Source organism: Roseibium sediminicola, assembly GCF_023156505.1.
In the GTDB taxonomy this organism is placed as follows: domain Bacteria; phylum Pseudomonadota; class Alphaproteobacteria; order Rhizobiales; family Stappiaceae; genus Roseibium; species Roseibium sediminicola.
Genome location: NZ_JALNMJ010000011.1, coordinates 1 through 115,343 on the forward strand (window position 1 = coordinate 1; position 115,343 = coordinate 115,343).

General features: G+C 61.3%; 92 protein-coding genes and 2 tRNA genes (1 of these 94 running past the window's edge). 37 read left to right on the forward strand and 57 right to left on the reverse strand.

Annotated features, from left to right (window positions below):
* Positions 1 to 431: 431 nt before the first annotated feature.
* The 3 genes from M0H32_RS16005 to M0H32_RS16015 all read left to right on the forward strand — a co-directional run bounded on the left by M0H32_RS16005 (position 432) and on the right by M0H32_RS16015 (position 2,860).
* The gene (locus M0H32_RS16005; RefSeq protein WP_248155783.1) at positions 432 to 1,262 is read left to right on the forward strand and encodes a hypothetical protein; all 831 of its coding nucleotides are present in this window, start codon (positions 432 to 434) and stop codon (positions 1,260 to 1,262) included.
* A gap of 14 nt (positions 1,263 to 1,276) precedes the next feature.
* On the forward strand, positions 1,277 to 1,948 hold the full coding sequence (locus tag M0H32_RS16010; RefSeq protein WP_248155785.1) for a hypothetical protein: 672 nt from the start codon (positions 1,277 to 1,279) through the stop codon (positions 1,946 to 1,948).
* A 75-nt stretch (positions 1,949 to 2,023) separates the two neighbouring features.
* Positions 2,024 to 2,860 (forward strand): IS5 family transposase, encoded by an 837-nt coding sequence (locus M0H32_RS16015; protein ID WP_248155787.1) that lies wholly within the window; start codon positions 2,024 to 2,026, stop codon positions 2,858 to 2,860.
* 681 nt (positions 2,861 to 3,541) lie between these two features.
* Here M0H32_RS16015 and M0H32_RS16020 read toward each other — a convergent pair.
* Positions 3,542 to 3,628, reverse strand: a tRNA-Leu gene (locus tag M0H32_RS16020).
* A 177-nt stretch (positions 3,629 to 3,805) separates the two neighbouring features.
* On the opposite strand from M0H32_RS16020, the gene M0H32_RS16025 reads away from it, so the two are divergent.
* Both M0H32_RS16025 and M0H32_RS16030 read left to right on the forward strand, forming a co-directional pair.
* The gene (locus M0H32_RS16025) at positions 3,806 to 4,777 is read left to right on the forward strand and encodes a complex I NDUFA9 subunit family protein (RefSeq protein WP_248155789.1); all 972 of its coding nucleotides are present in this window, start codon (positions 3,806 to 3,808) and stop codon (positions 4,775 to 4,777) included.
* A gap of 346 nt (positions 4,778 to 5,123) precedes the next feature.
* Complete coding sequence (locus M0H32_RS16030) at positions 5,124 to 6,383, forward strand: MFS transporter (RefSeq protein WP_248155791.1); 1,260 nt, start codon at positions 5,124 to 5,126, stop codon at positions 6,381 to 6,383.
* A 350-nt stretch (positions 6,384 to 6,733) separates the two neighbouring features.
* Here M0H32_RS16030 and M0H32_RS16035 read toward each other — a convergent pair whose 3' ends face one another.
* Positions 6,734 to 6,937 (reverse strand): YjiS-like domain-containing protein, encoded by a 204-nt coding sequence (locus tag M0H32_RS16035; RefSeq protein ID WP_248155793.1) that lies wholly within the window; start codon positions 6,935 to 6,937, stop codon positions 6,734 to 6,736.
* 164 nt (positions 6,938 to 7,101) lie between these two features.
* Between M0H32_RS16035 and M0H32_RS16040 the strand changes: the two genes are divergently transcribed.
* On the forward strand, positions 7,102 to 8,130 hold the full coding sequence (locus tag M0H32_RS16040; protein ID WP_248155795.1) for a helix-turn-helix transcriptional regulator: 1,029 nt from the start codon (positions 7,102 to 7,104) through the stop codon (positions 8,128 to 8,130).
* 220 nt (positions 8,131 to 8,350) lie between these two features.
* Here the strand turns inward: M0H32_RS16040 and M0H32_RS16045 are convergent, their stop codons facing one another.
* Complete coding sequence (locus M0H32_RS16045) at positions 8,351 to 9,157, reverse strand: undecaprenyl-diphosphate phosphatase (RefSeq protein WP_248155797.1); 807 nt, start codon at positions 9,155 to 9,157, stop codon at positions 8,351 to 8,353.
* 218 nt (positions 9,158 to 9,375) lie between these two features.
* Between M0H32_RS16045 and M0H32_RS16050 the strand changes: the two genes are divergently transcribed.
* The 3 genes from M0H32_RS16050 to M0H32_RS16060 all read left to right on the forward strand — a co-directional run bounded on the left by M0H32_RS16050 (position 9,376) and on the right by M0H32_RS16060 (position 13,559).
* The gene (locus M0H32_RS16050) at positions 9,376 to 10,068 is read left to right on the forward strand and encodes a glutathione S-transferase family protein (RefSeq protein ID WP_248155799.1); all 693 of its coding nucleotides are present in this window, start codon (positions 9,376 to 9,378) and stop codon (positions 10,066 to 10,068) included.
* A gap of 56 nt (positions 10,069 to 10,124) precedes the next feature.
* Entirely contained in the window at positions 10,125 to 11,267 is a 1,143-nt protein-coding gene (gene queG, locus M0H32_RS16055; protein ID WP_248155801.1) for a tRNA epoxyqueuosine(34) reductase QueG, read from the forward strand.
* Between the two features lie 123 nt (positions 11,268 to 11,390).
* Positions 11,391 to 13,559, forward strand: a complete 2,169-nt coding sequence (locus M0H32_RS16060) for a hypothetical protein (RefSeq protein ID WP_248155804.1) — start codon at positions 11,391 to 11,393, stop codon at positions 13,557 to 13,559.
* A 482-nt stretch (positions 13,560 to 14,041) separates the two neighbouring features.
* Here the strand turns inward: M0H32_RS16060 and fdhF are convergent, their stop codons facing one another.
* The 18 genes from fdhF to M0H32_RS16150 all read right to left on the reverse strand — a co-directional run bounded on the left by fdhF (position 14,042) and on the right by M0H32_RS16150 (position 32,235).
* Positions 14,042 to 16,810 (reverse strand): formate dehydrogenase subunit alpha, encoded by a 2,769-nt coding sequence (fdhF, locus tag M0H32_RS16065; RefSeq protein ID WP_248155806.1) that lies wholly within the window; start codon positions 16,808 to 16,810, stop codon positions 14,042 to 14,044.
* Positions 16,807 to 18,483 (reverse strand): NAD(P)H-dependent oxidoreductase subunit E, encoded by a 1,677-nt coding sequence (locus M0H32_RS16070; RefSeq protein WP_248155807.1) that lies wholly within the window; start codon positions 18,481 to 18,483, stop codon positions 16,807 to 16,809. Before M0H32_RS16070 ends, fdhF begins: the two co-directional genes overlap by 4 nt.
* 263 nt (positions 18,484 to 18,746) lie before the next feature.
* Entirely contained in the window at positions 18,747 to 19,277 is a 531-nt protein-coding gene (locus M0H32_RS16075; protein WP_345779338.1) for an RNA pyrophosphohydrolase, read from the reverse strand.
* Positions 19,278 to 19,306: 29 nt separating this feature from the next.
* The gene (locus tag M0H32_RS16080; RefSeq protein ID WP_248155811.1) at positions 19,307 to 20,452 is read right to left on the reverse strand and encodes a divergent polysaccharide deacetylase family protein; all 1,146 of its coding nucleotides are present in this window, start codon (positions 20,450 to 20,452) and stop codon (positions 19,307 to 19,309) included.
* 111 nt (positions 20,453 to 20,563) lie between these two features.
* On the reverse strand, positions 20,564 to 21,895 hold the full coding sequence (locus M0H32_RS16085) for a S41 family peptidase (RefSeq protein ID WP_248155813.1): 1,332 nt from the start codon (positions 21,893 to 21,895) through the stop codon (positions 20,564 to 20,566).
* Positions 21,892 to 23,202 (reverse strand): murein hydrolase activator EnvC family protein, encoded by a 1,311-nt coding sequence (locus M0H32_RS16090; protein ID WP_248155816.1) that lies wholly within the window; start codon positions 23,200 to 23,202, stop codon positions 21,892 to 21,894. Before M0H32_RS16090 ends, M0H32_RS16085 begins: the two co-directional genes overlap by 4 nt.
* Positions 23,203 to 23,555: 353 nt before the next feature.
* Positions 23,556 to 24,053 (reverse strand): GNAT family N-acetyltransferase, encoded by a 498-nt coding sequence (locus M0H32_RS16095; protein WP_282449404.1) that lies wholly within the window; start codon positions 24,051 to 24,053, stop codon positions 23,556 to 23,558.
* A 27-nt stretch (positions 24,054 to 24,080) separates the two neighbouring features.
* Complete coding sequence (rlmH, locus tag M0H32_RS16100) at positions 24,081 to 24,563, reverse strand: 23S rRNA (pseudouridine(1915)-N(3))-methyltransferase RlmH (RefSeq protein WP_248155818.1); 483 nt, start codon at positions 24,561 to 24,563, stop codon at positions 24,081 to 24,083.
* A gap of 81 nt (positions 24,564 to 24,644) precedes the next feature.
* Complete coding sequence (gene rsfS, locus M0H32_RS16105) at positions 24,645 to 25,028, reverse strand: ribosome silencing factor (protein WP_248155820.1); 384 nt, start codon at positions 25,026 to 25,028, stop codon at positions 24,645 to 24,647.
* Between the two features lie 230 nt (positions 25,029 to 25,258).
* Positions 25,259 to 25,894: a nicotinate-nucleotide adenylyltransferase gene (locus M0H32_RS16110; protein WP_248155822.1), complete on the reverse strand. Its 636-nt coding sequence runs from the start codon at positions 25,892 to 25,894 to the stop codon at positions 25,259 to 25,261.
* Positions 25,891 to 27,171 carry a glutamate-5-semialdehyde dehydrogenase gene (locus tag M0H32_RS16115; RefSeq protein WP_248155824.1) on the reverse strand — a complete coding sequence of 427 codons (1,281 nt, stop codon included), beginning with the start codon at positions 27,169 to 27,171 and terminating at the stop codon, positions 25,891 to 25,893. The genes M0H32_RS16110 and M0H32_RS16115 overlap by 4 nt, the downstream gene beginning before the upstream one ends.
* 53 nt (positions 27,172 to 27,224) lie before the next feature.
* A complete protein-coding gene (proB, locus tag M0H32_RS16120; protein ID WP_248155826.1) occupies positions 27,225 to 28,358 on the reverse strand; it encodes a glutamate 5-kinase in 1,134 nt (377 codons plus the stop codon).
* Positions 28,358 to 29,404: a GTPase ObgE gene (gene obgE, locus M0H32_RS16125; protein ID WP_248155828.1), complete on the reverse strand. Its 1,047-nt coding sequence runs from the start codon at positions 29,402 to 29,404 to the stop codon at positions 28,358 to 28,360. Before obgE ends, proB begins: the two co-directional genes overlap by 1 nt.
* A gap of 45 nt (positions 29,405 to 29,449) precedes the next feature.
* On the reverse strand, positions 29,450 to 29,995 hold the full coding sequence (locus M0H32_RS16130; RefSeq protein WP_248155830.1) for a GNAT family N-acetyltransferase: 546 nt from the start codon (positions 29,993 to 29,995) through the stop codon (positions 29,450 to 29,452).
* Complete coding sequence (locus tag M0H32_RS16135; protein ID WP_248155832.1) at positions 29,992 to 30,561, reverse strand: GNAT family N-acetyltransferase; 570 nt, start codon at positions 30,559 to 30,561, stop codon at positions 29,992 to 29,994. Before M0H32_RS16135 ends, M0H32_RS16130 begins: the two co-directional genes overlap by 4 nt.
* The gene (locus M0H32_RS16140) at positions 30,558 to 31,163 is read right to left on the reverse strand and encodes a GNAT family N-acetyltransferase (protein WP_248155835.1); all 606 of its coding nucleotides are present in this window, start codon (positions 31,161 to 31,163) and stop codon (positions 30,558 to 30,560) included. The genes M0H32_RS16135 and M0H32_RS16140 overlap by 4 nt, the downstream gene beginning before the upstream one ends.
* A 139-nt stretch (positions 31,164 to 31,302) precedes the next feature.
* Positions 31,303 to 31,572, reverse strand: a complete 270-nt coding sequence (gene rpmA, locus M0H32_RS16145) for a 50S ribosomal protein L27 (protein ID WP_248155837.1) — start codon at positions 31,570 to 31,572, stop codon at positions 31,303 to 31,305.
* A gap of 54 nt (positions 31,573 to 31,626) precedes the next feature.
* Entirely contained in the window at positions 31,627 to 32,235 is a 609-nt protein-coding gene (locus tag M0H32_RS16150) for a 50S ribosomal protein L21 (protein WP_248155839.1), read from the reverse strand.
* Positions 32,236 to 32,867: 632 nt separating this feature from the next.
* Here M0H32_RS16150 and M0H32_RS16155 point away from each other — a divergent pair.
* Positions 32,868 to 32,957 (forward strand) — tRNA-Ser (locus tag M0H32_RS16155).
* A gap of 839 nt (positions 32,958 to 33,796) precedes the next feature.
* Here M0H32_RS16155 and M0H32_RS16160 read toward each other — a convergent pair.
* Positions 33,797 to 34,315 (reverse strand): hypothetical protein, encoded by a 519-nt coding sequence (locus M0H32_RS16160; protein ID WP_248155841.1) that lies wholly within the window; start codon positions 34,313 to 34,315, stop codon positions 33,797 to 33,799.
* Between the two features lie 553 nt (positions 34,316 to 34,868).
* Between M0H32_RS16160 and M0H32_RS16165 the strand changes: the two genes are divergently transcribed.
* Genes M0H32_RS16165 through M0H32_RS16185 form a run of 5 tightly spaced genes read left to right on the forward strand, consistent with a single transcriptional unit; the run spans position 34,869 to position 47,254 of the window.
* Entirely contained in the window at positions 34,869 to 36,464 is a 1,596-nt protein-coding gene (locus tag M0H32_RS16165; protein WP_248155844.1) for an ABC transporter transmembrane domain-containing protein, read from the forward strand.
* Entirely contained in the window at positions 36,461 to 38,428 is a 1,968-nt protein-coding gene (locus tag M0H32_RS16170) for an ATP-binding cassette domain-containing protein (RefSeq protein WP_248155846.1), read from the forward strand. Before M0H32_RS16165 ends, M0H32_RS16170 begins: the two co-directional genes overlap by 4 nt.
* Positions 38,428 to 39,801 (forward strand): HlyD family type I secretion periplasmic adaptor subunit, encoded by a 1,374-nt coding sequence (locus tag M0H32_RS16175; protein WP_248155848.1) that lies wholly within the window; start codon positions 38,428 to 38,430, stop codon positions 39,799 to 39,801. The genes M0H32_RS16170 and M0H32_RS16175 overlap by 1 nt, the downstream gene beginning before the upstream one ends.
* Before the next feature lie 11 nt (positions 39,802 to 39,812).
* Positions 39,813 to 46,739 (forward strand): VCBS domain-containing protein, encoded by a 6,927-nt coding sequence (locus tag M0H32_RS16180; protein ID WP_248155850.1) that lies wholly within the window; start codon positions 39,813 to 39,815, stop codon positions 46,737 to 46,739.
* A gap of 29 nt (positions 46,740 to 46,768) precedes the next feature.
* Positions 46,769 to 47,254, forward strand: coding sequence for a hypothetical protein (locus M0H32_RS16185; RefSeq protein ID WP_248155852.1), 486 nt, complete (start codon positions 46,769 to 46,771; stop codon positions 47,252 to 47,254).
* Positions 47,255 to 47,695: 441 nt separating this feature from the next.
* Here M0H32_RS16185 and istB read toward each other — a convergent pair whose 3' ends face one another.
* The 3 genes from istB to M0H32_RS16200 all read right to left on the reverse strand — a co-directional run bounded on the left by istB (position 47,696) and on the right by M0H32_RS16200 (position 52,165).
* On the reverse strand, positions 47,696 to 48,478 hold the full coding sequence (gene istB, locus M0H32_RS16190; RefSeq protein WP_248155853.1) for an IS21-like element helper ATPase IstB: 783 nt from the start codon (positions 48,476 to 48,478) through the stop codon (positions 47,696 to 47,698).
* On the reverse strand, positions 48,468 to 49,997 hold the full coding sequence (gene istA, locus M0H32_RS16195; protein WP_248155855.1) for an IS21 family transposase: 1,530 nt from the start codon (positions 49,995 to 49,997) through the stop codon (positions 48,468 to 48,470). The genes istB and istA overlap by 11 nt, the downstream gene beginning before the upstream one ends.
* A gap of 758 nt (positions 49,998 to 50,755) precedes the next feature.
* Entirely contained in the window at positions 50,756 to 52,165 is a 1,410-nt protein-coding gene (locus M0H32_RS16200) for a UDP-glucose dehydrogenase family protein (protein WP_248155857.1), read from the reverse strand.
* Positions 52,166 to 52,612: 447 nt separating this feature from the next.
* Between M0H32_RS16200 and M0H32_RS16205 the strand changes: the two genes are divergently transcribed.
* Both M0H32_RS16205 and M0H32_RS29510 read left to right on the forward strand, forming a co-directional pair.
* Positions 52,613 to 53,443, forward strand: a complete 831-nt coding sequence (locus M0H32_RS16205; RefSeq protein ID WP_248155859.1) for a hypothetical protein — start codon at positions 52,613 to 52,615, stop codon at positions 53,441 to 53,443.
* Positions 53,444 to 53,447: 4 nt separating this feature from the next.
* On the forward strand, positions 53,448 to 54,029 hold the full coding sequence (locus M0H32_RS29510; RefSeq protein WP_345779339.1) for an NUDIX hydrolase: 582 nt from the start codon (positions 53,448 to 53,450) through the stop codon (positions 54,027 to 54,029).
* A gap of 38 nt (positions 54,030 to 54,067) precedes the next feature.
* Here the strand turns inward: M0H32_RS29510 and M0H32_RS16220 are convergent, their stop codons facing one another.
* The 10 genes from M0H32_RS16220 to M0H32_RS16265 form a co-directional block, all read right to left on the reverse strand.
* Positions 54,068 to 55,534 carry a sigma-54-dependent transcriptional regulator gene (locus M0H32_RS16220; RefSeq protein ID WP_248155861.1) on the reverse strand — a complete coding sequence of 489 codons (1,467 nt, stop codon included), beginning with the start codon at positions 55,532 to 55,534 and terminating at the stop codon, positions 54,068 to 54,070.
* A 31-nt stretch (positions 55,535 to 55,565) separates the two neighbouring features.
* Positions 55,566 to 59,072, reverse strand: a complete 3,507-nt coding sequence (locus tag M0H32_RS16225) for a PAS domain S-box protein (protein ID WP_248155862.1) — start codon at positions 59,070 to 59,072, stop codon at positions 55,566 to 55,568.
* A gap of 107 nt (positions 59,073 to 59,179) precedes the next feature.
* Positions 59,180 to 61,099: a hypothetical protein gene (locus M0H32_RS16230; RefSeq protein ID WP_248155864.1), complete on the reverse strand. Its 1,920-nt coding sequence runs from the start codon at positions 61,097 to 61,099 to the stop codon at positions 59,180 to 59,182.
* A gap of 14 nt (positions 61,100 to 61,113) precedes the next feature.
* Entirely contained in the window at positions 61,114 to 62,622 is a 1,509-nt protein-coding gene (locus M0H32_RS16235; RefSeq protein WP_248155866.1) for an MBOAT family O-acyltransferase, read from the reverse strand.
* A 3-nt stretch (positions 62,623 to 62,625) separates the two neighbouring features.
* Positions 62,626 to 63,852 (reverse strand): tetratricopeptide repeat protein, encoded by a 1,227-nt coding sequence (locus tag M0H32_RS16240; RefSeq protein ID WP_248155869.1) that lies wholly within the window; start codon positions 63,850 to 63,852, stop codon positions 62,626 to 62,628.
* Positions 63,849 to 63,992 (reverse strand): hypothetical protein, encoded by a 144-nt coding sequence (locus tag M0H32_RS16245; protein ID WP_248155871.1) that lies wholly within the window; start codon positions 63,990 to 63,992, stop codon positions 63,849 to 63,851. Before M0H32_RS16245 ends, M0H32_RS16240 begins: the two co-directional genes overlap by 4 nt.
* Positions 63,985 to 65,253, reverse strand: a complete 1,269-nt coding sequence (locus M0H32_RS16250) for a hypothetical protein (RefSeq protein ID WP_248155873.1) — start codon at positions 65,251 to 65,253, stop codon at positions 63,985 to 63,987. Before M0H32_RS16250 ends, M0H32_RS16245 begins: the two co-directional genes overlap by 8 nt.
* 178 nt (positions 65,254 to 65,431) lie before the next feature.
* Positions 65,432 to 67,027, reverse strand: coding sequence for a glycosyltransferase (locus M0H32_RS16255; protein WP_248155875.1), 1,596 nt, complete (start codon positions 67,025 to 67,027; stop codon positions 65,432 to 65,434).
* On the reverse strand, positions 67,027 to 68,622 hold the full coding sequence (locus M0H32_RS16260) for an HlyD family efflux transporter periplasmic adaptor subunit (RefSeq protein WP_248155877.1): 1,596 nt from the start codon (positions 68,620 to 68,622) through the stop codon (positions 67,027 to 67,029). The genes M0H32_RS16255 and M0H32_RS16260 overlap by 1 nt, the downstream gene beginning before the upstream one ends.
* 251 nt (positions 68,623 to 68,873) lie before the next feature.
* Positions 68,874 to 70,769 (reverse strand): DUF4114 domain-containing protein, encoded by a 1,896-nt coding sequence (locus M0H32_RS16265; protein ID WP_248155879.1) that lies wholly within the window; start codon positions 70,767 to 70,769, stop codon positions 68,874 to 68,876.
* A gap of 432 nt (positions 70,770 to 71,201) precedes the next feature.
* Here M0H32_RS16265 and M0H32_RS16270 point away from each other — a divergent pair, with 432 nt between their 5' ends.
* Positions 71,202 to 72,431, forward strand: coding sequence for an aromatic ring-hydroxylating oxygenase subunit alpha (locus tag M0H32_RS16270; RefSeq protein WP_248155881.1), 1,230 nt, complete (start codon positions 71,202 to 71,204; stop codon positions 72,429 to 72,431).
* Between the two features lie 151 nt (positions 72,432 to 72,582).
* Here the strand turns inward: M0H32_RS16270 and M0H32_RS16275 are convergent, their stop codons facing one another.
* Both M0H32_RS16275 and M0H32_RS16280 read right to left on the reverse strand, forming a co-directional pair.
* Entirely contained in the window at positions 72,583 to 73,263 is a 681-nt protein-coding gene (locus M0H32_RS16275; RefSeq protein WP_248155883.1) for a FadR/GntR family transcriptional regulator, read from the reverse strand.
* A 26-nt stretch (positions 73,264 to 73,289) separates the two neighbouring features.
* Positions 73,290 to 74,006, reverse strand: a complete 717-nt coding sequence (locus M0H32_RS16280; RefSeq protein WP_248155885.1) for a ribonuclease activity regulator RraA — start codon at positions 74,004 to 74,006, stop codon at positions 73,290 to 73,292.
* Between the two features lie 556 nt (positions 74,007 to 74,562).
* Here M0H32_RS16280 and M0H32_RS16285 point away from each other — a divergent pair.
* The 6 genes from M0H32_RS16285 (at position 74,563) to M0H32_RS16310 (ending at position 79,575) form a co-directional block, all read left to right on the forward strand.
* Positions 74,563 to 75,555 (forward strand): TRAP transporter substrate-binding protein, encoded by a 993-nt coding sequence (locus tag M0H32_RS16285; protein ID WP_248155887.1) that lies wholly within the window; start codon positions 74,563 to 74,565, stop codon positions 75,553 to 75,555.
* 63 nt (positions 75,556 to 75,618) lie between these two features.
* Positions 75,619 to 76,149 (forward strand): TRAP transporter small permease, encoded by a 531-nt coding sequence (locus M0H32_RS16290; protein WP_248155889.1) that lies wholly within the window; start codon positions 75,619 to 75,621, stop codon positions 76,147 to 76,149.
* A 1-nt stretch (position 76,150) separates the two neighbouring features.
* Positions 76,151 to 77,431, forward strand: coding sequence for a TRAP transporter large permease (locus M0H32_RS16295; protein ID WP_248155891.1), 1,281 nt, complete (start codon positions 76,151 to 76,153; stop codon positions 77,429 to 77,431).
* Between the two features lie 94 nt (positions 77,432 to 77,525).
* The gene (locus M0H32_RS16300) at positions 77,526 to 78,272 is read left to right on the forward strand and encodes an SDR family NAD(P)-dependent oxidoreductase (protein ID WP_425607330.1); all 747 of its coding nucleotides are present in this window, start codon (positions 77,526 to 77,528) and stop codon (positions 78,270 to 78,272) included.
* Between the two features lie 16 nt (positions 78,273 to 78,288).
* Positions 78,289 to 78,609: a cupin domain-containing protein gene (locus M0H32_RS16305; RefSeq protein WP_248155895.1), complete on the forward strand. Its 321-nt coding sequence runs from the start codon at positions 78,289 to 78,291 to the stop codon at positions 78,607 to 78,609.
* A 75-nt stretch (positions 78,610 to 78,684) separates the two neighbouring features.
* Positions 78,685 to 79,575, forward strand: coding sequence for a sugar kinase (locus M0H32_RS16310; protein ID WP_248156088.1), 891 nt, complete (start codon positions 78,685 to 78,687; stop codon positions 79,573 to 79,575).
* Positions 79,576 to 79,663: 88 nt separating this feature from the next.
* Here M0H32_RS16310 and M0H32_RS16315 read toward each other — a convergent pair whose 3' ends face one another.
* From M0H32_RS16315 to M0H32_RS16345, 7 genes are all read right to left on the reverse strand, one after another.
* The gene (locus M0H32_RS16315) at positions 79,664 to 80,119 is read right to left on the reverse strand and encodes a copper-binding protein (RefSeq protein WP_248155897.1); all 456 of its coding nucleotides are present in this window, start codon (positions 80,117 to 80,119) and stop codon (positions 79,664 to 79,666) included.
* 92 nt (positions 80,120 to 80,211) lie between these two features.
* A complete protein-coding gene (locus M0H32_RS16320; RefSeq protein ID WP_248155899.1) occupies positions 80,212 to 80,553 on the reverse strand; it encodes a copper-binding protein in 342 nt (113 codons plus the stop codon).
* Between the two features lie 40 nt (positions 80,554 to 80,593).
* Positions 80,594 to 83,773, reverse strand: a complete 3,180-nt coding sequence (locus M0H32_RS16325) for an efflux RND transporter permease subunit (protein WP_248155901.1) — start codon at positions 83,771 to 83,773, stop codon at positions 80,594 to 80,596.
* Complete coding sequence (locus M0H32_RS16330) at positions 83,773 to 85,962, reverse strand: efflux RND transporter periplasmic adaptor subunit (protein ID WP_248155902.1); 2,190 nt, start codon at positions 85,960 to 85,962, stop codon at positions 83,773 to 83,775. Before M0H32_RS16330 ends, M0H32_RS16325 begins: the two co-directional genes overlap by 1 nt.
* Before the next feature lie 81 nt (positions 85,963 to 86,043).
* The gene (locus M0H32_RS16335) at positions 86,044 to 86,334 is read right to left on the reverse strand and encodes a hypothetical protein (RefSeq protein ID WP_248155904.1); all 291 of its coding nucleotides are present in this window, start codon (positions 86,332 to 86,334) and stop codon (positions 86,044 to 86,046) included.
* 289 nt (positions 86,335 to 86,623) lie between these two features.
* A complete protein-coding gene (locus tag M0H32_RS16340; protein WP_345779340.1) occupies positions 86,624 to 87,283 on the reverse strand; it encodes an aminotransferase class III-fold pyridoxal phosphate-dependent enzyme in 660 nt (219 codons plus the stop codon).
* A 57-nt stretch (positions 87,284 to 87,340) separates the two neighbouring features.
* Positions 87,341 to 88,147 (reverse strand): class I SAM-dependent methyltransferase, encoded by an 807-nt coding sequence (locus M0H32_RS16345; protein WP_248155906.1) that lies wholly within the window; start codon positions 88,145 to 88,147, stop codon positions 87,341 to 87,343.
* 153 nt (positions 88,148 to 88,300) lie between these two features.
* On the opposite strand from M0H32_RS16345, the gene M0H32_RS16350 reads away from it, so the two are divergent.
* Positions 88,301 to 89,011, forward strand: a complete 711-nt coding sequence (locus tag M0H32_RS16350) for a winged helix-turn-helix transcriptional regulator (protein ID WP_248155908.1) — start codon at positions 88,301 to 88,303, stop codon at positions 89,009 to 89,011.
* Between the two features lie 431 nt (positions 89,012 to 89,442).
* Here the strand turns inward: M0H32_RS16350 and M0H32_RS16355 are convergent, their stop codons facing one another.
* On the reverse strand, positions 89,443 to 90,867 hold the full coding sequence (locus M0H32_RS16355; RefSeq protein ID WP_248155910.1) for an aminotransferase: 1,425 nt from the start codon (positions 90,865 to 90,867) through the stop codon (positions 89,443 to 89,445).
* Positions 90,868 to 91,132: 265 nt separating this feature from the next.
* Between M0H32_RS16355 and M0H32_RS16360 the strand changes: the two genes are divergently transcribed.
* From M0H32_RS16360 to M0H32_RS16370, 3 genes are read left to right on the forward strand one after another with little or no spacing between them, the layout of a single operon-like run.
* Positions 91,133 to 92,065 (forward strand): ABC transporter permease, encoded by a 933-nt coding sequence (locus tag M0H32_RS16360; RefSeq protein WP_248155912.1) that lies wholly within the window; start codon positions 91,133 to 91,135, stop codon positions 92,063 to 92,065.
* The gene (locus tag M0H32_RS16365; RefSeq protein ID WP_248155914.1) at positions 92,062 to 92,883 is read left to right on the forward strand and encodes an ABC transporter permease; all 822 of its coding nucleotides are present in this window, start codon (positions 92,062 to 92,064) and stop codon (positions 92,881 to 92,883) included. Before M0H32_RS16360 ends, M0H32_RS16365 begins: the two co-directional genes overlap by 4 nt.
* 25 nt (positions 92,884 to 92,908) lie before the next feature.
* Positions 92,909 to 93,982, forward strand: coding sequence for an ABC transporter ATP-binding protein (locus M0H32_RS16370; RefSeq protein ID WP_248156089.1), 1,074 nt, complete (start codon positions 92,909 to 92,911; stop codon positions 93,980 to 93,982).
* Positions 93,983 to 94,518: 536 nt separating this feature from the next.
* Here M0H32_RS16370 and M0H32_RS16375 read toward each other — a convergent pair.
* From M0H32_RS16375 to M0H32_RS16385, 3 genes are all read right to left on the reverse strand, one after another.
* Positions 94,519 to 95,595: an ABC transporter substrate-binding protein gene (locus tag M0H32_RS16375; RefSeq protein ID WP_425607331.1), complete on the reverse strand. Its 1,077-nt coding sequence runs from the start codon at positions 95,593 to 95,595 to the stop codon at positions 94,519 to 94,521.
* A gap of 209 nt (positions 95,596 to 95,804) precedes the next feature.
* The gene (gene betI, locus M0H32_RS16380; protein ID WP_248155918.1) at positions 95,805 to 96,461 is read right to left on the reverse strand and encodes a transcriptional regulator BetI; all 657 of its coding nucleotides are present in this window, start codon (positions 96,459 to 96,461) and stop codon (positions 95,805 to 95,807) included.
* The gene (locus M0H32_RS16385; protein ID WP_248155920.1) at positions 96,462 to 97,274 is read right to left on the reverse strand and encodes a methyltransferase domain-containing protein; all 813 of its coding nucleotides are present in this window, start codon (positions 97,272 to 97,274) and stop codon (positions 96,462 to 96,464) included.
* 176 nt (positions 97,275 to 97,450) lie between these two features.
* Between M0H32_RS16385 and M0H32_RS16390 the strand changes: the two genes are divergently transcribed.
* The 5 genes from M0H32_RS16390 to M0H32_RS16410 all read left to right on the forward strand — a co-directional run bounded on the left by M0H32_RS16390 (position 97,451) and on the right by M0H32_RS16410 (position 103,618).
* On the forward strand, positions 97,451 to 99,070 hold the full coding sequence (locus tag M0H32_RS16390; RefSeq protein WP_248155922.1) for a phytoene desaturase family protein: 1,620 nt from the start codon (positions 97,451 to 97,453) through the stop codon (positions 99,068 to 99,070).
* Positions 99,057 to 100,619: a phytoene desaturase family protein gene (locus tag M0H32_RS16395; RefSeq protein WP_248155924.1), complete on the forward strand. Its 1,563-nt coding sequence runs from the start codon at positions 99,057 to 99,059 to the stop codon at positions 100,617 to 100,619. Before M0H32_RS16390 ends, M0H32_RS16395 begins: the two co-directional genes overlap by 14 nt.
* A 2-nt stretch (positions 100,620 to 100,621) precedes the next feature.
* Entirely contained in the window at positions 100,622 to 101,860 is a 1,239-nt protein-coding gene (locus tag M0H32_RS16400) for an aminomethyl transferase family protein (RefSeq protein WP_425607328.1), read from the forward strand.
* Positions 101,860 to 102,114: a hypothetical protein gene (locus tag M0H32_RS16405; protein WP_248155925.1), complete on the forward strand. Its 255-nt coding sequence runs from the start codon at positions 101,860 to 101,862 to the stop codon at positions 102,112 to 102,114. The genes M0H32_RS16400 and M0H32_RS16405 overlap by 1 nt, the downstream gene beginning before the upstream one ends.
* 79 nt (positions 102,115 to 102,193) lie before the next feature.
* Positions 102,194 to 103,618, forward strand: coding sequence for a gamma-aminobutyraldehyde dehydrogenase (locus M0H32_RS16410; RefSeq protein ID WP_248155927.1), 1,425 nt, complete (start codon positions 102,194 to 102,196; stop codon positions 103,616 to 103,618).
* 56 nt (positions 103,619 to 103,674) lie between these two features.
* Here the strand turns inward: M0H32_RS16410 and M0H32_RS16415 are convergent, their stop codons facing one another.
* From M0H32_RS16415 to M0H32_RS16445, 7 genes are all read right to left on the reverse strand, one after another.
* Positions 103,675 to 104,697 carry an energy transducer TonB gene (locus tag M0H32_RS16415; RefSeq protein WP_248155929.1) on the reverse strand — a complete coding sequence of 341 codons (1,023 nt, stop codon included), beginning with the start codon at positions 104,695 to 104,697 and terminating at the stop codon, positions 103,675 to 103,677.
* Complete coding sequence (locus tag M0H32_RS16420) at positions 104,694 to 105,086, reverse strand: ExbD/TolR family protein (RefSeq protein ID WP_248155931.1); 393 nt, start codon at positions 105,084 to 105,086, stop codon at positions 104,694 to 104,696. The genes M0H32_RS16415 and M0H32_RS16420 overlap by 4 nt, the downstream gene beginning before the upstream one ends.
* 4 nt (positions 105,087 to 105,090) lie before the next feature.
* Positions 105,091 to 105,465, reverse strand: a complete 375-nt coding sequence (locus M0H32_RS16425) for an ExbD/TolR family protein (protein WP_248155933.1) — start codon at positions 105,463 to 105,465, stop codon at positions 105,091 to 105,093.
* Complete coding sequence (locus tag M0H32_RS16430; RefSeq protein WP_248155935.1) at positions 105,455 to 106,168, reverse strand: MotA/TolQ/ExbB proton channel family protein; 714 nt, start codon at positions 106,166 to 106,168, stop codon at positions 105,455 to 105,457. The genes M0H32_RS16425 and M0H32_RS16430 overlap by 11 nt, the downstream gene beginning before the upstream one ends.
* 24 nt (positions 106,169 to 106,192) lie before the next feature.
* A complete protein-coding gene (locus tag M0H32_RS16435; protein ID WP_248155938.1) occupies positions 106,193 to 106,627 on the reverse strand; it encodes a hypothetical protein in 435 nt (144 codons plus the stop codon).
* Positions 106,628 to 106,994: 367 nt separating this feature from the next.
* On the reverse strand, positions 106,995 to 108,233 hold the full coding sequence (locus M0H32_RS16440) for a saccharopine dehydrogenase family protein (RefSeq protein ID WP_248155940.1): 1,239 nt from the start codon (positions 108,231 to 108,233) through the stop codon (positions 106,995 to 106,997).
* 46 nt (positions 108,234 to 108,279) lie between these two features.
* Positions 108,280 to 109,377, reverse strand: a complete 1,098-nt coding sequence (locus tag M0H32_RS16445; protein WP_248155942.1) for a carboxynorspermidine decarboxylase — start codon at positions 109,375 to 109,377, stop codon at positions 108,280 to 108,282.
* A gap of 385 nt (positions 109,378 to 109,762) precedes the next feature.
* Here M0H32_RS16445 and M0H32_RS16450 point away from each other — a divergent pair, with 385 nt between their 5' ends.
* On the forward strand, positions 109,763 to 110,371 hold the full coding sequence (locus M0H32_RS16450; protein WP_248155944.1) for a hypothetical protein: 609 nt from the start codon (positions 109,763 to 109,765) through the stop codon (positions 110,369 to 110,371).
* 12 nt (positions 110,372 to 110,383) lie between these two features.
* On the opposite strand, the gene M0H32_RS16455 is transcribed toward M0H32_RS16450, so the two are convergent.
* Both M0H32_RS16455 and M0H32_RS16460 read right to left on the reverse strand, forming a co-directional pair.
* On the reverse strand, positions 110,384 to 111,448 hold the full coding sequence (locus M0H32_RS16455; RefSeq protein WP_248155946.1) for a bifunctional transcriptional activator/DNA repair enzyme AdaA: 1,065 nt from the start codon (positions 111,446 to 111,448) through the stop codon (positions 110,384 to 110,386).
* A 127-nt stretch (positions 111,449 to 111,575) separates the two neighbouring features.
* Positions 111,576 to 112,337 carry an SDR family oxidoreductase gene (locus M0H32_RS16460; protein ID WP_248155948.1) on the reverse strand — a complete coding sequence of 254 codons (762 nt, stop codon included), beginning with the start codon at positions 112,335 to 112,337 and terminating at the stop codon, positions 111,576 to 111,578.
* Between the two features lie 214 nt (positions 112,338 to 112,551).
* Here M0H32_RS16460 and M0H32_RS16465 point away from each other — a divergent pair, with 214 nt between their 5' ends.
* From M0H32_RS16465 to M0H32_RS16475, 3 genes are all read left to right on the forward strand, one after another.
* Positions 112,552 to 113,337, forward strand: a complete 786-nt coding sequence (locus M0H32_RS16465; RefSeq protein WP_248155950.1) for an ion channel — start codon at positions 112,552 to 112,554, stop codon at positions 113,335 to 113,337.
* A gap of 112 nt (positions 113,338 to 113,449) precedes the next feature.
* On the forward strand, positions 113,450 to 114,304 hold the full coding sequence (locus M0H32_RS16470; RefSeq protein WP_248155952.1) for a CE1 family esterase: 855 nt from the start codon (positions 113,450 to 113,452) through the stop codon (positions 114,302 to 114,304).
* A gap of 416 nt (positions 114,305 to 114,720) precedes the next feature.
* Positions 114,721 to 115,343, forward strand: partial view of a CaiB/BaiF CoA transferase family protein gene (locus tag M0H32_RS16475; RefSeq protein WP_248155954.1) — the start only. Its footprint extends 652 nt past the window's final position; the window shows 623 of its 1,275 coding nt (coding positions 1-623); its start codon is at positions 114,721 to 114,723; the stop codon falls past the right edge of the window.

A 115,343-nucleotide genomic window follows, 5' to 3' on the forward strand; every position in this document is an offset into this window, starting at 1 on the left:
AAACCGACCGCCGCAAAACGCGGCGGCGGCACCGCTCGGCCTGAAACCGGTAACCCGACACAATCAGAAAACTGCCCGACGGAAACCCATCAAGCGACAACACTGTGAGAAATGCGGGCTAATACTGCTCGAATGGTCCCGGAAACCGTTGAAATATCTTTCCGTCAAAGGGATCAGGATTGGCAGCATGGCAAGCCGAATATACTTTAGGTGCTGCGGTTCGGCATGTTTTTTTATTACTGAGGCGACGGGTGGGGCTCTCCATTGCGACGCCACCGTGTGTAATTAGGTGTGCTTTCCAATGAGGTTGTTCACCGATTGGGGTTCAGACGATTGATAGATGTCTTGAAGTTAGTGCCGCCGCACAGGCGGTTGCATTGCCGGTGCGCTGTACGTAATAATAGCGGTACCACAGTTTGTGCGGGGCGGCCATGAAAAACGTGAAACATAGCTCGAGACTGTTTTTCTATACTGGTATTGTGCTATTTGCGCAGTGTAGTTCAATCTCAGCAGAAGTGGTTGATAAGTATGTGGGGTGCAAGGGCGAGTTTATTACTTATCATTCTGCACAAGAAGGTGAGCTGTCTCAAAGCAACATAGTGCACTATCGAGTGGTGGGTTCAAGTGAATGGAATTATTATGCTTTTGGCTCGAAAAATAGTTTTGAAGTCTCAAATTTGAGGTCACCTCAGGAGGTGGAAGTAGTTTACTATACAAATTTTCCACTAGATAAAAACTATTATTTGCTGAAGGTGGCGAAGTATAGTGACGAGCTTTTTTTTGGTGATTTGATGAAGATCGACTACGGAGAAAACCTCAAGAAGATCTTATTGGTGGAGTATGGAAAGAAATTGAACACCCCCCCATTCACTACAACAGATTTCGGCGCAGACATAACAATTACCACGTATCAGAGTGCTCACAAAAGCAAGCAGCCTGTGGGAGGCCAACTTATAAGAGACTACGAAAATTTGTTTGACAAAAGAAGTGGTTGGCATCTGAAATTGCAGTCGGGCGCCCTAACTTTCGAAGATATTTCAACTAGAAATAACTCCGCCTTCCAATCGAAGTTAGTGTCTGAAGATAAGCTAAAGCAAAAACACCTTCTTCATGCGCAGTTGCAGAGGTATTCTTCGTCTGGTCTGGGTTGCGTTCGGACTGTTCAAAAAATTTACTCTAAGCACAACAAATTGTTTGTCACGATTTTAAACCTTATACTGGATGATGAGCCTGTTACATTAGAATTTGATATTTCTCGATAATCAGGAGTAGAGAATTGGGCAAAGATCTTGATGAAGAAGCCAAGGGTGCTCAGTACGACAATATTGTTGCAACACTGATTGGGAACGATTACGTCACCGTTTTTGGTAAGGAAGATGTCAGTCCGGCTTCGGTTTATGCGACGGTGCCGGTTATGGCATTTCTTAGCTATGTTTGTGGGTTGTTGTCGAATTCACCTGAGCCGAATTTATACCTGGTATTTCAAACGGCGGTCATAGTTTTACTTTCTATTACTTTTGTAGTTTTTGCAAAAATATTAAACTCTGTGTTACCTCAGGTCGATGTTGTGCCTAGAAGACTTTCACTTTTGTTCTTTTCCCATTTCATGATCACATTAATCGCTTTTTTTCTCGCTTCATTAATTTGGGGTGATCGATATCCAGGATATGAGTCTGTTGTGGATACAGCTCAAATCTATTGCTTTGTTGCGTTTATTTTGATTGTATTATTCTCCATAGCGAGATTGCGGCATGAAAATAGTATCGCTGCCTACTTCAAAGAATATTCACTAACAGCTATCCTGACTAATCTTGCTAAGATATCTTTAGTCGCAATTGTCGTTAATCTTTTAAACTTTAAAATTTTTCTCGAGGTTGTTGTCAGGACAAATGACGGTCTAGTTCGAAAAATGTTTGAGTCGGGTGCGAGGTTTCTCGATTCTATATGAGCCCGATTTAAAAGTAGTTGAGTGATATCAAAGGGTTGTGATTCAACCGTCTTTGTCTAGAAGATGGAGGATCGAATGCCCTGGGATGATATCACTCGCCGACAGCATAACCGGGACCATCTGCGTTATCCAACCGATTTGATGGACCCGGAATGGGCGATTTTGGCGCCGCTGATCCCTCCGGCCAAATCCGGCGGTCGTCCACGCAAGACCGATATGCGAGAGGTGGTCAACGCGATCCTTTATATCGCGGGCAGCGGCTGTCAGTGGCGGGCGCTGCCGAAGGACTTTCCCCCAGCCTCCACCGTGCGAGGCTATTTCTATTGCTGGCGCGATACCGGCCTTTGGCAGACGATCAACCACATCCTTGTCGCAGCCACGCGGGAACTGGAAGGACGCGAGGCCTCTCCAACAGCCGGTGTCATCGACAGTCAGTCGGTCAAAACCACACAAAGCGGTGGAATTTCCGGCTATGACGCGGGCAAGAAGATCAAGGGCCGCAAGCGCCATATCATCACTGACACGCTCGGCCTGATGCTGTTCGTACTGGTTCATGCCGCCGACATCCAGGACCGGGACGGTGCGCCCGATGTTCTGAAGGCCATTCGGTACCGGTTCCCCTGGATGCGCCATGTCTTTGCCGACGGCGGCTACGCGGGCGACAAACTCCGCGCCGCATTGGTCGGCTGCGGCACGTGGACCATCGAGATCATCAAGCGTTCCGATGCTGCCAAAGGCTTCCACGTCCTGCCTCGGCGATGGGTGGTGGAACGCACCTTCGGATGGTTCGGCCGATGCCGTAGGCTCGCAAAGGACTGGGAGAAATCCGTCGAAAGCGCCACCGCATGGGTCACCATCGCCAGCATCAGGGTCATGACACGCAGACTCGCAACCTATTGTCCAGTCTCATAAACTTTTGAATCTGGCTCTTACAAATTTCGGCTAGTAAAAGTAAATCGTGTATTGCCTCGCAAGGATCTTGTATTAATCGATATCCCTGACGCAACGCCTGAGTTAATCAGAGCTTATACACTTGATGACGAACAAGCTCTACTAGCTATAGTGAGATATAATCGTCTAATCGACACTTTCCTTGGTCTTACAACATACAGCCTTCAGAACCACCTTCGAACGACAGTTCAGGGCGTCGGACAAATCGAAATCGATGAATTGTACGTCGGCATCGATAGGCGTGGGTGTCATTTTGTGATCCCTGTTCAAGCGAAAGCCGGAAAAGACCAAATTGGCATCGTACAAACAACCCAGGACATCCGATTTGTCGAAGAGAAATTTCCTGGCTTGCGCTGCAGAGCAATTGCTGCGCAATTTTTGGAATCTAAGATAGTAGCGCTTTTTGAACTCACGTTACAAGACGACGAAGTCAAGGTCGTGGAGGAAAGTCACTACCGATTAGTACCCGCTACAAACTTGAATAGCGTTGCGATCAGAGACTATCGAGACTGAGCAAATTTTGTTCGCTATGCATCTTTTTTCGAGGCGGTTTTTGCCCCCCCCAAAACAAAAAAAGCCCCGGAAAACCGGAGCTTTTTTGAGTTGTTTCGGACCTTGGCAGTCTGTCCAAAACTTGGAATTTGGTGCCCAGGAGAGGACTCGAACCTCCACGCCCTTGCGAGCGCTAGCACCTGAAGCTAGTGCGTCTACCAATTCCGCCACCTGGGCTGTGAGGGGGGCTTTTAAGGGGGGGATTGGGCCTTGTCAATCACGTTGTGCGACTTTTTTTGCTCTTTCACGGCAAGGCCTTCACAGACCCCCGGCAAAGAGCTAAGAAACTCCTGATCGAGCGGCCAAAATTTTTCGGCCCTCCCCCTTTCGGACGCGACAGAAGGCATTTTTCCGATGTCCACAGCACTCAACGGCAAACTCGTCACGGTCTTCGGCGGTTCGGGCTTTCTCGGCCGGCATATCGTCCAGGCGCTGGCAAGGCGCGGCCACCGCGTGCGCGCGGCCGTGCGCCGGCCGGACCTGGCCACCCACCTGCAGCCGCTCGGCGCGCCCGGACAGATCATGCCGGTGCAGGCGAACCTGCGCTACCGCTGGTCCGTCGACCGGGCCGTGATCGGCGCCGATGCCGTCGTCAATTGCGTCGGCATCCTGGCGCCCTCCGGCAAGCAGAGCTTCGATGCGGTGCAGAGCTTCGGCCCGCGCGCCATCGCGGAAGCTGCCCGCGGCGCCGGCCTGGACCGGGTGACGCATATATCCGCCATCGGCGCCGACGCCGACAGCACGTCGGCCTATGCCCGCTCCAAGGCTATGGGCGAGGCCGGCATTCTGGAAACCCTGCCGGAGAGCATTATCCTGCGTCCGTCGATCGTGTTCGGTCCGGAAGACGATTTCTTCAACAAGTTCGCCGACATGGCGCGGTTCGCGCCGGTGCTGCCACTGCTCGGCGGCGGCGATGCTAAGTTCCAGCCGGTCTATGTCTGCGATGTCGCGGAAGCCGTTGCCCGCGCGGTCGACGGCGAGCTGAACCCCGGCACCTATGAGCTCGGCGGGCCGGAAGTCAAAAGCTTCCGGGAGTGTCTTGAGGACATGCTTGCCGTGACACGGCGCAAGCGCACGCTGCTGCCGATCCCCTTCCCGGTCGCCTCGGCCATGGGCAAGGTGTTCCAGATGTTCCCGATGGCGCCGTTCACCGCCGATCAGGTGGAGCTGCTCAAGACCGACAATGTGGTTTCGGACGCGGCGAAAAGCGACGGCCGCACGCTGGAGGGCATCGGCATCAAACCGGCGACGCTCGCCGCCGTGCTGCCGACCTATCTGGAGCGCTACCGCGAACACGGCCAGTACGACGCCCACCGGCCGGCGTGACCTTTTGAAATTGCGCATTTGAAGGCGGGCCGTTGGCCCGCCTTTTTGTTTGTTTAGCGAACCCTCAACTTGTCATTCCGGACAAGTGCAGCGACGCTGCACGCTGAGCCGGAACCCAGCGTATCAGCGCGAGCGACAGCGAGCACAAAACCAATCAAGCACCTTCCTCAATAATGGCACGCCTGCGGCGCGAAGTACGCGCTGGATTCCGGATCTGGCCATGCAGCTGCGCTGCAGACCGTCCGGAATGACGAAGTGAGAGGCTTTGTCCCCTTCCCACAGCTTTTCGTTGCCGCCCCCCGTCACTTCGCCTACCGTTTGATCCTATGGGGTTCGGGAGGTGTCGATGTCGGTTCTTGCCAAGGTCACGCTATTGTTCGTGGTGTTTGTCGATCTGCTTGGCCAGGGGCTGGTGTTTCCGATCCTGAACAGCCTGATCATGGAGCCCGGCACCGGGCTTCTGGCAAAAGACACATCGGAGGCGATGCGCCATTTCGATTATGGCCTGATCATCGGCGTCTTTTTCCTGTGCTGGTTTTTCGGCGCTCCCTACATTTCCAAGCTCTCCGACGTGATCGGCCGCAAGAAGGCGATCCTGATCTGTCTCTTTGGCGCGCTGTTCGGCTACGGGCTGACCATCGCCGCGCTTTACCTCAACAGCTTCCTTTTGATGATCCTGGGCCGCGCGATCACCGGGCTGACGGCCGGCAACCAGCCGATCGCCCAGGCGGCGATGATCGACGGCAGCGTCGACGACGAGGACCGCAACCGCAACATGGGATACATCATCACCGGGGTCAGTTTCGGCCTGGTCGGCGGGCCGCTGCTGGGCGGGCTCCTGTCCGACCCGGTGCTGATCGGCGATATCGCCAGCATCAAGCTGCCCTTCTATGCCTGTTTCGTGCTGGTCGCGATCGCCATCCTGCTTGTGGTGGTCGCCTTTCAGGACCAGCACGACGCCGAGGAACAGGGCACGTTCCGGTTCCGGCCGGCGGAGATCTTCGAGCTTTTGTGGCGGGTCACCAAATACCCGAAGGTGATGCGGCTGACGGTGGTGTTCTTCTTCTTCCACATCGCCAACCTGTCCTTCTACATCTTTGTCGACAATTACCTGACCAGCCGCTTCGGCTACGGCACGCTCGGCGGGTCCATGGTGATGCTGACGATCGGCATCGCGCTGGCCTTCTCCAGCACCTTTTTGGTGGTGCCGGCGCAAAAGCGCTTCAGCAAGGAGGCGATCCTGGGCATGACCTTCCTGGTCTGGGCGCTTTCGGCGGCGGCTTTTGTTGCCGCGCCGGCCGCCTGGATGACCTTTATCCCGGTGTTCTCATTCTATTTTGTCTTCGGCATCGCCTATCCGACCTTCCTGGGGCTCTATTCGGCGGCCGTCGGCGATGAGGAACAGGGCTGGGTCATGGGCGTCACCATTGCCGTCTTCACGCTGGTCGCGGGCGTCATTTCGCTCGTCGGCGGCGAGCTGATCGGGCTCGATCTCGACCTGCCGTTTTACGGCGTCATCATCGCCGCGCTGGTCGCGCTGGTGGTGATGTTCCTGGCCTGGAACAAACCGGAGATCAAGGCGCTGACACGCCGGAACGCGCGGTGAGCGGGGAAAGGCATCGCCGCATGGCCAACTTCTCCATCGTCATCCCGGACGCAGCGAAGCGAAGATCCGGCACCGGGGAGCCGATGCCGCGCCGATGGTTCGAAGCCTTTCGGCGCAGGCATCTGGCTCCCCGATCCCGGCTCGCGCTGCGCTTGGCCTGGATGACGACGGAGAGGTTTGTGATAACGGCAAACCGCCCGTCCCAGGGGCAGGACGGGCGGTTTTGTTCCGGTCGGGGCGGGGCAGATGAAGGGCCGTCACTTGGCGGCGGGATCAACCCTTCCAGCGCCCCGGACCGAAACGGTTCCAGACTGTCGTGACACTTTCACGATCGGCAGCGCCGCGACCGTCTAGCGCATTTCGCGGTAACCGTCGGATGTGCGCATCAGGCCGATGTCGCGCAGGTCTTCGTCGCTCAGGCAAGACAGAGCCCGGTCAGTTGCCCGGCGCTGATGATAATTGCGGAGCCCGGCGACACATGCGCGAAGGACAGAAAGCAACAGGCCGCGGCTGTTTGCACGGCTGCGAAAAACGGTATCGATCTCAAGGCTCATCTCACTTCTCCTAGGGACGGCTCGCGGGGGATGGAACCCGTCCGGTTCGCTGGGGACGAGACAAAGGTGACAGGTCAATCCTGACAGCTGTGAGTCATGTTTGATCCCGTTCTGTTCACGGGATATGATTTTTTTTCGAACCACGTCATTTCAGGCCCTGATTCATGAACCCGATCGAACGCGCCCTCGGCATTCTTCTGCTTCTGACGGGCGGCAAACTGGTGTCGGCGACGACCCTGGCGGAACGCTTCCAGGTGTCGCTCAGAACCATCTACCGGGACATCGACCGGCTGATCGCGCTCGGCGTGCCGGTCGACGCGGAGCGCGGCGCGGAAGGCGGCTATCGCCTTGCCAGCGGCTATCTGCAGCCGCCGGTGGCGCTGTCCCGCAACGAGACCGCGGCGCTTCTGGCGGCAATGGCTCTGGTGCGCTCCAGCCGGACCGTGCCGCTGGCCGCCGAACTGGACGCGGCGGAGAAAAAGCTGCTCGCCTCGCTGCCGAAATCCGTGCACGGGCTGTTGAAGGACGCCGACCGGATCGTCGGCATCGAGCCGATCCCGGCGGATATCTTTCATTCCGGCACCAGGGCGGAACCGACGGAAGACTGGCAAAAGGCGCTTGACGGTTTCATGGCGGGCATTCTGGACGGCAAGCGCGTGCGCTTCGACCATGTCAATCCTGTGCGCAAGACCGTGAAGGCCCATGATGTCGAACCCTATGGCGTGATGTTCGACCGGGATCTCTGGTATCTCGCCGGCCGCTGCGTCGACACCGATGTGTTGAAGGTTTACCGGGCCGACCGGGTCCGCGGGCTTGAAATCAGCGGTCTGTTCTTCCGGCCGGACAAGAATTTTTCGATCCAGAGCCTGCTGGGCGGCGCCTGGCTTTCCAACGCCATGCGACGCTGGGAGCAGGAGGAGGCCATTGCGGAAATCCTGATCACACCGGCCCAGGCCAAGAAGCTCGGCGCCGACTGGTATTACCGCCACGCGGTGTTCACGCCGGCCAAGGACGGCCGCGTCCTGATCAGCATCCCCTCGACCGAGCGCGCCCGCATCCTGCCGCTGGTCCGCTGGCTGGGACCGGGAGCGGAACTCGTCGGTCCGGACAATTTGAGAGAGGAACTCGCCGCCGAGTTGGAAGAACTGGCGGCGCTTTATGCGCCGGCTGAACGGGTCAACCGGTCGGCTTGATAAGAAAGCCGTCCTCTTCAGTTCCCCTCGACCGTCATTCCGGACAAGCGCAGCTGCAGCTGCGTGCAGATCCGGAACCCAGCGCACCAGCGTGAGCGAAGCGAACACCAAAAAAGAACCGGCCGCGCTGACGCGCGAAATATGCGCTGGGTTCCGGATCAGCGTGCAGCCTTGCTGCACTTGTCCGGAATGACGGTCGAGAGGTTCCCGATTCCTCAGGTCACCCCAGAAAATAAAGACCCGCGAACCCGGCAAGGCCGATGAAAATCCGCCACCAGGCAAACGGTGCGAAGCCGTGCTTGGAGACGAAGTCCAGAAGGCCCTTGACCACGAATACGCCGGCGATGAAGGAGGCGACAAAGCCGATGCCGATCAGCATGGCATCATCGGCCGAGAGCACGTTGCGGTTCTTGTAAAGGTCATAGGCAAAGGCGCCGGCCATGGTCGGCATGGCGAGGAAAAACGAGAACTCGGCCGCCGAGCGTTTGTCCGTGCCCATCAGGAGCGCCCCGGCAATGGTGGCGCCCGAACGCGACACGCCGGGCACCATGGCAAGGCACTGGAAGAAGCCGATCTTCAGGCACAGCGACAGCGGATAATCCATGACGTTGGTGTAGCGCGGTTTCAAGGGCAGCCGGTCGATCCACAGGAGGATGATGCCGCCGACAAGCAGCGTCGTGCAGATCAGCGCCGGGCTCTCGAACAGCACTTCCTTGATGAAGCCGTGCAGCAGCACGCCAATGACGGCGGCCGGCAGGAAGGCCAGCAGAATGCCGGCGACAAAACGGCGGCTGGCCGGGTCGGAGGGCAGCGCCAGGGTCAATTGCCACAGGCGGGAGAAATAGACCGAAAGAATCGCCAGAATGGCACCGAGCTGGATCAGCACCTCGAAGGTCTTGCCGGTGCTGTCGAAGCCGAGGAAATGGCCGAGCAGCAGGATATGGCCGGTGGAGGAGACGGGAATGAACTCGGTCAACCCTTCGACAATTCCCAAAATGAGAGCGTTTACAATCGTTTGCCCGTCCATTGTGTATCTTGTCTCCAAATGGCTTGATGTGGCCCGGCCGGACCAAGTATGTCTCGCGACTCGAGGGGACCTTGCTTGCGCCGCCTATTTGACGAAGTGCCGGGGCGGCGTCAAACCCTTGATAACCATATTCAGGGCAAACTCCCGGTTAACGCGATTTTTGTGCTGGCGCGCACCAGCGACCAAGTCTTGCCACAGTTCGGGCTCTATACGCTTACATGCTGACCCTCTATCACCACCCGTTTTCGCCCTCATCCCGGTTTATCCGTCTCATCCTGAGCGAATACGGCGCTGCCTTCGAGGAGCATCACGTCAACCCGTGGGAACGCCCCCAGGCGCTGTTGCTGCTGAATGCCGCTGGCACCGTGCCGGTGATGGTGGAGAATGAAGGCCCGGCCATCTGCGGCGCCGGGCCGATCATGGAATATCTGGACGAGACCCGCGGCTATGCGGTCGCCGACCGGCGGCTGATGCCGGACCATCCGGAAGCGCGCGCCGAGACAAGACGCCTGGTCGACTGGAGCCTCGGCAAGTTCGACCAGGAAGTGGTCGGCCATCTGGTGCGCGAGCGCATCTACAAGCAGATCATGCCGAAATCGACAGGTGGCGGCGAACCGGATTCGGCGGCGCTGCGCGTTGCCCGCGCCAACATCCAGCATCATCTTAAATATTTCGGCTATCTGGTCGCTTCCCGCCGCTGGATCGCCGGCGACCGGCTGACCTTCGCCGATTTCGCGCTGGCAGCCGGGCTCTCCTGCGCCGATTATCTCGGCGAAGTGCCCTGGAACGGCGAAGAGGACATCAAGAGCTGGTACGCGCGTGTCAAGTCGCGCCCGTCCATGCGGCCGCTTCTGGGCGAGAAGGTGCTCGGCATGCCGCCGGCCCCCACCTATGCGGACCTTGATTTCTAGGATCGGCTCAGGTCGGATAGCTCCGACGACGCGCAAGCAACTGCAGGCTGACCGCCTTGGACAGAAAAACCCAAAAACTGCTGGAAGCCTTTCAGGCCAAGGCCGAAACGCTCGGCTTCGACGCCGTCCGCATTGCCGCCGCGGACGGTATTCCGGAGGCCGGCGAACGCCTGCACCAGTTTCTGGACAAGGGCTATCACGGCACCATGGGCTGGATGGCCGAGACCGCGGACCGGCGGCAAAGCCCCGCGGCGCTCTGGCCCGAGGTGCGCTCGGTCATCATGCTCGCCATGAATTACGGCCCGGACGATGCACCTGAAAACCATCCGCTGGCTCATCTGAAGAACCCGGGCACGGGTGGTATCTCCGTCTACGCCCGCCACCGCGACTATCACGACGTCATCAAGGGACGGCTGAAGGAACTCGCCAGCCTGCTGGTGTCGCGCGCGGGCGGCGATGTGAAGGTGTTTGTCGACACGGCACCGGTGATGGAAAAACCGCTCGGCCAGGCCGCCGGCCTCGGCTGGCAGGGCAAACACACCAACCTGGTTTCGCGCGAGCTCGGCTCCTGGTTTTTCCTCGGTGCGATCTTCACAACGCTCGAATTGCCACTAAGCGGTGCGGAACGCGATCATTGCGGCTCCTGCCGCGCCTGTCTCGATGCCTGCCCAACGGACGCTTTTCCAGCGCCCTACCAGCTCGATGCAAGGCGCTGCATTTCCTATCTGACGATCGAGCATCCCGGGCCGATCCCTGCTGAATTCCGCGAAGCGATCGGCAACCGGATCTATGGCTGCGACGATTGCCTTGCCGCCTGCCCGTGGAACAAGTTCGCGGAAGCGGCACGCGAGGCCAAACTGATCGCCCGCGAGGACCTGACCAACCCGGCTCTCACAGATCTCCTGGAGCTTGACGACGCGGATTTCCGCAAACTCTTTTCCGGTTCGCCGATCAAGCGGATCGGCCGCAACCGCTTCCTGCGCAACGTCCTGATTGCTGCTGGAAACAGCGGTGACACCGATCTGCTGGACGACGTGCGGATACATCTTGGCGATCCGGACGAAACTGTCAGGAGCACGGCCGTCTGGGCGTTCCGGAAACTGGCCCCCGCAGACGGGTATCAGGCGGAAAAACAAAAGGCCATCGCTCAGGAAACCGAAGAGGTGGTGCGTGCCGAATGGCTGGCCGGGACTTCCTGAAAATCGGGACCGTGAGTCGACCTTGTCATGAGAATGAGCCATAGTCATGGAATGGCCAAAGTAGGCCCTCTATATCGGTCGCGATAAAGAATCGATTGCGATCATTCTATTGGAGCCAAGACATTGATTTTCTACGCCAGATCCGCTCACACCCCGTCCTCAGCCAAGGCGCGTGCCCGGCTCCTTTGCCTCAGCACCGCCCTGGTCCTGATCTCCGGTTCCACCTTCGCGCAGGACAGCGGTACAGCCGCTTACGATGCCTATGTCGACGGCCTTGAGGCGCTGGGTCTCGAGGTCGAAAACGGCGCGATCAACTACGACGCCGGCAGCGATACGCTCACCCTTACAGACAGCCGCCTGTCCTTAAGCGGAACTATCAAAGACCTGCCGGCCGGCGACATGGATGTGACGACGGATGACGGTGCCAAAGATGCCGATCCCGACGAGCTGAACGACCTGAGCTACGAAATCTCGCTGCACAGCGGCACGGTGACCATCACCGGCCTGACCCATGAGGATGGCGATTTTTCCGCCGCAAGCTGGGTCTATTCCGACGACACCGAATTCACGGTCTCCGGTTCTGTGGATGGCGAAGGCCGCATGAAGCTAAACGGCCGCATGACCGGTCTGTCGGCAACGGATTACAGCTTCACCATGCCGGAACTGCCGGATGAAGACCCGGAACACCAGGCCAGCCGCTGGCTGCCTTTCCTGCAGGTCTCGCTGCTGACATCCTATGAGGAGGTCAAGGCGGACAGCACGGCCATGACCCTCGAGGCCTATGCCACGGAAGACGGCAAGGAGACCCTGGTGGTGTCGGGCACCATGCAGATGGACGGCTATCGCCTCGCGGATGCCGAGGATGGTCAGGTCGGTGAATATTCCATCGACAAGGTCACGCAGACCATGGAGACACTCGATCCGTCGTCCGGCCAGGTGCTGATTCAGGAGACCAGCCAGGGCAAAACCATTTACACCGATATCGATGTGGCGGCTTTCATCGATCTGTTCGACCCGGACGTGCCGGCGAGCGACGATCACGTCGTCATGATCGGCACCGGGTCCACCGTGGACTACAGCTCCCGTCAGGATCTTGGCCAGGGCCTCTCCGTGAACATGACGGTCGACAGCGCCACCTTGAACGAAGTCACTGTCATCAAACGCGACAACGACATCCTGCAGATCTTTGACGATCTATTCGCGAAGAAGGAACCGGCACCCGAACAGCTGATCACCGGTGTGTTCCAGCTCTACCGTTCCTTCGGCATCACCGAAGCGCGCGTCAGCGGTATCAAGATCAAGGTGCCGACGCCAGGACCGGAAAAGCTCGCCGACATTTCCATCGCAGAGATGGCCATGACCGAGGTCAGCTCCGAGGGCATCGGCGAAATGATGCTGGTCGGCCTCAATGCACCGGAATTGCCGGACGGCGCGTCTGTCAGGATCAACTGGGCCGCCATCGGCGACATCGAATTTGCCGACTACACGCCCATGCGGGCCATGATCAGCACGCTGATGGCCGATCCGGATTTTGGCGAGGACCATCCGCTGGACGTCGCCCGGGCCTTCATGCCGCTGTCCTTCGGATATGAGATCAAGGGGCTGGACGTCACCGCGCCGGACACCGGACAGGTCAAGATCGGCGCCGCCGAAATGACCGTGTCGACAACAGTGTCGCCGATCCCGACCAGTATCTTCGTGCGCAATGAAGGCCTGCAGGTGCCGGTCAGCGCCGTGGACGATCCCGAAGCCCAGGCCCTGTTCCAGGCGCTTGGCCTGGACACTGTCGTCTGGTCGGACGAGACCCGGCTTTACTGGGATGAAGCAACCCTCGAACTGCGCCTTGAAAAATTCATGGTCGACATTGACGGTGTCGGACGGGCGGAACTCTCCGCGCGCTTTGCCAATGTGCCGAAGTCGCTGTTTGAGGATCCGGAAGGCCAGGGCCAGATGGCCTTGATCGTGGCGCAATTCGTCGACGCCTCGCTGACCTTCAAGGATGCGGGCCTTGCCACCAAGGGCATCGCCCATGTCGCCGAGAGCGAGGGCATTCCGGAAAACGTCTTCCGCGAGGCCCTTGTCGCGCAGGCCGCCCAGGCCACCGCACCGATCCAGAACGAGGCCTTTACCAAGATGGTGAGCGAGGCCGCGTCCAAGTTCCTGGAAAACCCTGGCGAATTGAAGATCACCCTGGCACCGCAGGCGCCGGTACCGCTGGCCCAGATCCTCGGCAGCATGGCCGCGCCGCAGACCCTGCCGGACCTGCTGGCGGTGAATATCGAAGCCAACTGAGGTTTTTCAGATGAAAACCGGCAAGGGCGGCCACTGGCCGCCCTTTGTATTTCCGAAAACCTCACCATCGTCATCCCGGACGCAGCGCAGCGGAGATCCGGGATCGGAGTGCCGAGTACTGTCGATGGAAGCGGACCTCAACGGCGGAGGCTTCTGGCTCCCCGGTCCCGGCTCGCGCTGCGCTTGGCCGGGATGACGCCCGATAGGTTTTGTCATTGGGCCTAAACCAGAAAAGGCAGCCGGTGCCGTCCTCGTTTTTCGAAAACCCTCACCGCCGTCATCCCGGACGCAGCGCAGCGGAGATCCGGGATCGGAGTGCCAAGGACTGTCGATGGGAGCGGACCTCAACGGCGAAGGCTTCTGGCTCCCCGGTCCCGGCTCGCGCTGCACTTGGCCGGGATGACGACCGAGAGGTTTTGCCTTTGAGTAAAAACAAAAAAGGGCGACCGCTGGCCGCCCTTCTCACCTGATCATCCAGGTTTTTATTCCGCCGCGTGCCGCTGCTGCGCCGGGCCGATCCTCGCCGCGCAGAATTTGAATTCGGGGATCTTGCCGAACGGGTCGAGCTGCGGGTTGGTCAGGAAGTTCGCCGGGGCCTCGAAGAAGCAGAACGGGATGAACATCATGCCGGTCGAAACATCACGGTCGGCGCGCAGGGTCAGGGTGATCGCGCCCCGGCGGGTTTCCACCGTGACCTGCTGGCCGATCTCCAGGCCCTGCATCTTGATGTCGCGCGGGTTCATGGAGACAACCGGTTCCGGCTCGATCGCGTCGAGCACCACGGCGCGGCGGGTCATGGCGCCGGTGTGCCAGTGTTCCAGCATGCGGCCGGTGGTCAGCACCATCGGATAGTCCGCGTCCGGGGTCTCGTTCGGCGGCACCAGATCCGTCGGCACGATCTTGCCGCGGCCATCGGCGGTCGGGAAGGACTTGCCGAACAGGATCTCGTTGCCGGGCTTGTCCGGCGCGTCGGCCGGATAGGTCACCGTGCCGTCGCGCTCCAGGCGGTCCCAGGAGATGTTGTTGAGCGAGGCCATGTGCGAGCGCATTTCCTCGTAGATCGCCGGGACCCCGTCATAGGTCCAGTTCAGACCAAGGCGGTTGGCCATCTCGATCAGGATCTGCCAGTCGGCGCGGGCTTCGCCCGGCATCGGCACGCAGGGCCGCCCAATCTGGACCTGGCGGTTGGTATTGGTGAAGGTGCCGAGCTTTTCCGCATGGGCGGAGGCCGGCAGGATCACGTCGGCATGCCACGCGGTCTCGGTCAGGAAGATGTCCTGCACCACCAGGTGTTTCAGGCTCGCAAGTGCCTTGCGGGCGTGGGTCTGGTCCGGGTCGGACATGGCCGGGTTTTCGCCTTGGACATACATCGCCTCGATGCCGCCCGCGAGGATATCGTCCATGATCTCCACGACTGTCAGGCCGCGCACCGGATCGAGCGTCCGGCCCCAGGCATCCTCGTATTCGGCGCGGATGTCCGGGTTTTCGACGGAGCGGTAATCCGGGAACACCATCGGGATCAGGCCCGCGTCGGAGGCGCCCTGAACGTTGTTCTGGCCGCGCAGCGGATGCAGACCCGTGCCCGGACGGCCAATCTGGCCGGTGGTCAGTGCCATGGCGATCAGGCAGCGGACATTGTCGGTACCGTGCACGTGCTGGGAAACGCCCATGCCCCAGAAGATGATCGACTTCTGGCTGGTGGCGTAGAGCCTTGCGACCTCGCGCAGGGTCTGGGCGTCAATGCCGCAGACCGGTTCCATGGCCTCCGGCGTGAAGTCCTTGATCTTTTCCTTCAGGGCCTCGAAGCCATCGACATGGGCGGCGATATACTGGCTGTCATAAAGCTCCTCGGTGATGATCACGTTGAGGATCGCGTTCAGCATGGCCACATCCGTGCCCGGCTTGAACTTGAGGCCGTATTCGGCATAGCGCATCAGGTCCTGGCCACGCGGGTCCATGACGATCAGCTTGGTGCCCTTCTTGGCCGCCTGCTTGATATAGGTCGCTGCCACCGGATGGTTCTGCGCCGGGCGCGCGCCGATCACGATCATGCAGTCGGCATCTTCCGCGGCATTGAACGGTGCCGTCACCGCGCCGGAGCCGATGCCTTCCATGAGGGCGGCGACCGAAGAGGCGTGGCAGAGCCGTGTGCAGTGGTCGACATTGTTGGTCAGGAAGCCCTGGCGGATCAGCTTCTGGAAGAGATAGGCCTCTTCGTTGGAGCCTTTCGCGGACCCGAAACCGGCAATGCCGGCACCGCCCTTGGCCTCGAACGACGCCTTCAGGCCGGAGGCGGCCTTGTCGAGCGCCTCTTCCCAGGTCGCCTCGCGGAAATAGTCGAGGTAATTGCCGCGGGTCATGGAGATGTCGCCGCGCTTGGGCGCGTCGTCCCGGCGGATCAGCGGCTTGGTCAGGCGTTCCGGGCTGGAGACATAGTCGAAGCCGAAACGGCCCTTGACGCAGAGCCGGTTTTCGTTGGCCGGACCGTTGCGGCCCTCGACGCTGACAATCTTGCCGTCTTTCACGGAGACTGAGGTCAGGCAGCCAACACCGCAGAACGGGCAGACGCTGTCGACGGTTTCCTCGGCGAAGACCTCGCGTTTGGTGGCGGTCTCGTCGAGCAGGCTCTTTTCCATCAGCGCGCCGGTCGGACAGGCGGAGACGCATTCGCCACAGGCCACGCAGGTGGACAGGCCCATCGGGTCGGCCAGATCGAAGACCGGCATCGTGTGCGAGCCGCGGTCGGCCATGCCGATGACGTCATTGACCTGGACTTCGCGGCAGGCGCGTTCGCACAGGTTACAGGCGATGCAGGCGTCCAGATTGACGGCGATTGCCGGGTGGGAAATGTCCTGGGGTGTCTTTTCGCAAGGGGCGAAGCGGCTGGAGGTCACACCGACGGCATCGGACCATTTCCAGAAGTCGCTCTCAGGATCCGGATGGTGATCGCGGGACGGCTGGTCGGCGGCCAGGAGCTCGAACACCATTTCGCGGGCTTTTGTCGCGCGCTCGGTGGCCGTCTTGACGACCATGCCCTCGGACGGTGTGCGAATGCAGGAGGCAGAGAGGACGCGCTCGCCCTCGATATCGACCATGCAGGCGCGGCAATTGCCGTCGGAACGGTAACCCGGCGCGTCCTTATGGCAGAGATGCGGAATGGCGACGCCCTCGCGCTTGGCCACCTGCCAGATGGTTTCGCCTTGATCGGCGGTGACGTTCTTGCCGTCGAGAGAGAAGGTGATCTGGCTCATTTGCCGAACTCCTCAGGGAAGAATTTTAGCACAGAAGCAACCGGGTTGCTGGCGGCCTGGCCGAGGCCGCAGATGGAAGCGGAGCGCATGACCGCATCGAGATCGGCGATCTTCTGCTGGTCCCAGTCGCCGGCGGCGAGCAGATGCTCCATCTTTTCCGTACCGGAGCGGCAGGGCGTGCACTGGCCGCAGCTTTCATGCTTGAAGAAGCGCATCAGGTTGAGAGCGACGTCGCGCATGTCGTCCTGATCGGAAAAGACCACGATGGCGTGGCTGCCGATGAAACAGCCGTGTTTGTCGAGCGTGCCGAAATCGAGCGGCTCGTCGGCGAGCGAGGCCGGCAGGATGCCGCCTGAAGCGCCACCCGGCAGGTAACCCTTGAAGCTGTGGCCGTCTTCCATGCCGCCGCAGAATTCATTCAGGAGCTCGTTCATGGTGATGCCGGCAGGCGCCAGTTTCACACCCGGCTCTTTGACCCGGCCTGAGACAGAGAACGAGCGGAATCCCTTCTTGTCGCGCCGGCCTTGAGAAGCAAACCATTCCGGACCCTTTTCGACAATGTCGCGGATCCAGAACAACGTCTCGACATTGTGGTTGAGGGTCGGGCGGCCGAAGAGACCGACCTGGGCGATGAAGGGCGGACGGTGACGCGGCAGGCCGCGCTTGCCTTCGATCGATTCGATCATCGCGCTTTCTTCGCCGCAAATATAGGCCCCGGCGCCGCGGCGCAGCTCGATGTCGATGGAGGTGATGATGCCGGCGGCGCGCAGAGCGGCGATTTCCGTTTTCAGGATCTCTAGAACTGCCGGGTATTCGTCGCGCATATAGAGGTAGACGCGCTCGGCGGAAATCGCGTGTGCCGCGATCAACGCACCTTCCAGCAGTCGGTGCGGATCTCGCTCCAGATGGTAGCGGTCCTTGAAGGTGCCAGGTTCGCCCTCGTCGCCGTTGATGGTCAGGTATTTCGGACCCGGCAGGTCGTTGACGATCTTCCATTTGGTACCGGTCGGAAAGCCTGCGCCGCCAAGGCCACGCAGACCGGCTTCCAGCGCCTTGTCGGCAATCGCTGCGGCATCCAGTTCGCCCGCGCGCACCCGCTCCAGCAGCTTGTAGCCGCCGCCGTTCCGATAGGCCTCAAGGGCGACATAGTCCGGGATCTCCGGGCCGGTTTCGCCTTCGAACATCACCGCGCGCACGGACAGTTCCGACGCATTGTCGACGGCGCGCTTGCCGACCTGAACGGCCGGGGCCCCGGCGCAACGGCCGATGCAGGGCACTTTCTGGATCCGTACCTTGGCCGGATCGACGCCGCCTTCAAGCGCGGCGGCCAGAGCGTCAGCCCCTTTCTGCGCACAGGCGAGGCTGTCACAGACACGAATCGTCAGCGGCGCCGGCTTGGCTTCGCCTTCGCGCACGATGTCGAAATGGTGATAGAAGCTGGCGACCTCATAGATCTCGGCCTGCGACAGCTTCATCTCGTCCGCCAGAGCCTTGAGATGGCGCGCCTCGAGACAGCCGAACGCGTCCTGGATCTTGTGCAGATGTTCGATCAAGAGATCGCGGCGGCGCGGTTCGTCGCCCAGAAGCACCTGGACTTCCGCCAGGGCCGCATCTTCCAATTGACGCCCTTTTGGCTGGGACGGCTTGCGTGATAGCCCCTTGCCGAAAGACATTGGCGTTCCTCCCGAATCCTCTGGAGCGCGTCAAGAATGTCGCGTCCGCGCTCCCTCATGCCGATAGCGGATCCAGATGGTTTTCAACCACCTTGAACCGCAAGTTGGCGCGATGTTAGCGAGGCGGTTCCGGGCTGTCTGTTTGAAAAACGACAACCGATCCTCAAATGCTGACGCTTTGGCGACGCCGTCAACAGGATAGCAGGATCGGTGTCCTTAGAGTCTGGCCAATAAATGAAGTCGAAATGGCATGGGCCAGACTCTTATGCTGTCAGGTGCGAAAAGGCGGCGACGACCCGCTCATAGACGGGCCGCTTGAACGGCACGATCAGCTCCGGCAGGCGGTCGGCCTGCTCCCAGCGCCAGGCGCTGAATTCGGCGGAATGTCCGTCCGGCGGGGTCAGGATGTTGATTTCCTCTTCAGAGCCGTCGAACCGGTAGGCGAGCCAGCGCTGCGCCTGCCCGCGGTACTTGCCCTTGCGCGACGTCTTCACGACCTCTTGCGGATAATCATAGGCGAACCATTCCGGAGCTTCTTCCAGCAGGGTCACCGACTTGATCGAGGTTTCCTCATAGAGTTCGCGCCGGGCGGCCGGCTCCGGTGCCTCACCCTTGTCGATGCCACCTTGCGGCATCTGCCAGGCGTAGTCATAGCCGGCCGACCTGTCGCCGTCGTCCCGGCTGCCGATCCACACCAGACCATCCTTATTGATCAACATGATGCCGACGCATGGGCGATAGGGAAGCCCCTCCGAAGGCACTGGAAAGCCCGGCCCGAGTTCTAGCTTCGTCACGGTTACACCTACTAAAAAGAGATCTGGATTTAGCGATCGATCGTAGCGCTGACGGGCACCAGCTGGAGACCGCGGTCTTCCAGATCCTGTACCCATTTTTCCAGCTGGCGTACAGTCACGGGCAGCGCGGACCCGGCGGCAACGGCAACGCCGCGCGAGCGGGCCACGCCTTCCAGCTGCAGCAGCTTGGCATCGATGCTGTCTGCCCTCGGAACCTCGTCGAGCACAACGTCGACGCCGCTGAACGGGATGCGTTTGTCGGCAGCGATCTCCGCCGCGATGCTGCGAGAGGATGTGCCGTTGTCGACCAGCATCAGGCCGCGCTCTTTCAACTTTTCTACCAGATATTCCATGGACGGCTTGGTCGAGGTGAACCGTGCGCCCATTTCCGGAATGGTGCCGACATAGTTGGTGGCGCGAGTGAGCAGAAAGGCGAGCCGGTCAAGCATCTCGGTCGGGCGGAGGCTGACCAGGAGCGTGTGCGGTCCCGGATCGTTGTCCGGAAAATCGAACGGCTCCAGCGGCACCTGCAAAAGAAGCTCGTGGCCCTTGGTGCGCGCCTGCTGCATCCACAGGTCCAGGTCCTCGCCATAAGGCGCCAGCGCGAATGTCACATCGGGCGGCAGGCTGCTGATCGCATTCTGGGTGCCGGCTTCCGACAGGCCCAGTCCGGTGACGATGACCGCGATTTTCGGAATTGAGGTGAATTCGCGCACGATCGGGCGCGAATAGGCATCGAGCGGCCGGACACCGGCATCGCTGATCTTGGGCAGGAAGCCATAATCCGAGCGTTCGCTGACCCGGCTGTCCGGATTGATGGAGAGGCTTGTGACCGGCGCTTCGGGTCCCAGACCATCCGGACGGTTGACCATGTCATAGCGCGGCCCGAGCAGGTCGTCGGCGCTTTCAGGGCGCAGGTTCGGACCGAGGTTGTCACCAATGCCCGGCCGGATTTCGACCACTTCGATATCCTGCGAGGTGACGCCTTCGACGACCGCATCCAGGGGCAGAACGGCAACCGGCTCACCGCCGAGCGGGTCATCCACAACCAGGATCCAGATCAGCGTCGTGGTGAAAATCACGCTCAATATGCCGACACCGATCAGACCGAACGGCAGCCTGACAAGCCGCCGTTTGCCCATTCCTAGAGGGGCTGTGAGATCTTCGCTCGACATTGCCGTCCTGAGCCTATTGGCCGGCGGGGCGCCGGCATGGTGTTGTTGAATTACGCAGAACGAAAACGGAAGAGATAGACGCGCCGGAACACCGGCGCGCCTTCATTTTTGTCAGTTCTTGACAGCGGCGCTGTCGGAGACAGGCGGGAAGGCACCGTTGACCTGGACGCCGCGCAGGAGGTCCAGAGCCAGGTTCAGCTGGGTGTCGTCCTTCGGATCCGCCGGCACATAGGCCTGGCTGCCCGATTCTTCCTCGCCTTCGGCCGCTTCCAGGTGACCGCGGAGACCTGCTTCACCCTTGGTGTCGACACGGCCGATCAGTTCGTCGGGCAGGTTCTGCAGGGACTCAATGTCCGGCACGATGCCCTTGGCCTGGATGGACGTGCCCGACGGCGTGTAGTAGCGCGCCGTGGTCAGGCGGATCGCCCCATTGGCGCCGAGCGGGATGATGGTCTGGACGGATCCTTTGCCGAAGGACCGCGTGCCGAGAATGGTCGCGCGGCGGTGATCCTGAAGCGCGCCGGCCACGATTTCCGAGGCAGAGGCGGAGCCGCCATTGACCAGGATGATCACGGGCTTGCCACCGGTCAGATCTCCGGCCCGGGCGTTGTAGCGCTGCGTCTCGTCGGCCTCGCGGCCGCGGGTGGAGACAATCTCGCCCCGGTCGAGGAAGGCATCGGAAACGGCAATCGCCTGGTCGAGCAGACCACCCGGGTTGTTGCGCAGGTCGATGACGAAGCCTTTCAGCTTGTCCTCACCAATACTGGCGGTCATTTCCTCGATGCCGTCCTTGAGGCCATCGAAGGTCTGTTCGTTGAACTGGGTCACGCGGACATAGCCGACGTCATCCTCTTCGCGCCAGCGCACCGAGCGGATGCGAATGATGTCACGGGTGATGGTGATGTCGAACGGCTCGACCCGGCCCTTGCGGCGGACGGTCACCACAATGTCGGTGTTGACCGGACCACGCATCTTCTCAACGGCTTCGTTCAGGGTCAGGCCCTGGACCTGCTCGCCGTCGATATAGGTGATCAGGTCGCCGGCCAGGACGCCGGCTTTCGCGGCCGGGGTGTCGTCGATGGGGGAGACGACCTTGACCAGGCCTTCTTCCATCGTCACCTCGATGCCGAGGCCACCGAATTCACCGCGGGTCTGAACCTGCATGTCGCGGAAACTCTTGGGCGACATGTAGCTGGAATGCGGATCCAGCGATGTCAGCATGCCGTTGATGGCGCTTTCGATCAGCTGGGCGTCATCCGGCACCTCGACATAGTCCGAACGCACCCGCTCGAACACGTCGCCGAAGAGATTCAGCTGCCGGTAGGTGTCCGTTGCCGCGGCATTGGCGGCCACCGAGACATTGATCGGCATCTGGGACAGAGTGGTGACTGCTGCTGCTCCCATCAGGGCACCCACCAGCAGCAAGGAAGTTTTCCGTATCATCCGCGAGCCTTTTCTTCTTCTGTGTGCGCCCACCAGGGGGTGGGATCGATCGCACGGCCGTCCTTCCGAAACTCAACATATAGGATCGGCTGGGTCGAGCCCAAGCCGAATGTTGAAGCGCTCGCCCATTGGGTTGCGCCCATCACACCAACCGGTTCCCCGGTCAAAACAAACTGCCCCAGTTCCGCATCGATCCGGTCCATGCCGGCCAGGAGCACATGGTAGCCGTCGCCCGTATTCAGGATCAAGAGCTGTCCGAACGATCTGAACGGCCCTGAATACACCACCCATCCATCCGCGGGCGAGGTGACATTAGAGCCCGGCCTTGTGGCAATAGATTGACCTTCCGTCACACTGCCGAATTCATCGTCCTGGCCGTAATCCTTGAGCAGGGTGCCGGACACAGGCTGCGGCAACTGGCCACGCGCTTCCTCGAACGGGATCGCCGGTGCCAACCGCCCCGGATCGGCAAAGGGATCAAAATTGCGCTTGCTCTGACGCTTGGCGTCAAGCGACGCCTGACGCGATTTTTCCGCCGCCTCGCGCGCGCTTTCGATTTCCTGTTCCAGACTGGCGATCAGCTCCTGCAGCGACCCGGCTTTTTCCGCAAGCGCGGCCGCACGTTCCTTTTCTTCCTCAAGCACACGAACCGATTTCTGATGTTCCTGTCTTTTGGCGCTGAGCAGAAGCTCCAGCCTGGACTTTTCCTCAGCCAATCGCATGGCATCGCCGCGCAGGCGGTTTTTTTCCTCGGCAATCACCGTTTTCAGGCGATTCAACTCCTCCAGATCGGCCGCCAGCGCCTCGGTTTCGACCTTCAGCTCCGGCATCACCGCGTTCAGAAGAATCGCGCTGCGCACGGCGGAAAGGGCATCGCTCGGCCGCACGGCCAGGGCCGGCGGCGGCCGGCGTCCGATGCGCTGCAAGGCGGCCAGCACCTCGGCCAGAACATCGCGCCGTGCAATCAGCGACAACCGAACCGCGTCTTCGTTCTCGCCGAGTGCGCGCAAGCGGCGCTCGGTGCCGGTCAGTTTCGTTTCCAGCCCCTTGATCGTGTCGGAGGTGCTGATGATCTTTGAGTTCAGCGTCTCGCGGTCCCGGTCCAGAGCCCGGATTTCGCGGGCGATCGCAGCCTGGCGATCAGTGGACACGTCAATGTCGCGCGACAGCGACGCCAATTCCTGTTCCCGCGCCTGCTTGCGTTCCAGCGCGGCACTGACTTCCGGAGCAAGCTCCGGCTTTTCCAGCGTGGTCTCATCGATGCTTTCGGCTGCTCCGGCCGGCAACAAAGGGATCAGAACGCTCAAGACAAGGCCGCTCACGACTGCACGCCAGCGCCGCCGCCGCTCACATCCAGGATACGCCATGTCGATGCGATCCGGTGTCACCCTGCCTCAACTCCCAAAGGTTATCCTTCTCTTGCGATACACAGTCTGCGTTAACGAACCGTTTACCCTGATGACCCGTCTGTTAACATCTCGACCGTGTCCGTATCGCCCTTCGACGGATACCTTGCACTCCGGTAATCGAAAACCGATACGGGTCGAATGCGGCGAGATACGGGCAGAGTGCCGAATTCCGGCCATTATCAAAGTTAAACTTCATCCATATTGCGGTAACGGCAGAGGATTGCCCCGGGCTTGACCGGTTCGGAGCCCTGTCAGGGACCAAAATGCCTGTAGACAAGATCGGCCGGATCGGGACGCGGCGCTTGCCGGTCCAAAACGGCGCCCAGCCGTTCCGCGAGCCTCGCCGAACGGTGATTGTCCGGGTCCATATAGCTGACCAGGGCTGGCAGGCGCCGGACCGTTTTGGCCCAGTCCCGAAGAGCTCTGGCCGCCTCGAAGGCATAGCCCCTGCCCTCGGCATGGTCATAGACAAACCAGCCGAGCTCATGTTCGGGGAACAGCGGCCCGTGATTGATGCCGACCTGGCCCAGGCATCGACCGGTCGCCTTGTCGTCGATCATCAGCGCGCCGTGGTCCATCAGCGCCCATTGGGCAATGTCGGAACAGAACATGCCCCAGGCGCCAGCTTCGTCGTGCGGACCGCCCATGAACCGGGCGCGTTCGGAACGCATCAGTGCCCGATAGTCCGGCCAGTCGTCCATGCGCATCGGACGCAGGACAAGACGCTCGGTCTCAAGTGTCGGTACCAAGATGTCTTCCGCTTCCAAAAAACTCCGTCACACCCGGTGATACGGGTGACCGGTCTGGATGGTCATTGCCCGGTAGACCTGTTCAGCCAGAAGGATGCGGGCGATCTGGTGCGGCCAGGTCATGGCGCCAAGCGCCAGCTTCAGGTCGGCGCGGGCCAGAACCTCCTGACCATGGCCGTCGGCGCCACCGATCGCGAACACGACCTCCGGCACGCCCTCGTCCTTCCAGGATTCCAGTTTCTGGCTGAAGGCCGGGCTGGAGAGGTTCTTGCCGTTCTCGTCCAGCACCACAAGACGGGCACCGCCGTCGAGCGCGGCGAGAATGGCCCTGGCCTCCTCCGCCTTGCGGTCGTCGGGCCGCTGCGCGCGGCTTTCCGGCATTTCGTGTAGAGCGACCTCGGTGATGCCCAACCCACGCCCCGTCTTGCGGGCGCGGTCCATGTAGCGGTCGAAGAGATCTTTGTCCGCACCGGATTTCATCCGTCCGATGCAGAAGAGCACAAAGCGCATGAAGTCCCCGCCGGTTCCTTACCCGGTGAAATATCTACCTGACGGCAACTAGGCCCCGCTCGCAGGACCCGGAAGACCGGCTCAGCCGATATATTGCGGCGCGTCGTCCGTTTCAGGCGCCCACATCTTTTCCAGATTGTAGAAGCCGCGTACTTCCGGACGGAAAATGTGAACGATCACATCGCCCGCATCGATCAGCACCCAATCGCAAGTGGTCAGACCTTCAACCGTTGCCTTGCCGGCGCCGGCCGCTTTCAGGTCCTTCTGCAAATGATCCGCAATCGCGCCCACATGACGATGGGAGCGCCCGGACACGATCACCATGTGATCGGCCAGCGAACTTTTTGCCGCGATGTCGAGGGTAACAAGGTCCTCAGCTTTGGAGTCTTCCAGACTAGAGAGAACCGTATCGAGGAGGTCTGCCGCAAGATCTGCGCTTACGGAAGCCGTCATGGGAGAGGACATGTCCGTCCGCCCACTTTCAAAGGTCATGGTCAGGTGTAGTGCCTTTCGCCGTTTGTGCCGTCCCGCGTTCAACGTCGTCACGAACTGGAGTGTTCGACTGCGTACGTCACCCGTTTTGAATGCGGAACTGGTTGACCGTACCTCGGCCGCGTTCGCCGCGACCGTGTTTATAATACCGCTTCCCGTTTGGCATTTTCAAGACAAGCCGGATTTCTCGGTAAATCTGCCGATCATCGAAGGCCTTTCTGCCGGAGGTCTGTGGACGAGCTCTGGTCCAGCGGCGTGTGCAGGAAGGTCCAGACCGGTGCCTGCATGTCCGGCAACAACGCAGCGTCTTCTTCCGGAAGCCTATATTTTTCATAAGCTTTTGCCATCGGTGACGACAGGACCGACAGCGAGGCGCCGGGCCGGTCGACAATGGCCACCGGCACCGAACCGACAATCGCGCGCCAATCCTGCCAGCGATGGAAGCCGGCTAAATTGTCAGCACCCATGACCCAAACGAATCGCACCGCCGGGCGCATTTGCCGGAGCGCCATCAGCGTCCTCGCCGTATAGGGTGTGCCCAGAACGGTCTCGAAGGCTGTCACCTTCATGCGCGGATGGCCGGCCAGCGCGCTGGTCATCTGCAGGCGCTTCTCCAGCGGCGCCAGGTCGGAATGGCTCTTGAGCGGATTGCCGGGCGTAACCAGCCACCAGACCTGGTCGAGGCCGAGCCGTTTCAGCACCGTCGACGCCACCAGCCGGTGACCGGAATGCGGTGGATTGAACGAGCCGCCGAAAATGCCGATCCGGTTGCCCGGTTCGGCATGGGGCAGTTTCAGCCAGTCCCTGTCGAGGCCTGCTCCGAGACTGAGTGGACTCATGGACGCGTCTGACCCGTGCCGTGAACCTTGTACTTGAAGCTGGTCAACTGTTCGACACCGACCGGGCCTCTTGCGTGCATGCGGCCCGTGGCAATACCGATTTCCGCGCCCATGCCGAACTCGCCGCCATCGGCGAACTGGGTCGAGGCGTTGTGCAAGACAATGGCCGAATCGACTTCGGCCTGGAACTGGTCGGCCGCAGCCTGATCCGCCGTCAGGATGCAGTCGGTGTGGTTGGAGCCGTAGGTGGCGATGTGATCCATCGCGGCATCGAGATCCGGCACCACCTTCACCGACAGGATCTTGTCGAGATATTCGGTCGACCAGTCGTCTTCGCTCGCCGGCACAATGTTCTCGCAGATGTCGCGCACGACCGCACCGCCGCGGATTTCGCAGCCCTTGTCCTGCAGCGCCCTGATGATCGCCGGCATGTGGCTGTGAGCAATATCCTCATGGACCAGCAGCGTTTCCAGCGCGCCGCAGATGCCGGTGCGGCGCAGCTTGGAATTGACGACAATGTCAATGGAGGTCTGCAGATCCGCCGCCTTGTCGACGAAAATATGCACCAGGCCTTCCAGATGGGCGAACACAGGCACGCGGGCCTCGGTCTGAACCCGTTCCACCAGGCTGCGGCCGCCGCGCGGCACGATGACGTCGAGATTGCCGTTCAGTCCGCGCAGCATCTCGCCGACGGCGGCCCGGTCGGTGACCGGAACGATCTGGATGGCGTCTTCGGGCAGGCCTGCGGCGGCAAGCCCTTTTTGAAGAGCCGCATGGATCGCGCGGTTGGACTGGATGGTGTCGGAACCGCCGCGCAGAACCACGGCATTGCCCGCCTTCAGGCAGAGCGCGCCGGCGTCGGCGGTCACATTCGGCCGGCTTTCATAAATGACGCCGATCACGCCGAGCGGCGTGCGCACACGCTCGATCTTGAGCCCGTTGGGGCGTTCCCACGCGGCGATGACGCTGCCGACGGGGTCGTCCAGCGCCACAATATCCTCAAGGGCCCCGGCGATGGCCTCGATGCGGGCCTCATCAAGCGTGCCGCGATCCAGGAAGGCGGCCGTCTGGCCGTTGGCGGTCATGGTGTCGACATCGATCTTGTTGCCGGCAAGGATTTCCGGCGTCGCCGCGCGCACGGCCGCCGCCATCTCGCGCAAGGCGCGGTTCTTCCGGTCTGCTGGTGCGGTGGCAAGAACCCGGCCCGCGGCGCGGGCGCGCTGCCCGATCTCCGCCATCAGTTCCTCGGTTGTCTTTGCCTCGACGACATCCAGCATCTTTTCCAACTCCTCAAGCGCGGCCTTCCAGGGACCGCAAGTCACGCAGTCTTTTAGCCGCTTCCGTTCAAAAAGGCATCCTCCAGGACAAGATCGTCCCGGTGGATCATCTCCGCCCGGCCCGGATAGCCGACAATGGCCTCGATTTCCTTGCTGTTCCTGCCCGCGATCAGCTGGGCCTCGTCCGCGTCATAGGCGATCAGACCGCGGCCGATGGTGCGGCCGGTCTTGTCTGCCAGAACAACGGCATCGCCGCGGCCGAACGTGCCGGAGACCTCAATGACACCGGCCGGAAGCAGGCTTTTTCCGGAGGTCATCGCGCGGACGGCCCCGTCATCCAGGGTGATCCTGCCGCGCGGTTCCAGATGACCGCCGATCCAGGCCTTGCGGGCACTGGCCGGTGAATTGAGCGCCGGGAACCAGGTGCCGCGCGCACCGTCTTCCAGGCGCTGCAGCGGATTGAGCTCCTTGCCCGACGTGATCACCATCGCGGTGCCGGCGGCGGTCGCGATCTTGCCGGCGTCGATCTTGGTCTTCATGCCGCCGCGCGACAGCTCCGAGCCGGCGCTGCCCGCCATCGCCTCGATCTCGGCGGTGATGCGGGGCACTTCGGGCAGGAACACCGCATCCGGGTTCTGCTGTGGCGGGGCCGTATAAAGCCCGTCGATATCGGACAACAGCACCAGGCAATCGGCGCTGGCCATGGTCGCCACGCGCGCTGCCAGACGGTCGTTGTCCCCGTAGCGAATTTCGGAGGTGGCAACGCTGTCGTTTTCGTTGATGATCGGCACCGCACCCAGTTTCAGGAGCGTACCGATGGTGGCCCGGGCATTGAGATAGCGCCGACGCTCCTCGGTGTCGCCGAGCGTCAGCAGGATCTGGCCTGCCTTCTTGCCATGGGCACTGAGCGCGTCGGCATAGGCCTGGGCGAGCGCGATCTGCCCGGCAGCGGCCGCCGCCTGGCTTTCCTCCAGCTTCAGCGGGCCCTTGGGCAGGCCGAGAATGCCGCGCCCAAGTGCGATTGAGCCGGAGGAGACCAGCAGCACCTCGGCACCGGCCTGGGTCAGCGCGACCACATCGGCGACAAGCGCGTCCAGCCAGGCGCGCTTCAACACGCCCTCGCCAACCAGCAGGGCGGATCCGATCTTGACGACGATCCGGCTATGGCTCTTCAGGCTCCGGGACATTAGGGGTGCCAGCCCTCCTGCTCGGGGGCAGGCACCTGGTTGGCTGCTTCTTCCTTGTCGCGGTCGATGGCTCGCACAATCATGCGCAGCGCCCGATCGACATTGAGCCCGCTGGCCGAGGACAGGATCAGCGGTTTCTGGCCGCAGGCCTCCTCCAGGCTGGCGGCCTTTTCCGCGATCAGCTCTTCATTGAGCGCGTCGCATTTCGACAGCGCCACGATTTCCGGCTTGTCGGTGAGGCCCGCACCATAGGCTTCCAGCTCGCCGCGCACCACCCGATAGGCTTCGCCCGGATCTTCTTCCGCCGAACCGTCGACCAGATGAAGCAGCACGCGCGTGCGCTCCACATGGCCCAGGAAACGGTCGCCGAGACCGGTGCCTTCATGGGCGCCCTCGATCAGGCCCGGAATGTCGGCCATGGCAAAGCTGTTGCCGTCGATCTGGACGATGCCGAGATTGGGATGGAGCGTGGTGAAGGGATAATCGGCGATCTTCGGCTTGGCGGCCGAAACGGTTGCCAGGAATGTCGACTTGCCAGCATTGGGCAGGCCCACCAGGCCGGCATCGGCGATCAGTTTCAGCCGCAGCCAGATCCATTTTTCCTGGCCCTCGAGGCCCGGATTGGCCCGGCGCGGCGCCTGGTTGACCGAGGACTTGAAATGGGCGTTGCCGAAGCCGCCATTACCGCCGCGCAGCAGCGTCACCTTCTGGCCGAGCTCGGTGAGGTCGGCGATCAGAGTCTCGTTGTCGTCCTCGAAGATCTGGGTGCCGACCGGCACCTTCAGCACCACGTCGCCGCCATGCGCGCCGGTCCGGTTGCGGCCCATGCCGTGAATGCCGGTCTCCGCCTTGAAATGCTGCTTGTAGCGATAGTCGATCAGCGTGTTGAGGCCGTCGACGCATTCGATGATCACATCGCCGCCCTTGCCGCCGTCACCGCCGTCGGGACCGCCATATTCGATGTATTTCTCGCGCCTGAACGACACGCAGCCAGCGCCGCCATTGCCGGAGCGCACATAGATCTTGGCCTGATCGAGGAATTTCATTGTTGTTCTCTTTATCTTGTCCTGCTGTCAGGCCCTGATCCGAGGTCAGCGGCCGTTCAGAAATTCTGTTTTCGTGACTTCCATGCGCAGGGCGGGCACCGTGGCACCGCGCGACACGCTTGCGCAGCCGACTTCGCCCACAAGGCGGAAGCCGAGTTTTTCCAGCACTTTCAGCGAGCCCGCATTTTCCGTCATGGCTTCGCCGGCAAGGCGCTCGTGATCCGTGTTCCGGAACAGCCAGGTCACCGCAGCCTCGACCGCTTCGCTCATAAAACCCTTGCCCCAATAGGGCCGCCCCAGCCAATAGCCGATCTCGGGGGTTTCCTGCAACTTTTTGAAGCCCATACCGCCGATCATCTCGCCGTCATGGTCAACGTGAAAGCCGATTTCGTCGGCCCCGGCAACATCCTGCCAGCGCTCCACGGAGCGCGCCAGATAGGCGCGGCCGCCCTCAAGATCATAGGGATACGGCACGCGCGAGAGCATCTTGGCGACTTCGTAATCACCAAGCAGCTCCGCGCAAGCCGACAGATCCTCCGGGCACGGCGCCCGGAGAACCAGCCGTTCGGTTTCGATCACCGGCATGCTCATGCCGCGTCTTTCCGCGCCTCGAAATCGGGCCGCTCCAGACGCACCACGACGTTGGAAATACGCCGGTCGAGCGTCCTGGAGAAGCGCTCGGTCATGGAATAGGGCTTGAAGCCCATCTTGCGCAGGAGGCCCCGCGAGCGGAAATTCTCTTCAAACGCGCGCGCGCCAATCGCGTTGGTGCTGAAAGCCTCGAACGCCCAATCGAGTGCGGCTTCCACCGCCTCACTGGCATAACCATGGCCCTGGAACGGGCGGCCGATCCAATAGCCGAGCGTCGGCAGATCTGGCAGGTCGTCGAGATCGCCCGGTGGCTCGATCGCCACCACGCCGATGAACACGCCACCGAGCGTGATCGCGTAAAGCGCTTCGGTCTTGAACGGATCCTTGCCGACCACCGTCTTCAGGAAGCTTTCCGCTGCGCCATCCTCATAGGGCCAGGCGAAGGAGGTCATCCAGCGGGCCACCTCGAAATCCTTGCCCGCCAGCTCGACCATGGCTTCGGCATCGCTCATGGCGATCGGCCGCAGGACCAGACGTCGGGTCTTCAGTTCCGGCAACATGCTCATCGTCCCTGCCCCCATCCTTTCAACGACTTCCAGACAGCTCGTTCCAGCGTGTAGCGCTCGATCGGCACGGAACCGCCCGCGCCGACGGACCGGATCATGGCCTGGTCGCGATACTGGAAGCCGGATTTGACCAGCACCCGGCGCGAGGCCGGATTGGTCACGCGGCAGGAGCCCTGCAGCTCTTCAATGTCGTGATAGGTGAAGGCGTGGTCGACCAGCGCATGGACCGCCTCGGTGGCCAGGCCCTGGCCCCAGAACGGTTCGCCCAGCCAGTAGCCGACATGGATCGGACCGCCCGGCTCCACATTGGCGTAGCGGGCTATGCCGATCAGTCGGCCTGTCGCCTTCAGCCGGATCGCGAAACAGGCGGTGTCGGGCCTGTGCAGATTGGCCTTTGCGATCATCGCGCGGCCATCGGACAGGGAAAACGGATGGGGCATGGTGGCAAGGTTTGCCGCCACGGTCTTGTTGTTGGCCAAGAACACCAGATCGGCCAGATCGTCCGCCCGCGGCCTGTCGAGCCGCACACGAACCGCTTCCTGCGGCAACGGGGCCGCGGCCGAACTGCTCTCGTCTAATAAATCATCCCTTTCAACAACCATCTTTTCCTCCAGCCAAAACAAATCAAGGGAGAGATGGCGCCCCATCTCCCCCTTGGAATTCTGACTGGCCGGTTGCTGGCCTCATCTCGAATTGCCGGGGTCTGGTGGGACGCCGGCGTTTCGAAACTTCACGTCGGCTTTACTCCGCTGCTTCCGCTACCGGGAGCACGTTAATGTAGGTTCGCTTGTTGGCTTTCGCCTGGAACTCTACCTTGCCTTCCACGGTCGCGAAGATGGTATGGTCCTTGCCCATACCAACGCCGGTGCCCGGGTGCCAGGTGGTGCCGCGCTGACGCGCAATGATGTTGCCGGGAACGACTGCTTCCCCGCCGTATTTCTTGATGCCGAGACGGCGGCCAGCTGAGTCGCGGCCGTTGCGGGACGAACCGCCTGCCTTTTTATGTGCCATCGTGAGAACTCCTCGTTCTTCGAATTCTTATTCTAACAGACCTGAAACGGCGGCTCAGTTGCCAGCCAGTTCCTTGGCCTGCTCAACCCAGTTACCGCGCTCGAACTTGCCCTTCAGGCCCGTTTCTTCTTCAACGCGGGCGACATCGTCAGCGGTCATGGCTGCGATCTGAGCAAAGGTGGTGATGCCAGCTTCGTTCAGTTTCTTCACAGCGGCCGGACCGGCGCCGTCCAGTTTCTTCAGGTCGTCACCACCTGCTGCGGCTTCTGCAGCGGCCGGTGCGGCCTCAGCGGTTTCCTCGGCCTTCGGCGCAGCCTTTTTCGGCGCTGCCTTCTTGGCCGGCTTGGCACCACCGGTCAGGATGTCGGTCACCTTGACGAGGGTGAAGGACTGACGGTGGCCATTGCGGCGGCGGGAATTCTGACGCCGGCGCTTCTTGAAAATGATGACCTTGCGGTTACGGCCCTGTTCGACCACTTCCGCAACAACGCTGGCACCTTCAACGGTCGGTGCGCCAACGGTGGTGTCGGTGCCGTTGCCAACCATGAGCACTTCGTCAAAGGTGACGGAGCTGCCGGCTTCGGCGTCCAGTTTTTCGACCTTCAGGAGGTCGTCTGCGGCGACAGTATACTGCTTGCCACCGGTCTTGATCACTGCGAACATGTCTCGCACGTCCTTCTTTTCGTTTTTGACACACCAGCGATCATGCCATGGGCACCAAAGCCGGTTGTTTCCGGGTCGAACGCAAGGCGCCTGTCTCTCCGGGAAATCCGGCTGACAGGTCTTTGTGACGGGGTTGAGCGTGAAGCTTTGAAAGCCCGGCAGGCCTGGAACGACAAACAAATCCCGAAAAAGCGAACCTTTTCGAGCCCGCGCAATATAGTCGGCCAGCTTCGGATGTCAAACGGAAATATGGTCCGGATTGGCGGAAAGGTCTTGTTTTTGAATCCGTTGACCGGGCCCAGTGCCAACTCCGGGATGTTCGCGCCCTGCTCTTGGGGGCCTCTCGCCTTTATACTTTGGCAAAACCTCGCCAGACAGGGAAATCAGGCGCGTCCCCTTTCAGGGCAGGCAGCAGCTCTGCAACGCTCTTTTTCACATGCAAGGGCATTGGAGCCAGCGCACGCTTAGAAACGGCGGCCTGCGGGTCATTTCCTTCCCTGCGCTTCCTGCCGGAGGCCGGTCAAACACCCCAAATCCACAAGCTGGAAAATTCCTGAAATCCGGTCTTGCGATACTTACGCACTCTGTCTATGTTCCGCGCCACTTGAGACCCGTTTATCTCAATGTGCCGCGGAGAGGTGCCGGAGTGGTCGAACGGGGCGGTCTCGAAAACCGTTGAGCGCGCAAGCGTTCCGAGGGTTCGAATCCCTCTCTCTCCGCCATATTTTTCTGATAAGTTACTGAGCCTTAATCGCTTATTTTTGGCGTAAATTTTCAGTCCATCATCCAGCCCATCAGCTGACAGGTTTGTTCACAGCCCGGACGTTCAATCAGGTTTATTTCGCCTCAGGCTCTTGCACGACATTTCAGCAGGTCCTGCCCAATATGTAATTCGGCACATTCATCTCATCCAGGCTCATCACCAACTTGCGCAGGACGTGCTCGCCTCCCGAAACCGCTCGTTTACCCGAGCGCGACTCAGGAAGCTTGCATGTGCGCGGCACGGCAGAATGATCTCTTTGCCGCCCTTGATCCTTCCACCCCGGACGTTCCATCGGAAACGCCCCCCCACAGCTTCCTCTCCGGCCCGGCCGGCGCCTGCTCGGCTGAAAACAAAACCAAGGCGGTCCGGAACGACCCGGTGGTATTGAGAGGAGATTGAAGCGTACTGCCTGAAGCTGGGGGTGTGACTTCATGAGTGCGCCCGTTACAGAAAAACCAGCAAAGCGGACCCTCAAGAGCGCGGGGCTGGCGCGCGCCCACTGGATCTATTCAATATAATACGCCGCAATTACTTTTCGGCCAATCACCAACTATTATCTCCCACCAAAAAATTTGGTCTCTATTTCACCAGATTTAACAACGCGCTCCATTTTTCTTGATGCGCATTTGGGAACATCTTCCGTGTCTCGACACGATCCAATAGCGTTGAGGTAGGGGATGGAAAGTGCCAAGAATTCGCCAATTTTCAGATCAGGCTCGTTGGTGTAAAATCCAAACGCCAATGCAATAAATTTCGCAACGCAAAGCTTGAAAGTAGCACCTTCTATACTTTGATCAATCAGAGAAAACGACCGAACAAAAACATCCCTCTCAACAAAAAACGTGTGTAACATGGCTCCTCACCATCTACTCTCTCTGAATAGAAGTCAGAAAAGCCATCTCCGAATTTTTCCTTCGAAAACTTACTTCTAAATTCATCGTCTGATATAATATTTCTTCTCTCTATCAAGTAAAAATTTACCTCCCCACTAAATTTAACCTGAACATCAGAAGCAACAGAAAAAACATTCACTAAGGACTCTGCCAAAGAACGTAATTTCTTATCTGCGATATCAATATGCGGAACAATTACCCCCTCTCGAACAAAAACCCTCCTCTCTTCAGCAAATACATTGTTCGAAATCACGCACAAACACAGCGCCACCAAGAATACTTTAAAGTAAATTGAGAAATTTATTTCTTGGAAAATCAAATTTTTCCTTCTTTGCCGACTACGACACATATTTCCCCCAACTCTCACCATCCCGCAGCGCCGGAAGAACCTGACCGCCTCTTCCCTGTTTTCGCCATTGGTCACTATGATAGATTTAGATACGAACAGGAAATACAAAAGATCAATTAGTCATTGAAATACAACGTTATAATCACATTTCATGAAATGGATTGATCGAGATTGAGTTCCATACTCTGGCTTACTCTCTCCGCCATTCATTCCCTTTTGGACACATTGAACCCCGAGCGCTGGTGCCTGGGCCGGGTTGCCGGGCCAACACGCATGCCGTCGGCTGGCGTGCCGTGCCAAGACCTCGGCGGTCCAGAAGGTTGCCTGCGTCTGCCCCCAATGACGGCGCCACGGGGCACAGCTCCTCTCAAGCTGCTGCCCGAGATCGAGACCCGCTGTTTTATCCCCGGCTTGCGCCGAGCGCGTGCACCTGCGGTTTTTCCTCGTCAGCCGGAGCCCTGCCAAAGGGGAACCTCCAGGTCCTGCGGACATTGAGGCCGATCCGGACGTGGGCATTTTAAAACTTCCGTTAAGTCAACTTTCACGAAGAGTGAAATAGGTTGCAAGGGCATTTCCCGGCGCGCGCGGTGCGTGTCCTTTGGTCCCTTCGCTAAAGAGGTCCCGGTTTATGACCACGCGGCTCTGGCTGATTGTTCTTTCGCTGATTTCAAACATTCTCGCACTGGCCCTGCCGCTGGCGCTCATTCAGGTCTACGATCGCATCCTTGCCAATCAGGCGGTTGGAACAGCCATCGTCATCTTCTCTGCCGTTGCCGTGGCGATCCTTCTCGATGGCCTCGTGAAATATGCGCGCGCATCGATCCTTGGCCGGCTCGCAGCGCAGGCGGAGTACAGGCTGTCCCTGAAGACGGCCGAGAAGCTCCTCTCCATCGATCCGAAAACCCTGACCGCATATGGCCCCGGCCGGATCCGGGAACTGTTCACGGCCATCAACCGGTCCAATGACGTGCTGGTGGGGCAGTCAACGCTCGCGCTCTTCGATGCGCCCTTTGCCATCGCCTTTCTGGTGCTGGTCTGGTTCCTCGGCGGTCCGACCGTATTCGGACCGCTGGCCGTTCTCCTCGTCTTTGGAGCGCTTGCGCTGCTGGCCGCGGCCCGGCAGACGCAGGCCGGCCTGAGACTGTTCGAGGCCTCCGCCGATCAGACAAGCCTTATCATGACCCGCAGGGAACAGCTTGATCGCATCATCGCCGGCGGAACCCTCGGGGACTTCGCGGGGGAGGTCCGGCGCCACGAAAAGAGTCGGGCATCTGCCCAGGAAGCTGCCGAGAGCAATCTTGCGGCCGCCCTGAACCTCAGTCAGTCCGGCGGCCTTGCCACGACGATTGCGGTTCTTGGCATCGGATCGCTCGTCGTGCTCGCCGGGGACATGACCACCGGCGGCTTGGCGGCCTGCCTCATCCTCGGACAACGAGGTGTTGCCGGCCTCCTGGGACTGGTCAACGCGTTTGCCCGGCGGCAGGTTTCGGCATCCGCATTTCGATCCGTTCAGACCCTCCTGGCGAACCCCTCAGTTTCGTTGCTGGAGACCAGGCCTGCCGCGCAGGGCGAACAGGTTGGAATTCGGTTTCAAGTCGCTGGACGCTCTTTTGAAGCGCTGCCCGGACAGTGCCTTGTCCTGCAGCCGCAGAGCCCTGGACAGGGCACGATCATCTTTCAGCAGCTTGGGGAGGCACTGGAAAGGACAGAGCCCGCAGACAGCCAAAGCCTGACGGGCGTTACCCTGACCACTGACAACGGGGAGCCCTTGTCGCCCGCCCGATGTCGCATTTCAGTGTGCGATGCCCACCCCAGGGTGTTTAACGGCACTGTTCTTGAAAATATGACCGCGTTCGACGTGGACGCAACAGACCGTGCCTTGTTGCTGTCAGAGAAAATGGGTCTCTCGGAAGCAATCGGCCGGTTGCGTGACGGGGTGGAAACGCCGCTCTCGCCAGGGCTTGGCGTACCGTTGTCAGACGGTCATCTCAAGCGGCTGATGCTCGTCAGGGCCATGTCAGGTCAGCCTCAAGTCCTGCTGCTCAACTGGCCTTCGCAATATCTCGATGCGGTCGGAACCGAGAAGTTGGCCGATCTCCTGAAAGGCCTTGAAGGCGTGACAACGGTGATCGTGTTCGAAAGCGCCAAGGGCCTGGTCACGCGGTTTGACGAAGTTCTTGACCTCCCAGACCTGCCCTCAACCGGTGCGGAGGTTGCGGCATGAATTACCAGTCCGACCTTTCCAGGCCATCGCACGTGCATGGCTCTCCGGAGACGATGTTCCACAGGCAGAAGACTGACCTTGAAACGGTCCTGCTGGCGGCCCTCACAGCGCTCGGCTGGCGACGGTCTGCCGATGTTCTGACGGCGGCAATACCGGTGAGCACCGGAATCGATACCCTTGATGAAGCCTCGATGGTGCTTGATCTTGTCGATGTCGGAGCGAGTGTGGAAACAAAAATCCCCGCGACTTGGCGAAGCGGCCTGGACGGCGCACTGCTTGTCCAGGACAAGGAGGGTGTGCACGCCCTGGTCAGGGAAGATTCCCGGGAAACTTCAGTCTCCTCGTCCAGTCTTACTCACGACAAGACAAGGCAGCGGGTCGAGCACGCAACCAAGCTTCTCTTTATTCACAATCCCGAGCATTCCGTCGCCGCGGTGCACGCCTTGACGATCCGCAACCGGATCAATCGCGTGGCTGGTACGGCGCTGGTGCTCTCGCTGGTTCTCAACGCGCTGGCCCTGTTCATCCCGTTTTTCTCCATGGCGATCTTTGATCGTGTTCTCGGCGCACAAGCCACGCAAAGCCTCATTCCTCTCCTGACCGGGGCCGGAGTTGTTCTCTTGGCAATCCTTGCTTTGCGAAGTCTGAGATCCAGGCTGCTGGCGGCGGAATATGCGCGCCTTGGTTCAACGACGCGGCTGATGTCCTTCTCCCGCATACTAAGATTGCCTCATGCCATGCGGCAACGACTGGGCTTTGACCGGCTCCAGAACCGCTTGCAGAGCACGGCACAGAGCGCCGAGATCTTCGCGTCACAGAACACGGCAGCCATCTTCGATGCTCCGTTTGTTCCACTCTCCATCCTTGCCATTGCGTTTGTTGGAGGCTGGATGGCGCTTGTCCCTGCCGTCTACCTTACCTTGTTCTTTACATTGAGCTGGGTGTTGAGCGAGACCCGCCAAAGCCTTGACCCGCAGCTTGAAAACGCCAACGCGAAACGTGTTGAAGCCCTTACGGAGCTCAGTGCCAAAGCAGCCGATATCCAGCACATCGAACATGGCACAACATGGTTTGCCCGGTTTGCCTCGATTGCGCGCCAGGCAGCATTTGCCAAGCACCTTCAAGCAACCCGCGCCGCAGCCTTGCAGTCGCTCGCCTACGTCCTGGGGACGGGTGCGGCTCTGACCACGCTCTGCGTCGGCCTCGCCCTTGCCATGAGCGGAGCCATCACCGCCGGTGCACTAATCGGTACCATGCTGCTGACATGGCGGATTACTGGACCCTCCCAAGCGTTTTTCCTGGCCTTGCCGCGGCTGAAAGGCATCAAAGCGGCGATCGCCGGCCTCGATCAAGCCTTTTCCTGGGGCACGCCCCAGGCGAAACCGGCCGCGCTGGAACGTCTTGAAGGCGGTGCGCCGGCGATCAGCGCCAAGGGCCTCTACTTCAAGTATGACCAGACCGCGGATCCCGCGATCACCGGTGTGTCCCTGGACTGTGCCCCGGGATCCCTGACCATTGTCATGGGCCCGAACGGGTCCGGAAAGTCGACCTTCCTGAAGCTGGTGTCCGGTCTTGTACTGCCGCAATCCGGACGCCTTGCCATCAATGGCCGTTCCGTCACCCAGTATGATCCGGACGAGCTTGCCCGTGCCACACGGTGGCTGAACCTGGGCGATCCCAGCGACGGCTCCGGCCCTGACGCGGTCCCGGACCGTCCTGATCCCGGATCCCGTCTGATCGTACTGGATGACAGCATCGGTTCCGATACCGCGTGCAACCGGGAGGGGCTGACGGCCCTCCTGACGTCGCTCAAGGGACGGGCAACCGTCTTTGTTGCCACCCACGACACCTCCCTGGCAGCGCTCGCCGACAACGCGCTGGTCCTGGATGACGGCGCCCCGGCCTATTTCGGGCCCGTGACGCCCCAGGTTTCGCCCCTTTCACCGCCCGAGGAGACGCGCTGATGAAGCCTTCCCAACTGGATGATCAGTTTGAACTGAACGACGGCAAGGCTGTCAAACTGAGCAACATGGCGGGTGCTGCCATCGGTGTCTGTCTCGTGGCTCTCGTGGCCTGGTCGGTGATGACACCGATCGACGAGGTCGCAAAGGCCAGGGGCGTGGTTGAACCCGTCAGCGAGGTCCAGCAGCTGCAGACAGAACATGGCGGAGCCCTCGCGTCGGTTCTCGTGCGCAAGGGGGACATTGTCTCGCAAGGCGACACGATCGCGATCTTCGATCACGACGATGTCCGGTCGGAGCTGCGCGAAGCCCAGGCGAAGGCGCTTGCGCTCTCGCTCGAGAAGGAGAGGCTCCTGGCCCTGGTCGAAGGCCGCGCGCCCCAGTTCGATCATGTGGCAGGGTCCGCGTTGGCGCCGCACGATCTCGTTGCGGTCAAGACAGGTGAAGAGACCTTGCCGCAGGACGACGTCGAGGCCATCCGGGAACTGATCGGCCGCGAGGTCTCCGCGCTGGAGGCTCGAAGAGCGTTCCTGGACAATGAACGGGACGTGATCCGTCGCCAGATGGCCGAGAAACATGCGGACCTGAAAGCGATCGGCAGCGAACGGCCGGCCGTGGAACGGCAGCTGGCGGTTGCCAAGGAGCTGACAACCACGCTTCATAGTCTGGTGGACAGGGGCCTGGCACCTCGCCCAAGGCTTGTGGAGGCGGTTCAGGAAGAAGCGCGCTACGACTATGAGCTTGCGACGCTGTCGGGCCGCAAGGCCGTGATCGAAGCCGAGATTGCCGAATTGAGGGAAGACATCGAGCGGATCGACCTGAATGAGGCTGCCGATGCGCGGGGTCGGATTGCCGAAATCAATGGCGAACGGCGTGTCGTGGCAGAACAAATCGCACGCCTGCGTCAGCGGGTCCTGTCGACCGAACTCAAGAGCCCGGTGACCGGGTATGTGCAATCGGTGCCCGACACGGTGGTCGGACGGGTGATCGAACCGGGGGGGCTGGTGGCCGAGATCGTCCCGCGCAATGTCGGTTTGCGCTTTGCCGCCGAGTTGCAGCCGCGCGATGTCGGGTTCGTCTCGATCGGCCAACGAGTGAACCTCAAGATCGACGCCTTCGACTTCAGCCGGTACGGCGCGCTCGAGGGGGCCGTCATGGAGGTCTCGCCCACGACGATCGTGGATGACCGCGGCGCTGCGTTCTACGAGGTGCTGGTCGAGGTGCCGGTCACCTATTTCCGCGACAATCCCGACCAGTTCGCGCTCCTGCCGGGCATGACAGGCGAAGCGGACATCCTCACGGGAAAGAAGACCGTTTTTGAATACATCTGGAAGCCGGTCTTCACAAACTTGGATCTGGCGCTGAGCGAACGCTAGGAGCTTGAGCAATGAGCGATCAAACAGACAAGAGCAAGCCGCGCACCTCAGGCAAGGACGTGCTTCCTGAAGAGGCCAAGGATACGAAAAAGACGCAGTCCGAGGAGGGCTTTGGCTGGTCCATCGAAGCTGAGGGCTCCGTCAGTGATCCAGCATCGCCGCAAGCAGAACCGGGCGGCGGTTCACAGGATCGCGACCCGCACCCGGTACCTGGACCGACTTCCATTCTGGACCATGGCCAGCAGGAGACCAGTGCACCACCGCAGGGTCCTCTTTCTCCGCCAGACCAGGAAGCGCCGTTTGCCTCACATGGTCTGGCCGGAGCAACGGAAACCTTCCCTGCACCGGTTGCCGACATTCCTGCAAACGCAGCCCCGCACCCCGACGTCGATACTTTGTCCTCTGCTGGTCACCTGGGGGCCACGGAGCGCATGCCAACAGGGACACACACACCACCGCCATCCGCGGCCGGGTCAGCACCATCGCCGGACAGCGGCAACAAGACTCAACCCCAGAGCGGGGTGACACCCACGGCGGGCGGCGGCCATACGCCGCCAACCTCGACCGGGACCACGCCTCCTCCGGGTGGAACGCAAACGCCGCCAACATCGACGGGGGGCACGCCTCCGCCGGGTGGCACACAAACGCCGCCAACATCGACGGGAGGCACGCCTCCTCCGGGCGGAACGCAAACGCCGCCAACCTCGACCGGGACCACACCAACGCCGGGCGGCGGCCACACGCCATCAACGACAACGGCAGCCCGGATTTCCGGTCTCGACACGGACACTGCGCGCGAAGACCATCATGTGGTCGGCGGCAAACTCTCGGCCGGCGGGTTGCTGACAGTTTCAGATCCAGACGCCGGTGAAGACAAGTTCCAGGCTGTCGCCGGAGCTCCTGGCTCTGCCGGTTATGGCAGCTTCACGGTGGCCGAAAACGGCCGGTGGACCTATTCCGCCGACAACAGTCAGGCCGTCATTCAGGCTCTGAGACCGGGAAACAGCCTGGTCGACAGGGTCACGGTTCACAGCGCGGACGGCACGGCACATGAACTGCGTGTTGTCATCACCGGCACCAATGACACACCGGTCCTGAGCGCGGCGTCGGCGTCAGCCACCGAAGACGGCAGCGCTGTCACGGGGCAGATGTCAGCGACAGACGTGGATGCAGGCGATACCAAGACCTTCTCCATCGCCCAGCCGGTCGACGGCTTTTCCATGAACGCGGACGGCTCCTGGAGTTTCGATCCTTCCCACGCGGCCTACCAGCACCTGGCTGCCGACCAGACCCAGCAGGTCACCATCCCGGTGACGGTCACCGACAGCGCCGGGGTGACGGACACTGAAAACCTCGTCATCACGGTGACCGGCACCAATGATGCCCCTGTCGTGAGCGGACCGGTGGATCTTGGCAGCGGCACCGAAGACAAGAGCGTTCCGATCTCGGCGGCGCAGCTGCTGGCCCATGCCACCGACATCGATACCGGCGACCAGCTGTCGGTGAGCGGTCTCACCGTGTCTCACGGGACCATCACCGGCGATGCCGCGCATGGTTTCACCTTCACGCCTGACCCGAACTACAACGGTCCGGTCACGCTGAGCTACCAGGTCACCGACGGTCACGGCGGCAGTGCGCCCCAGACCGCTTCTCTGACCCTGGGCGCAACACCGGATGCTGCCGTCATCACCGGCACCGACACGGGCTCGGCCACCGAGGACAAGGTCTCCAGCTCGAACCGGCTGGTTGTCAGTGGTTCGTTAAACGTGTCGGATCCGGACGGCCCGCCGCAGGAACACTTCCAGTACAGCTCATTTGGCGAGCATGCGGTGTCGGATCCCTTCGGTGGAAGTCTGCATATCGACCGGGCCGGAACCTGGCAGTATGAGGTCGACAACACCAATCCCGCCGTTCAAAGCCTTGCGGCCGGGCAGGAGGGCCATGCGGTTTACGAGGTGCGTTCGTATGACGGCACGGCGCACCAGATCCGGATCACGATCCACGGCACCAACGACGCGCCGGTCCTGAGCGCGGCAACCGCTTCGGCTACCGAGGATGGTCAGAGCGTCAAGGGACAGATGTCGGCCACCGATATCGACACCGGCGATACCAAAGCGTTCTCCATCGCCCAGACGGTCGACGGCTTCACGATGCATGCCGATGGTTCGTGGTCGTTCGATCCTTCCCACGCGGCCTATCAGCATCTGGCGGCCGGTCAGACCCAGCAGGTCACCATCCCGGTGACCGTCACCGACAGCAGCGGGGCAGCCGATACCGAGAACCTCGTCATCACAGTGAGGGGAACCGGTGACGCGGCGGTGATCGGGGGTGTGGATACCGGCAATGTTACCGAGAACATGGGCGGACAGGACAAGTCGCCCGATTATGCCCAGCCGGGCATGACCAAGCTCTGGCATCACACGATCCAGGCAACGGGAACCCTCACAATCACAGATCCGGACACTGGAGAGGCCTCGTTTGATACACATGGTATCGGCTGGACGTATCACGGCCAATACGGTGACCTCATGCTGAGGGAAAACGGCGAGTGGTTCTACAACGCCGATGTCGGCAGCATACGGTCCGTCGGAGGTCTTGCGACCACCCGCGGTACGACCATTGACCGGTTGGGGGAAGGTCAGAGCCTGACGGACACGATCACCGTCTATTCGAAAGACGGCACGGCCCATGACATCGTGATCACGATCCATGGCAGCAACGACCGGCCCTATTGTTCTTCGGAAGTTCAGCTGGCCGGCGGCACGGAAGACGTCGCCCAGACCCTGACCTTGAAGCAACTGCTCGCCAACACGGTGGATGTGGATGCCAATGACGCGGGCAAGCTGGCGATTGCCGGGCTCAAGGTCGATCACGGCTCTGTACGGGACAACCAGGACGGCACGTTCACCTTTACACCGGAAAAGGATTACAACGGCCAGGTTCACTTCACCTATGACGTGAAGGATGCCCATGGTGGGCTGACCCACACCGGGGCGATAACCACACTGGCCGCAGCCGAAGACGCGGCGGTGATTACGGGAACTGACACCGGTTCAGTCACCGAGGATCAAGTTTCCAGCCACGGCTCAATTCGTCTTGTTGTTAACGGGTACCTGAACATATCTGATCCGGATGGCCACGCTTGGGAGCATTTCCAGTTCAGCCAGTTTGGCGAGCATGCAGTCTCAGATCCCTTTGGCGGCAATCTGCATATCGACCGGGCCGGGATCTGGCAGTATGAGGTCGACAACACCCACCCCGCCGTCCAGGCCCTCGCGGCCGGGCAGGAAGGCCATGCGGTCTACGAGGTGCATTCGGCCGATGGTACGGCCCACCGGATCCAGATCACGATCCACGGCACCAACGATGCCCCGATCCTGAGCGCGGCAACCGCCTCGGCCACCGAGGACGGCAGCGCGGTCACGGGGCAGATGACGGCCACCGATATCGACACCGGCGATACCAAGGCGTTTTCCATCGGTCAGCCGGTAGACGGCTTTTCCATGAACCCTGATGGCTCATGGTCCTTCGATCCAAGCCATGCAGCCTATCAGCATCTGGCAGCCGGTCAGACCCAGCAGGTCACCATCCCGGTGACCGTCACCGACAGCGCCGGAGCGGCGGACACCGAGACCCTCGTCATCACCGTGACCGGCACCAATGATGCGCCGGTTGTTTTCGGCGCAACAACCGGAAGCGTCACGGAAGACCGGGTGGCAACAACCGGCCAGTTGCAAACCCTTTGGACGAACATAGATGTTCAGGATCCTGATGGTGCCGGCGAGAGCCACATCGTGGGGATCGAGGTCGGCGGTGTGTTGCACCAGATCCCGGCAAATTTCGCTGCGACAGTTCATGGCACTTACGGGTACTTCCAGACAACACACAGCACCGATGGTCATGACAAGTGGATGTACGCCGCCAACAACAGCAATCCGGCAATCCAGGGTCTGAAGACCGGTGAACACCTAGATGAAACCGCCGTTCTGGTGACGTCGGATGGCACACGCATTCCCTTGACGGTCACCATCAACGGGCACGAAGACGGGGTCGTCATCGACACGCCCAGCTCACTGGTTCAGGCGATCGGGGACGTCGTCGAGGACACCAGGGTGCAGGTCACAGGTTTCTTGCAGGCGCATGATGCCGACACGCATGACACTGTAACGTTCACGCCGCAGACCACCACCAATGCCTATGGCACCTTCACAGTGGATGCCGCTGGGCAGTGGTCGTTCACGCTCGACAACGCGGCCGCGCAGCACCTGAGTGCAGGGCTACATACAGCCATGGGGTTCGACATCGAGGCCGTTTCCAGCGACGGATCGAGAGTCACTCAGCATGTGCAGGTCAATGTCCGAGGCAGCAATGACGCGCCTGTCCTGACAGCCGCCTCGGCCTCGGCCACGGAAGACGGGCAGTTCGTGACCGGACAGATGTCGGCCACAGACGTCGACACCGGCGATACCAAGGCCTTCTCCGTCGGCCAGCCGGTCGACGGCTTCTCCATGAATGCGGATGGCTCCTGGTCCTTCGATCCTGCCCACGCGGCCTATCAGCACCTGGCGGCAGGCCAGACCCTGCAGGTCACCATCCCGGTGACCGTCACCGACAGTGCCGGGGCAACGGACACTCAAAACCTCGTCATCACCGTGACGGGAACAGACGACGCCACTGTCTTCGGCGGTGTTCAAACCGGAGACGCCCATGAAGACGGCAATGACGTTCACGTCGTAGGTCACCACTATCTTCACGATGCAACGGACTGGCAGCAGATCACGGTCACGGATCCGGATGGTCCGGTCAGTCAGCTGACCGTCGAACACGGCGGCCAGTCGGTCACCTGGGACATGCACTCGGATCTCGACATCGCGACCCCTTACGGCAAGTTCCAACTGGTTCACGCAGATGGTTCCGGCATGCTGGCTAAAGGCTATTACTGGAACTACATCGGAGACAACAACAACCCGGCGGTTCAAGCACTGAAAGCCGGAGAGACACTTCCACCTGAACAGCTCACACTCGTATCCCCGGATGGCGTTCGCTTCCCGCTGACCGTGACCGTGCACGGTGCCGAGGACGGTATCCGCATCGATACGCGCGGCACGCTGGACCATGTGTCGGAACAAGGACCAACAACTCCGGTCGGTGTCAGCGGTCAACTTCAGGCCCATGATCCGGACGCGCATGACAGCGTAACCTGGCAACCCACGCCGACCGGAGGTGTCGCCGGACGCATGGGGACGTTCACGGTGGATGCGTCCGGACACTGGGAATACCACGTCGACCCGGCGAAGGCGGCAACGCTCGGCGAAAACATGCAAATGTTCGAGCATTTCACCATCACGGCACTCTCAACGGACGGCTCTCAAGCCTCGCAGCGCATCTCGGTTGAGGTGCGGGGCACCGATCAGGCGCCCGAGCTTTCGGCATTCGCAACATCGGCAACCGAAGACGGGCGCAGCATCCGGGGACACATGTCTGCCACAGATGTCGACGTGGCCGACCAGGTACACTTCACGGCCCCGTCGATAGCGGGCTTCACGCTGAACGGTGACGGCTCCTGGAGCTTCGATCCAACCGACGCGGCCTATCAGCATCTGGCCGACGGCGCAAAGCAGCAGCTCACGATCCCGGTCACCGTCACGGACAAGGCCGGACTCTCTGATACACAGAACCTCGTCATCACGGTAACAGGCACCAATGATGCCGCTCACATCACGGGAACCGACAGCGCCACGGTGGTAGAGGATCGCAATCTGAGCGGAGGCAACCTGACTGCGGCTGGAACGCTCGCCGTGACGGATGCCGACACCGGCCAGGACAGTTTCACACCCCTCTCCGGTCAGCAGGGGACCGGCGGCTACGGCAGCTTCTCGATCGATGCGCAAGGGCACTGGACCTACACGGCCGACAACAGCCAGCAGGTCATCCAGCAGCTTGGTCATGGCCAAAGCCTGACGGACACCTGCGTGGTGACCTCATCAGACGGCACCCAACACACGCTTACGGTCACTATCGATGGAACTGACGAAGCGCCGGTTGTGAAGCCGAGTATGACGGCGGTGCATGGTATGGGAACACAGCATCTTGCGGGCACGCTTGCCAGTGGTGGCCTCGGTGGTTGGGCGATCGACAACGGTCACGGCGGTGCCGTTCAGTCACTGCAGGGACAATTCGGCACGCTGACAATCAATCCGCAAACCGGGCATTTCGAATATCACTACCAGCAGAATTCAGGTGTGATAAAGCACGGGGGTAGTTCGGCTGCTTCCGGACAACATGTCGATACCTTCCACATCACGCAGCAAGGAACGGCGGCGGGTGATGTCGATGTGCAAGTGCAGGTCAGCGTTCAGAGCGTGCACGGAGCCAGCGGCCATCATGTCGATCACACGGTTTTGCAGGGCATTACCTTCACTCCGGCCCCAACGGTCCAGCATGACGCTCCCCACGATGTCGACACGGTTGTGGTCACTCTCGACCTGAGCGACGCCGCGCCGATGTCCGACCCGAGCTCTGCCGCGCAGGGTGTCGTCAGCGCATCTCTGGACCTTGATCACACGGGCACAGGACCAGATGGTGACGACACGGGTACAGCATCACCCCCCTCGCCGGACGCTCCCGCCGAACCCGAAAGCGACCGGCTTGCCGCCTATTTCGAAGCGATCGGACAGGGGCATGACGCCGCAGCCTCACCGACGGCCCCGGCAGCTCACTTGAGCTCATATCTCGACGCCGCCGGTGCGGCTCCGGATATGGCCGCGCCCGTTGCAGATCTTCCCGATCCATCGACGCTGGATATTGATGGCATGTCCGCGGATGTCGAAGACCACGCCCCGGAGGCCGCGGAGCCACAGCAAAGCCATGATGTACCGCAGGACATACCGGAACCTGTCTTGCCGGATCCCAATGATGACACGTCCCAGTACGGTTGAAGCAATCTGGCAAGAAAGGACCGGGCGGAATGACCAAAGACCTGATTTGTCTTATGACAGCGCTTTTACTGTCGGTTGCTCCAGCGTGGGCGGACAGGGGAAAAGGTGAGCGCGCAACATCCGACACTTACTATTGGACACGCAACTTGACCGTCGATCACCAATGCGACGGGATCGGGGCACCAAGGACTGACTGTTCCAAAACCGGGCGTTTCATTGTTGTGGTATCGGTGGAAGCGCCCGGGGGCGGCATCTTTTGCAGTTCTGGCAAGAAGCCTCGCCAAATTGCTTATCAGATACTCGAGCGCGCCGACGGCGAATGGGATGCTCTTCTCACGGTCGACGGCACGCAAATCCGGGCAATGACGGCGTATAGCTATTTCGGCAATTCCCATCCACCAAACGGTTTTGTCGTAGCGCTGCTTGGCGAGGATGGCTCTGAAGTCCTGGTCTACAGGGACGGGGAAACCAACTGGCTGAAACAAGGCGAAATCCGCTACAATCCTTGCACCTAAGCGTATGATCTTAAGAGGTTTCGGGCTGGATAGTCGCCGCTCGAGATACTTTACCCAAAACGGTACGGAGGCGGATGCTGCGCTGCAATGCATTATTAGCCAGTGCATCTACGATTTGCGCTTAACCCGCATTTCTCACAGTGTTGTCGCTTGATGGGTTTCCGTCGGGCAGTTTTCTGATTGTGTCGGGTTACCGGTTTCAGGCCGAGCGGTGCCGTCGCCGCGTTTTGCGGTGGTTGGTTTGTCAGCGATGTATCCTGTGTTGTTGAGGGGGCGGCTTGGTATCCTGCGGCTTCACTTGGCCGCGGCGCATATTCGGGCGTGGGCCAGGGCAAACTCTTGCGCATGGGGACAGGCTGTTGATTTTCACTGATAACTGACCCGGTATTTCCACCGAGAATTGACCCGCCTTTTGTGTATGGAACGGCGGTTACGCCATGGTCAAGATTTTGGTTTCCTCCCTTCGTTGTCGGCCTGATTTGCGGTGCTGTTTTTGAAGCGGAAGCTTTCGTTTCCGGTTTCAAGGATATGGCAGTGGTGGGTGAGCCGGTCGAGCAGCGCGGTGGTCATTTTGGCATCTCCGAAGACGGCAGCCCATTCCGAGAAGCTCAGGTTGGTGGTGATGATGACGCTGGTGCGCTCATAGAGCTTGCTCAGGAGATGGAAGAGCAGAGCGCCCCCGGACGCGCTGAACGGCAGGTATCCCAACTCGTCGAGAATGACGAGGTCGGAATGGACAAGCCGGTTGGCGATCTGCCCCGCCTTGCCCTGGGCTTTCTCCTGTTCCAGCGCATTGACGAGTTCGACGGTGGAGAAGAAGCGGACACGCTTGCGGTGATGTTCGATGGCCTGGATACCGAGGGCTGTTGCAAGATGGGTCTTCCCGGTTCCGGGGCCCCCAAGGAAGACGGCGTTGTGAGCCTGCTCGATAAACTCGCAGCGGTGAAGCTGGCGCACGAGTGCCTCGTTGACTTCGCTGCTGGCAAAGTCGAAGCCGTTCAGGTCGCGATAGGCTGGAAAGCGTGCCGCCTTGAGCTGATAGGCCACGGATCGGACCTCCCGCTCCGCCGTCTCGGCCTTGAGCAACTGGGACAGGATCGGGATGGCAGCCTCGAAGGCGGGAGAGCCCTGTTCGGTGAGTTCACTGACGGCTTGGGCCATGCCATGCATCTTGAGGCTCTTGAGCATGATGACGACGGCTGCGCTGGCTGGATCATGACGCATGGCGGGCCTCCTTCAGCTTGCGCAGGGCATCGTAGCGTTCGACATTGGCCTTCGGTTCCTGGCTGAGCGTCAACGCCTGTGGCGCCCGGATGGCAGGAGGGGTCACCGGCTTTCCATCCGTCAGCCGGTGCAGAAGGTTGAGGACATGCGTCTTTGTCGGAACGCCTGCCTCCAATGCCGTCTCGACTGCTGTCAGGACAGCCTGCTCGTCATGATGAAGCACGAGGGCCAGAATCTCGGCCATTTCCCTGTCCCCACCAGGCTTCTTGAGCAGATGCCGCTGCAAGGTCCTGAAGGCTTCCGGCAGTTCGGCGAAGGGTGCACCATTGCGCAGAGCTCCGGGCCTGCGCTGGATAACGGCCAGATAATGCCGCCAGTCATAGACCGTTCTGCCGGGCCGGTCATGGGAGCGGTTGATGATCCTCTCATGTTCGCAGACGCTCAAGCCTTCCGCGACCACGACGATCCTGTCCGGATAGACCCGCAAGCTGACAGGACGGTTCGCAAACGATGCCGGCACGCTGTAGCGGTTGCGTTCAAAGTGAACCAGGCAGGTTGGCGAGACTCGCTTGGCGTATTCGACAAAGCCGTCGAAGAAACGGCCGACCTGCATAAGCTTGGGGACTTCTTCGGCCCAGATATCCGCGATCGTCCCTCGTTGCGTTCCGTGCGCAATGGTTTGCCAGAGGTCCTTGCAGCGGCTTTCCAGCAAGTCGTTCAATTCCTCAAGGCTGGCCACACGGGGTATGGGCTGCCACAGTCTGTGCGGTGCATCCCGGACATTCTTCTCAACCTGGCCCTTCTCCCATCCGGAGGCGGGATTGCAGAACTCGGCTTCGAAGAGATAATGGCTGACCAGGGCCGAGAAGCGGGTATTGACCTGGCGTTCCTTGCCGCGCCCGACCTTGTCGATTGCGGTCTTCATGTTGTCATAGATCCCGCGCCGCGGCACGCCGCCCAGAACCCGGAAGGCATGGTTGTGGGCGTCGAAGAGCATCTCGTGAGGTTGCAGGAGATAGGCACGCACGATGAAGGCCCGGCTGTAACTGAGTTTGAAGTGGGCGACCTGCAACTTGGTTCGCTCGCCGCCGATGATCGCCCAGTCTTCGGACCAGTCGAACTGGAAGGCTTCACCGGGCTCGAACGCCAGCGGCACGAAGGTTCCGCGACCGCTGGTCTGCTGTTCGCGCTGCCGGTCCGCTTTCCAGTCACGCGCAAAAGCGGCCACCCGGCCATAGGAGCCATCATAGCCGAGGCTTACCAGATCGGCGTGCAACTGCTTGATCGTCCGTTTCTGCTTGCGCGATTTGGCGGACTCCGCGCGCAGCCAGGCCGACAGCTTGTCGGCAAAGGCATCGAGTTTGCTGGCCCTCTCGGGAGCCTTGAACGCGGGTTCAACCGTATCGTCGCGCAGATACTTGCGCACTGTGTTCCGGGACAATCCGGTACGCCGGGAGATCTCCCGGATCGAAAGCTGATCACGAAAATGCCAGCGTCTGATAACGCTCAACAACGCCATGTCTATCACTCCGTCGTCCCCCGCCGAAATCACGCAGGGGTGGGTTTAAACATGGGTCAGTTCTCAGTGAAAAAATCGGGCCTTACCGGGTCAGTTCTCGGTGAAAATCAACAGCATCCGTGAGCATCGTCTTGTACCCTAACACGTCATGGCCAAAACATATCAGCCCATCATCCAGACCATCACCAAAGGCGATATTTGCTGCCTTTTGATGATATAGATTGATAGGTTAAGGAAGCGCAGAAGGTCAATAAGTCATTTAAATATAATGCTATAGTCGCAGTTCATGAAATCGATTGATCGAGATTGAGACCCATTTCTTGGCGGACTCTCACTCCGACCATTCTTTCTTTCGCTACCGCCTTCGGCTACATGAGCGCATGGCTCCGGGTTCGGACTTCGTCCTCACACCTCCGCCATTCTTCGTGTTTTCCACTCAATCTAAGAAGCAAATGCCCCACGGCGTAGGTGTCGACTGCGCTTCAGCTTGATTGCATGGGCCAGACCAAACTTGGTCAACCGTTTTCTCTGCCAAGACATCAAGCTGCCCGAAGAGAGCGGCGCGAAACTGCTTGCGCGGGAATGGATGCCCCCCAAGGAATTCCCTTGGTATCCGTGAAACCAGCTCATCAAGCATTAAGCTCCAATCTCCATTCATTTGCGCAGAACCGTGGCCAGCCCGATAACGGGCAAATGTGTCCGCCCCCTCCCAGGGTGGGTCGATGGGGAGGGAGGGAGCGGACTGGAGTGCGCGGTTCCTACCAGCCAATGCCGATATAATTGGCGGAGGCCCGGGCTGTTGCCGGCATGCGGACCAGGTCCACAACGGCAGCCTCTTTCTTCCTGGACGCCAGCGCACTCCGGATGGCCGGCTGGTTTTGCGACACCACGATGGCATCGGCTTTCGCGATCGCCGCCTCCGGCGTCGCCTTGAGGATGCGCGGCAGCACGTCGACGACCGCTTTCAGGTGCGGGGCCGCGTAGCGCATGTAGTCGAATTGCTGCGCGATATGCGGACCAGGCCGGATCGCCGGGTCATAGGCGGTCACCTCGATGCCTTCCCTCATCAGCTCGGCGATCAGATCGAGGACCGGGCTTTCGCGCAGGTCATCCGTGCCCGGCTTGAAGGCGACACCCAGGATCGCGACCCTCTTCGCGAAGGTCGTGCGCACCAGACGGACCGCCTGCTCGACCTGTTCCCGGTTGGACGGAATGAGCGCATCGATCATCGGCACGTCGACGCCGAGCTGTTCGGCAAGATGGGAAACCGCCCGCACTTCCTTGGGCAGGCACGAGCCGCCAAAGGCAAATCCGGGCTTCAGGTAATAGGGCGACAGGTTCAGCTTGGTGTCCTGGATGAAGATGTCCATCACCTCATGGCTGTCGATGCCGAGCGGCTTGCACAGGCGGCCAACCTCGTTGCCAAAACAGACCTTGGTGGCGTGCCAGACATTGTCGACATATTTCACCAGTTCGGCCACTTCCACCGTGGTGACGATCGGCTTCGCATCGACCGGCGCGTAGAGCTTGGCAATGATGCTTGCCGTGCGCGGGTCGGTGACGCCGATCACGGTCTTGGGCGGGGCATGGAAATCGGCGACCGCGGTGCCTTCACGCAGGAATTCCGGGTTGAAGCAGATGCCGAAATCGGTGCCTGCGATCTTGCCCGAAACCCTTTCGATTTCCGGCAACATGACTTTCAACGTGGTCCCCGGAGGAACGGAGCAGCGCAGAACCACCACGTGAAAGTCGTCCTTTTCCCGAAGGGCTTCACCTATGCTGCGGGCGACGGCTTCGATGGCCCGCGTGTCGCAGCCGCCATCCTCGCTGGTCGGCGTTCCCACCGAGACAAAGGTGATGTCGGTCTCCAGAACGGCCCGTTTGACATCGGTCGTGGCCGACAGCAGATCGGAGCTAACGCCCTCTGTCAGAAGGTCGCCCAGGCGATCCTCGACAATCGGGCTCTGGCCGCAGGCGATGGCATCGACCTTGCGCGCATCGATGTCCGCGCCAACAACCCGGTGGCCAAGAGAGCTGAGACAGGCCAGCGAAACGGCACCGACATATCCGAGACCGATTACGCTGATCGCGTCCTTTGGCTCGATCAGCTTGAAATCGAAGACATCGACATTGCGCGCTGTTTTCAGATTGCCGACATACATGTTCATGAGACAACTCCCGTAGTGCTTGATCTGCGGGAGAAGGAACAAATGGCGTGCCAAACTGCCTGTTTTGCTGGAATTCCTTTAATTTCAGCAATTTAGTTAAATTGGCCGCAGAAACTTGGGCTCGCCGCTTTTGCGAAATCGAACGGTTCGCTTCCGAATTTCGAAAATCCGAATTCCAGTCTTTTCAATTCCGCAGAGTTCGAAAACCAGGCACTGCGAGAGGGCCTAATAATAAGGTGTCTCGCAAGCCAGAGGCCCTGCCCACGGTGTTTGCGAATTCAGAAGTCCAGGTTCCCGTTTCGCAAACTCCTGGCCTTGGATTACCGGTACCCCGGAAATCAGGATCAAATTAAGTTGTTGTATTTCCTAACTAAATCTTGAATGCCAAAACTGGCAATGCCTTTGCAGTGACAGGTCCAGACCACGTCATCGCAAGGGAGAAAAACCATGTTGCCCTATTCGGAATTCACATCTGTCGGCCAGGTCTCGAACCCGCTTTCAAAAGCTGACGAGAAAGTCTTTCTGTTCGACCTCGATACCCTTGTGCCGTCCCCATTCGGTCGCCTCGACGAGGAATTCGCCCGATATCTGTGCGGCTTTGCGCTGCAACGGCCATGCTACCTGCTGACCAACGCCAATTACGGCGAGGTCATGAACCGGTTGCCGTCCCATGTCCGGCGGGCCCTTGCAGGCGTGTTCGCCGCGGCCGGCACCGAGCTCTGGGGCAAATACGACATCCAGTTGCGCCACGAGCATGACTTCTCCGACGACCTTTACGAGTTTCTGGTCAAGGTCGTGCAAACCAGCGCATTTCCGGACAAGCGCTCGCCGATGCTCGACAATGGGCCGGCAAGCCTGCGCATGCGGCTTGCCGGAACCCACAGCACGGCCGGCCAACGTGCAGCCTACGCGGCCTGGGAACGGGAACATGGCGAACTGCCCGCGATTATGAACGAATTCAGGGTCCGGTTTCCGGACCACCGGATCTACCGCGACAGCGACACCAGCCTGTTGATTCTGCCGGCGAGCTATACGACCGCCCTGGTGCGCAGCCACATTCTGGCGCGTCACAAGGAAGCCAGCCTGATCGGGTATCTGTCGCCGCAAAGCGCCATCAGCTACGCCGCCCCCTTCTGCGAGGCCCTGCAGCAAGGAGAAGTCGTGTCCCAGGTCTCGGCCCCGAGCGACGTCAGCCAGCTGCTCAGCTATGAAATCAGGCACATGGCCGCCGGCGGCCCGGCACCGGTTGCGCCGGTCTCCCGGCTTGTGGAGGCCTGATCCGGTGAGCGCGCACCTTGCAACGAAGGACGACGACCGAGACCACTGGTCGCTGGTCGAGAGCCGAAAGGTGTTTGAGGCTGGAGACCGCCTGCGTGTCCTGCGCCAGACGGTCTGCCTGCCGGACAACCGGCTGGTGGATGACTATTACCAGATCGATCTGCCGTCTTTTGCCTCGATCTATGCGGTGACGGAGGACAACAGGGTCCTGCTCCTGCGCCAATACAAGCATGGTATCGGCCGGGTTTGCCTGACGCTGCCGGGCGGACAGGTCGACCCGGGCGAGGACGCGGAATTTTGCGCCCGGCGAGAGTTGCTGGAAGAGACGGGTTACGGCGGCGGGCGCTGGCTGGCCGGTCCCTCCCTGGTCTTGCATGGCAATCAGCGCATTGCCTCGGCCCATATTTTCGTAGCCCGGCATGTCATCAAGCTTGCCGACGCCCATTCCGGCGATCTGGAAGACGCGACCCTGATCACCCTGCCGCGGGACCGGGTCCGGCAGGCGGCTCTTAGCGGCGACTTGCCGGTGACCTCCCATGTCGCGACGGTGGGAATTGCGGAAATGTTGCTGGCCTCGCCGGGATGACGCGGCCAACGGTACTTCAGAGCCGGTCAGTTCCGCGTTCAGGCGGTTTCGATCGCCTCTTCGGCGTCTTCGCTGCCCTGATCCTGGGCCGCCCAGATCTCCTTTTTCCGATAGAGCGTGGACGGACTGACCTGCAGCACCCGTGCCGTTTTCGGCAGGCTGCCGCCGCAGGCCTCGATGGTTGCCTCGATGATCTGTTTTTCCAGTGTCTCGAAGGGCTGGCCAAGGGCAAGCGTGATCTCCGGCCAGGGACCTGTACCGCCGGTGACCGCCGCCGGCTGGCCGGCCGGTGACACCGGCATCTGCCGTGGCACCCTTCCCGGGTCGCGCCTTGGGCTGGGGGTGCGGCCCTGCAGTGTGGTGAGCATTTCCGCCTCGACGATCGGGCCTTCGTTCAAGACCACCAGATTGCGGATGGTGTTCTGCATTTCGCGGACATTGCCCGGCCAGGCATGAGCCATCAGCGTTTCTTCCGCCTCGACCGAGAACCCCTCGAACACCTTGCCTTCCTCTTTCGCGAACTGCGTCAGGAAATGACGCGCCAGTTCCAGAATATCCGCGCCGCGCGCGCGCAGGGGCGGCAAGCCGATCGGCAACACATGCAGCCGGTAATAGAGGTCCTCGCGGAAGCGGCCGGACTCCACCTCATCCAGAGGATCGCGGTTGGTCGCGCAGAGGATCCGGACATCAACCTTCTTCAAGCTGTCGCTGCCAACCTTCTGCACCGTGCCGCTTTGCAGGAACCGCAACAGCTTGGCCTGCAGATTGAGTTCCAGTTCGCAGATCTCATCCAGAAACAACGTACCGCCGTCCGCCCGGGCGGCGGCGCCGTCCCGGTCCGAGGTTGCACCTGTAAAAGCCCCTTTGACATGGCCGAAAATCTCGGACTCGATCAGATCTTTCGGGATCGCCGCGCAATTGAGCGGCACGAAGGGTCCCTTGGCGCGCGGACTGGATTTGTGAATGGCTTCGGCGCAGACTTCCTTGCCGGTCCCGCTTTCCCCGGTGATGAAGACCGATGCGCTGGAGCGCGCCACGCTCTCGATCATCTTGTAAACGGCTGTCATCGGCAGCGAAGAGCCTACAAAACCCTTCGTAGTGCCGGAGGACGTCGGTTTGCGCACCTCGGCAACAACTTCGGTCAGGGTTTCCCGTTCCAGCGCATTTCGGGTCGTGGTGACCAGGCGTTCCTCGGCGACCGGCTTGACAATGAAATCATACGCGCCGGCCTGCATCGCATCGACCGCAGTCTTGATGGAGCCGGAGCTGGTCACAACCACGACGGTGACCGGAAGCTGCTCCTCGCGAATTGTTTCCAGAACGTCCATCCCGTTCATGTCGGGCAGCTGCAAGTCCAGCAGCACCACGCTGACACCGCCCTTGCGAATGCGGGACAGCGCCTCCCGGCCTGTCTCCACATGAAGCGTGTCGATGCCGGCACGGGACAGATGATGGCCGTAGACCGTCGCGAGCGGCAGCGCGTCTTCAACGATGAGAACTTTCACATCGGGCTCCTTCAGGCTTTCGATCAGGCAATCAGGCGTTGAGCGAAATGTCGACCCCTATCTCATCGGCGAGGTCTTTCACTTCCCCTAACGTCCGGTCGCAGACTTCGGACAATTCTCCGGCCTCGGCGAAGGCCTGACCTTTTTTCTGATCGCGCGCCAGCGCGTTCACCGTCGCGGCAATCGAGGTCAGTTCAACCGCTCCGAACGTTCCGGCAACGCTTTTCAACGCATGGGTCGCCCGTTCGAGCAGATGCACGTCTGCGGCCTCAATCGCCTCCTGCACGGCCTGGCGGCGCTTTTGCGTGTCATCGACGAACTGCTGCAACAGCTTTTGTTTGAGCTCGTCGGGCATGGTGGCCAGGATCTCCCGGGCGGCAGCCAAGGAGGCTGACAGGGGCGGTTCCACTGCAGGTTGGCTGTGCGCGCCGGCGCGGCGCACGTTGCGCGCAATGCAGCGTAGCAAGTCCTCCTTTTCGACCGGCTTGGCAAGGAAGTCCGTCATGCCCGCGGCCAGGAACCGTTCCCGGTCACCCCGCAACGAATAGGCGGTCAGCGCGATGACCGGCGTCCCTGCATTGCGTGTCCCCGCCTTGATCTTTGCGGTGGCCTCCAGGCCGTCCATTTCCGGCATGGAAATGTCCATCAGAACGCAGTGATAATCGCGTCTCTGGGCCATGTGCACGGCTTCGCGGCCATTGTTGGCAATATCGACATCGCAGCCCGCCCGCTCCAGCGCATGGCTGACCACGATCTGGTTGGTGGCATTGTCCTCGGCAACCAGGATCACCAGGCCTTCCAACAGCGTGGAATCGCTCGTTTCCTGGGTGACGTCGTCAATTTCCGCCTGGTCGTCAGCCAGCGTGAGAGGCACGAACAGGTGGAAGGTGCTGCCGGCGGCCGGTAGGCTTTCGACCGAAATCTCGCCCTCCATCAGGCCGGCGATCTGTCTGCAGATGGCCAGTCCCAGGCCGGTGCCGCCCTGTTTCTTGGTGTAGCTGCTGTCGACGGTGACAAAATCGCCGAACAGGGCTTCGTGCTTGTCCTGGGGAATGCCGATCCCCGTGTCCTTGACGGAAAACCGGAAGGTCGGGCGCTCCGGATCCTGTTTTTCGATCGCCACAGAAACCTCAACGGATCCCAGTTCGGTAAACTTGATGGCGTTCGACACCAGGTTCAACAGCACCTGACGCAGCCTGCCGGCATCGCCGACGACCTTTTCCGGGATGTTGTCGCCATAGTTGAGGAACAGGCCGAGTTCCTTGTCCTGGGCGATCGGCAGGAACAGGTCGTAAATGCTCTTGACCACCGTTTTAAGGCGGAAGGGAACATGGTCGAGCTCCATGCGGCCGGCTTCAAGCTTGGAGAAGTCAAGAATGTCGTTGATCAGCTCGAGCAGGGACCGGCCGGACTCGCGCGCGGTCTTGACATAGGCCGACTGAGCCGGGTCGAGATCGGTGTCGCGCAAAAGACTCAGGATGCCGAGAACGCCGTTCATGGGCGTGCGGATTTCGTGGCTCATCATGGCCAGGAACTTGGCCTTGGCTTCGTTGGCGGCCTCGGCCCGTTCCTTGGCATCCCGAAGCGCTGCATCGGCCGCCTTGCGTTCGGTGATGTCGCGTACATAGCCCAGAAACAACGGACCATGTTCGCCGCGCGTGTGCCGGATCGCCAGTTCTACAATGATCTCATGCCCGTCCTTGTGTTTGCCCTCGATCTCGATGCGCTTGCCCAACACCGGGCCTTCGCCGGTCTTCAGGAAGTTCTCCAACCCCTTGTCGTGGGCCTCCCGGTATTTCTCCGGGATGATGTAACGCGACATCTTCTCGCCGACGATCTCGCTTGCCGTCCAGCCGAACACCTCTTCCGCCGCCGGACTGTAGTCGAGCACGATGCCCTGACCATCCATGACGATGATGCCGTCGAAGGATGCGGAGACGACATTGCGCATCAGGTTCTGGCTGCGGACCAGTTCCTGTTCGCGCTTCTTCAGTTCAGTGATGTCGACCCGGAAACCGACAAGGCCGCCCTCGCTGGTGCGCGATTCGATCACCCGTAGCCAGCGGCCGTCGTCCAGGTGCTGCTCCATCGGCGCGCCGGGGTTGCGATGGTGCTGCATACGCAGCTCGATCCACTCCTCGAGCGCCTCTCCAGACAACAGGTATTGACCGCGCATGGCCCCCTTGCGAATGATGTCCTCGAATTTCTCGCCCTCCTGGATGAGATCCGCACTGCTGGCATAGAACTCCCGGTATTTGCTGTTGCATGTGACCAGCCGGTCGTCCGCATCATAAAGAACGAATCCGTCCGGCAGGGATTCGATGGCGTCGATCAGACGGGTTTCCGCCTGTTTCAGTTTCCGCGCATCGGATTTCTGCCGTGTCAGGTCGCGCAGGATGGCGATGAAGGTGTCGCTGCCGCCAACAGCCGTGCGCGACAGGGACAGTTCCACCGGATAGTCGCTGCCATCGGAGCGTTTGCCGACCGTTTCCATGCGTTCGCCGGCGTCAGAAAGCCTCAGCGTGCCGGTGCCCTCGGTGCTACACTCGAACGGCAGGTCCGAGAATTCGGTATCTGGGAGGAGATCACAAAATCGTTTCTGCAGCAGTTCCTTCGGCGAGGGGACGCCGAACAATCTGGCAGCGGCCGGATTGGCGCTGAGAACGATGCCTTGCGGGGAAATCGTCAGCACGCCGTCCAGCATCGTCTCAAGGATCGCGTTGACCTGGGCTTCGCCGGTTTCCGCGCGCCGGGTCGCCGTGACAAGGGCCTCGTTTTTCTCCCGTTCGGCGTCTGCGAGAGCCGCCAGGTTGGCGGTTGCCCGCGCCCGCTGTTTCGACAGCACCAGAGTCAGGGCAAGCGCCGCAACAAAGGCGACCGTCAGCATGAAGATCAGATTGTTGAGGGAAGTGAGACCGGTGCCGAACAACTTGCTGGCTGGTATCACGACTTGCTGGATCCCCCGGATCTCCCCAACCTCCCAGTCGGTTTTCGGCGATTGTGGATGCGTGTTGTGGCAGGCAACACAGCTCCCCTCCATGCGCACGGCCGTGGCACTTCTGAAGACCGTCCCGTCTTGTCTCTGTTCGAGAGCCTCGTAAGGCGTTTCGGGGTTCTTGGTCAGAACGGCCATCGCCTCCGTCTCGAAGGCATCGAGTTGTCTGTCCTCACGCCACGGCCAGGGGTGGTTTGACAGCATGGATATGCTGCCCTCGGCGCCTTGTTGCTTGAGTTCGTCCGCGAGGGCCAGGGTCATGGAGACCGGTGCCGGGATGGTCAGTTCCCTGCCATGATAGTCGTGGCTGACGGAAACGTCCTTCGAGGAATAGAGCTTGTCGACCACCTCGCTCGAATAGAAGGAGCGCATTGCCGACAGCAGCTCGGACTGGGCGCGTGCGGCGGCTGACAGGTCTGCCGTTCGGGTGCGCTGGCCGAAATCGACCGCCAGAACATAGGCCGCGAGCGCGGAGGCGGTCACAAAGACCAGCACCAACCAGAAGGTCGCGTCATGAGTAAGGTGACGTAGCCAGGCGCGCATGGACGGTCCTTTACGAGAAGCGGCGGTCGGTGAGTTTCCCTTGAGGGAGTTTCGGTCCATTTGCTTGCTCATTTGTTAGGATAGGCGGTCTTCAGGTCAGAAAACGATCAATTTTCCCGAGGGTTCGAGGGACCATTCCGCGAGAGAACAAAAAACGGATTGTTGTCCAGAAAGGCGTGCCAGCTGTCGTAGCTCAGGCTGCGATAGGGCACACAGGCATCGCTGCAGAGCAGAAGGTCCAGCCTAAGATCGAAGTCCGAAGCCGGGTCGAACAGGCTGGCATAGGCATAAAGCGCGTCTGCGGATTGCGCGCCTGGAACCGGTCCCGCATAGGCCTCGCCCAAGGCCTCGGGCGCAATGTCAGCCCAGCCTCCGGCTGGAAACCAGCGTGTTCCGCGGGGACCGCTGCCGTCGAGATCCCGTGGCGTTTCCGGCCCGAAGCCAAGAAGAAAACGCGCGCGGTCCTTGAGAGCGGCAGCCAGAGAAGCATCAATGGTTCCGGCCTGCCCCGCCAAGGCCATCAGGCTGATCCCGGCATGGCCGGTATCTTCAAAGCGTTGGTCCCGGATCCCTGACGGATCGAGACCTTTCTCCCTGTAATACGATTCCGGCCAGTAGCGCCAAAGGCTACCGTCAGCGTCCCGTTTCACTTCCTTCAGGAACCTGTCGAATATGGTATTCGCACGCAGGGTCAGGTTCTTATCCGGAAGGGCTCGCAGGAGCCCGGCAAAGGAGAGTTGCCAGTTCCAGGGCGCGACCTCGCCGGAGAAGCGAAAATCGATGTCCTCACGGATCCGGTAGAGGCCCGCTTCCACATCAAAATCGGGTTCAAAAGCCTCTGCCAGACAGCCTGCTGTCTGGCCGATCTGGTCTCGGAGACGGGCGGGACAGGCGGCGCCCAAATCCTTGCAGCCTTTGTGAAGCGCATTTGCGATCACCGCCTGATTGATCATCAGGCTGAGCCGGTCCTTGCCCTCGCCCGAATAGATCCTTGAGCTCCAGCCGCAGGCGGGCGTGGTTAGGCCTTCCCGATCGTTGGCACCGTCCTGCGCAGCGAGTGTCAGGGACATGGACTTCACCGCAAGATCGGCGAACGCGCTGACATCCGTCTTTTCGAACAGGCTTGCCAGAGCGCGCAGCCGATAGCTTTGATTCCAGCTTTGTAACCCCTCGGCATCCGAGGAACAGGCCCGGACTTCGCCGGCCTGCGCGAGCAGCAGCCCCTTCACGGCAAAATAGAAGTGCAGACCCGCCTCGGAACCGGACACCGTGGCGACCGCGATTTGCCCGTCGCTCTCAGCGCCTTTGGGCAAGGAAACGAATTCCGCTGTCTCGGAGCGGTTGACGGGCTTCTCGATTGCTCCGCCGTCCAGCTCGATCCTGTAGATCCCGTCGCCGCGACCGCGATCGCAGGACATCCTTGCCCAGACATGGTGCTTGTCGAACCGAAGCCGGGCCGGGACGCAGCCGTCGAAATTCACCAGTGTCACCGGCGCGGCCTCCTGCGTGGACCGGGTTTCCCGTGGCCACTTCTGAAGCCTGGATTGTTGTCCGGGAACATCGACCAGGAGAACGAAGTCCGAGCCGGTCGCGCGCAGCAGGCGCACCACATTGCCAGCGGGCCAGGAATATCTGACTGCGCCGTCTTCCAGCAGTTCGGTCTGCTTGTTACCGGTCTTGAAATGCCGCAACCAGACGAGCGCCCCGTCCCGGGTGGCCTGAAGGGTTCCGAGCCTCGCACCGGTTCCGTCAAGATCCATGTCCGAAGGCGCGCCGTTGAGCGTGATCAACGGGATGTCGTCGCCTGGCGACTTGGCAACGACGAGCGTGTTAGGTCCTGCCCTGGACACTTTCTCCACGCAGAGACCGGCGACGCCGTTCTTCCGCACCAGACCCGACTCCAGGTCAATGCTTGTTCCCTGTGCCGGTAGCACCAGGCGATCCATGTCCTCACGGGCTGTCGCCGCCGTGCCTTCAAGACAAAGGCAGGCTGCGACGAGGGCAAGAGTGATTTGTTTTCTTGTCATTCTCTTCGCCCGGATCAGAAGTTGAAATAGATGAACTCGGTCAGCTCCGCGAGACGATAGGTCTGCACGAGCGCCACCGCGAAGAGCACCGAAACGGCGGCCGCCCAGCCCGCGGTCGGTTGCCAGCGCACCGGCAGGAACCCTTCCGATCTGCGCTGCTTCAGCAGCTTTTTCAGGCCGAGCACCGGATTGTATTTCTCGGTGAACTCGATCGCGTTCGGCAGCAGGAAGACGATGGCCGCAAGGCAAATCATTCCTGCCCAGATGGACGCCGTGCCGGTCAGCAGGTTTTCCCAGAGCCGGGGTTCATAGACGGTCGACAGGCCAGTCATGCCGGTGAGGATGTTGCTTGCCCCGGAGAAGCTCTCGGCGCGGAAGAACACCCAGGCGACAACCACGGCAACAAGCGTCAGGGCACGGGCCAGCAGGTTGGCGGCAACCGGCGGCAACAGCGACGGCACATAGCCCTTGCCGACCAGCGCCGACCAGCCATGGTTGATGGCCAGGTAGGCCCCGTGCAAACCGCCCCAGAAGACGAAGGTCCAGCTGGCGCCGTGCCAGAGGCCGCCGAGCAGCATGGTGACCATCAGGTTGGCATAGCGGCGCACCGGTCCTGAGCGATTGCCACCGAGCGGGATATAGAGATAGTCCCGCAGGAAATGCGACAGGGTGATGTGCCAGCGCCGCCAGAAATCCGAAATGCTGGTGGCCTTGTAGGGCGAGTTGAAATTCACCGGCAGGCGGATACCGAATAGCCGCGCAAGCCCTAGCGCCATGTCGCAATAGCCGGAAAAGTCGAAATAGAGCTGGAACGAATAGGCCAGTGCCCCGATCCAGGCGGCTTCGAACGGCACGCCGGTGGTGGTTTCGGCCAGGTTGAAGACACCATTGGCATAGGGTGCGATTCCGTCGGCCAGCACGATCTTCTTGAACAGACCAATCGCGAACAGGGTGCCGCCTACCGCAAGGTTCAGCACCAGCCTGCTCCGGAAGACCGGCAGCCGGAACTGCGGGATGGTCTCCTTCTGCATCACGATCGGTCCTGCGATCAGCTGCGGAAAGAACACCACGAACAGCATGTAGCGTGCAAAGTCGCACTGCTCGATGTCGCCCTTGTAGGTGTCGATCAGGAACGAGATCTGCTGGAAGGTGAAGAAGGAGATCGCCAGCGGCAGCACCAGATGCAACAGCGGAATATCTGCGCCCGCGATGAGATTGGCGTTGCCGATGAAGAAATCGGCATATTTGAAGACCGCGATCAGGGCGAGATTGAAGACGATGCCTGTGATCAGGATGAAGCGATCGCGCACCTGCCGAAGCACCCGGTGAAAGCCGTAATTGATCACCACCGAGCCAAGCAGCAACGGCAGATAGACCGGCGTCCACCAGGCATAGAACACCAGCGAGGCGATGGTCAGCCACCAGATGATGCCGTTTTCCCATCCCCAGTGCCGAAGCAGCAGATAGCCGAGCAGAACCGGCGGCAGAAACAGGTAGATGAATTCCAGGGAACTGAAAACCATGGGTCAGCCCTCCTTTGACGGGGTCGGGAGCGGCGCTTTCCGCTCGATCGTGGTGAGGTTCGCTTCGTCCTGGCCCTTCAGGTCCTTCAGCAGGCTGGTGCTGCCCTGGTGCCCGCGGTCCGCCCCCTTGCGGGCCAACTCCATAGCCCGTGTCCGGTCCTGCGGGACCAGCTTGCCTTCGGCATAGAGGCGGCCGAGCTCTTCCATGGAGCCCGGATGGCCGGTGGCAACACCGCGTTCCAGAAAGTCGACGGCGTCTTCGGGGGCGAGATCATATTGGCCCTTGAGATGGAGACGGGCGAGTGCTGTCAGGGCGCCGCCATGATCGGCCTTCGCCGCAAGACGCAGCCAGGTCAATGCCTCTTCGATCTGGCCTTCATCCGGCGTTCCAGCCAGGACCATCCGGGCAAGGTCGTGCATGGCGCCGGCATCGCCAAGATCCGCGGAACGCAGGAACCACTCGCGCGCAAGGGCCTTGTCCGGCTCCATGAATTCGCCGTCGCGATAGATGCGGCCGAGCGTCTTGGCCGCGCTTGCCGAGCCATCGCGGGCCTTCTTTTCTAGTCCCGCCATGGCGCGCTCCGCCCAGAAGCGGGCCTTCTCCGGTTTCCGTGTCAGGCCGTACCGGCCGGTCTTCAGGATGCGGGCAAAGTTGATTGTCGAGGACGGATACCCGGCAATGGCAGCCTGCTCATAGTGGTGAAAGGCGGCCGTCAGATCCCGTTCGGTGCCGACACCGCGCTCGTAATGCTTGGCCAGCTGCACATGGGCTTTGGGGTAGTCCCAGGCGAGCGCCTTTTGAAACCATTGCAACGCGATCTCGGCGCATTTTTCGCCGGAGGAGCGCTGGAACAGGCGGCCGAGCTCATAGGCCGTTTCCCCCCTGAAGGCGAAGGAATACCGGACCGCTTCCATGAAGATCAGACGGGCCTGGTCAAGGTCCGCTTCCACGCCCCAACCGTTCTTGTAGGCCCGGCCGAGATGGTAGAGGGCCACCGGATGCCCGTCATTGGCGAGCTGTGTCAGGATGTCGGCTGCCGCGTCCCAGCGGCCGACCTTCTGGAGGCCGCGCGCCTGTTTGAGCATTTCCTCGATGGTCGGGTCGATCCGCTCGGATTTCACGGACCTGGACGGGGCTTCGGAGGTCAGGGCGACCGCGCCGGCCACACTGAAGACGGCCCCGAGCAGAAGGTATTTCCAGGGACGAAGAGTTGATTTGGTGCGGGTCATCTCAGCATCCCCCTGTTTGTTTGACCGTCGGAAGCTCCGCCTGCGATGACGCCTGTCATGACGGTCGCGACCAGCGCGCCGAGGACAATGCCCGAAGGGCAAATCTGGATTTCGTCGAGGCTGGTGGATCGCTTAGCCATTGGAGTGCCTCCACAGTCTGCAGGACGTTCCTTCCAGCAGTTCAAGGGTGCCGTCCTGATGGGTTTGAGTGACGTCTTCGTCGACGGCCGGGCAGGCCAGCAAGCCGCGCCGCTTCCGGGCGGTGACGGTTTCTGCCGAGGACGGATCGATCAGCTGCTGCAATTCGCCAACGATCTTGCGGGCCGGGTCCGAACCGAAATGATAGGCGTCGGTGAAATTCACGAGATCCCGCGTGAAGGCCGTGTCGTAGTCGAGATCGACCACCGGCGCGAGCGTCGCCAGCCGTTCGCGGAACTTGTGATTGGCACCTGTCAGGCCGAAATCGGAGATGCGGCGCTGCATCTCGGAAATCGTCGGCGGGATCAGGAAGAACAGGTCGACGTCATTGTCCGCGCACCAGGCCGCGATTTCCTCGACCATGGCCCAAAGGTCGCCCGATTGCTTGAAGCGGCGCCAATCGGCGGCGCCGTTGGTGCCGACCTGTTTGGCAAAGAGTTGCGGCAGGTCGCGCTCGATGGTGATGTCCGGCCAGAAACCGGCCCAGTGCCCGAGGCCGAGCCCGTGACCGCGGTAGACGGTTGGCAGGACGAGCGCACCTTTCGGCGTTTTCAGAGCACATTCTTCGCAGAGACTCGGATCAAGCAGGGCCTCGACGGAGAGCGTTTCAAGGGCGCCGAATTCCGCGGCCTTCGCACTTTGAACCGGATGGAACGACAGGTTATCGACAACGTGACCGAGGGCCGGGTACCTGTCCGTCAGCAGGCTCCAGCCGGTCTTGGCGACAAACCAGTTGGTGTAGTAGCCGAAGGGATCGTCCGCCAGCGCGATGGCCTCCGGCACCCGGTTCATGCCGCCCTTGAAGCGGGCATCCATGGACCTGAGGGGCAGACTGACGATCAGGGTGTCGAGGTCGGCGGTCTCCTGAAGGTATTTGAACGTGTCGTAGATCTCGTAAACCGTGGCGCCGCCATAAGCGAAGTTGTAGACGTCGTTGCGGCCGAGTTCCTGCCAGTACCTGTCCTGCAGCGCCCGGGCGCGGCTGTCGCCGAGAATGACCGTCGACGCCTTGATGCGCGGATATTCGATCATCTTGTAGAGCGGGTAGTGCGCCTTGACACTGATCTCCTCCTTGTTGAGATCGAGATCGACCCAGCGATTGTGATCGTAGGCGTCGACCAACAGGTTGAAGGCAACAGGTGCAAGCGCCGCCAGCGCGGTCAGGGCGAGTGCTGCCGTATAGAGCTTTGGCTTCAGTCTCATCGGATGGCCCCTTGAAGGTCATGTATTGAGCCAGGAGAAACAAGAAGCACGCCAGATGCCGTCGTACTGAAATATCTAATTAAAACAGCTACTTGCTCAGGGAATTCTGTTTTGCGAAAGCCGAAGCCTTCCGAATTTCGAAGTCACGGTTTGCAAAATTGGAAAGCGGTGTCGGATCTCAGGCGGGCAGCCCGAGAACGACCGAGATCAGCCCGGCGCTGGGCGGATCGATCAGGCCGGCCATCAGGCAGACGCCCAAAAACAGCATCGTGACGTAGAGCAATGTCAGGTAGCTCGCCATCCAGTTCTGCAGCGTCGCGATCAGCCCGTCGCCCTCGCCGGCACGCTGGTCCCCCCGGTTGGACCAGCGCTGTTTGGACAGGCGGAAGATGCAGTAGACCTTCACGGAGGCATTGATCAGCTGATTGAAATAGAGAATGAACGGATAGCTGAGATCGACCTTGCGCGCATACTGGTAGAGAAACAGCGACAGCAGCATCCGGGTGATGCAGATGAAGACCACGTAGCCGAACACGTAATAGGGATCGAACAGCACCGAGGTCGACAGGGCGAGCACCGGGCTGACCAGCATGGTCCACATGGACACCCGCTGATCCAGCAGGCACCACCAGATGAAGAACGGCATGCGTCCCGGGCCAAGCGCCAGGGCGCGCGAGCCGTTGCGCAGCATGTTGCCTGACCAGCGCCGGAAATTCTGCACCATCCGGTCCATGCCGGAGCCTTCGATCACTTCCACCGTGTAGCCCATGGCGTCGGGCACATAGAGCATTCGGCAGCCGGATTGCAGCATGTAGTACCAGGTGCTCTTGTCGTCGCCGGAGAGAAAACGGAACTTGCCCCAGAGCCAGTGCTCGAGATGGTCGGCTTCCAGCAGGCGGATGAACTTGAGTTTCACCAGGTGATTGGCGCGAAACACGGACATGCGGCCTGTCAGGGTCAGGACCCGGCCCGACAGGGAGTGGGACTGCATCGCCAGCCGGCGCTGGGCAAAGCGCATGGTCAGCCAGTTGGCTATCCAGCGCGGTCCGATGCACAGCACTTCCTCGTCGGTGGTACAGGCCTGCAGGTCCGGGTAAAGCTTGAACAGCGGCAGACAGGCACCGACGGCGTTTTTCGCCAGGATGAAGTCGCCGTCCATGAAGATGATCAGGTCATCGTCCTCGACTTCGCCGCGGCTCATGGCCCTCAGGACCAGGCCGATGGCGAGCCTCTTGCCCGGCTGGTTCTGGCGCACGACATGGAGCGTGACGTCGAGATCCGACCATTCCCTGGTCAAGAGGTTGGAAATCAGGTCTTCGTCATACCGGTCGCCCGAGCCGAGCCAGATGGTGCCGGGCACGCCGGCATCGCGGATTTCCCGGCAGATCGAGCGGATGACCTTTTCCGTGATGTCCCGGTGTTCCTTGTAGGTGGTCATCATGAAATGCAGATGCCGGGGCCGCCAGCCCTCTTCCCAGACCTTGCGGCCGGCATCGCGCATGGACGGATAGACAAAGCGGCCGTAGATCCAGGCCCGAACGGCATGGGTGAACCACCAGCCATAGCGCCAGATGCCGAGGATCCCGATCACGAAGGTAATCTGGCGCGTCGCGGGGCTGTAAAAGACGTTTTCGAAGGTGGTCAGGCCGATGAAACAGACGCCGAAATAGAGCGTGATCTGGAACAGGGCAAACGGTGTCCACTTGGCCCAGCCCTTTGGCTGATCCGTGATTTCATCGACGTCATAGGCACGCGAAGACCTGTCCGGATCCATCAGAATGCCTCCAGCAGCTGCTCGGCCGTGCGCCAAACCAGATTGTTCCGGTGACGCTCGAAATAGACCACGACGGGCGTGCCGCTTGGCGGCAAGTCAGCGCCGAGCGGTGCCAGGACAACCTGGGCCGAGCGCGCGTCCGGGGCGCGGAAGCGATAGGTTTCCGAGATCTCGTCGACAAATCCGGCAGTGCGGTCGATCATGCTGACCTCTGCCTCCTGCCAGCGGCCTTCGGCGGGCAGATAGAGCTTCGCCCTTGTGCCGATGCGCACCTGCAGCACCTCTTCCTGAGTGAGGAATGCCTGCACGGTTTCCGCGCCGGTTTCTTCGAGCACGAAGAGCGGTTCACCCTGTTTGACTGCGACCCCTGCCGGGTTAGGCGCATCGACAATCCGCCCGTTCAAGGGGGAGACGACCGTCTGCTTCGAGGTCTTGCCCGACAGGCTCGCGACCACCTCTTTCTGGTGATCCTTCTCGGCTTTCAGTCGTGCTGACCGGGCCTCCATCTCCGCCAGCCGGCCGGCGAAGGCATTGCCGGTGAAAAGCCGAATGCTGTCGCCACCGGCAATCAGCTCCTTCAGCTCCTCGATATGGATTTTCTTGCGCTCCAATTCGGAAACAAGCGATTCCAGTTCCAGTTCCGCAGCCTCAAGATCATCCGCACGCACAAGTCCTTTCGTGGACAGGTCCCGCATCCGCTGAACCTTCAAAAGAGCATTGTCCCGGGCAAGCTCCATGCCCACCAGCTGGGATTCCGCCTGGCGGACATTGTTGCGCGCCACCAGCGCATAGCCCTCGGACTTGCGCCTTTCCTCGGAGAGCAGCGTTTCGGTCTCGGCCAGTTCGGCCGTCGTCGAGGCGAGAACGGCTCGGGCCCGGCGCAGGTCCGCGCCATGATCGGTGTCCTCCAACTCTGCCAGCACCTGCCCAACTGTGATCTTGTCTCCTAGCCGGACAAGGTTTTCCGACACAATGCCGGTCACTGGCGCTGTAACGGTCAGCCGCTCGGCGGCGACGACCGCGCTCTGGACTTCCAGCCGGAACAGTGTCGCGAAGATGTAAACGCCGACATAGCCGAACACCACTGCGCCCAGCGCGAAATAGAACAGCGTCATCACGATCTGTTTCACCGGCCAGCGCCGGACCGGCATAGCTTCGACCGGGTTGGGATCGGGTTTGATCGGCACCGGCGTTACCGGCGTGTCGATGCGCACGATCGTGTCGGCGACATCGGTCATCTTGCCGCGAACCAGATCCTCGATGAAATGCTGCATCAACGCGGTTTCACGTTCGCCGAGCTCGGTGAAGCTAAAGGCAACCTCGCCGCTCGCCGCATCGACACGGACAACCGTGGCCTCTGTCTTCAGCGTGATGTTGAAACCCTGGAAGGGCAGCGTACACAACAGCGTGTGGGTCGTGCCGGAGGCCGGAAGATTGTCCGAAAGCCCTGCGAGCCGGCAGCCGCCGAGGCCCCAGTCCGCGGCCGTGAAGGTGCGCTCCCCGAGCGTGACGCGCATCGGCGCCGCCACCCGGTAGTGCAGCCTTTGGCTGGGTCTTTCGTGAATGATCTCCACAGAAGCAGGTCCTGAATACATGTCGACACCGCGACAGTTGCAAACTTGATGCCACCCGAAGGGAGAGTCTCAGGTGACGGTTCCAGGCCGGCAGAAAGAGATAAGTCATTGAAATAATTCGTCTCACTCGGCGCGAGATTCGAATAGTTGCAAAATGGGAAGAAACGCGGGCGCTCCGCAAGGGTGTCGCATTTCCAAAAATGCAAAAAGCGGAAGGCCGGCTGAACGGAAACCGGGGTCGCATTTTGCAAAAGCGACCCCGGCGAGACCGATCAGAACAGGAAACAGTTGCTTTCGTACAGGGCTTCGATGCTCTGCGTGCCGACATTGTGCAAGGTGCAGACGTCCTTGTAGGTGCCGTCGCCGTTAAGGTCGACCGACAGGGTCGTGTCGTCGTGCAAGGCAATGGCCTGCAAGCGGCCGAGGAAGCTCTGGTTGTCCAGCTGCCCAGCCAGATGGCTAAAATCGAGCAGATCGGTTCCGATCTCGAAATCGAGGATGTCATCGGTCCCGCTCAGGTCGTAAGTCCTGAAGACAAACGTGTCCGCGCCTGCGCCACCGGTCAGCGTGTCGGCTCCCTGAAGGCTGCGGATCTGATCATCACCGGCACCGCCGTCGATCACGTTGACACCCTTCGAGCCTTTCAGGATGTCGTTGCCGCCACCGGAGGTGATGTTGTCGATGAATTTCAGCGTGTCCGTGCCGATCTCCAGGCCATGGGCGCGCTTGTTGTGGAGCGAGACCGACAGGTCTACGTCAAAGGCGGAGTAGTCGACCGTGTCGGTGCCCTGGCCGCCATGCATCATGTCGTTGCCGGCATCGCCGAAGAACGTGTCGTCTCCGTGACCGCCATAAAGCTGGTCGTCCTGGTGACCGCCATGAAGCTGGTCATTGCCGGCACCACCCTTCAGAACGTCCGCGCCATAACCGCCGAACAGCACGTCGTCTCCGGACCCGCCGATCAGCGTGTCATCGTCATGACCGCCGTCGAGCGTGTCGTTGCCGGTGCCGCCGTTCAGCGTGTCGTCACCGCTGTCGCCATAAAGGGCATCGTTGCCGTTGTTGCCGTTCAGCAAGTCATCCTGTTGGCCACCGTAAAGCGTGTCGTCGCCCGAGTTGCCGTAGAGCTTGTCAGAGCCGGACCCGCCATGAAGCGCATCGTTGCCGCTGCCGCCATGCAGGTCGTCATGACCATTGTTGCCATAAAGCTGGTCGTTGCCGGACCGGCCGTGCAGTTCATCCGCACCGTCGCCGCCGAAAAGCGTGTCATTGTCGCTGCGCACAACAACAGAGGTGTTTTCGCCGGCGCCAGTTTCGGGATCCCTTCCCCCGGTTTCCTGCGTGTAATGCGCGTTGAGCAACAGCGCATTGGCGATACCGATGTCCACCGTGAAGACGCTGTCGTCGAAATCCCGGTCACCGCCATTGAACAGATCCTCGAAGCCGAGCGTGATTGTGCCGGCATCTGTCTTCAAGACACCCGTTGTGTGCAGGATCCCGTCCGGATTGAGCGCCACCGTGTCGCCATAGGCGGCGGTGTGATACGGGTCGGTCCGGATCATCGTCTTCGCGCTATCCGGCGCGATGTGGTAGAGCCGCGGCGCGGTGCTGTCGAGCGTCGCTACCGAGCCGTCGGCGTTCAGAAACTGCAGCGTGCCATTTTCCATGTCGAGGCCGGCATAGCCGTTGTTGCGGCTGTAGCCGTTCGAGATGATGAAAAAGGCAATCTTGTCGCCGGACTGGACGTCGAGATATTCACGCGACTGTCCCTGGATCAGATCGCCGCCGCTGCCCTGCAGCGAGGCGTTCGGCCAGATGAACCGAACATCCGTGATCATGCCGTCATCGGCGACCTTGTAATAGCCGAACGTATTGCGATAGCCGGCGGTCTCGCCTTCGAATACGACCGAGACGGGATAGTTGTCGGCAATCTCGACGGAGGTAATCTGGACCAGGGCCGGACCGCCGGAACCATAGAGAATGTCATCACCGCTGTTGCCGTGGAGAATATCGTCGCCGGTGCCGCCCCAGACTTCGTCATTACCGTTGTGGCCGGAGAGAATGTCGTCGCCGAACCGGCCGGACATGACATCCGACAGACTGGTACCGTTCAGCACGTCATCATCATGCGTCCCGATCACGGGATGTGTTGCTGGCAAACTTGCCATGTCTTGTACTCCTTTGCTGCTGCGCGTGTGCGCATTTCAGCCAGGGCAGTGCAAGGCAAGGGCCAGAGGCACATCGAATGACAGCCGAAATTTTCATTTGAAAATCAATATCTAAAATAGAGGCTGACAACACATGTGCGTCGGTAACTTCTCAATTCGGAAGCGATCTTCCCATAATGCAAATGCGCGTTTTGAGCCTTGGGACGCGCCCATTTCAACTCGGCCTCGCGAAAGCCAGGGAAACGACTGAACAGACAAGCGAAGCGAGCGCTCGAGCGCTGCGTCTTGCCCAGCCTTGAAACGACGCCGGCCGAATTCAGCGCCTCTACAGGGAGTTTTACCAATTTCATTTTCTACAAGGCGTTGCCAAATAGCTGTTTTTAGACTTATATTGAATGAACATTCAAACAATATGTGAGAGTGGGGACAGACATGAAGTGGAATTCGCGCAACATTGCTCCACCGGAAAACTGGGACCGGAGCGGCCTTCCGGCCTGGAGCTATCACAGCGACGCCTTCCTGGAACTGGAGAAGGAACACGTCTTCCGGACCCATTGGCTGATTGCCTGCCACATCTCCGACGTGCCGGGACCGGGCGACTATTTCACCTTCGACGCGGTCGGCGAGCGCGCGGTCATCGTGCGCGGCACCGACGGCGTTTTGCGCGGCTTTCACAACATCTGCCGCCACCGGGGCAGCCGGGTGGTCGCCGACGAGAAGGGCACCTGCAAAAACGCGCTGATCTGCCCGTTCCACGGCTGGGTCTACAATCTCGACGGCACCCTGCGCGGCGCGGCGCGGCCGAACTCCTTCCCCGAACTTGATAAAAATGAATTCGGCCTGATCCCGCTCGAGCTCGAGACCTGGATGGGCTTTGTCTATATCCGCTTCAAGAAGGGGCCGCAGCCCTCCGTCGCGGAGATGATGCAGCCCTTCGCCGAAGAAGCCGCGCTTTACAAGATGGAAGAATTGCTGCCGGCCAGCGGCGTTACCGACATGATTTCCGAGGTCAACTGGAAGTCCGTGCGCGACGTCGACAATGAGGGTTATCACGTGCCGATGGCCCATCCCGCCCTGCAGGATCTTTACGGCGCAGCCTATTACGACGAGCCCTGGGTCGGCGGCACGACCCGGTCCTTCGCCACGTTCAATCCCCATGCCGGGCGGCTCTGGAGCGTGCGCAACTACATCAACCTGCAGCCGGAAACGACCCATCTGCCGGAGCACCTGCAAAAGGCCTGGGGCTATTATGGCCTGTTCCCGTCCAACGTCATCATCTTCATGCCGGAAGCGATCCAGTTCTACAACGAGGTGCCGCTCTCGACCGGCCAGACGCTCTTGCGCGGCGCCAGCTACAAATACCCCTGGGAATCCCGCCGGCAGCGCGCCACCCGCTACCTGATCGACCGCATCGACCGGGCCACAATCGAGGAAGACGTCCAGCTGACGATCTGGTCCAATGAGGCCATGAAGTCCAAATCCTTCGCCGGCTTCTACCTCTCCGACCTGGAATACGGCGTGAAGACCTACCACGACCAGCTGCGCCAGGTGTTGCCGGTATTGACCCTGAAGGATGAGCCGGAAGAAGCCAGGCTGGCGGAGATCAATGCGGAGATGCTGGCGGCGAAGGCCGAAAAGGCAGGCCAACAGGCTGCCGAATGACGGGATGGCCGCGCCCACCCCACGGGAGCGGCCGCCTGAAGCCCGCATCCTTCAGGATGCGGGCTTTTCTTCAACCGCGCGCCACTGCGCCAAAGTGTGACATTTGGGAAGCCGACTGCACCACCTGCAAAGGCGGCGGCACAGACCGACTTCAGCCTTCGAAAATCCGCTTTCTCGCGTTCTCGACATGATTGCGCATCGCCAGCCGTGCCGCTTCCGGATCAGCTGCCTTGATGGCATCAAAAATGCGGTAATGCTCTGACTGAACCAGCTTCATGCGCGTCTGCGGCTTGGTCAGCGACAGGTTACGGGTGAGGTTCATCCCGGTGAGGATGTTCGATTGCATGGAGGACCGGGCAGCCGCGAAATACTTGTTGTCGGCGGCATCGCAGATCGCGACATGAAAGGCCTCATCGGCGGCCACACCCAGCTCTCCTTCCCGGATGCAGCGATCAAGCTCCTCCAGGGCGCTGCGCATTTCGGCGAGATCCGCATCGGTGCGGCGTTGCGCAGCGAAAAACGCAGCCTCACCTTCAATCGCGGCGCGAAATTCAAAGGTCCGTTGAATGTCGGCGATCGAGCCAACCGGAGCAAAATCGCGCACCGCGCCTTCGGGCCGCCTTTTGACAAAAGAGCCGGACCCCTGCCGGGAAACGATGACGTCGTCTTCACGCAATTGCTTCAGGGCCTGGCGCAGCACCGGCCGCGATATTCCAAATTCGTTGCAAAGATCCTGTTCCGTCGGCAACTTGCCGCCAACCGGAATGTCGCCATCCACGATCTTGGCGAGAATGTTTTCATAGGCACGGTCGGACAAGGTCCGGTCACGCATATAACCGTCGCTCGCCACCGCCTTGACTATTTGCCGTTTTCCAGACGCCACGCGTTGAACCTGTCCTTGGTTGAAGGGTCCGTCGGGGGATAGAGCCCGAATGTGGAGGCCCCTTGCCTGACCATCTCTAGCACAAAGTCTTCAAAAACGGTCATTTCGGCTGCCTCACATGCAACCTCATGTGCCATATGGCGTGGAATGCAGACAACACCTTCATTGTCGCCGACAATGATGTCACCCGGAAAGACGGAAACACCGCCACAGGCGATCGGATCGTTGACCGCAACCGCGTGATGCTTGGTCAGGTTGGTCGGTGCGCTGGGACGGCTGTGATAGGCCGGCATGTCTAGTTCCGCGATATCGGGCGTGTCCCGGAAGCCGCCGTCCGTGACGAGGCCGCGGCAACCGCGCGCCTGCAGCCGTGTTGCAAGAATACACCCCGCAGAGGCCGCGGACGCATCCATGCGCGAATCGATCATGAAGACGGCCCCGGCCGGACATTCCTCAACGCCCTTGCGCTGTGCGTTGTTGCGGTCTGCAAAGGATTCCAGATGATCAAGGTCCTCCCGCGCCGGGATATATCTGAGCGTAAAGGCCGGCCCGACCATGTTCGGCCCGGGGCGCAGCCGGCTCACACCTTGAAGATATATGTTCTTCAGGCCGCGCTTGAACATCACGGTTGTGAGCGTTGCGGAGCTGACATTCAGCAGCTTTTTGTGAGTGCTATCGTCAAGGTCTGACATTGAAAAGCTCCGTCACCTTGGTGTTCTGGGCAGGTCGATGGTTCCAAACGACTATCTCCCGACGCTTAATTTGTCAATTATTTGTAATTTTCTGAACTCAAGACCCAGGCAGCGCCAAGACCTTGGCTCCGGCAGCCACACACGGCTCAAATGACACGGGCCTTACCAGGTCACGGTTTAAGTCCCTTTTGCAGATTACTGAAAATTTTCACTTTTTTGAGACACATCGAGCCTTCGCTCCAACGTTTGGCATCGATCGGCGGCAGACACGCCTCCAGGAATGCCGCCTTTCTCATGCGCCTGCAGCACGGCCAACACGAGGGTCACAGCTCGGCGATAGATGATCGAAAATGCGATCTCCAATTAAAATTAATCGATTGAATTTCGACCTTTTGACAAGTTCTCCTTATTGTCTTGCCAAACCTCATTTCGAGAAATCTTTTGCAAAAACAGCTCTTTAAACCAAATATGCGTAAGAATTTGTTCGCTAGTTTTTTCAACTTGTAAAAATTTGTAAATTGCGTATCGTCTTGCCTGGTCAAACAGGGAGGAACTCATGACCCTATTGAAATCTTTGAAACTGAGCGCCGCTTTTGTCGCCGCCATCGCGACCTCCGCGGCGGTCCTGTCGGCCGAGGCAAGGGAATTGCGCGGCTGGAACATTCATGTGGAGGACTATCCCGTCTCTCACGGCATGGAAGCCTTCGTGAAGGAGGTCAGCGAAAAGTCCAACGGCGAGATCACCGGCAAGGTCTTTCATGGCGGTGTGCTTGGCTCGCAGCCGGATGCCATCGAACAGACCCGCCTCGGAGTGATCGATTTCGGCGTCTTCAGCCTCGGGCCGATGGGCCAGGTCGTTCCGGAAGCCAACGTCGTCTCACTGCCGTTCATCTTTAAAAGCGTGCCGCAGATGTACGAGCTCATGGACGGCGAGGCCGGAGCAGCCTTGAGCAAGGGCCTTGAAGCAAAGGGTATTGTCGCGCTCGGCTATTATGACGCTGGCGCCCGGTCCTTCTACACCTCGGTGAAGTCCATCCAGGAACCGGAAGACCTGACAGGTATGAAAATCCGCGTCATGAACAACGACCTCTTTGTCGGCATGGTTGACAGCATGGGTGGCAACGCAACGCCGATGGCTTTCGCCGAAGTGTACCAGGCGATCAAGACGGGCGTCGTCGATGGCGCGGAAAACAATCCGCCGTCGTATGAATCCACCAACCACTTCGAAGTTGCGAAATTCTATTCACTGACCGAGCACCTGATCATTCCCGAGTGCTTGTGCATGAGCAAAAAGACTTTTGACGCCCTGACGCCCGAGCAGCAGGACATCGTCAGAGAAGCCGGGCGCAACAGCACGGCATTGCAGCGCGAGCTCTGGCAGAAACGCGAGGCTGCGAGCATGGCGAAAGTCGAGGAAGGCGGTGTTGCCGTGAACAAGGTCGAGGACAAAGCCGCATTCCAGGCGGCAATGGCGCCGGTGTATGATGCCTTCCTGGCACAGAACCCGGATCTGGTTGACCTCGTCGACCTTTTCAGAAACGCGCAGTAACACCGTTGCCCGGGGCCGTGCCAACTCCTCTGGCACGGCCCTGCGGGCTCTGGAGCAGCCTCAATGCCTCATAATGCAAACGTCTGGCATCAGCTCGAAATCTGGCTGGACCGCCTGAAACGCCTCTGCGTTCTGGTCGGCTCGGTCGCCCTGGTCGTCCTGGTCGCGACATTCGGCTGGCTGGTTTTCGGACGCTATGTTCTCAACCAGACCCCCACTTGGGTCGAACAGCTCGCGCTTCTTTTGATCTGTTACATCACCTTTCTCGGTGCCGCCATCGGCATCCACGAACAGTCTCATCTCGGCGTCACCTTCCTTCGCGACGCGCTGCCCGCGCGCCTGCGGCAAGGGCTTTTGCTGCTGACGGACCTGTGCCTTGCCCTTTTTGGCGCCGTCATGCTGTCGGCGTGTCTAGAGCTATTCGAGTTCGGCTGGTCAACACGGCTGCCGATGCTGAACATTCCCGAAAGTTTCAGAACACTGTCGGCGGTTCTGTGCGGCGGGCTGATGATCGTTTTTGCCGGAGCGCGAGTTCTCATGAGAGGACATTTTCTGCTGCGCGGCGAGATCTACCAAGACAAGAAGGTAATCTGACATGGGTCTCGCAATCCTGCTTGGCGTCTTCGGCGTCAGTGTGATCCTGGGCGTGCCCGTCGCTTTCGCCATGGGCATCTCGGCCGCGGCAGCGTTCTGGTACGAGGGCTTTCCGCTGCTGATGACCTTTCAGCGCTCCATTTCGGGCGTGGCGTCCTTTTCCCTGCTGGCAATCCCCTTTTTCGTCTTTGCCGGCGAATTGATGCTGCATGGCGGGATCGCCGTGCGGCTGGTCAAGCTGGCCTCGTCGCTAGTTGGTCATGTCCGTGGGGGACTTGCCTCGGTGAACATCTTTTCCAGCATGCTGTTCGGTGGCATCTCCGGATCGGCAATTGCCGACATTTCGGCCCTGGGATCGTTGCTCATTCCGGTAATGAAGGGCAAGGGCTACAGGCCGGACTACGCGGTCAATGTCACCGTCACCTCATCGATCGCCGGGATCGTCATCCCGCCGAGCCACAACATGATCATTTTCGTGGTCGCGGCCGGTGGCGGGATCTCCATTTCCAAGCTTTTCCTGGCCGGCGTCATTCCCGGTATCCTGATGTGCATCTGCCTGGCAATCGCAGCCTATGTCGTCGCCCTGAAGCACAATTACGGCGCGGAGCCCTTTCCCGGCTGGCGCGTTGTCGGACAGACGGCGATTAGCGCCATTCCTGGCCTGATCACGGCGGTCATCATTGTCGGCGGCGTCCTGTCCGGTATCTTCACCGTGACCGAGTCGGGTGCTTTCGGCGCGATCTATGCGCTTCTGCTGACGGCCCTTGTCTACAAGAGCCTCGACTGGGACAGCTTCGTGATCTCGGTGACCTCCGCGCTCAGAACGACCGCCATGGTCATGATCCTGATCGGCTTCGCCAGTTCCTTTGCCTATCTGCTGGCGCTCTATCAGGTACCGGCAAAGCTCAGCGAATTCCTGCTCGGGATCTCCGAGGAGAAGATCGTCATTCTGCTGATGATCAATGTGATGCTGCTGATGCTCGGCATGATCATGGACATGGCGGCGCTCATCCTCATCTGCACACCGATCTTCCTGCCGATCGCCCGCGAACTGGGCATGGATCCGGTTCAATTCGGCATCATGATGCTGGTCAATCTTGGCCTGGGCCTGTGCACGCCACCGGTCGGAACGTGCCTCTTCGTCGGATGCGCGGTCGGCAAGATCAGGATCGAGGAGGCGCTCAAGTCGATCTGGCCATTCTATCTGGCGCTTTTCGTCGCCCTGATGCTGATCACCTATGTGCCCGCCTTCTCCCTGTTCCTGCCGTCGCTGTTCGACTGACGGCCCGGCAGAAAAGAAGGCCAGCCAATCGCGGGCCAAGCCCACACCTTCTCGGCCGGACAGTCCGGCAGCCAAATAGTTATTTAAGGACAAGATCATGAAACTTATGGGAAAAGCTGCAATCGTGACCGGGGGCGGCAGGGATATCGGCCGGGCCTGCGCCCTGAAACTTGCCGAAGAAGGTGCCTCTGTCGCCATCAACTATTTTTCCAGCAGCGCCGGTGCGGAAGAAACGGTTGCGTCGATCAAGGCCGCCAGCGGCACGGCGTTCGCCCTTCAGGGAGACCTGAATTCCGAAGCCGATGTTCGGTCTCTGGTCTCCAGAACCGTCTCGGAATTCGGCCGCCTCGATGTGTTGGTGAACAATGCCGGCGGCTTGATCGCCCGCAAGACCATTGCCGAGATGTCGCTGGATCATTGGCGCGCGGTGATGGATCTCAACCTGACCAGCACATTCCTGATGATCAAGGCGTGTCTTCCGCATCTAAAGTCCGGCGCGATCGTCAACATTGCCAGCCAGGCAGGACGCGACGGTGGCGGCGGCGGCGCGGTGGCCTATGCGGCGTCCAAGGGCGCAATCATGACCCTGACCCGGGGCCTCGCCAAGGAACTCGGCCCGGACATCCGCGTCAATGCACTCTGTCCGGGCATGATCGACACCGACTTCCACAACGTCTTCACCAAGCCGGAAGTGCGCAAGACAGTCGAGGCCGCAACGCCCCTGAAACGCCAGGGCACGCCCGAAGATGTCGCCAACCTTGTTGCCTTCCTGGCAACCGACGATTCTGCCTTCGTGACCGGCGCAAATGTCGACATCAATGGCGGCCTGTTCTTCAGCTGATTTTTGAACGGAAAGGATGCGGGCCATGGCCGTGTTTGATGTTGTTAAAACCGGGGAAGGCGTGACCCGCCAGGTTCTGGCCGATCATCCGGAGCTGATGGTGGTGGCGTTCTGCTTCGCAAATGCCGGAGCCGAGGGCGCATTGCACAATCATCCGCATGTGCAGTCGACCTTCGTGGAGAGCGGGCGGTTCAGGTTCTTCCTCGGCGAGGAACAGCGGGAGGTTTCGGCGGGCGACAGCTTCGTCATTCCCTCCGGCCTGACCCATGGCTGCGTCTGCCTGGAGCCCGGCCGGCTGGTCGATTGCTTCACGCCAAGACGAGACGATTTTCTCTGATCAGACCCCAGCCCCTCAGAAGCCAGGGAAAGTGACTGCGTGTTTCTTTCCCGCTCCAATTTCAAGGAAACCGGAATGCGCTTCCTGTCCATCGGCGAATGCATGGCCGAATTCGCACCCTGCGGCACGCCCGGAACTTTTCGCATGGGATTTGCCGGAGACACGTTCAATACGCTCTGGTACCTGCGTGCCCTGCGTCCCGACATTGAAGCAGCCTATTTCACGGCGGTCGGAACGGACAACATTTCGGACAGCCTGATCAGGCAAATGCAGGTAGCCGGCATCGACACCTCCCTGATCTTGCGACGCTCCGACCGGACCATCGGTCTCTACCTCATAGAACTTGCAGATGGCGAAAGGAGCTTTTCCTATTGGCGCAACATGTCCGCCGCCAAATGCCTCGCCGAAGAAATAGAAACCTTGACCGAGGCAATTGCCGCCGCCGACGTCATCTATTTTTCCGGAATAACTCTTGCGATCCTCAAGGCCGATACGCGCGGTTCCCTTCTGGAGACCCTGCGGCAGGCGCACGCAGCCGGAAAAACCGTCGCCTTCGATCCTAACCTGCGTCCCGGACTGTGGCCCGATCCGGAGACCATGAAGACGGTTGTCATGTCGGGCGCCTCGGCCAGCAACATCGTGCTGCCCTCCTTTGAAGACGAGGCCCTTCATTTTGGCGACGCCGATCCCGGCGCGACCATCGAGCGTTATCTTTGCGCCGGCGCGGACCGTGTCATTGTCAAAAACGGCCCGCACCCGGTCGCCTTTGGCCACCAGGGGAAGCGTGACACCGTCCCTGTCGCGCGGATTTCCAACATCGTCGACACAACGGCGGCGGGCGACAGTTTCAACGCGGGTTATTTCGCGGAACTGGACCGGGACATCCCGCAACACGACATGATCGCCGCAGCCTCCCGTGTCGCGGCAAAGGTCATTCAGGGACCGGGGGCGCTCGTCCAGCTGTGACGGCTGCGGGGAAGAAACAACAAGGCCCCTTGGCTGGTCGCGATCTTGCCTTTGAAGCCGCACGGCTATCCAGCAACAAAAGACGGCGTCAATTTGCGGCGCCCCTGCGCTCGCAGGGGTCGCGCTCGCTCACCAACGGCTCAGGCGTTGCCGCAGGAAAAATCGCCGCGACACGATAGCTGCCCTGATCGCCAAGTGTCAGCATCAAGGTCACGGAATGTCCGGCTCCAATGCCGGGTGCGATCTTCGCATAAGGAGCAAGTGGAAGGTCCATGGTCATTGCGGGCCAGCCGATCGCTGGATTGGCTTCGTGACTGACGTTCACGGCCCCTTCCGACAGCGAATTGATCACAGCACGCAGATGGATAGCGCCAAAAAGCTGCGCGCCGATGCGTTCGAGTTCCGCATGATACATGTTCTCGGGTGGCAGCTGAACAGCGACCGGATTTGCCGACCTGTGCAGCCCGGCCCGGGAAGGTGTCGACAAAACGATTGTCAGCAGGCCTGCAAGCACCGCTGCCAGGAAGATGGGGACAGGTTTCATGTTCTCTGTGAGATGTTCTTTGGATAAGTTCGCTTGCGGCCAGGCGCAGCCTCCCGGGCGGGTTGGTCCGGGAGGCGGCTGCCGGTCTCAGCTTAGTTCGGCATGATCGCGCCGATTGCGTACATGCCGTCGTCGCCTTTCACCAGCATCAGGGTGACGGTGTCGCCGGCGTTGATGCCGCCCATCATCTGGGCGCCTTCCAGAACGGTCAGGTCCATGGTCATGGCCGGCCAGCCGATCTCGGGGATCGGGTCGTGGCTGACATTGGCGGTGCCATCGCCAATGGAATTGACGACGGCCTGGGCGTGAACCGCGCCTTCGATCTGTTCACCGGACATCGGCATGTTGGAATGATCCATGCCATGCGAGGACTGCGCCAGGGCAGCGGGCGTCATGGCTAGGGACAGGAAGGCCAGGAGCGTGAGAGTCTTCATTTCAGGGTCCTTTCTTTGGAGTGCTTGGTGTTCCACGGGATCATTCGGCCGGCTGCGCCGTTCCGATGTCCGGTGTCCTTTGGCTGAGTTCGCGGTTCACGCGCGGGAGCGCGAGCCGCTTCCAGATGACGAAAATCGAGGGAATGACGAAGAGGGTTAAAAGGGTCGCCGTTGCCATACCGCCCACCATGGGAGCGGCAATCCGCTGCATGATTTCCGACCCCGTGCCTTGCCCGTACATGATCGGGATCAGGCCTGCGAAGATGGTCGCGACCGTCATCACCTTGGGCCGGACACGCAGCAGCGCACCTTCGAAGACAACCTCCTCGACGTCCAGGGTGGTCATTTTCCGGGCCTCGCCTGCGGCAAGTTTCTTCCGCTTCTCCCAGGCCAGGTTGAGATAGAGCAGCATGACGATGGCGGTCTCGACGGCGACCCCCGCCAGCGCGATGAAGCCGACAATGACCGCGACCGACATGTCGAAATCGAGGTACCAGAGGAACCAGACGCCACCGGCCAGCGCGACCGGCAGGGCGGCCAGGATGATGCCGACCTCAATCACCCGGTTGAACGCCATGAACAGCATCAGGGTGATGATCAGCAGCGTCGCCGGGGCCACCAGCTTCAGACGCTCCTGCATGCGTTCGATATATTCGTACTGGCCGGACCACGAGATCGAATAGCCGGGCGGCAATTGGACCTTCTCCGCCACCACCCTGCGGGCTTCCTCGACGTAGCCGCCGAGGTCGCGCCCGGCGATGTCGATGAAGACGAAGCCGGTGCGGCGTGCGTTTTCAGACCGGATCATGCCCGGGCCATCGACGACGCTGACCTCCGCCAGCGCTCCGAGCGGGATATGGGCGCCCGACGGTGTCACCACCGGCAGGTCCCGAAGGCGTTCCGGACTGTTGCGCCACTCCTGCGGATAACGCAGGTTGATCGGGAAGCGTTCGAGCCCTTCGACGGATTCCGAGACCTGCATGCCACCGATCGCGGTCTGCACAACGTCCTGGACGTCACGGACGCTCATCATGAACCGAGCGGCGGCCTCCCGGTTGACGTCGATCTCGACAAACCGGCCGCCGACGGGCCGTTCGGCATAGGCCGACGCGGTTCCCGGAATGCCGGACACGGCGGTCTCGACCTCGATGCCCACCTTTTCGATGACCTCAAGGTCCGCACCGGTGATCTTGACCCCGACCGGGGTCTTGATGCCCGTCGCTAGCATGTCGATCCGGTTCTTGATCGGCTGAATCCAGACATTGGTGACGCCCGGGATCTGAACCGCCTTGTCCAGTTCCTCCCGAATGCGATCCATGGTCATGCCGGTACGCCAGTCGGACTGCGGTTTCAGCTGAATGGTTGTCTCGATCATCGTCAGCGGCGCCGGATCGGTCGCGGTGACCGCACGGCCCAGCTTGCCGTGGACGGTCAGCACCTCCGGCACGGTGGCGATCAGCCGGTCCGACTGCTGAAGGACTTCACGCGCCTTGCCGATGGAGACGCCCGGATAGAGCGTCGGCATGTAGAGGAAATCACCCTCGTTCAGCTCCGGCATGAACTCCGTGCCGATCCGCTGGAGCGGCCACCACAGCGAAGCGACCAGGGCGGCCGCCAGCAGCGTCGTTGCCCAGGGCCAGGCGACGGCGGCGTCCAGGAACGGCCTATAGATCCAGATGACGATCCGGTTTAGCGGGTTTTTGCTCTCCGGCAGGATCCGGCCGCGCACGAAATAGCCCATCAGCACCGGCACCAGCGTGATCGAGAGGATCGCCGCCGCCGCCATGGCATAGGTCTTGGTGAAGGCAAGCGGCTTGAACAGCCGGCCCTCCTGTCTCTCCAGAACGAAGACCGGGAGGAAACTGACGGTGATGATCGCAAGCGAGAAGAACAGCGCCGGGCCGACTTCCGAGGCACATTCGCCGACGATCTTCCAGCGGTTTTCCGGGGTCAGCTTTTCGTGTTCCAGTCGGCGGTGCATCGCCTCGATCATCACGATGGCCGCGTCCACCATCGCACCGATCGCGATCGCGATCCCGCCAAGGGACATGATGTTGGCGTTGACGCCCTGCAGCTTCATGACGATGAAGGCCGCGGCGATGCCGAGCGGCAGTGACAGCAGGATGACCAGCGACGAGCGGATGTGCAAAAGGAAGGCCGCACAGACCAGCACGACCACGATGAACTCTTCGGTCAGTTTTTCCTTGAGGTTGTCTATCGCCCGCTCGATCACACCGGAACGGTCATAGGTCGTGACGATCTCCACGCCCTCGGGCAGACTGGCGCGCAGTTCACCGATCCTGGCCTCGACGGCCTTGATCGTCGCCAGGGCATTGCCGCCCCAGCGCAGGATCACCACGCCGCCGACCGCATCGCCTTCACCGCCGAATTCGCCGACCCCGCGGCGCATTTCCGGCCCGAGGCGAATGTCGGCGACATCCCCGAGCGTCAGGGCGGCGCCGCGGTCATTGACCATCAAAGGTGCCTTGGCGAGGTCGGCAAGTTCGTCGACATAGCCGGTGGAGCGCACCATGAATTCGGCTTCACCCATCTCGATGACGCTGCCCCCGGTCTCCCGGTTCGCCGCCTGAATGGCATTGCGGATCTGGGCGAGCGTCACGTCATAGGCGCGCAGCTTGTTCGGGTCGACGACAACCTGGTACTGCTTGACCATGCCGCCGATGGTGGCGACTTCCGAGACACCGTCGACGGTCTGGAGTTCGTATTTCAGAAACCAGTCCTGCAGGGCCCTGAGCTGCGACAGATCGTGACTGCCGGTCCTGTCGATCAGGGCATATTGATAGATCCAACCGACACCGGTGGCGTCCGGCCCGAGCTGGGGCGACACGCCTTCGGGCAAGTTTGCCGAAATCTGCCCCAGATATTCCAGAACGCGGGTCCGGGCCCAGTAGAGGTCGGTGCCGTCCTCGAAGACGATGTAGACATAGCTGTCGCCGAAGAAGGAGAAGCCCCGAACATCGCTTGCGCCCGGAACGGCCAGCATTGCGGTGGCCATCGGGAAGGTGATCTGGTCCTCGACCACTTGCGGCGCCTGGCCCGGATAGGGCGTGCGCACGATCACCTGAACGTCCGAAAGGTCCGGGATCGCGTCGACCGGCGTTTCGCGGACCGCCCAGACCCCGGCAACGGCTATCATGACGGCAAGCGCCAGCATGATGAACCGGTTGGCTATGGAGGCGCGAATGATTGCGGCAATCATCACATGCTCTCCTCAAGGCGCGTCCCGACCAGCGTCATGGAAAAATCCGGATTGCGCCGCAGCAGCAGCGTGATCTCGCGGTCCAGGGGCAGATCGGAGGTCCCGAGCGCCGTATCGACGGCAAAATCCATCGTCATGCCCGGCATGCCGATCTCGGTCATCGGCCCGTGCGTGATGTTCGCGGTCCCCGCGTCCGCATCGACGGCGTTGATCGTGCCGCGCACTTCCATCGGCGGCGCAACCGGTTCCGCCTTCGCCAGCACCATGGTCATGCCGTCCGGGCGGTCGAAAGTCAGAGTGCTCTCAACGCCGACCGGCAGGGCCTCAAGGTCGAGTTTTTCATCGACGGCAAAGGCCATGGTCATGCCCGGCATGCCGATCTCAGCGATGGGGCCATGGGTGATCGTTGCGCTGGCGGCTTCCGCATCAATGGCATCGATCTTTCCCGAAACGGTGATCGGAGCGGCCGCTTCCGGCTCTGCAGAAGCAGGTGCCGGCGACACCGAGTCCCCACCATCCATCGGGCGAACCGCGACGATGGAGAACAGGCCGCTGTCGTCCTTGGAAAGATCGAACTCGACCGGAACCTCCAGCGGTACGGTCGCAGGATCGAGACCGGCAACCGCCAGGTCCATCTGCATGGCGGGCCAGCCAAGGTCCGGGACCGGGCCGTGATCGAGGGTCAGCTTGCCGTCGGCAGTGACCGCGAGCACGGTGCCCGTCCCGGTCGCAGCAACGCCATCGTCTCTGCCCAGTTCGATCAGACCCAACAGACCGTCGGCGCCCCGTGCCGCGCGAAAGGTCACCTGTTGCCCTTCGCTCAGCCTCTCCAGGGGAACGGTTGCCTGCACCGGAAACCGCGATGTCATGGCCGGCCAGTCCACACTCTCAAGAGCCGCGTGACGGATGGTCGCCATGCGGGTGTCGCGGTTGAGGGCAATCAGCTCGCCGGTGCCGCGCGCGGGGGCTTCGTCGGTCGGCGCCATGCGCATCAGTCCGGCATTGAGCGCGCTTTCGCTGTCGATCAGGAACTGGGCGGAGGCGACGACCTCCTCGCCCGGCGCCAGGCCCTGGGCGACTTCCGTGCGGCCGCCTTCGCCGAAATTGTCGCGCAGGCCTGTCGTGATCAGGCGCGGTTTGAAAGTGCCCTCGCCAACCCTGATGATGACCCGTTCCGCCGCCCCGGTGCGGATGACCGCTTCGGAGGGCACCGTCAGGGCCGTGCGGGTTGCTTTTGGGACGAGGCTGACATTGCCGAACATGTTGGGCCGCAGCAGCCCGTCCGAATTGTCGAACCGGAGACGCACGGGAAGCGTCCGCGTCTGGGCGTCCAGCTCCGGATAGATATAGTCGATCTCACCTTCGAAGCTGCGGCCCGGCAGATGCTCGAAGCGGGCAACGGCGCGCATGTCCGCGCTGAGGCGCGCAATGTCCCGTTCAAAGACATCGACAATCAGCCAGACCTGGTCGAGGTTGGTGATCGAAAGCGCCTGGGTGCCAGGCTGGAGGAACATGCCTTCCGCGGCGCTGATGGCGATGACAACACCGTCGCGCGGGGCTTCGATCTTGATGCGCCGGGCGACTTCCCCGGTTGCCTCGATCTCGGCGATCTGGGTTTCGGAAGCCCCATGGCTGCGCAACTTGTTGCGGGCGGCCTCGACGGACAACCCGTTGCCGTTTTCAAGGGACCTTAGGAAATCGAAAGCCGCGACGCCGAACTCGGGCGAGAACAGCTCGAACAACACTTCGCCCTTGGTGACGCGGTCTCCGACTGCCCGCACATCGAGGGTCTCGATCCAGCCGTCGACACGGGTGTGCACATGGCTGGTCAGGTGTTCGTCGTAGCGCACGAAACCGACGGTCTCGATCCGTTGCGAGATTTCATCGACCTGCGCCAGAGCCGTCCGAACGCCGATTGCGTTTATTTCCGCCGCGGACAGCTTGACTTCGGCAGGGTCGCCGGACGGTTCCTCGCCCGCATAAACGGGGATGAGATCCATGCCCATCGGAGACTTGCCCGGGCCAGGCTGGCGAAAGTTCGGGTCCATCGGGGCGACCCAATAGAGAATGTCGGCGTCCCCCGACGCCGTCTTGTCGGCCGGATTTAGATAAAGTCGCTCAAGAAACACCCCGCCTGCCACGCCTGCGGCAAGGGCCAGGATGCTGAGCGCGGAATAGCGTCCACGCATGATAACCTCTGAGTTGCCATCGGCGGATAACCGACAGCCTGTACAACAACGAAAGCTCGCGCGTTGCGCGAGACGATGTTCTCAGAGGAACCGTGGGGGACGTTTGGGAAGGACGGCATCCGCCACATGCAGGGCATCAGGCAGGGCCTGCCCGAAGGACAGGGAGCGCATGAAGAAGGTGACGCCGGCCTCCAGGCTGCCCAGCGTATAGCCGGCGCAGAGCGCACCGCCGCAACATCTGTCGATATTGGCCTGGTCCCGGTCCTGTGTGTCATCGGCCTGGTCGGCCATGACATGACCGGCCATTTTCTGGCACGGCATGCCAGCCTCGCTTGACGCGGCCTCGGCGGCGGCCGCCATCTGATGCTGCATGGGGGCGCGCGCGACAAAAACCAGCGCAAACGCCAGCAAAAGCGTCGCTGCAAGTCTGCTGAACTGTCGCGCGGATCCAATCATCCTGCGCGATATAGTCCCATGCCCGGAAAATACAAGAGGCTCGATGCCGCGATTTCAATCGGGGCAAGGCCCCACCCTGACCGCAGGAAAACAAGCCTATGCCAACAGCGATCATTGTGCCGGGGCCTTGGCGGGAGAGACAACGGCAAGGAGCGTGTTCCCGGTCACGACACGGCCGGACCTGACGGTCCGAAACCCAAGTACCTCACCCGTCCCAGAGCCCTTCCCGCCGCAAATCGGCCATCGTCCGGGAAATCCCCTCCCGCAGGATCCCGACCATCTCGTCGATCTGGGCGCGGGTGATCGTCAGTGGCGGGGACATGACGCACATGTTGATCAGGGGACGGACCAGGAGGCCGAGGTCCTGGCAGTGGGCGTCGATGCGCTGGCCGACTTCCGTGTCGAGGCGCAGCGGGTTGTGACTGTCGTGGTCGGCGACGCATTCGACGCAGGCCATCAGGCCGATGCCGCGCACCTCGCCCACCAGCGGCAGCTCTTCCAGGGTCTTCAGCTGGCTCAGGAAATACGGTGCAATCTCGCGCACATGGTCCAGAAGGCCGTCTTCCAGGAGATCGAGGTTTTTCATGGCGACCGCGCAGCCGATCGGGTGGCTGGAATAGGTCAGGCCATGGGCATACATGGCGTCCGGATGGTTGGACCTGCGCAGCTCTTCAAGGAGGCGCGAGGACACCATCATGCCGCCGAGCGGGAAATAACCCGAGGTCACGCCCTTGGCGAAGGTGATGAAGTCCGGCTTGGCGCCGAAGACGTCTTTTGAGGCGAACACATGGCCAAGCCGGCCGAAGGCGGTGACGACCTCGTCAGACACATAGAGAATGTCATGCTTGCCGCATGTCTCTGCCACCATCGTCCCATGGCGACACGGGAGACAGACAGCTTGTTGGACGTGCTCCCTGGGGGATTAGACCCGACATTCCGCTTTCACAGCCCAGGCGCGCGCCATGAGACTGATCGGGCTATTGTGTCCCAACTGTTCTTTCAGTCGTGACTTCAGGGCGCTTCGCCGGTCTTCCGACAAGCTCTCGCAATACCCCGGAGCCGGACCAGCCCCCAGCGTAAAGGGATGCCAGAACGCCTCGAAATCGGCAAATTCCGTGACGACCTCGACCTGAAAGATATCCGGATTGTCGATCCCTGCCTCAGCGCACAGTCCGGCAAGCCCATCTCTCGTGCAAAACGGAAACCGCGACGCCTCATCGAGCTCTTTCGCTTTCGGCTCAAGGGACGCCGCAGCTTTCCAAAAGGCGTCGATAAAGCCGACTCCTCCACCAGGATAATCCCACACGTAAAACGACAGCAGGCCGCCGGGGCGCAGCACGCGCTTCATTTCCGCAAGCCCTGCCGCCCGGCCGCGAACAAAATTCAGGACTAGCCCGGAGGTCACCACATCGAAGCTGCCGTCATCAGCAGGCAATTTCTCTGCGGCCGCAGCTTGGAAGCTGGCACGCGGGTCCGCGATGGTCCGTCTTGCGTGAGCGACAAAGTCCTGGGACGCGTCCGTTGCAACGAGCGACTTTGGAGCGCATTTGCGGAGAATGGCGGACGTAAGGGCTCCAGTGCCACATCCCAACTCGAGCCAGTCGGCATCGTTCGGCGCGTCCAGCCAGTCGAGAAACCTCGTCGCCACCATGCGGCTCCATCGCCCCATGTAATGTTCGTAGCTTTGCCCCGCCATCCACGTGTCGTATTTTGCTTCTGCGACCATCATCTTCACCCCTTCAAGTGCCAGGGACGTTGACGGGCCATGATCCCGCCACCGCGTGACTAATAAGCTCTTCTGCCATTTTCATCACGGCCACATGGCACTCAAGTTCATAAACTGAAGTTGAACGAAAAGTGCGCTGTCGCTAGGCTTAAAAGCATGAGCAAGCGTCAGGGATATGGTCAATTCTGCCCGATTTCGAGGGCAGCCGAACTTTTGACAACCCGGTGGACTCCGCTGGTTGTGCGTGAGCTGTATTTCGGCAGTACGCGATATTCCGATCTGCGACGTGGCCTTCCCCGCATGTCCAGCGCACTGCTTTCACAGCGATTGAAGGAGTTGGAACACAACGGCATCCTCACGTGTCAGCCGGCCGAAAGTGGAACGGGGCATGTTTATCGACTGACCGATGCGGGGCGCGCATTGTTCCCGATCCTTGAAAGTATGGGGCATTGGGCGCAGACGCATAGCAGCGACGACATGACGAAGGACGAAAATCTCGATCCCGACCTTCTGATGTGGAACATCAGGCGCAGGGTCACGAGCGAAGGCATCCCGAAGAATCAACACTTTGTTGTGCTCTTTCATTTCTTGGGCGTCCCAATCAAGCGCAGTCGGTTTTGGCTGCTTTTTCGGGATGGGGAAATCGAAATTTGCATGCGAGATCCGGGTTATGAAACCGGCCTTGCCGTTACAGCACATATTCGAACCTTGACCCAGATCTGGCTTGGACACGTGCCGCTTGAGCTGGCAATCCGAAGGCACGAACTATTGCTTGAGGGCGAAAGGTCTCATGTCCAGGCCTTTTCGCGCTGGTTCAACTTGAGCCTCCTGGCGATTGGCAACCAGGCATCTGTTTCTTCGGCCTAATGCGACCAGATGAGGAGTTGAGCCTGCCCTGGAAACCTCCTCCGAAATGAGTTTGCACGTCAATGCGAAGCCAACGCGAACAATGGCGCGCGCGGCTCGGACCGGATCGCGCTTCGCGAGACCTGCATCACGTCATACCGGGGGCCTAGGGTCAGGACCCATTAATTTGAGTGAAATGGTAGGGATGAATTTGTTCGGATACGAGACGCAAAGCTGCAGGAAACCGTCCGGTTTCCAAAGATTTGCAACGACGTTGCCGGGCAAATTCACCCTATCCCGGAGGGACGCAAAAACGGCTTAGATTTGCTGCGTCAAACCGCTCAACCGGGCATGAAGCCCGCTTTTCGCGCTTTTCCTTGCAACTCGTTGCAGTTTGTTGCGCCATTTCGATCAAATTGATGAGTCCTGACCCTAGAAGTTTGTCCGCGCCCTCACCCGTCCCAAAGCCCTTCCCGCCGCAAATCGGCCATCGTCCGCGTAATCCCCTCCCTCAAAATCCTGACCATCTCGTCGATCTGGGCGCGAGTGATGGTCAGCGGCGGGGACATGACGCACATGTTGATCAGGGGGCGGACCAGCAGGCCGAGGTCCTGGCAGTGGGCGTCGATGCGCTGGCCGACTTCCGTGTCGAGGCGCAGCGGGTTGTGACTGTCGTGGTCGGCGACGCATTCGACGCAGGCCATCAGGCCGATGCCGCGCACCTCGCCCACCAGCGGCAGCTCTTCCAGGGTCTTCAGCTGGCTCAGGAAATACGGTGCAATCTCGCGCACATGGTCCAGAAGGCCGTCTTCCAGCAGGTCGAGGTTTTTCATGGCGACTGCGCAGCCGATCGGGTGGCTGGAATAGGTCAGGCCATGGGCATACATGGCGTCCGGATGATTGGACCTGCGCAGCTCTTCAAAGAGGCGCGAGGACACCATCATGCCGCCGAGCGGGAAATAACCCGAGGTCACGCCCTTGGCGAAGGTGATGATGTCCGGCTGGGCACCGAAGACGTCTTTTGAGGCGAACACATGCCCAAGCCGGCCGAAGGCGGTGACGACCTCGTCGGACACATAGAGAATGTCGTGCTTGCGGCAGAGCGCGGCAATGCGCGGCAGGTAATCGTCCGGCGGTATGATCACGCCGCCCGAGGCCATCACCGGCTCACCGACAAAAGCCCCGATCCTGTCCGCGCCATGTTCTTCGATTGTCGCTTCGAATTCGGCGACCAGCCAGTCGGTGAAAGCCTCCCGTGAGACGCCTTCCGGGCGACGGTAGGGATTGGGGCAGGTCAGCTTGACGACCAGATGATCGGCGCCGTCCATCCAGTCGCGGTCGCGCGGGCGCCCGTTCAGCGAGGCGGAGAGATAGGTCGAGCCGTGATAGGCCCCGCCCCGGCTTAAGATCAGCTTCTTGTCCGGCCGGCCGCGCACGTTGTTGTAGAACTGCATGAACCGCAGCGCGCTTTCCACCGCCGAGGAGCCGCCGGTGGTGAAAAAGACATGAGAGAGATCGCCCGGCGCCAGTTTGCCGAGCCGTTCGGCAAGTTCGGCGGAGGGCGCGCTCATCGTGTACCAGGGGGAATTATAGGACAGCGCCATCGCCTGGTCGTAGAGCACGTCGGCGAGTTCCTTGCAGCGGTGGCCGACATTGACGCACCACATGCCGGCGGGACCGTCGATCAGGCGGTTGCCGTGTTCGTCCTGGACATAGACGCCGTCGCCGGAGCGAATCAGGCCGCGCGCTTCGTCGCCGATCTGGCCGGCCACAGGCCAGGGCTGGACAAGGTGCCGGGCCGCCAGCTCACTCAGGCGATCCCGGTTGTTTCCGGACCCGTTGGTGCTGGTGCCTTCAAGGCCGGGAGCGGCTGCCATGTCTCTTCCCTTTCATTTTTATTCGGACAAATATTCCGAGTTAAGATTATGTTTTTTTGTTATTTTTGTCAATTTATTGAATGTTCGTTCAATCAATATCGCAAAGTTTTTGCTTGAATTCAATCCCTGTTTCGGGTCCCATCATCAAGACGCAATCACCCGCCAGCGGTGGAACGTCAGTTTGGGGAACGAGAAAAATGACTGCCGATGGCAACCACATTCCGAAGGGCCACCTCGTGGCCTTCGACTGGACGGGAGGCTTCCGATGACAACCAGTCTGGAGGATCGTCCAATGCCTTTCGCAGGCACGCGGCCGCCGGCCCGGCGGCCAAGGTGGAAGCGCCTCGATCCCGAGGAGGTCAGGGGCATCCGCCTCCTCAGTCCGACCTTTCTCTATACGCTGGCCTTTCTGGTCGGCCCGGTTCTTCTGGTGGTCGCCTACAGTTTCTGGACCCAGACCTATCTGACCTTCGACCACACGTTCACGCTTGAAAACTACCGCGTCGCCCTGACCGAGCCGATCTACCGCGACCTGCTTATGCGCTCGCTCTATATTTCCTTCATCGTCAGCCTCGTGACCGTGATCTTTGCCTATCCGATCGCCTATTACATTTCCTTCCATGGCGGATCGCGCAAAAGCCTGCTTCTTTTCCTGATCACCATCCCCTTCTGGACCGGCTACCTTCTGCGCGTCATGGCCTGGAAGGTCATCCTCGGCTACAAGGGCGTGCTCAACACCGGCCTGATCGGGCTGGGGATCGTCGACAAGCCGTTGGAAAGCCTGCTCTTTTCCAGCACTGCCGTGATCATCACGCTGATCCATGCCTGGGCGGTGTTCGCGATCCTGCCGATCTATGTGTCGCTGGAAAAACTCGACCGCTCGCTGCTGGAAGCCGCGACGGACCTTGGCGACGGCCCGGTGCGGCGGTTTCTGCGGGTCACCCTGCCCCTGTCGATGCCCGGCATCATCGGCGCGCTCCTGATCGTCATGATCCCGACGGTCGGCGACTTCGTCACGCCCAAGCTTGTCGGCGGCACGGAAGGCCAGATGATCGCCAATGCCATCCAGATCCAGTTTGGCAAGGCTTCCAACTGGCCGCTCGGCTCGGCCCTGACCATCACCACCATGATGATCGTGACGCTGATGGCCGGCGCTTCCGTGCTGGTGCTGCGCTCTCTCGTGAGGTGGATGCGATGACCCTTCTCAGAAAAGCCGGCGCGAGCTGGCTCCCCATCTATGCCGGCCTTTACCTGCTGTTCCTCTATCTGCCCGTGCTGCTGTTGCCGGTCTTCTCGGTCAATGCGTCGGCGATCCCGGTCTTTCCGCTGAAGGGACTGACCTTCGACTGGTATCGCAGTCTTGCCGGCAACGATGCGCTGATCAACGCGCTCTGGAACAGCCTGCTGGTCGGCGTCGCCTCCGCGCTGCTGGCAACGGTCCTTGGGATCTGCGCCGCAAGGGCCATCACCCGCTACCGGTTCCGCGGCCGCCGGCCGATGACCGCCGTCATCATGGCGCCGCTGTTCCTGCCCGAGATCATCATTGCGATCTCGCTCCTGATGGTCGCGATGCAGCTGGGCCTCGGACTGTCGCTCATCCTGGTGATCTTCGGCCATGTCCTGATCTGCCTGCCCTATTCGGCGACCGTGCTGATTTCCGGCTTTGAGGGCTTCGACCCGTCCTTTGAGGAAGCCTCCGCCGATCTCGGCGAAACCGCCTTCGGCACGCTCACGCGGGTGACCCTGCCGATCCTGATGCCGGCGATCATCTCCAGCCTGCTGGTGTCCTTCACCATCTCGCTGGACGAGTTCATCATCGCCTTTTTCCTGTCCGGCTCGGAACCGACCCTGCCGATCTATATCTGGGGCCAGCTGCGCTTCCCGGCGAAACTTCCGGGTGTGCTTGCGCTCGGCACGTTGATGCTGCTGGCGTCCCTGCTCCTTCTGACCTTTGCCGAAATGCTGCGCCGGCGCGCGGCAAAGCGCACCCAACTCGATGGAGGGTTCCATGCTTGACACCGTATCGGCGGCATCGAAGCCGATGATCGAGATTTCCGGCCTCAGAAAGTCTTTCGGCAATTTCGAGGCGCTGAAATCCATTTCGCTGAACGTGCAAGAGGGCGAGTTCTTTTCGCTGCTCGGGCCGTCCGGCTGCGGCAAGACAACCTTGCTGCGCCTTCTTGCCGGCTTCGGCGAACAGACCGCCGGCACCATTGCCATTGACGGCCAGGACATGACTGGCCGGCCCGCCAACCGGCGGCCGACCAATATGGTCTTCCAGAGCTACGCGATCTTCCCGCACATGAATGTGGAGGAAAATGTCGGTTACGGCCTGAAGCGGCTCAAGCTCGACCGCCAGGAGGAACAGCGCCGCGTCCGCGAGGCGCTCGACCGGGTGGAACTCGGCGCGCTCGGCAAACGCCGCGCCAACGAACTCTCCGGCGGCCAGCGCCAGCGCGTCGCCCTTGCCCGCGCACTGGTGATGCGGCCGAAGGTGCTGTTGCTGGACGAACCGCTGTCGGCCCTCGACAAGAAGCTGCGCGAGCAGATGCAGGTCGAGCTCCGGCACCTGCAAAAGGCTGTCGGCATCACCTTCATCCTGGTTACCCACGACCAGTATGAAGCCCTCGCCCTGTCGGACCGCGTCGCCATCATGTTCGACGGCCAGGTCGCTCAGGTCGGCACACCGAAGGACATCTACCAGAACCCGGTCAGCCGCAAGGTGGCCGATTTCCTTGGGGGCATGAACTTTGTCGATGCTGAAATCGCCGAAGAAAACGGTGTTTCGCTGACGCTCGATGCCGCCGGCTTCGGCCGGGTCAGGGCGCCAAAGCCCCAGGGCTATCAATCGATGGGCCGGCAGATCACCCTCGGCATCCGCCCGGAACGCCTGCGTGTCCTGTGGGACGACGACCAGGCCGAGCACCAGATCGGTGGCCAGGTGATCGACCGGCACTATTTCGGCGAGGTCACCCAGCTGATCGTCGAAATCCCCGGTTTCAAGGCGCCGCTCGCGGTCACCGAGACCAACGATTTCGGCGCCGACGACATCCCCGTCGGCTCCGCGATCCGCCTCGCCTACGATCCGGACGCTCTGGTGGCGATGAACGACTGAGGCACTTACTGCTTCTGGCGGAGACAACAAGGCCCCGGCGTGGATACGTCGGGGCTTTTCATTTTCCGCCCCCCTTTCCTCTCCACCGTCATCCCGGCCAAGCGAAGCGCGAGCCGGGACCGGGGAGCCACAATGATCGCTGTTTTGTCAGATTAACATCGCGAGACCCGGGCTCCCCGGTCCCGGATCTTCGCTGCGCTGTGTCCGGGATGACGATGGACAGATAGGAAATTGGGGCGGTTTGCTAACTCCTCAATCCCAACTTCGAGCCATCATTCCGCCCTCTGCCCTCTCCGGTGTCACCCCGGACAAGCGCAAGCGCAGATCCGGGCCCCACTCGCGGATCACCTTGCTGTTGCGGAAGAAGCACTTTCACGAGGGCATCAACTCAAATCACTCGCTCTGGGAACGAGTAGGCCCCGGGTCGCGCTGCGCGCGCCCGGGGTGACACAGAGAATGCCGGGAAGCTGAGAGCTGAATGCACCACTTCCAGCCGAAAAGGATGGCGGGCTGGACCTATGCCCGGCCCGCACGCCTCAATAACCCGCTTTGATCTTTTCCCATTCGGCGATCATCTTCGCCTTCAGCTCATTCGGCAGCGGCGACTGGAACAGGGTGTTGTCGACGAACTGGTCGACATCGCCATAGCCGCTGGCATCCAGATCTTCCTGCGGGATCGCCTTCATGCCGGCGCCATTGCCATGGCCATAGCCCCAGGCGGTGACGATGTACTTGGCGACTTCAGGCGCGTTTACAGCACTCAAATAGTCATAGATCTTTTCGTCGTCCGCCTCGGCGCCTTTCAGCTTGACGTAGCCGCAGACCCAGGTCGACAGGCCCTCGTCCGTGTCCTTCTTCGCCTTGATCGGCAAGCCCTCCGCGGAAAGCGTTGTCGACGTCTCGTTCCAGGCCCAGGCGAGGTCAATCTCGCCGCCGCCAAAGGCCTGGGCAAGTTCGGTGCTGTCGGCCCAGTAGAGACGGACATTGGGATGGACCTTGCGCAGGAAGGCGGTGGCCTCGGCGAACTTGGCGTCGTCCATTTCCGTCCAGTCCTTCATGCCGATTGCCAGGCTCGCCAGCGCAAAGGCGTCGTCGACATTGTCGGCCATGGCCACCCTGCCCTTGAATTTCGGGTCGGCAAAGGCTGTCAGGGACTGGATGTCCTTCTGATCGACCGCGTCCGCATTATAGGTCATCAGCGTATTGCCCCAGTCGAAGGGCAGGAACCAGACCGTTCCGTCCGCTGTGGAGACGAGGTCCTTCATCGACTTCAGGCCGGGCAGGATATCGTCAAAGCCCTCGATCTTGCTGGTGTCGAGCGGTGCCAGCAGCCCCGCGTCACGCCACTTCACCACGGATTGCGAGCAGGGATGGGCGATATCCGGAATGAACCCGGCCGTCATCTTGGCAAAGGCCTCATCCTCGTCGGCGAAGAAGGTGAAGGTGGGGGAATCGCCGTGTTTGGCGGCGTAGGCGGGATGAAACTCGGGTTCTTCATACCCGGACCAGTCAAAGACCGTCAGCGAGCCGTCCGCGGCAAGGGCGCCCTGGCAGGTCCCGGCCAGAAGGGCCGTGCCAACAAGAAGACCCGTGAGGATCCGCCGGTGAGACATTGTGTCTTGATTCATTTTTGTTCCCCTGTTCAGGCCAGCCGGAACCGGCAATACCGGACCGGAGCAAGGCCGATGGTCCGCAAATCCGGCCTGGAAAGGCGCCGTCTTTGCGATGTCCGCGGGCGGCCGGTCTTTTCAGCAAACCGGTGCGTCCGCTGCGATCCGTCGGCAGCATCCGGTGATCAGGGGAGCAGCAAGAGGGCTGCGTCTCAGTGATCGGCCGGATAGTGCTTCGGGAAACTCACCTGCAGCAAGGCTTCCGCCGTTCCGCGCGCGCTGTCGCGGGTCGGCGCCTCGCCGCCCATCATCAGGCGTAGCCACAGCCCCTCCATCAGCGCGCCGATCGCCATTGCGATCTTGTCGGCGTCGACCGGATAACCGCCTTCGGCAATCAACTGGCTGCACAGATCCGTAATGACGTCCTGATAGGCCTGGTCACGCGAGCCGCACAGCGCCTGATAGGTCGGCCGGGACTTGGCCTCGCCCCAGAAGGCGCACCAGGCCGCCAGCTTGCGCTTGGTGCAGATCTTGCGGTCGAAATCCGCCCGGACCAGCGCCAGAAGCTGGTCCGCCGGTTTTTCGCCCGCCTTGGAGATCGCCGCCCGCCAGTGGCCGGCATATTCGTCCGCCATGTGCTGCAAGGTGGCGACCAGCAGCTTGTCCTTGCTTTCAAAATGGAAATTGACGATGCCGCGCGACAGGCCCGCGCCCTCGGTGACGTCGGCCATGGTCGTCTCGGCAAAGCCCCGTTTCGCCAGGCTGTCGATCGTCGCCTCGATCAGCTGCTGCCGGCGGACTTCCTTCGAGGCCTTGCGTCCGCGCTTTGCCGGCACCTTCGCCGCATCCTTGTCCTGCTTGATATCCACCTACACACCCCTTTCCGTCCGGCCCGTGGCCGGTTCCGGTTTCCATGCACGCAGATGGGTAGGCCGATGGTCTCCGCTGTCAAGCACCTTGACCATGGCGGTCCAGGTCCGGATGTTCTTTTCAACATAGCCGGCGCCGACCGCGGCCGCCGCAGTGTCGAAGAGCGGCCCCTTCAGGCGCTCCAGTTCCACACGGGCAACGTCGCGGTACCAGGCATTGCGGTCGGTCAGCACGATGCTCTCAAAACCCGCCGCTTCCAACGCGCTGCGATACCGCTCGGCGGAGGCCATGCCGAAGCTCAAACCTTCCGCGTCGAGATAAGCACGCATGTCCGCGCTCGGTTCGCCGTCATGAGAGGTCAGCCAGTCGCTCGCCGCCAGGCAGCCGCCAGGCTTCAGCACCCGGTAAAGGTCGGCGAAAAGCATTTCCTTGTCCGCGATATGCACCATGGCGTCCTTGGAAAAGATTACGTCGAAGCTGTTGTCGGCAAAGGGCAAGGGGCCCGGCGAGACCTTTTCGATCCGGACCCTCGCCGAAAGCCCAACCCGGCGCGCCCGGGTGCGGGCCGCCTCGACGACCGGCTCCTCCACATCAACCCCGACGACTTCGCCGGCTCCCTGCGTATCGGCCAGATAGACCGAGATACCGCCGGCGCCGCAACCGAGGTCCAGAACGCGTTTGCCTGAGAGCGACAGACCCGACAGCACCCGCCCGACTTCCTCCGGACCACCCGGCGACAGGTATCCCTCGCCCCAGAGCGCCTCCAGAAAACGGATCGCGGGAAGATCATATTCGGGATCGGCTTCGGTCATCCGCGCATATCACCATCAAGGTTCGTCATGGCTAAAAGCTAACACACAAATGGAAAATTCCAAGCCTATTTGTTGAATGTTCATTCAATATCTGGACAAGACCCGTCGCTCTGTGCATCCTTCACATGAGGCACCGCCCCGTTGGCGGTCCGGCTGTGAGTGGAGGAACAAGCAGCATGACAACATGGGACGCCATCGTGATCGGCGCGGGGCACAATGGCCTCGTCAACGCCTGCTACCTGCAGCGCGCGGGCCTGAATGTGCTGGTCGTGGAAAAGAACGACTGGATTGGCGGCGCCGCCGTCAGCCGCGAGCTGACGCCGAATTATCTTTATTCCAACTGCTCCTATGTCTGCAGCCTGTTCCGCCCGGAAATCATGCGCGACCTGGAACTGCCGCGCTTCGGCCTGCAGGTGGTGCCTTATGAGGGCGGTGCGGTCTTCACCCAGGACGGCGACTATCTCGCCGCCTATCACGACCACCACGCCCACCGTCGCGACTTCGCCCGCTTCTCGAAGAAGGATGCGGAGAGCTACGACCGCTATGCCCGCGACGTCACCCGCCAGTGCCGCTTCATCCAGCCGCTGTTGCTCAGAACGGCGCCGGATCCGGCAAGCTTCCGGCCGCGCGATCTCGGCGAGCTGATCTATCTTGGCCGCAAGTTCGGCGAACTGTCGGCGGAGGAGCTGGCGCTCACCATCCGTTTCTGGACCATGTCGATCTCCGACTTCCTCGACGAATATTTCGAGACCGACGTCATCAAGGCCTATCTTGCGATTTCCGGGATCATCGGCACGGCCCTCGGCCCCATGTCGCCGGGCACCGCCTATGTGCTGCTGCACCACTATATGGGCGAGGTCGACGGCTCGGTCGGGGCCTGGGGCTTTGCCCGCGGCGGCATGGGCGCGATCACCAAGGCCCTGGCGGATTCCTTCAGGGCCTCCGGCGGCACCATCCGCACCGAAGCCGAAGTCGACCGGGTCCTGATCAGGAATGGCAGGGCCACCGGCGTCGTTTTGGCCGATGGCGAGGAACTCAAAGCCAAACGCGTCGTCTCCAACGCCGACGTCAAGCGCACCTTCCTGAATTTCGTGGCCGAAGACGAGCTGCCGGACAGTTTCGTCAAGAGTGTCAGGAACTTCAAGATGCGCGGTTCGTCGGGCAAGGTGAATATCGCGCTCGATTCCATGCCCGAGTTCCCGGCCCTGCCGAAGAATTCCCCTTGCCTGCAGGGGGACCTGCATTTCACCGATACGATCGAGCGCATGGAACGGGCCTATGACGACTGGAAGGACGGCCGCTGGTCGGCGGACCCGATGCTCGACATCGTCATCCCGACGACACTCGACCCGACCATGGTCCCGCCCGGCAAGCATTTCATGAGCTGCTTCTCGCAATATTGTCCGCCCAAGGTGGAAGGCCGTGAATGGACCGATGCCGACCGGGATGCTTTTGCTGAAACCGTGATCAGCCAGATCGCCGACTATTCGCCCGGCTTCCGCGACCGGATCGTCCATATGGAAGTGCGCACGCCGCGCGAGATCGAGAACGAGGTCGGCCTGACCGAGGGCAACATCTTCCAGGGTGAACTGACCTTCGACCAGCTCTTGTTCAACCGGCCAGTGCCCGGCTATGCCCAGTACCGCTCGCCGGTGCACGGCCTGTACCTGTGCGGTTCCTCGACCCATCCCGGCGGCGGCGTCATGGGCGCGCCCGGACGCAACGCGGCAAAAGAAATCCTGCGCGACCTCTCCCGCCCCGTCAAAGATATGAGCCCGGCCCATGACGTCATCTGATGCAATCGTAATCGGCGGCGGCCACAACGGCCTTGTCACCGCCGCCCTCCTCGCCCGTTCCGGCCGCAAGGTCCAGGTTCTGGAAGCTTCCGACACGCTTGGCGGCGCTGCCCGCACGGAGGAGTTCGCCCCCGGCTTCAAGGTCTCCACTGTTGCCCATCTGCTCAACCAGATGCATCCCGACGTCATCAAGGCGCTCAAGCTGGAAAGCCACGGCCTCAGTTTCGGCAAAGGCGTCTCGCCGACGGTGACCCTGTCGGAAAACACGGCGCCCGCCATCCTGCATGGCGGTTATGGCGACCGGCTCGACGGTGTCTCCGCCGGCGAGGCCGCCGCCTGGAAGGCGCTGCGCGCCCTGCTCCTGCGCCAGACCGATATCCTGAAGCGGTTCCTGACCAGCCCGCCACCCAAGATCGGCAGCCTCACCCGCAAGGACGTGATTTCCTTCGGCGGTGCCGGCCTCGCGCTGGCGCGCCTCGGGCGGGACGACATGCGCGAATTCATGCGCATGATCCTGATGAACATCGCCGATGTCGCCGACGAACATTTGAGCGACGACCGCCTCAAGGGCCTGCTCGCCTTCGACGGCACCGTCGGTCATCATCTCGGCCCCCGCTCGCCGACCTCCCTGCTGGGTCTTTATTACCGGCTCGCCGGAGAGACCGCTGGCGAAGCCGGTGCCCAGGTTCTGCCGCAAGGCGGCATGGGTGCCATTGCCGCGGCCCTTGCGAAAGCCGCCGAGGCGGCAGGCGTCTCCATGCGCACCGGCGCGCCGGTGGGGCGGATTGAGATCGAAAACGGCCGGGCAACCAGTGTGACCCTGGAAAGCGGCGAAACCCTGAAGGCCGATATCGTCGTCTCCGCGCTCAATCCGAAGACCACCTTCACCGACCTGATGGATGTCCGCGAACTCGACATCGGCTTCGTCCGCAAGCTTCGCCACATGCGCATGGCGGGCAATGTCGCCAAGCTCCATCTGGCGCTCGACAGGCTGCCGGAGATCGACACGCTGACACCGGAGCTCATGGCCGGCCGCATGGTCATCGCCCCGGGCACGGATTATGTCGAACGGGCCTTCAACCCGGCCAAATACGGTGCCTTCTCCGAACATCCGGCGATCGAACTGACCTTGCCGAGCCTTTCCGACCCGGCTCTGGCACCGGACGGAGCCTGCGTCCTGTCGGCCGTCGTGCAATATGCGCCCTATCACCTCCGGGAAGGCTGGGCGAGCGGCAAGGTGAAATTTCTGGAACGGGTTCTGGAGCGCCTGGAAAGCACGCTCCCGGGCCTGCGCAAGACCGTCCGCCACGCGGAGCTGCTGACCCCGGTGGACATCGAGACCCGCTACCGCATGCCGGGCGGCCACTGGCACCACGGCGAATTGCAGGCCGACCAGATGTTCGTCTCCCGGCCGATTGCCGGTCATGCCGGTTACGACACGCCGGTGGACGGGCTCTATCTCTGCGGCGCCGGCACTCATCCAGGCGGCGGCGTTTCCGGGCTGCCCGGGCTGAATGCCGCCCGCCACATTCTGACCAGGGAGGCATGACCATGGGATTGATGCGTCCAGCCCTCTTGAGCGTTGCCGAACGCAAGGCCGCCCAGGGGCACATCCACAAGATCAAGTTCGACACGCCGTTCCAGCCGCGCCTCGATGCCCTGATGCAGACCCATGAATGGTATGACTGGGCCGGCTACCGCGCGCCGCATTCCCTGTGGAGCGAGGAGCTGGAATATTTCGCCATCCGCAGCCAGTCGGCGCTGTTCGACATTTCGCCCATGGTCAAATACCGGATCGAGGGACCCGATGCCGAAGCCTTCTGCAACCGGCTGACCCTGCGCGATGTCACGAAGCTCAAGCCCGGCCGGGTGCATTACACCGCCTGGTGCGACGACAGCGGCCATGTGCTCGACGACGGCACCCTGTTCCGGCTGACCGAGACCCGCTTCCGCCTGTGTTGCCAGGAGCGTCACCTGCCCTGGCTCCTGGATGGTGCCTTCGGCTTCAACGTCACGATTTGTGAAGAGACCGAGGAAGTCTCCGGCCTGGCCCTGCAGGGACCGACCACCTGCGCCCTTCTGAAAGCCGCGGGCTTTGACGGCATCGAAACCCTGAAGCCCTTCGACATCCGGGACTTCGCGCATCAGGACGGCACGGTCACCGTGTCGCGCACCGGTTTCACCGGCGATCTCGGTTATGAGCTTTTCATCGACACGAGGCGCGCGCTCTCGCTCTGGGACCGGCTCTGGGACGCCGGCGGCCCTTACGGTCTCCGCGCCATCGGCTACGCCGCGCTGAACACGGCGCGGATCGAGGCGGGCCTGATCGTTGCCAACGCCGATTTCATCACCGCCGAAACGGCGCTGCGCGCCGACCGGGCCCGCTTGCCCGACGAGATCGGCCTCGACTGGATGGTCGATCTCAAGAAAGGCCCCTTCAACGGCAGGCGCGCCATCGAGGCCGCCCGACGGGACGGCAAGGCGCGCTTTGTGCTGGTCGGTCTGGAAATCGAGGGCAATGTGCCTGCGGATCAGGCCATCGTCTATCACCGCAAGAAGCGCGAGGTCGGCCTGGTGACAGCCGCGATCTGGTCGCCGACCGCCAAACGCAACATTGCGCTGGCCACCCTGGAACGCCCCTATGGCGACAGCATCCTCAACGACCTCTGGGTGGAGATCTACGCGCTTCGGGAGCTGCAATACACCAGGCTGATGAAGCGGGCCAAGGTCGTGCCGAAGCCCTTCGTCAAACTGGCGCGCCGTACGCAGACCCCGCCCGGAGATTTTTGATGGTCTCAGATCGGGGGGAAGAGGCCCTGAACCGCCGACTGATCCTGACGCCTCCCGGCTCAGACTGGTCCGGGCGCACCCGTTATGCGGCGGCCATGTATTTCTACCAGACCGGCCGCATGAGCGCGGACGTGCTGGAGATCTACCGGATCTGTTCCCGTCAGGACGAGGCCGATCCGGCCGATGTGCTGCGGCGCCACCGGATGGGTGAGGACTGGCTGCGGACGCTGGACGGGTTTCGGGAGGAGCCCTGACAGGCGGCCGCGTCGAACTTGCTCAAGATTTGGCCCGGCGGAAAGCCGGTGCAATCAACCACGCACATGGGAGGATGGCATGGACACACAAATGTTGATCGACGGCCGGTTCGAGACCGGCACGGAAGCAGCCGAGCACATCGTCAACCCGAAGTCGGGCGAGGAGATCATCGCGCTGCCCGAAGCTTCCGCCGAGCAGCTGGACGCGGCCGTTGCCGCCGCGCGCGCCGCCTTCACAACCTGGTCCCAGACGACACCGGCCGAGCGTGCGGCGCATCTGCTGGCCATTGCCGACCGGATCGAGGCCGAAGGCGACGGCTTTGCCGCGCTCGAGGCGCTCAATTGCGGCAAGCCGATCAATGCGGTCAGGCAAGACGAGATTCCGGGCGTCGCGGATTGCTTCCGCTTTTTCGCAGGCGCCGTCCGCACGCTCCATGGCGCGGCGGCCGGAGAATATCTCGCCGGCCATACCTCGATGATCCGGCGTGACCCGATCGGCGTCGTCGGTTCGATCGCGCCCTGGAACTATCCGCTGATGATGATGGCCTGGAAACTTGCCCCGGCCATTGTGGGCGGCAATACGGTCGTCTTCAAGCCCTCGGAGAACACGCCGTTGACCGCGCTCAAGCTGGCCAAGGTGCTGAACGACATCCTGCCCGCAGGCGTCGTCAACATCGTGCTCGGCAAGGGCGCAAGCATCGGCAATGCGATCATCAACCATCCGAAGATCGACATGATCTCGCTCACCGGCGATGTCGGCACCGGCAAGAAGGTGCTGGCGGCGGCAGCAGGCAGCGTCAAGCGCACCCATCTGGAGCTTGGCGGCAAGGCGCCGGTGATCGTCTTCGGCGATGCCGACGTCGGCTCGGTGGTCGAGGGGCTGCGGGCCTTCGGCTACTACAATGCCGGGCAGGACTGCACGGCGGCTTGCCGGGTCTATGCCCATGACGACGTCTATGAAAAGCTGGTTGCGGATCTCGCGGGTGCCGCCGCCACGATCCGGTTCGCCGATGCGGACGACACCGTGAACGAGATGGGCCCGCTGATCTCCGCCCGCCAGCGCGACCGGGTCGCCGGTTTTGTAGACCGGGCCAAAGCGGTCAGCCACATCGAGGTGGCGACAGGCGGATCGGCCGCGGGCGACAGCGGCTTCTTCTTCCAGCCGACGGTGCTGGCCGGCGCCCTCCAGGACGACGAGATCGTCCGCCGCGAAGTTTTCGGCCCGGTGGTCTCGGTGACCCGCTTTTCGGAAACTGAACAGGCCGTTGCCTGGGCCAACGATTCCGATTATGGCCTCGCCTCCTCCGTCTGGACGGGCGATATCGGCCGCGCCATGTCGGTCGCCGCCCGCCTGCAATACGGCGCCACCTGGATCAACACCCACTTCGCCCTCACCACCGAAATGCCCCATGGCGGCCTGAAACAGTCCGGCTACGGCAAGGACCTGTCCCAATATGCCCTGGAGGACTACACGGTCGTGCGTCATGTGATGATCAAGCACTGATGAGCCTGACGCGTCGTCGGCGGCCTACGGGACGCCGACGCTGTTCCGGCAGCCCCCTAACGGGAAAACCGCACCGGTACCTGGAGGCTCATGCGCGGGCCGGCGATATCGCCGGGAAATTTCGGCATGGGCGCGGCGCGGCGGACCATGTCCAGGGCGGCCTGGTCGAGAAGGGCGTGTCCGGAAGATCCGGCAAGCCGGATGCCCGACACCGACCCGTCACGTGAAATCGTGAACGCCACCCGCGCCGTGCCTTCCAGGCTTTTTCGCCGGGCTTGCGGCGGATAGCGTTTGGCGCGGCGCAGTTTGGCGACCACCTTGCCCTTGTAATTCGATGCCGCCTTGGTGCCGCCGTCCTTTGACTTGGCGTTTGCCCGGCCATTGGCGTTGGAGTGCGCCGTCCGGCTTGTCACCCGTTCCCCGCCTTTTCGGGAACTGGCTTCCGCCCCTTTGGCCTGCGCGGTCCTGGCCTTCCCCTCCGGTGCCTTTTGGGGCTCGGTCTTGCGGACAGGCGGTTTCGGCTTGGCTCTCGGGGACTGCGTGACGGCCGCCAGAGGGTCTTCGAGTGCTCTCAGCACCTCCTGCTCCTGCGTGACCGGTTTCGCCGGTTCGACGGTTTGTGCCGCATCGACCCGGGCGAGTTCGACCGGTTTCTGCTCCAGAGCCTGTTCTACCGGCTGGACTGGCTTCGAGGGCTTGACCGCCTTGACCGGTTCGATAGCGGTCACGCCTTGGACAAGCGGGACTGTTGCGCCCGTCGCAACGACCTCGGCAGGAACCGGTTCCATGATGGGGTGCGCAGGCGTCACGGGGGTGACTTCGGCCAGTTTGACCGGTTCGCGCACCGGGGCCAGCGGTTCGGTGTCCGGTTCGACCTTCTCGGCCGGCGCGGTTTCAGAGACCACCTCCGCCTTGGCCCCGGCAACCAGATCTTCAATCGAGCCGATCACGGCAACACTGCCGCCTTCGGAGGCGGCAATCGACACCTCATCCGGATCCTCGGCAAAAAAAGCCGACCCGGTGCCGTGCAGCACCAGAGAGACAATGGCACCCACCGCCAGGAAACGCGGGAAGTTCACGGTGCACCCCGCCGCGTGATCAGGACGATGTCGGTCCGGCCGGCCGCTTTAAGTTCGTTCAAGACCTTTTCCAGCAGGTCCGCCCTCAAGTCTCCGTCTGCTGCCAGCTTGAGGGAGCCGGTCTCCGCACCGTCCTTTTGCGCCAGCCAGGAGCCAACAGACATTTCGGCGTCGCCGGCAAAGGTCCTGCCATCCTTATCGACAACCAGCGCGCCGGTGGCGCGGATGGTTTCGTCCTCGAGAATGTTCAAAGGCGGTTCAACCTTGCGCGCATCGTCCCGGGCGAGCGATCCGGCAAACAGGAAGAAGATCAGCATCAGGAAAACAACATTGATCAGGGGGATCGTGTTTTCCGGAGGTTCCCGGTGCTGTGGCGGTGTCAGGCGCATGCGTTTAATTCCCGGTCACCAGAACCGTCCTGAGGCCGGTCCGGCGCGCGGCGGACATGACATCGACCACATCCTGCACATGTGCTTCCGGTCCGGACCAGATCGCGATGACGGCGTTTTCCTTCAGGCCAGACAAACGGGCCACAAGGTCTGTCTTCATCAATGGGCTGCCGTTCAGGTCCAGTATGTCGGCCGTATGAATGCGCAGGTACGCGGGCTTCAGATCCGCGCCGCCGCCCGCCGCTCCGCTTGAAACGTCGAGCGACTGATAGCGGGTGAAACTGGAGGCCAGCATGAAAAACAGCAGCAGCAGGAAGATGACGTCGATAAGCGAAGTCAGACCGACCGGCCTGCGGCGTGCGCGCGGCCTATAGGGCATGCCTCGGCTCCGTTGCCTCGAACGGCAGAACCCTGGCGCCACCGCACTCTGTGATCGCGCCGGTGAAGAACGCCGTGACCAGCGCTTCCAGTTCCGCCTGTTCGGCTTCGATCCGGCTGTCGAACCAGCCGACAATAGCAGAGACCGGAATGGCAACGGCAAGACCGACGGCCGTGGTCATCAGCGCAACCCAGATACCGCCCGCCAGGACGGACGGATCGACGGCGGCCCCCGCGCCCTGCATCGCCCGGAAAGCCTCGATCATGCCGAGCACCGTGCCGAGCAGGCCGATCAGCGGTGCCGTCTGGGCGATCATGTCCAAGGGTCTCAAATAGGCCCTCAGGGAATTGAGACGCAGGACACAGATCCGTTCGATGTCCTCTTTCAGGAGCGAGGTATCGGCATGCGCTTGGGCGCTGCCCTGAAACAGCTTGAACAGGACGCCGGCAACGCAGGACTTTCCACCTCCGGCCATGTTCAGGGCGTCCCGGGTTCTGCCATCCAGCCAGAGGCGAAGGGCTTTGCGGGCAGAACCAAACCGGCCAACGCCCATCACCGCGAATTGCAGGACCTTGGCCGCGATCAGGGCAACGGCGACCAGTGACAGAAGCAGAAGCAGAAGTACAACGGGGCCACCCTGGTCGACCAGGCCGGTCAGGGGCGACAGAAACTGCGGCAGCGCAAACTCTTTGATGTCGGGCATGTCACTCCACTCCCGGGTTTGGGGTCAAAGGATCAGGTCGATGTCGGACCGGGACGACAGGCGCAGCAAGGGCAGGCAGTCCGCGCCAGCGCTCCCACCGATCTCACAGGCCCGGACGTCGTTCAAAAGAACACGGGCAATGCTCGCGCAGTCGCCCTTCAAAACGTCATACTGGCGTACTCTTGTCTTGCCGGCGGGCAGTCCACCGAAATCAACGGCCGCGTAGCCGCTGACGCCTTCGGACGTGTCGAACACCACCAGATCCAGCCCGAGCGCCTGAACGGTGTCGGCCAGATCATTGCGAATGACGAAGGTCAGCCGGCAGGCATCGTCCACGGTCACGGCCTCGTTCAGCTGGATCGAAATCATCTCCGCCGGCTGGGCCACGGCGGTGGGGGCTGTCAGGGGCCATGACAGGCAGGTCAGAGCCGCCAGCACCGGAACCAGAAATTTTTGCATCCTGTCGCTTTCCCCTCGACGCCCGGCTGCGACAACCGGTCCCTTCGGGACGCGACAGTCGCGGGCCAATTCAAAGTTGCTGGAGAGTTCTCGAGGCTGGGGCGGTGCGCGTCTTCTCAGGTGAGGCGGCTCCCTGCCCTGGCAGGTGTCTGTCAGCTTTCCGGTGCCCCGTTCCGGGCAGCCCTAAAAGCTGAGTTATATATTCATAATTTAACAGCCGCCGTCAACTGGAAGCTTCACGACGGCTGGACGTTCTCTCCACAAAGCGGAATTGGGTCGCGTCTAAGAGAAACAAACGCTCCAAAAAGAAACCGGCGGCACGGTGAAAACCGGCCGCCGGACATCTGCAGGACTGATTGTTCCGCTCTTAGAACTCGATGGCGCGGTCGCCGTCGGCGTCCTTGATCCGGGTCGGCAGGCCGATGCGGTTCAGGATACCGAGGAACGGATGCGGCGGCAGTTCTTCCACATTGGCCATCTTCTTGACGTCCCACTCGCCAGTGGCAATCAGCATGGCGGCGGCAACCGGCGGCACGCCGGCGGTGTAGGAGATGCCCTGGCTTCCGACTTCCCTGTAGGCTTCGGCGTGGTCGGCGACGTTGTAGATGAACACCTCGTGTTCCTTGCCGTCCTTGATGCCTTTCACGAAATCGCCTATGCAGGTCTTGCCTTCATATTCCGGCGCCAGCGAGGACGGATCCGGCAGGCAGGCCTTGACCACCTTCAGCGGCACGACTTCCAGGCCTTCAGCCGTGGTGACAGGCTGCTCGGACAGGAGACCGATGTTCTTCAGGACGGTGAAGACATTGATGTAGTGCTCGCCAAAACCCATCCAGAAGCGCACATCGGCGCCGTCCATGTTCTTCGACAGCGAATGCACCTCGTCATGGCCGCAGAGATAGGCCATGCGCTTGCCGACCACCGGCAGGTCGTATTCCTTGCCGATCTCGAACATCCTGTTTTCCTGCCACTCGCCCTTCTGCCAGGAATAGACCGTGCCGGTGAATTCGCGGAAGTTGATTTCCGGATCGAAATTGGTGGCGAAATACTGTTTGTGGCTGCCGGCGTTGATGTCGACGATGTCGACCTCGGTCACCTTGTCGAGATAGTCGTCCTTGGCAAGGCGCGCATAGGCGTTGACGACGCCCGGATCGAAGCCCGCGCCCAGAATGGCGGTGACGCCCGCCTTCTCGCATTCCTCGGCCCGTTTCCATTCGTAGTTGGCATACCAGGGCGGCGTTTCGCAGATCTTGCCCGGTTCTTCGTGAATGGCCGTGTCGATATAGGCGGCGCCGGTCTTGATGCAGGCGCTGAGCACCGACATGTTGAGGAAGGCGGTGCCGACATTGATGACGATCTCGGACTTGGTCTTCCGGATCAGCTCGGCGGTCGCGTCGATGTCGAGTGCGTTGAGTTCGTGGCCTTCCAGAACGCCAGGCTGTTTCATCGCGTTCTTTTCATGAACGGTCTTGATGATCTCGTCGCATTTGGCACCGGTGCGCGAGGCAATGTGAATGTCGCCGAGGACATCGTTGTTCTGCGCGCATTTATGCGCCACCACCTGGGCGACACCGCCGGCGCCGATGATGAGAACGTTCTTTTTCATGAGGGTCGTACCTTCCTTGGAACTTGGGGGTGTTCGGGTTCAAGTCTCAGGACAGACTTTGTTCGTAATCCTGGTAGGTGAATTCGCGGACGGGCACGATCGTGCCATCCAGCTCCTTCATCGCGATGGCCGGCATCTTCACACCGTTGAACCAGTTTTTCTTGACCATCGTGTAACCGGCCGCGTCCTGGATGGAAACGCGGTCGCCGGTCTTGAGTTCATTCGGGAACCTGAATTCCCCGAAAATGTCCCCGGCAAGGCAGGACTTGCCGCAGATCATGTAGGGGTGATCGCCCTCGTTCGGTGAAACCTTGGCGCTCTCGCGGTAGATCAGGAGGTCCAGCATATGCGCCTCGATCGAGGCGTCGACGATGGCGAGGTTCTTGCCGTTGAACAGGGTGTCGAGCACGGTGGTTTCCAGCGTCGTCGACTTTGTGATCGAGGCTTCGCCCGGCTCCAGATAGACCTGGACGCCGTAGGTTTCGGAAAACGCCTTCAGCCGGTCGGCGAAGCGATCCAGCGGATAATCCTCGCCGGTGAAATGAATGCCGCCGCCAAGGCTGACCCACTCCGCCTGTTTCAACAGCGAGCCGAATTTTGCCTCGATATCGCCGAGCATGCGGTCGAACAGGTCAAAATCGGCATTCTCGCAATTGTTGTGGATCATGAAGCCGCTGATCCGGTCCATGATCCTTTCCACCTTGGCGACATCCCATTCGCCGAGACGCGAGAACGGGCGTGCCGGGTCGGCCAGGTCAAAACTGGAAGAACTCACCTGCGGGTTCAGCCGCAGGCCGCGCACGATGCCAGTGGACTTGTCGGCGAAGCGCTCCAGCTGGCTGATCGAGTTGAAGATGATCTTGTCGGCGTGAGAAATCACTTCGTCGATTTCATAATCCGCATAGGCGACGGAATAGGCATGGGTTTCCTTGCCGAACCGCTCATGGCCGAGGCGGACCTCGTTCAGCGAGGACGAGGTGGTGCCGTCCATGTAGTCGCGCATGAAATCGAACACGCACCAGGTGGCGAAACATTTCAGCGCCAGCAGCGCCTTGGCACCCGAGCGCTCACGCACATAGGCGATCTTTTCCAGGTTGCGGAGCAGGCCGGACTTGTCGATCAGGTAGTAGGGGGTCTGGAGCATGTCTGTCTAACGTCGCTGCTGGAGGCGGCCGCCTCTGGTGAAATTGGCCGCGGGATACATGGTCTCGGGACGTCTGCAAGAGCCGAAAACAGCCCTGGCGCCAACGTCAGGTCAGACGGTTACCCGCGCCCAACGAAGGTCGGCACCGGTTCCGGGAGGGACAGATAGCGTCTCAGGGCATGTGTCATCAAGGCGGCGGGGAAACTTTTCCTGCCTCAAGCGCCGGGTTTTCCTTCGGCGAAAGCCAATTTATGTGTTCGCAATCACTGGGGTAAGTGCCGAACGGTTCTATCCTGCGCTTGGATCAAGACCGGTGGCGTCTGGCGCCTGCCGGCAGGTGTTTGTGGGCTTGAGCATATGACCGAGACCTGGAAAGGACCGGCTGATGATTACGATAACCTCACCCTCAATGGTGTTTAACGACGCCCGCTCAAACCGGCTGTTCACGATGGATGTGACACAAGCGGTTGCCGCGACGGACACACAACGTGCGCTCGTCGACAAGGTGGTAGCGGCCGCTGCCCGCGCCACCGGAAACCGTCTCGACAACCTGATCCTCAACGCACACGGCACGCCCGGCAGCTTCCAGATCGGCACCGGGCTGAACATCAACACGATGTCTCCCTGGGCGGATGTGAAAAACAAGGTTTTCAAGATCTGGTTTCGCGGCTGTCTCGTCGCCCGCATCGCCGGCGCCCAAACGGCCAGCCACGGCGATGGCGCCGCCCTGCGGGCCTACGGCGTCAATTCCGGCAATGGTCACGCCTTCATCAGCGCGTTTGCACGGCTGACGGGCTGCTATGTGGTTGCGCCGACGGAAATGCAAAGCGCCGCCCGGCACCGCTCCAGCTATCCGCGCGGCCAGCTGGACAGCTATGAAGGCCTGTTGTTGAGCTACGATCCGCAGGGCAATATCAGCTGGCAACACCGCTACCCGTCGCTGTATGGCCACGACACCACGGCTCGCACGGCCCGCATGCCGAACCGGGAGTGAGTTTCAGCAGCGTCAATCCGCTGCGCTGCCACGATAGCTCTGTTCCAGCTCGATCAGGCGCTGCTTTCGCCACAGGCCGCCGCCATAGCCGGTGAGCGAGCCGTCCGCACCGATCACCCGATGGCACGGCACCACCAGGGCCAGCTGGTTGGCGCCGTTGGCGCGAGCAACCGCCCGCACCGCTTCCGGCCGGCCGAGTTTTCGGGCCAGTTCCGAATAGCTGCGCGTTTCGCCCGGAGGGATCGAAAGGAGTTCCCGCCAGACATCCCGCGTGAAGGCACTGCCATGGAGCGCGAGCTTTGTCTCAAAGGACCCGCCCGTGCCGTCGAAGAACCGGTCCAGCTCCGCCTGGATCTGGTCCGTCACCCCGGTGCGGCCAAAACCGATCTCGCCCTTGGCATAGCCCTGCAGCTTGCGGAATTCCGCCGGCAGGGCCTTGCGGTCGAGAAACTCCAGAAGATGCAGCTGCGTCCGGTCGGTGACCGCGACCAGCGGCCCGAGCGGCGAGGATACCCAGTCGGCATAAAGCAACGGCTTGGAGGAGAAGGTTCCGGGTGCCTGACCGAGAATGCGGGCAAAGGCCTCGCGGAAGGCGCTCGGCGATTCAAAGCCCGCTGTGAGCTGGGCATCGATCACCTTGCCGCCTCCGGCCAGCGTCGAGAAGCCTTCCTGCAGGCGCCGCTGACGGGCCATTTCCAGGAAAGTCATGCCGAAATGGCGCTTGAAGGCCCGGCGAACGGTCGAGGGGTCGAAACCCATGCGGACAAGATCCGGCTCGCCCCAGCGATAGGCCGGCCGCTTTTCCAACGCCTCGATCAGCGGCTTCACCACCGGGTCGGCGCTTGCCTCGGGTGTCGTCGGCCGGCAGCGCTTGCACGGCCGGAACCCGGCCTCGATGCATTCGCCGACTGTCTCGTGAAAGGTGCAGTTTTCCGGCTTCGGCTTGCGGGCCGGACAGGTGAGACGGCAGAAGATGCCGGTCGAGGCGACACAGACAAAAACGCGTCCGTCATAGGACGGATCGCGGTTGAGCAGGGCCTCGTAAAGGGTGTCGAAAGAGGGTCTTGTCATCAGCATGAGCCGACCATACGCCCACAGCCACGCGAATTCAGCCGGAAATCGGGCATCTATTTCAGATGCCCATCCAGTCGCTCCGGGCCGTGCCTTCCACTCCGAAAACAAGGCTTGCTGTTGACGTTGTGAACTAGACCAGGCCGACGGACTGCCGGACATCCTCGTCGCGCAGGGAACAGTCGACACCGCGATAGGCATCGCCCGCGTCCGTGCACAGCCAGGAGATCGCCTCGCCGACCCATTCGGCCGGAATATGCACCGACGGATCGAGCTGGCTAACCGGGTTGATGCCGGACGCCTTGATGTCGACCTGCATCTTGGTGGCAACGGTGCCCGGGCTGAGGCCGACGATGCGCAGGCCCTGGTCGCCGAATTCCTTGTCGGCGCAGCGGGTCAGCGACAGGGCGGCGGCCTTGGAAGCGCAATACTGACTCCAGCCTTCGAGCGCGCCGGTGGCCGCACCGGAACTGATGTTCACAATGGTGCCTGCGCCTTTTTTCAGCATGTGCGGCGCGACAGCACGGATGCCGTGATAGACGCCCTTCACGTTGATATCGATGACCTGGCCCCAGGCGTCCGGATCGGACTTTTCGATCCGGGCAATCGGCTCGATCACGCCGGCATTGTTCACCAGAATGTCGATGCCACCGAACGTGTCGATGCACAGCTGGACGGCCTTTTGCACGTCTTCATAGTTGGCAACATCGCAGGTGACCGATGCGGCTTCGGCACCGCTTTCCCGGATTTCCGCGGCGATGCGGTCGATATCCTTGGCCGAACGGGCGGCGAGCACCACCTTGGCACCGTATTTCGCAAGGCTGCGGGCGGCGGCTTCGCCAATCCCCCGGCTGGCGCCGGTGACCAGGGCAACCTGCCCCGACAAATCAAACATGTAACGTCCCCTGCTTGGTCCGGCTCCTTGGCCGGTCGTATTCTATTGCGGACCATAATGCGGCGGCCTTCAGGAATAAACAGCGCTTTTGCAGCAGCGTCCTGCAGCATCTGCACGAATGCCGACCGCGAACCGCACTGACTAATTGACTTTTGGGACCGTCTCTAGTGGTTTGATCGCACAGCACGAAAAAGCGAATGAAGGGGCTGACCGGATGGCGGCGGCAAAATCGGCGATGCAGAAAGTCTTGCGCCAGATGTATTTCGGCGGCAGCCTGAAGGCACGCGTCTTCCGCTATGTCCTGCTGGCCTTCGACCTGATCACGATCGGCTATTTCATCGTGTCCTCGGTCTATGACCCGGCCCGTCTGCACCACGAGCTGGACTACGTCATTGCCGGTGTGCTGCTGCTCGACTATGTCGCGCGGCTGATCGCCTCGTCCAGGCCGAGCCGGGATTTCTTCAGCTTTACCTCGCTCGCCGATGTGGTGGTCATCGCCTCGCTGATCGCTCCGGCCTTCCTGGAGAATTTCGCCTTCCTGCGCGTGGTGCGCATGCTCCGTCTGATGCGCTCCTATCACTTGCTGAAAGAGCTGCGCCAGTCCTCGAAATGGTTCCGGCGCAACGAGGACATTCTTCAGTCGGCGGTCAATCTGATGGTGTTCATCTTCGTGGTCACGGCCATCGTTTTCGTCATCGAGGACGACCGCAATCCGAACATCAACAACTACCTCGACGCGCTCTATTTCACGGTTACCACGCTGACCACGACCGGCTTCGGCGACATCACCATGACCGACAGCGTCGGCCGGCTGATGACGGTCATGATCATGATCTTCGGCGTCGCCCTGTTCCTGCGGCTGGTGCAGACCATCTTCCGCCCGACCAAAGTGAATTATGCCTGCCCCGATTGCGGTCTCAACCGGCACGACCCGGACGCCGTCCACTGCAAGCATTGCGGCCGCACGATCAACATCCCGACCGAGGGCGCCTGGGAATGACCGCTTGTCCTCTCGCTGATTTGTGAAGACAGACCGCTGGACAATTGTCCGCCGAGGCCCATCCTTACCGGCGGCACCGGAACGCCCCGGTGAGCGCTGAAAGGGTTGGTCGATGCAGACACATTGCAAGTCCTTCTGGAAAACCGTTTGTTGTGCCATGGCGCTGTCGCTGGCCGCGAGCACCGCCCAGGCCGCCGGCGACACAGGCTGCGGCGAGGAGATCCCGTGCGAGCTGAAGGGCGGCGACTATTACATTCACCTGCCGACAGACCATCCCGCGGATCAGCCGCTCGGCGCGATCTTCTATCTGCACGGCCATCGCGGCAAGGCGGTCAACGCGATCCGCAACAAGAGCTTTCAGAAAATGGCCGACGAGCTCGGCGTTGCCTTCGTCGCCGTCCAGGGCGTCAACGGCACCTGGTCCTTCCCGACCGCGCCCCGTCAACGCCGCGACGAAACGGCCTTTTTCGAGGACGTGCTTTACGACCTTTCCAAGCGCTTCGGCGTCGACCGCGAGCGCACGCTGCTCTCCGGTTTTTCCTCCGGCGGCTTCATGACCTGGTATGTGGCCTGCGAGGACTCGCACCGCTTTTCCGGCTATGCGCCGATCGCCGGCGCCTTCTGGGAACCGCTGCCCAAGGATTGCCCCACCGAACCGCCCTATCTCTTCCACACGCATGGCACCACCGACACGGTGGTGCCGCTGGAAGGCCGCTGGCTTGGCGGGGGCCAGTGGAAACAGGGCGACGTCTTTGAAAGCTTCGCCATCTGGCGCCGCCAGAACGGCCTCGCCGAGACCGAGCCGAAAACCTTCACCGACGGCAAGCTGACCTGCGAACGCTGGCAGCCCAAGACCGGCCTCCTCGAACTCTGCCTCCACGACGGCGGCCACAGCGTCGAGGCCAATTTCATCCGCCGCGCCTGGAACGAGCTCGGCGAAATGAAAGGCTGGACGAAGAAGGGGTAGGGGCGGGGCTACATCGCTCCCCTACGGGTGTCATCCCGGGCAAGCGCAGCGCGACCCGGGACCCACTCGTTGCCAGAGCGGTTCTTGTTTGAGACAACCCCGGCAACAAATGCCCGACAGCTTTTGCAAGCGGCCCGGCGAGTAGGCCCCGGCTCAAGGCCGGGGTGACACTGCGGAATGTGGCTGTGCAACGGAAAACAGGAAGCCTTTCGTCACCCCAAGGTTTCCCTTCAGCGCCTTCCCAACTCGTCGTCGCGCATGGCCGGGATGACGCCGGAAAGGCTTCTGCTTTTCGCGAACCTCTAACCAAAATGTGAGCCGCCGTGTCCGCCGCCGCACAACGCCGCAGTTGACGTCCCCAGCTGCCTGTGCCCATCTCCGCCGAACGTGTTTCATCCCGATTGCCAGGTCCGCCCTTGTCCCAGAATACCCCCGCTCCCGGCGCCCTTGCCGGCCTTGTTGTCCTCGATCTCTCGCGCATTCTCGCCGGGCCGACCTCAACCCAGATCCTGGGCGATCTCGGCGCGGAGGTGATCAAGATCGAGCGGCCCGGGCGGGGCGACGACACACGCGGTTGGGGGCCGCCCTTCCTGAAGGACGCGCAAGGCAACGAGACCGCCGAAAGCGCTTATTATCTTTCCTCCAACCGCAACAAGGCGTCCGTCGCCATTGATCTGGCCAGCACGGACGGCCAGAAGCTGATCGCCGATCTCGCGGCCAAGGCCGATATTCTCGTCGAGAATTTCAAGGTCGGCGATCTGAAGCGCCGCGGGCTCGACTATGACACGCTGAAGACCATCAACCCGCGGCTGATCTATTGCTCGATCTCCGGCTTCGGCCAGACCGGGCCTTATGCGCATCGGGCGGGCTATGATTTCCTGATCCAGGGCATGGGCGGTATCATGTCCCTGACCGGATTTCCGGACGAGGAAGGCGGCACGGAGACCAAATGCGGCGTTGGCATCGCCGATGTCATGTGCGGCATGTACGCCACCGTGTCGATCCTGGCCGCGCTCAACCACCGCCATCAGACCGGTGA

Bases quoted from the DNA above. Each gene is read 5' to 3' on its own strand.
- M0H32_RS16005 (WP_248155783.1), top strand. From the start codon at position 432: ATGAAAAACGTGAAACATAGCTCGAGACTGTTTTTCTATACTGGTATT.
- M0H32_RS16015 (WP_248155787.1), top strand. From the start codon at position 2,024: ATGCCCTGGGATGATATCACTCGCCGACAGCATAACCGGGACCATCTG.
- M0H32_RS16025 (WP_248155789.1), top strand. From the start codon at position 3,806: ATGTCCACAGCACTCAACGGCAAACTCGTCACGGTCTTCGGCGGTTCG.
- M0H32_RS16030 (WP_248155791.1), top strand. From the start codon at position 5,124: ATGTCGGTTCTTGCCAAGGTCACGCTATTGTTCGTGGTGTTTGTCGAT.
- M0H32_RS16035 (WP_248155793.1), bottom strand. From the start codon at position 6,937: ATGAGCCTTGAGATCGATACCGTTTTTCGCAGCCGTGCAAACAGCCGC.
- M0H32_RS16040 (WP_248155795.1), top strand. From the start codon at position 7,102: ATGAACCCGATCGAACGCGCCCTCGGCATTCTTCTGCTTCTGACGGGC.
- M0H32_RS16045 (WP_248155797.1), bottom strand. From the start codon at position 9,157: ATGGACGGGCAAACGATTGTAAACGCTCTCATTTTGGGAATTGTCGAA.
- M0H32_RS16050 (WP_248155799.1), top strand. From the start codon at position 9,376: ATGCTGACCCTCTATCACCACCCGTTTTCGCCCTCATCCCGGTTTATC.
- fdhF (WP_248155806.1), bottom strand. From the start codon at position 16,810: ATGAGCCAGATCACCTTCTCTCTCGACGGCAAGAACGTCACCGCCGAT.
- M0H32_RS16070 (WP_248155807.1), bottom strand. From the start codon at position 18,483: ATGTCTTTCGGCAAGGGGCTATCACGCAAGCCGTCCCAGCCAAAAGGG.
- M0H32_RS16080 (WP_248155811.1), bottom strand. From the start codon at position 20,452: ATGTCGAGCGAAGATCTCACAGCCCCTCTAGGAATGGGCAAACGGCGG.
- M0H32_RS16085 (WP_248155813.1), bottom strand. From the start codon at position 21,895: ATGATACGGAAAACTTCCTTGCTGCTGGTGGGTGCCCTGATGGGAGCA.
- rlmH (WP_248155818.1), bottom strand. From the start codon at position 24,563: ATGCGCTTTGTGCTCTTCTGCATCGGACGGATGAAATCCGGTGCGGAC.
- rsfS (WP_248155820.1), bottom strand. From the start codon at position 25,028: ATGTCCTCTCCCATGACGGCTTCCGTAAGCGCAGATCTTGCGGCAGAC.
- M0H32_RS16110 (WP_248155822.1), bottom strand. From the start codon at position 25,894: ATGAGTCCACTCAGTCTCGGAGCAGGCCTCGACAGGGACTGGCTGAAA.
- M0H32_RS16115 (WP_248155824.1), bottom strand. From the start codon at position 27,171: ATGCTGGATGTCGTCGAGGCAAAGACAACCGAGGAACTGATGGCGGAG.
- proB (WP_248155826.1), bottom strand. From the start codon at position 28,358: ATGTCCCGGAGCCTGAAGAGCCATAGCCGGATCGTCGTCAAGATCGGA.
- obgE (WP_248155828.1), bottom strand. From the start codon at position 29,404: ATGAAATTCCTCGATCAGGCCAAGATCTATGTGCGCTCCGGCAATGGC.
- M0H32_RS16130 (WP_248155830.1), bottom strand. From the start codon at position 29,995: ATGAGCATGCCGGTGATCGAAACCGAACGGCTGGTTCTCCGGGCGCCG.
- M0H32_RS16135 (WP_248155832.1), bottom strand. From the start codon at position 30,561: ATGAGCATGTTGCCGGAACTGAAGACCCGACGTCTGGTCCTGCGGCCG.
- M0H32_RS16140 (WP_248155835.1), bottom strand. From the start codon at position 31,163: ATGGTTGTTGAAAGGGATGATTTATTAGACGAGAGCAGTTCGGCCGCG.
- rpmA (WP_248155837.1), bottom strand. From the start codon at position 31,572: ATGGCACATAAAAAGGCAGGCGGTTCGTCCCGCAACGGCCGCGACTCA.
- M0H32_RS16150 (WP_248155839.1), bottom strand. From the start codon at position 32,235: ATGTTCGCAGTGATCAAGACCGGTGGCAAGCAGTATACTGTCGCCGCA.
- M0H32_RS16165 (WP_248155844.1), top strand. From the start codon at position 34,869: ATGACCACGCGGCTCTGGCTGATTGTTCTTTCGCTGATTTCAAACATT.
- M0H32_RS16170 (WP_248155846.1), top strand. From the start codon at position 36,461: ATGAATTACCAGTCCGACCTTTCCAGGCCATCGCACGTGCATGGCTCT.
- M0H32_RS16175 (WP_248155848.1), top strand. From the start codon at position 38,428: ATGAAGCCTTCCCAACTGGATGATCAGTTTGAACTGAACGACGGCAAG.
- M0H32_RS16180 (WP_248155850.1), top strand. From the start codon at position 39,813: ATGAGCGATCAAACAGACAAGAGCAAGCCGCGCACCTCAGGCAAGGAC.
- M0H32_RS16185 (WP_248155852.1), top strand. From the start codon at position 46,769: ATGACCAAAGACCTGATTTGTCTTATGACAGCGCTTTTACTGTCGGTT.
- istB (WP_248155853.1), bottom strand. From the start codon at position 48,478: ATGCGTCATGATCCAGCCAGCGCAGCCGTCGTCATCATGCTCAAGAGC.
- istA (WP_248155855.1), bottom strand. From the start codon at position 49,997: ATGGCGTTGTTGAGCGTTATCAGACGCTGGCATTTTCGTGATCAGCTT.
- M0H32_RS16200 (WP_248155857.1), bottom strand. From the start codon at position 52,165: ATGAACATGTATGTCGGCAATCTGAAAACAGCGCGCAATGTCGATGTC.
- M0H32_RS16205 (WP_248155859.1), top strand. From the start codon at position 52,613: ATGTTGCCCTATTCGGAATTCACATCTGTCGGCCAGGTCTCGAACCCG.
- M0H32_RS16225 (WP_248155862.1), bottom strand. From the start codon at position 59,072: ATGCGCGCCTGGCTACGTCACCTTACTCATGACGCGACCTTCTGGTTG.
- M0H32_RS16230 (WP_248155864.1), bottom strand. From the start codon at position 61,099: ATGACAAGAAAACAAATCACTCTTGCCCTCGTCGCAGCCTGCCTTTGT.
- M0H32_RS16235 (WP_248155866.1), bottom strand. From the start codon at position 62,622: ATGGTTTTCAGTTCCCTGGAATTCATCTACCTGTTTCTGCCGCCGGTT.
- M0H32_RS16240 (WP_248155869.1), bottom strand. From the start codon at position 63,852: ATGACCCGCACCAAATCAACTCTTCGTCCCTGGAAATACCTTCTGCTC.
- M0H32_RS16245 (WP_248155871.1), bottom strand. From the start codon at position 63,992: ATGGCTAAGCGATCCACCAGCCTCGACGAAATCCAGATTTGCCCTTCG.
- M0H32_RS16250 (WP_248155873.1), bottom strand. From the start codon at position 65,253: ATGAGACTGAAGCCAAAGCTCTATACGGCAGCACTCGCCCTGACCGCG.
- M0H32_RS16255 (WP_248155875.1), bottom strand. From the start codon at position 67,027: ATGGATCCGGACAGGTCTTCGCGTGCCTATGACGTCGATGAAATCACG.
- M0H32_RS16260 (WP_248155877.1), bottom strand. From the start codon at position 68,622: ATGTATTCAGGACCTGCTTCTGTGGAGATCATTCACGAAAGACCCAGC.
- M0H32_RS16265 (WP_248155879.1), bottom strand. From the start codon at position 70,769: ATGGCAAGTTTGCCAGCAACACATCCCGTGATCGGGACGCATGATGAT.
- M0H32_RS16270 (WP_248155881.1), top strand. From the start codon at position 71,202: ATGAAGTGGAATTCGCGCAACATTGCTCCACCGGAAAACTGGGACCGG.
- M0H32_RS16275 (WP_248155883.1), bottom strand. From the start codon at position 73,263: ATGCGTGACCGGACCTTGTCCGACCGTGCCTATGAAAACATTCTCGCC.
- M0H32_RS16280 (WP_248155885.1), bottom strand. From the start codon at position 74,006: ATGTCAGACCTTGACGATAGCACTCACAAAAAGCTGCTGAATGTCAGC.
- M0H32_RS16285 (WP_248155887.1), top strand. From the start codon at position 74,563: ATGACCCTATTGAAATCTTTGAAACTGAGCGCCGCTTTTGTCGCCGCC.
- M0H32_RS16290 (WP_248155889.1), top strand. From the start codon at position 75,619: ATGCCTCATAATGCAAACGTCTGGCATCAGCTCGAAATCTGGCTGGAC.
- M0H32_RS16295 (WP_248155891.1), top strand. From the start codon at position 76,151: ATGGGTCTCGCAATCCTGCTTGGCGTCTTCGGCGTCAGTGTGATCCTG.
- M0H32_RS16305 (WP_248155895.1), top strand. From the start codon at position 78,289: ATGCGGGCCATGGCCGTGTTTGATGTTGTTAAAACCGGGGAAGGCGTG.
- M0H32_RS16310 (WP_248156088.1), top strand. From the start codon at position 78,685: ATGCGCTTCCTGTCCATCGGCGAATGCATGGCCGAATTCGCACCCTGC.
- M0H32_RS16315 (WP_248155897.1), bottom strand. From the start codon at position 80,119: ATGAAACCTGTCCCCATCTTCCTGGCAGCGGTGCTTGCAGGCCTGCTG.
- M0H32_RS16320 (WP_248155899.1), bottom strand. From the start codon at position 80,553: ATGAAGACTCTCACGCTCCTGGCCTTCCTGTCCCTAGCCATGACGCCC.
- M0H32_RS16325 (WP_248155901.1), bottom strand. From the start codon at position 83,773: ATGATTGCCGCAATCATTCGCGCCTCCATAGCCAACCGGTTCATCATG.
- M0H32_RS16330 (WP_248155902.1), bottom strand. From the start codon at position 85,962: ATGCGTGGACGCTATTCCGCGCTCAGCATCCTGGCCCTTGCCGCAGGC.
- M0H32_RS16335 (WP_248155904.1), bottom strand. From the start codon at position 86,334: ATGCAGCATCAGATGGCGGCCGCCGCCGAGGCCGCGTCAAGCGAGGCT.
- M0H32_RS16345 (WP_248155906.1), bottom strand. From the start codon at position 88,147: ATGATGGTCGCAGAAGCAAAATACGACACGTGGATGGCGGGGCAAAGC.
- M0H32_RS16350 (WP_248155908.1), top strand. From the start codon at position 88,301: ATGAGCAAGCGTCAGGGATATGGTCAATTCTGCCCGATTTCGAGGGCA.
- M0H32_RS16355 (WP_248155910.1), bottom strand. From the start codon at position 90,867: ATGGCAGCCGCTCCCGGCCTTGAAGGCACCAGCACCAACGGGTCCGGA.
- M0H32_RS16360 (WP_248155912.1), top strand. From the start codon at position 91,133: ATGACAACCAGTCTGGAGGATCGTCCAATGCCTTTCGCAGGCACGCGG.
- M0H32_RS16365 (WP_248155914.1), top strand. From the start codon at position 92,062: ATGACCCTTCTCAGAAAAGCCGGCGCGAGCTGGCTCCCCATCTATGCC.
- M0H32_RS16370 (WP_248156089.1), top strand. From the start codon at position 92,909: ATGATCGAGATTTCCGGCCTCAGAAAGTCTTTCGGCAATTTCGAGGCG.
- M0H32_RS16375 (WP_425607331.1), bottom strand. From the start codon at position 95,595: ATGTCTCACCGGCGGATCCTCACGGGTCTTCTTGTTGGCACGGCCCTT.
- M0H32_RS16385 (WP_248155920.1), bottom strand. From the start codon at position 97,274: ATGACCGAAGCCGATCCCGAATATGATCTTCCCGCGATCCGTTTTCTG.
- M0H32_RS16390 (WP_248155922.1), top strand. From the start codon at position 97,451: ATGACAACATGGGACGCCATCGTGATCGGCGCGGGGCACAATGGCCTC.
- M0H32_RS16395 (WP_248155924.1), top strand. From the start codon at position 99,057: ATGACGTCATCTGATGCAATCGTAATCGGCGGCGGCCACAACGGCCTT.
- M0H32_RS16400 (WP_425607328.1), top strand. From the start codon at position 100,622: ATGGGATTGATGCGTCCAGCCCTCTTGAGCGTTGCCGAACGCAAGGCC.
- M0H32_RS16405 (WP_248155925.1), top strand. From the start codon at position 101,860: ATGGTCTCAGATCGGGGGGAAGAGGCCCTGAACCGCCGACTGATCCTG.
- M0H32_RS16410 (WP_248155927.1), top strand. From the start codon at position 102,194: ATGGACACACAAATGTTGATCGACGGCCGGTTCGAGACCGGCACGGAA.
- M0H32_RS16420 (WP_248155931.1), bottom strand. From the start codon at position 105,086: ATGCGCCTGACACCGCCACAGCACCGGGAACCTCCGGAAAACACGATC.
- M0H32_RS16425 (WP_248155933.1), bottom strand. From the start codon at position 105,465: ATGCCCTATAGGCCGCGCGCACGCCGCAGGCCGGTCGGTCTGACTTCG.
- M0H32_RS16430 (WP_248155935.1), bottom strand. From the start codon at position 106,168: ATGCCCGACATCAAAGAGTTTGCGCTGCCGCAGTTTCTGTCGCCCCTG.
- M0H32_RS16435 (WP_248155938.1), bottom strand. From the start codon at position 106,627: ATGCAAAAATTTCTGGTTCCGGTGCTGGCGGCTCTGACCTGCCTGTCA.
- M0H32_RS16440 (WP_248155940.1), bottom strand. From the start codon at position 108,233: ATGAAAAAGAACGTTCTCATCATCGGCGCCGGCGGTGTCGCCCAGGTG.
- M0H32_RS16445 (WP_248155942.1), bottom strand. From the start codon at position 109,377: ATGCTCCAGACCCCCTACTACCTGATCGACAAGTCCGGCCTGCTCCGC.
- M0H32_RS16450 (WP_248155944.1), top strand. From the start codon at position 109,763: ATGATTACGATAACCTCACCCTCAATGGTGTTTAACGACGCCCGCTCA.
- M0H32_RS16455 (WP_248155946.1), bottom strand. From the start codon at position 111,448: ATGCTGATGACAAGACCCTCTTTCGACACCCTTTACGAGGCCCTGCTC.
- M0H32_RS16460 (WP_248155948.1), bottom strand. From the start codon at position 112,337: ATGTTTGATTTGTCGGGGCAGGTTGCCCTGGTCACCGGCGCCAGCCGG.
- M0H32_RS16465 (WP_248155950.1), top strand. From the start codon at position 112,552: ATGGCGGCGGCAAAATCGGCGATGCAGAAAGTCTTGCGCCAGATGTAT.
- M0H32_RS16470 (WP_248155952.1), top strand. From the start codon at position 113,450: ATGCAGACACATTGCAAGTCCTTCTGGAAAACCGTTTGTTGTGCCATG.